Here is a 115,343-nt window from a genome sequence, read left to right on the forward strand (position 1 = left end):
TTTTGGTAGGTACTGAATTTTTTGAGCATATGATAGATGGACGCTGGGTAAACCTCCCAGTTCATTTCAGTTAAATCAACTTTACGCTCTTTTGCGGATACTATTTTTGCTTGGAGATAAGGAACGAACATGGCGTATCGTATAACCTCCCGCGTATAATTCTGTATCCCAATGAAATCCATATCAAATTTCAGGTCTCTTTCATCATTAAATTTAATATACTTCTCAATTCTATTCAGTATTTTAATCTCCTGAGTAGGATAGCCCATTCCTAAGAGAGGTTCTATAAACAGACGATTGAGTAATACGTCTGCTTTTTTTGCTGCTTTAATGTCCTTGTCTCTCGATGTGAATGGTTCGACATGAGAACATGAAAATGTAGTTCCAACCTGACTGTCGGGCTGGATCGATTTGATGATTCGACCTCCCTGTGCTTGTGCCAATGCCGCATGATGCGCGGCGGCCAAAAAATTACCCAGACCTTTTCGTTCCGGTGCATGCACGCCAAAGAAATAACCTGCGGCAGTGAATACGGTAGGCTCATTGAGAACCATCCAGTTTTTAACACGATCACCGTAGGTATGCACACATTTGGAAACAAATTCGCCAAACCAATCTTTTACATCACGGTTCACCCAGCCACCTTTTTTTTCTAATGCATGGGGAAGATCCCAATGGTATAAGGTAACCCAAGGGGTGATCCCTAGTTCGAGCGATAGGTCGATCAATTGATCATAAAAATCCAAACCTGATTGATTTACTTCACCGATTCCACCCGGGAAAATACGGCTCCATGATAAGGAGAATCTATAATTAGGAATATGCATTCCTTTCATTAGATGGAGATCCTGGACGTAGCGATTATAAAAATCGCAAGCCTGATTACCATGTTGATTTTGAAATATACGGTTCCTTTTTTGTACAAAGATATCCCAAATAGAAGGACCTTTGCCATGTAAATCATGCGCACCCTCGATCTGATAGGCAGCTGTAGACACTCCCCAAATAAAATCTTTGCCAAAAGCATCTTTGGTTAAAAGCATTTATAAAATAAAATTATCGGACCTCAATGCCGTTTAAAAACAATTAGGTCTTGTGGAATCTCAAGGGGGAATAGAATGAACTGAATCGACCTAGAAAGATCCTAAATATAATTCGCTGGAAAAAATAGTTTATCGTTTTCATAATAGATACATTACTCCGTTGATTACATTGAACTATTGTATGATAAAGTAACGAAACGAAAATGAACTGTATATAAACTATGTGTTAAATATACGAAAAAAACACCGCGATGAATCATGGTATTTAACTTAGCCGTATGCTAATTCTAAGCAAGTTTTATTCGTAAGTACGATCTTACCAGAATGTCTAATTGGCGTAGATTCTTAATCCCAATTTTTGAGCTATCTAATTTCAAATTCCGTATATATTGTCCTTTTAAATTCTAAAACTTCGGGGGCTACTTTAAATCCTTCGCCGCCGTAACCCTTGTTGAATGTTTCTAACGCCATCCCTGTTCTAAACTGCGTCGATTGGTTGGATGCGCTTCCGTCGTTCGACAAAAACAGCAGTTTGCCAATTTCGACATCTGCCCGAGATGCAAGTTTTTTTGCAGATTTTAATGCATCATCATAAGCAATAAGATCCGCTTCTCTTAAAATACTGTCTGCTTTGGAATGATCGAATGAGATGGAGCCTATTCCGCTTATTTTGGTCTCTAACAACTTGCCTGTTAATTCTGTAAATTTCGATAAATCATGTAAAACAAAATCGATTGTTTGTTGTGCTTGATAACCAATAAATTTATTGGTATTTCCGATGTATTGATAATCCTTATTTGCTGATACGCTGCTTGTTTTAATGTCTTCCTTTTTATTGCCGTATTTTTGGAGCAATGCAATGACCGTATCGACAGTTGCTTGAGTCTCTCTAACCGCGTCTACCATCCTCGGTTTTGTGAATGCCGTATTGATTGTCAACGTGACTTAATCGGGCATTATCCTAATCTTTCCTTCACCACTGACACGAATTCTATTTTCACCTTCTTTTGCTGCCACATCACAGGACAATACTACCATAATGCCACTCAAGCATATAAAAAATAAAGTGATTAACTGTTTTTTCATACTTTTTGATGTTCAATCTATTAAATCAATAAGTTGTTCCCTAAATATCTAAATATAATGAATAACTAGGATATCCGCTAGGGTAAAATGCAGTTGAAGAATAGGAAGGTCTAAGTAATGGGAAATAAGATAAAAAAGCAGGCTAAATACCTGCTTTTTTTATCTTGAAAAGCGACCATTTTTTAATCGATACTTTTTGAATAAATCTTTAGGTGTTTTTGCAGTGCTTTCCTGGCCATATGTATACGTGTTTTGACCGTACCCTCCGGGATTTGCAGATGCTCTGCAATTTCATAATATTTAAATCCTTCCAAAAACATTGCAAAGGCGTTATAGTAATCTTTTGATAAACTATTGAGTGCGTGTTGTATATCAGAGGCTATAAAATTATTTTCACCGCGATTGGTTGTTATTTCATTATGATAACCTATACTTACATATTCATTGCGGTAATTCTCCAATCTTTTATTTCGAGTATATTGGTTAATATATGTATTTTTCATGATTATATAGAGCCAGGACATCAACTTTGGATGTTTCAGGAATTTTTCAATAGATCCCAATGACCTTACCATGGTCTCCTGAACCAGATCTTCTCGTTCATCCGGATCGTTTGTAAATTGCGCTGCCAAATATTTTAATGTAGGTCTTTTTTCCTTAAACAGTTGATCGATTGTTAAATTTTCCATATTATCAAGTTTTAAGTGTCTATCTTGCCTATATCACTACAATTAAGGTGCTAGAAAATAATTAAGAGGAAATGCGTTGACGCTGAATGGATCAAGCTGTTTTATTACTTGTTTTATTTTAACAATCAGTTAGTCAATGTTTTATGTAGAATAACTATTCAGCTATCAGGCTGATGCTAAGCGTTATTCTGCATTAATAACAAGTGTTTTCCTGTTTCATTTCCCCCTTTTTTCTTTTTGTCGCACGTATTTATACGTAGTGTTTTAATTGGTACATTTTTAATGGCTAAATAGATGTGAATATTTAAAACTGTTGATACCTTTAAATGGTTATTAGTTATGACATGTAATGAAAAACAATATGGGGGACGAAAACAAAAAACTATATTTTGATCTATCAGAAGAGCCTGTGGGACGGTTGGAGAACCTCAAAGAGCCTTCGGAACTAAAGCAGGTATGGGATGGTAGTCAAGAAGATTTTTATAAATCGATTATTAGGAATCAACAAGATGATATTGGAAAAATAGGACGGTATTTCCGCGATGAATTGGCTCAGGAACTTTACGGAATGCGTATATCTCTTCAGAATTTTACAAATCGCTATGGTGATTTTGAAGAATTACGTTGCTTACGTGATTCATTAAGCACGTTGGTTATGGAGATTCGTAATAAAGCTGTATTGCTCTACAATCCGATACTGAATGATCTTGGCATTTTTCATGCAGTTGATGAGGCTGTGGCGAGTTATAGAAAACGATCGGGTTTTACAATTGACACCTTGCTAGATCCGCATTTAAGAGAATTGCATCATGAGGCACAAGTTCAGCTGTTTAAGTTACTTACTGCTATATTCCAGTATTTAAATGATGAGATTCCTTCACAGGCTATTTCAGTTTCGGTACAGGTGATTGAATTTGAGATTTTAGTTAAAGTGTCACCTTTTTTTAGCCAGGGGAGATCGCTGTCAACAATAAAACATGAACATAGTCCAATGCGTTTGATGAAGATTGCTGAACTCTATAATGCACGGATTATGAATCATACGCCGGAGACAGGTATTTTACTTAAATTAACTATTTAAAAAAAGAATAATGATAAAAATCCTATTGGTTGAAGACCACATGGTTGTACGTAACGGAATAAAATTACTATTAGAATCGCAAGATGGATTTGAAGTTGTTGGAGAGGCGTCGAATGGAAAGGAGGCTCTTCAGTTCTTAAATTCTAATCCTGTTCCTGATATTGTCTTAACAGACATCAGCATGGAGGAAATGGATGGTATTGAACTATTACATGAATTAAAAAAACAGTATCCGTCCATTAAAGTAGTAATACTGTCCATGTTGAATCAGATCAACTACGTTGTTGAAGCATTTGAATCTGGTCTTGCCGGATATTTGGTTAAAAACGTTGGCTATAACGAATTGCTTTTTGGATTAAATCATATCGCAAATGGGGGACGATACATGAGCGAGGAAATCGCAATGATACTATTGGACCAAGTTCGCTCTGGACAAAGCTATGCACAGGTATCAGGCGAGCTACAGACAGATTTTGATATCTCCGATAGAGAGCTTGAAGTACTCAAATTAATTGCAGAAGGATACACAAATATTGAAATTGCCGATAAGATATTTTTAAGCAAGCGTACAGTTGAAGGACACCGTCAAAACTTAATCGATAAAGCGGGCGTAAAAAATACAGCTCATTTGGTCAAATTTGCATTTGAAAGAGGCATTTTGAATTAAAAATTTCCTGATAGCCCCATCAGGAAATTTGAAATCTACACCACTATATTTTATGCAGTTAGTTTGTTACACGCAATTGCGCAAAGTTCACATAATTTAGCACAGTGCTGGCAATGATCATGTGGATGCATAAAGCACTCCTCTGCACAGAGTGTACATAATTCAGCGCAAGTCTTGATAAGTCGTCGGCTATAGTAACTTTCCATAGCAAGAAGTTCGGCCACTGCTTTACAAACGACTGCGCATTCCATATCCAATGCAATACATTTTGCCATGGCTTGAAGGTCACTTTCTTTTGTGCAAGCATTCGCACAGGTATGGCAAGCAGTAACACATTGCCAACAGGCTTCTATACACGATTGTTCGATTGAATTTATCATAAGTTTGTCGTTTTGTCTCGCTGATTGCGCCTTACATAACTGACTTGGCAGCTTTGATGCTATCTTCTAAATAGCCCATTATACCGTCATGATCAGCTTGGGTAATTTTGCCATTCCTTAAATTTTCCAAAACATCTTTTTTAATTCGAGCGATGGCTTGTTCTTTTTCCATCGCTTCTACTGCTGTCTTTGCATTGATTCGATCGACAATGATTTTGCCGAGTTTGTTGTATATCCTTTCAGCTTCCTTATTGGACAACGCTGGAGCTGGAATCCCAGCAACAGCCTCGTTAGCAGCAGCTATATTTGCATAAATGACTGCTTCGGTATTCTTTGCTGCCGCAGCTTCAGCTCTCGCTATAGCTTGTTCACTGGCTGCCGCTGCTTTATTTTCGGCCTCCTCCATATGACGGGAAGCTTTTTCCTGAGGAGTTTGATGATTACACGATATCAACAGCAGACTGGTTATTAAGGAAAAGAAAAAGATGTTATTACATATCATGACCTACGCTCTTAATTAAGTATTTGATTATTTTAAATAGAACGGGTCTCAGAAGTAAATGGTTTGTCAATTAAATGAAACAGTTGCATTTAACTAAACTTGGTTAGAGAAATGGTTTTATGATACAAAATGATGTTCAATTGATACAATATTACCGGCAATTGAGCGATTAATTATTGAATTTTAGATATCTGTATACCAAATAGCTATTCAATTCAATGAACAAAATATACCTTTTAATTAGTGCCCTTTTTCTGTCTTTTGTACAGACGACAATCGCACAGCATACCACAGCAGTATCGATAGGAAAGGCGAATATTCCAATAGACGGAATTTTTCAGGCTGATCCAACCGTATTCTTTTACGGGGGATATTATTATCTGTATGGTACGAATGGAGATTCTGAAGAACAGCAGGGGTTTAAAGTGTATCAATCTACAGATTTGAAACATTGGAAGGTCCCGGCAGGCACAACTTCAGGTTTTGCCCTTTTAAAAGGAGATGCTTTTGGATCGACGGGATTTTGGGCGCCACAGGTATGGTTTGAAAAGGGTAAATTTTATATGGCTTATACAGCAGATGAGCATATAGCAATTGCAGTTAGTGATAGCCCTGTAGGTCCTTTTAAGCAAACTTCCAAAGCACCACTTGAAGTCGGGCAAAAGCAGATAGATCCATTTGTATTCAGCGATCGCAATGGGAGGAAATACCTGTTTCATGTCAGATTAACGCAAGGAAATAGAATTTTTGTCGCCGAATTAAAGTCCGATTATTCGGGAATAAAAGGAGAGACGCTAAAAGAATGTGTCCATGCGGAATTACCCTGGGAAAATACAGCAAATGCAGAGTGGACGGTTACCGAAGGTCCTACTGTTATCCAGCAAGGCCAGTATTATTATATGTTTTATTCGGCAAATGATTTTCGAAATAAAGACTATGCTGTCGGCGTGGCAATCGCGGATAATGTCTATGGGCCTTGGAAAAAACTGGAAGGTCAGCCGGCATTAAGCCGAAAAAATAGCGGTTTTGCCGGAACTGGACATGGCGACGTTTTCAAAAAAGGAAAGCAATGGTATTATGTCTGTCACACACACTTTTCAGATGAAAAAGTGGCACCTCGGAGAACCGCTATCATACCGTTTAATTTTGCATCAACTGGTGATGGTATTCCGGTTCCTCGGTTTGATACCGCAAAGTTTCGCTTCCTGGCCACAGATCAGGGATTGACCCGTAATGGAAAATCCTATCAAACGGATGTAGCCTTTGGCGATCCCTTTATTGTATTTGATCCCCCTACCGATCGATATTATTTATATGGCACAGGTGGAACTGAAAACGGCTTTATTGCTTATAGTTCCAAAGATCTGAAAACATGGACGAAGGAAAGGAAAGTATATGATGCCAACCAGCCTAATGGCTGGGGAGAAAAAGATTTTTGGGCGCCTGAAGTTTACCGGGTCAATAACAAATACTATATGTATTATAGCGCCCATTGGAAAGATAATCCAAAACAACATATTGAAAACTATCGCATCGGGGTAGCTGTGGCGGATAGTCCCTTAGGGCCATTCAAAGACCTTACTGGAAAACCTATTTTTGATCCGGGATATCCAATTATTGATGCGAACGTTTTTAGAGATACCGACAATAGGAATTATCTGTTTTATTCGCGTTGTTGCTATGAGCATCCGGTGGAGTCGGAGGTTGCGGATTGGGCGAAGCAGAAGTATGGCTATAGCAGGATCGAAGAGAGCTGGGTGTATGGTGTTGAATTGGACAGCAGTATGACTAAAACGATCGGGGACCCAGTCCTTTTAATGCGACCTCCAGTTTCGATGAATGACGCACAGGCTGAATGGGAGAGTAGGTCAGTCACTTCGGGTGAGATAAATAGACGATGGACAGAAGGTTCTTTTCTAATGAAAAAAAACGGACAATATTATATGATGTATTCCGCCAACTATTTTGCTGGAGCCAATTATGCGGTAGGCTATGGAACGGCAACTGCCCCATTGGGAAGCTATGAAAAGTCACCTGCTAACCCAATCATTGAAAAAAATATCCATAGCGGGGGAGTAATTTCGGGTACCGGACACAATAGCCTATTTAGCGATAGAGAAGGAAAGCTCCGCTGTGTGTATCACGGACGTACTATAAAAACGGGTGATAAACGCATGGTGTTTATCAGCGACGTTTTCTTTAATGAAAATGGCCAATTGCATATCGTTACAGATTGACCCACGGGTCAATCTGTCTTTTTGGGTATTGCCGGATTTTCGACATTTTCATGCCAAGCAGCGGACGAGGCCGCTCTAGCACTTGTTCCGTCGCTTGTTTGTGTCTTTTTATGGGCATAATTGACATTTTCTTCTTCTTCAGGATCGGTTTCATCCACGTCCGGTTCAGGACGCTCAATTGGATCAGTATCATTGGGATCCGGAATAGTATGTTGCCCGAATAATCCTTTACGATACCATATGTTACTAAAGTAATAGGCAATAATCAAACCTCGTTTTACTACTGCATGTTGCAATATCTCTTCCATGTTTTCGATTTCGTTTAAGTGGTACAACCCTCTTTATTCGCGTTGTATTCTCTCGAATAATGAACAATATCAGCAAGGAAATAGTTTGCGAGATTTCAGGATGCTGCATCAGGTTAATTGAGCAACATTTGTTCGGGAAATGGCTTAACAATTGGAAAGTAAAGATGAACTGTTGTACCCAAACCGACTTCCGATTCAATTTTTATATTTCCTCCCAACCGCTCCATAATGCGCTTTACGAGTGAAAGACCAATGCCCGTACCGGGTATGGAGCCCACGTTATCCGCCCTTGTAAACATTTCGTATATGTGCGGTAGGTGTTCACTGGGTATGCCAATTCCATTATCCTTGATTTGATAATGGGTATAATCATCTTCATGCGAACTATCTATGGATACCACAGGGCTGTCCGACTGGGCTGAATATTTTATAGCGTTGATAATTAAATTGGAAAAAATTTGATAAGCGGCACTTTTCTCGCCCCAAATAGGCAATAATGTACCAAAAGTGGGCCGACAATTATTGACGTTATATAGAATACTGTTTTCTTGGAATATACGCTGAATGGTGTAGGCCATTGGAAGTGGCTCTTTGTCTAAAATGCTGGATCGGTGTTGACTTAATTGTACCATATTGTTGATAATATCCTCAATGTTGGTGACACTTCGGCTGAAATTCTGATACCATTTATTGATTTTTTTAAAATCGATATTGTCGGGGTGTTGCTGAAGAAATTGTATGCCCATTTTTAAGATGGACAGCGGGTTTTTCAAATCGTGGGAAAGCGTATGGGTAAACATTTCCAATTCATTGTTCAAGCTGAGAAGTTCGTCATTGAGGAGCTGGCGTTCTTTCAATTTCGCAAAGATGGATTCTTTGATGATTTGATTTAAGCGAAGCACAAAGTTAATTTCAGCATCATTCCATGGCTTGGCAACATCATAACGCGTATCTTCCCAGATTTTGAGCTGCTTTTTACCATCCTGTTCTTCTTTTAACTCCATTTGCATGACCTGACTGCTATTTTCTCTTCTAAACCAAACGATGTAATAATCGTTCTCCAAGCCTACCTTTAAATACATTAGACCGGCAAAACCAAGCTTTTCTTTAAAGTTTTCTTGATGATTTAGACGAAAGTTGTAGTCTTTAAAGAGGGCTTTGTCGGTATGTTTCTGCAGGAATTGAATGAGTTCATAAAACTGTGCTTTAGGAGGAGACTGCCCATAGCTAAAAACGTCGCCCTGATTGAAAATCGCCAAACCGTCTGCATCCACAAGCTGAGTTAGGATGTCCATATGTTGTATCAAGGCACAATTTACCATCTTATTTTCAGAGAGACTTTTCTTTAATTCTTCTTCTGCGAGCTTTAGAAGCTCTGTTCTTTCCAAGAGATTCTGTTTGACATGACTTTCATATTTGCTGGTTGCCGCCTGGATGGCAAACGTGCATAGTTTTCGTTGTTGTAGGTCGACCACACGCTTTTCGTTATGCTGCGCAACCACAAGTCCCCAAAAATCATCATCAATACAGATTCGAAAAAAAAGGGCACTTTGAACATTTATTTCTTTCAAAAAAAGTTGATGGAGTTCAGGCAGAGGAGATAATAGGCTCGAAAGGGGATCGATGGACTCATCTTTATAATAGAATTCTTGTCCCTGATCGTCCATGTTGGGAGCGTATCGATACGAATAACCGCGATAATAAGACAAGACTTCCTCGGGCATAAAATCTTTGGAGAATTCCTTGCCTTTGAAAGAAGACCGTCCATTTGCCGTATGCTCAGCAATCACCGAACTATACCCTGTTTCTTGAATTTGCAAAACGAAAACAAGATCATAATTCAATATCTTGTTGATGGCCGAACAAACGCGATTCCAATTATTTGGCTGAATGGTATCCAACAAAAAATTGAGTTCGTTAATTTTTTTAGCGGGAATATATTTTTTATGCTGTTGTTCCCATTCAATGTAAAGATATTCATCATGTCTACGTAATTTTACATAAACCCGGTCGTTTTTAATTTTAATGGGTAAAATGTGGCGCGACTGTCCGTTTTCAAGAAGTTCCATCACAGCATTCCTCACTTTTAACAAAGCTTCGCTGAAGATATGGCCAAAGCTATGAAAAAAATGAGTTCCTAATAGAGCTTCACTGGTATAATGTTCTTTTACGACAGACTCCGTTACTCCGACGATCGTAAAGTGCCGATCTAAAATGACCAGTTTGCCAAAAGATTGAAGCTTAATAGCGGTTTGATTGCTCGATTGGATTGTATGATTCATAGTACCCCAAAACTCCTAATGTATACATAAATGTACGAAAAAAAATTACGACAACATAGATCGAATCTTTAATATTAGAACGTTGGAAAGTAGATAAAATTGCTTTATTGGCTTCTTTTTACTTTGGAATTAAAAATGGTACCATTTTCTCACATGTAACATACTATAAATGGGCATTAAATTCTTTGGCAACAGCATTCGCCATTCCTTTAATTAATGATTTCCACTGCGGATAGGAGGCTCCTATTTTCGCCGCCAAACCGACGAGATAGTTCCGAACATTATCGCTAAAATTTTCATTGTCAACGTTTATGATCTCGTTTCTGCCAGCATATTGAAACAATATACTGTTTCTACGCTGTTCGATCAGGAAAGTTGACGATGAAATTCCTTCGAAAAAATGAGCTGTATTTTTATCGCCGGGATGGCTTGGATCGGGACAAGGCTTTAAGGTTAGGGCAAAAACTTTATAATCATCGGTTTTGTCTAGCGTGAGGTTAACGACATGCACCCAGTCATAACCACCGCTACTTGGAAGTCCCGGTCCGGGGATATCCAGTCTGATATAATCATGTAATTCGAGTAAGCGATCTATCGGTGTACCATAACCGCCTGTCAATTGAAATGTGGTAGCGGGTAATTGGGCTAACGTGTACCAATGGTTGACCTTTCTCAGGTTCTCTACGCCCAATTCAAATGCTAAGTTAGCGATATCTTCACTTGCAAATTCAAGTGATTCAAAACAATCAAGTCTTTTCCCTTCTTTTTGTTCCGGTATGATATTTTTCATCGTTTTTCCATTTATGTTTAAAATACTGGATTTCTTATTCCTGCTTTTAGCTTCCTTGAAGGTAGCTAAGCCACCTAGGTTTTTATGTCGGTGCGTCTTAACCCAAGCTCGCTTTTAGTTTGGCAAGGAGATCGTCTGCTTTTGTATGCTCAACTTTCATTTTTCGGATGGTTGGGCGTTTTCCCTTGTCTTTTTGCTTGATAATTTTTAGGAGCTCGTCCATGTATTCATTTTTATATTTACTAATATCAAAGGACTTACTGTGCTGCTCAATCAGTTGTGTCGCCATGTCCATTTCCACCTTTTGAATTTTTATTGTAGTGGGCAATTTAAGGTCGTCCAAGCCCCTAATCTCCTGCTGATAGCGAATTTTATTCAATACCAATGCATTACGATAGGGTTTTATAAGGGCTAGATGTTCGACATTTCGCATCACAAATGCTCCTAAACCCGCCATTTTTGTTTTTTCTAAAGCTTTGACAAGCAGCTGATAAGCTTTCTCACCGCCCTTCTGTGGTTCGAGGTAATAAGGTGTTTCAAAATAAATACTGTCAACATCCATCAGTTTTACAAATGCATGCAGATTGATAAGTTTTGATTTCTCCGGACTTGCATCTTCAAAATCGGCGTCTTCCAAAACTACATAGTGGTCTTTCATAAAGTATCCTTTAACAATATTGTCCCACTTTACTTCTTTACCAGTCTGTTCATTTACCCGTTTGAATTTAATATTGGATAAATCTTTACGATCAAGCATGTCCAAATCGAGACTTGCATTTTCAGTTGCACTATATAATTTTATGGGAATATTAACTAAGCCAAAACCAATAGCCCCTGTCCAAATTGCACGCATATGTTGTCCATTTATTGCTAATACGATAACCTTCGCTATGGAGGAATGGTTTGAAATTTAATAAAATAGCTGGCAAACTATTCCTAAAGGAATCGGTTATATACTGTAAAGCTGCTATTATTATCATGGATTTAAAGTCAAATGAGCCATTTTGGTTGGTGAAGAATGGTCTCTTAAATACCTATCCTTCCTTACAAAAAGATATAAGCTGTGATGTACTTATTGTAGGAGGGGGGATCACCGGAGCCTTGATTGCGCATCAATGTATGGCCGATGGAAAGAAATGTGTTCTTATAGATAAGCGGGAAATTGTGAATGGGAGTTCGGCGGCAACAACTTCCATGTTACAATATGAGATTGATATTCCCTTATATAGATTAAAGGAATTAATCGGCATTCAGGGGGCAATTGCGAGCTACCGAGCCTGTGGAGAAGCGATTGATAAATTAGGTAGACTTGCCAAGAAAATCCGATCGAAAGCTGGTTTTAGAAGCAAACAGTCACTCTACTATGCGGCAAAGAAAAAGGATATAGCTTGGCTAAAGGTGGAGTTCGAAGCAAGGCAAGAAGCTGGCTTCGACGTCAAGTGGCTGACGGAGCGGGATATCAGGGAACGTTATGCAATGTGCGGTGCTTATGGGGGTATACTTTCGGATCTAGGGGCAAGCATTGACGCCTTTTGTTTCACACACGAACTATTGGCATATAATGTTAACCGAGGGTTATCTATTTTTGACAAAACAGCGTTGGAAAAAGTGTTTTATAAGTCTGGTTATAATTCAGCGATTACTTCAACAGGGGCTAAAATCAAAGCGGAAAAGATTATCTATTGTACAGGATACGAAACAACAAATCTCATTTCCGAAAAATTTGTTGACCTGCTAAGCACATTTGCTATTGTATCGGAAGCTGATAAAGAACATAATCAGCTATATCGCGACCTTCTCATCTGGAATACGGCCACGCCCTATTTGTATATGCGAACAACAGACGACGATAGGTTTCTGATTGGAGGAGAAGATGAGACCTTTAGAGATCCCATCAAGCGAGATGAGCTCATTGCAAAGAAGTCTCATAAGTTAGCGCAGTCATTTAATAAAATTTTTGTCGATAAAACCTTCCGCACTGATTTTACTTGGGCAGGTACATTTGGGACGACCAAAGATGGATTACCTTATATCGGAGAACATAGAAAGTTCAAAAATTCATATTTTGTATGTGGCTTCGGCGGAAATGGTATAACCTTTTCTGTTGCAGCAATGGAGATGGTTGCGAGTTGGCTTCATAAGCTAAACCATCCATTGGAAGAATGGTTTAGATTTGGCCGGTAATTTCCTGCTTAGCCATGCTTACGTAAAAATCGGAATACTCTCTCTTCAAGCTTCGCTAGTGGTAATTTATCTTTTATAAAGGGGAACTTTGCTTCCATAAATACCTGTTGTATGGCCGGATGGATATAATAAGTCTGCGAAACAGACTTCGTATTACCAAGTTGCTCTGCAACCTTCTTGATGACGCTATTTAATTGTCTTTTCCGTGCACTGAGTGATTCCGCCTGTTTTATTTGCGCAAGCTGATAAAAGGCTTCACGACTGGCGCCCCAAATGCGAATACTCTTGCAACTGATCTCACCTGTACAATTCTTCCGCAGATACTGATTAAAAGCGGAGCCACAGAAAGTGCTTTCGCAACTTGCACTATCCATTTGGAATATCCTTTTGCCTTTCATTTTTAGTAATTCTTCCAAAAGTTTAGCTTGTTGTTTGTTGGTCCAGGATTTCTGCTGGAAAACCCCCTTTTTACCTTTATAGGCTAGCGATATCTGATTGCCTTCAATGCTGACGTGTCTTTTTTCCAAAGTACTCAGCCCATACGATTTATTTGTCAGTGTATAACGCTTATTGCCAATACGAATCAATGTACTGTCCATTATTTTAAAAGCAACTGCACAAAGTTTATCCATGTCCCAAAATTCGTGTTTGAGGTGTTTGGAACTGATGTTTCTCAACTCTTGTAAGTATTTACCCATATAGAGGATATTGCTAAACTTTGCAGCTTGCCGTTGGCCGACAAATTTGGAATGATAGATATATTGTTTGCGTCCTTTTTGGTCGAAGCCAAAAGCCTGTAAATCGCTTTTTGAGCTTTTAGCGATCCAAACATCTGTCCAATTTGGTGGAATAACGAGTTTTGCGATCCGCTCTAAAATCTTTTTATCGGACACTTCCTTTTCCGAAGCGTCGAAATATTTAAAAGACTTACCTACTTTTCTTCTTGTATACCCCGTTCTTGCTTTCATAGTGCATTTACCCTTGTAAAATATGTTGATAATAGGTTAAGACGTAGTGGCCTTGTCTCGTAACGTTTTAATATATTCGTGAGCTTCGAGCTGTATACCAAGTTGTTTTTCGATGAGCAGGAGCAGATCATGGCTGATTTCCCAGTCTTCATGGTCAACAACATCCTTATAGGTATGTGTAAAGGCATCTTCACCTTGCTCACAGCTGCATAGTAAACTCCTTTCATCATTTCCTGAAATGGCGGATTTTATCTCCATCCAAATTCTGAATAGCTTGCCACTGATCATCGTTCCTCCGATTGAGTCGTCTTCCCGCGGAGCTAGGTAGGGTTTTAATTCTTCAATAAATACCTCGGATTGGTTCATAAACTCAATAAAGGTGTTATTTAAATGTTCAAGATGGAGGCGTGTGGCTATTTCTACAGCTTTCTGATAGCCTGCAATCCGATCGTTGTTGATCTGTATAAGGTCGCTGATTAATGTACGATCATTTATCGTATTGTTTTCCATTTAATGTCGGCTTTGTGAATTTCTATTTTTCACTTAAGAACGCCTCAAGTAGCCCTGCAGTTTTGTGAAAGAACAGGATAGGTATAATTTCATCCATGAAGGCGATTTTATACTGCGTACCATCAGTAGATTGTTGCACGATAGCTGGAGCGAAACGCAAAAAAAAAACGGCTGCTTTAAATTGCTAAAGCAGCCGTTGGACGGTAATTGCTATCTTTATTTTTTATTAAAAGAAGTTTTTTTACCTTTTTCCGTATCGACCTTAATCTGTTTCTTGTCTACTGATTCCGAAACTTCTGGTTGAACAATGGTTTTGCTATTTCCTTTTCCTATCGGACCGCCGCAGATAATTAGCGCAATGACCATTGCTTGCTGATTATTTATTTTAACTCTTGATTTCATATGTTTACCATTTAACGAATTGTTGTGATGTCGGTTAGCTGCTTCTAGATAGATAACCCTAGAACCACCTTTTTGTTTTTTATTTGAGCCTGTAAATTTTAAGTTGCTTTTGAAGTTTCTTTCTTGTCATGTGGATCCTGGTTTTTATAGTGCCTTCGGGCATGTCAAAATAAGAGGCTATCTCATGATACTTGTATCCTTCGAGAAATAATTGAAACACTTGATAATTTTCTTCCGATAAACTGCACATCGCTTTTTCAATATCATCCGCGATGAATTTATTGTCACTTTTATTTGTTTCTATTGTGTTGGTACTTTCGAGACCGATGTAGGTTTCGTGGATATCATTCGTACGCTTCGCTTTGCGGTATTGATTGATGTATACATTTTTCATAATAACGTAAAGCCAAGACATTAACTTGGGGTGACGGATAAAATCATCGATCGATTTTAATGCGCGGATAAGTGTTTCTTGAATCAAATCCTCTTTTTCATCAGGATCATTGGTGAATTTTCCCGCGAAATGTTTCAAAAGACTTCTTTTTTCTTCGACTAACAAATTTAAATTGGAATTGTTCATAGTACCTTTTGTTAAATTGACTGATGTGTATTCGATAAACAGAGGTACAATTAAAGTGCTAGTTTTGCGATTTAGAGGTCATCCAAACCTTGTTTAAACAGGTATATGGGAAAAATACGTAACGCTGCGTATCCTTGATTTTGTAGTAGAAACACTACAAAAAAGCGGGATTAAACGTGTCGCAATAAAATTTACTGCCATGAATAGCTTTTTTTAATTGGGTATTTGTTCCTAAAAAAAATGTCTTTATTACGGGTATTACCTGTTTTAATGCCATATACTAGTGTCCATTTTTTTAAGCAAGTTTTTGAATTTTTTGTTTTTATCAGCTTTTATTGAACTAATAAGCTTTGAATGTGGTTCTTATCGAAAAAGATTAACGCAAAATAAAATAGACTATGAAAAAGAGCAAAAGATTCACATTAACTTTAGGAGCGATATTATGCGCTACACTATTCTTTTCGTGCCAAAACTCGACCAAAAATCAAACTGAAGGAAGCGGTCAGTCAGACAACATTGCACCTACTGATGCCGACGAAACCCGGTATAATTTAAGCGAACAGCAAAAAATGACCATGCAGAAAGATACGAGTTTAGCAGACACACTTAGGAAAGACAGTATCAATAATAGTAAATCAAAACCGTAACCATCTCGTCGACCTATCAATATATCTGATAAAAAAACTCCCTTAATTAAGGGAGTTTTTTTGCTCTTTCTTTTGATCCGGATCAGCACCATAAATATCTTCTTCTGAATGGTCCGGTTGCTCTTTCTTTTGATCCTCTTCTGTATTAATTTTTTCTTTATTACTACGATCGCGTTGTTCTTCTTCGCTTGGATCAGGCCCCTCTGCATTTTCAGGATAGTATAGGTCAGGAGTTACGTCTTCTTGGGAAGGGACTTGAGGCTGCTTCCGTACAGAAGTACCATCGTCGGTACTTGGATCGTTGTCTAGAGGGTCTATTTCGTTCATGTACATGGAGTTTCTCCAATATGATTGTGAAATAGAATCACCAAATTGAATTGCTGTATTCATCATCTTTTTAATAAAGAACAGCAATTAAAACTGAATGGTTGTTTTTTTTATTAAAAAGTGGTATCCATATTTTAATGATAAATTTAAAACTTTTCATTTATTGACCTTGTTATTAAATTAAAGTAATTTAGAACATACATATATATGAAAAAATCGACACTTCTTTTATTAATAACTGCAGGTATTGGGTATCAGGCCTATGCGCAGAAAATTGAGACCACGCCACAGATGTCATCGGAGGTAGGCATCGAACCTATAAAGCAAGGAAACTGGATGGTCGGTGGATCGATCGGTAATCTAGGCTACAGCTTTGAAGCAAAATCGTTTAACATTGCACTTCAACCGAGAGCGGGCTATTTTGTTTCGGATGGTTTGGCCATCGGAGCGCAAGCCAACTTAGGTTTGGCCACGGTAAAGGATGCTGATAATGAATGGACATATGGGGTTGCACCTTTTGTACGCTATTACTTCCCCAATGCAGGTTCCACTACAGGGAGATTCTTTGGGCAGGGAGACATCGGGATTTCGGGTAGCTCGAAAGGGAAAGATGTTGCACTGGCCGTAGGAGCGAATGTGGGTTATGCACATTTTATTACCAGGACAGTGGCTTTGGAAGCCACCTTCGGTTATAACTACAGTAAAGCCAATATCAATACGGGTAGTGGAGCGAGTGGATTGGGGGTAGGTTTGGGTTTTCAGATCTATCTGCCTGGCAAAAGATAGATTAATCTCGTACAGACTTAATAAAAGCATGTTTTCAAACCATAATGGTGAAAACATGCTTTTTTTATATAACGTGTTTATACTTGATACTGTGTATAAAAGACGCATTTTTGCTGGAATCAGCAAATGATGCAAACATTTAGACAATTACTGATGTTCCCTTTTTAAGAAAGGAGCAAATTACGATGACTGGAACAAAAAATATTGGGTTGGTACTAAAAGATAAAATGGGGAAATGGTCTTCTTATGATATACCATTGCTTAAGGAATGTCATCTAAATAATAAACTGGTCAAAAGTAACGAGCAGGAAGGTATTTTTGTGGTGGGAAGCTTGGCAACAGGATTATATATTTTCTCATTGTATAAGAACCGTTTTATAGATTTAATGGGTAAACAAATTGGGGTGGAAGAAATCTGTGAGCATTTTGATCGCTACAAACAGACCTTAATATAAGCGCCTGTAAATATAAGCACCGATAGCGCTTTCGAATGCTCAAACCGAAGGTGTTAACCTGACTTTTTAACACCTTCATGTTTGTTTTATGTTAGTGAAAAATTGGTTTATCCAATTTTATCGCTAGGCGGTAAACAGCATTCATCAATCCAACGTGGCTATAGGCTTGAGGGAAATTACCCCATTGGCTACCGTTATCTTCCGTAACATCTTCGCTGAACAGACCTAAGTGATTGCTGTAGGTCAGCAAACGTTCGAGAATCTCTTTCGCTTCTTCCACACGCCCTACGCAGGCCAAGGCTTCTACATACCAAAATGCACAGACCAAGAACGTGGATTTGGGGCGGCCAAAATCATCTTGATGCTTATACCGATAAAAAAGTCCATTTTCGCCTTTTAATTCTTTTTCCAGCATCTCGAGGTGATGACGTGCACGGTCCGATTTTGGGTCAAGATAATCCATAACAATAAGCTGTAAGGTGCTTGCATCTAAATTTCGGCTGTCTAATGCGTTTTGATAGACTTTTCGCTCCTCGTCATAACAAGCTTCAATGTAAGCTTCTGCCTTTTTTAGGAGAACATTCGCGCGATCCTCCATATCCTGATAACCATTTTGGCGTGCAATTAATAGGGCAGCTTTGCATCCAACCCATTGGAAAAGATTCGAATAGCAGTGATGGTTGGCAAAGTTCCGGAACTCCCAAATGCCGGCATCTTTTTCCTCGATTGTGGCTTCTATTTTTTCCAGAATAAAATTCACCCAGCCTAAGACATTTTTGTTTTCATGGATTTTAAAACGCTGATCAGTGAAAAGAGGCAACAATGCAATCATAGCCTGACCATAGACGTCATTTTGGATATGTTCAAACGCCTGGTTCCCGATTCGCACTGGACCGCTTTCCTGATATCCTTTTAGATAGGGTAAAATATGTTCCGTAAGCTCGGAATTGCCGAGAATACCGTACAATGGTTGAAGCCTTCCCGGATTACGATGTGTGATGCCGGCAATATAGTTTGCAAAGCTTTCCATTTCTTCAAATTGACCGATATGCGTCAGTGCCGTTAGCACATAGTAGCTATCCCGTACCCAGCAATAGCGGTAGTCCCAGTTTCTGCCAGAACCAGGGTACTCGGGCAAGCTTGTTGTTGAAGCTGCTATAATTGCTCCTGTGTCCTCATATTGATGGAGCTTTAGCACCAAAGCGGATCGAATAACTTCTGTTTGATAGATGTTGGGAATACTACATCTTTTAATCCATCGCTGCCAATAGCTAATTGTCTTATGGAGGAAATCTTCGCAGGTACCTGCGATAGCTGATTCGAAAGCAGCATCATAGGTCAATACAAGGTATTTATTCTCACTGATGATGGTCCAGCTCTCCTCTTGAAAGAAATGAGAAATGGGCAGATCCGTAGTAAGGCGAATTCGTTCCCCTATCTGGTCGTTACTGTACAGGATATGATTGCTTCCACGGGTTGGTTTAAGTGCCAATCGGCCATAGTCGCCAGTAGGATGACACCTAACGTTTACACTGGGGACCCCATATAAAGGTTCGATCTTCCGGACCAACATCAAAGGTTTAAAATATCGTCCGAATTGTTCAAATCGAGGGGCAAAATCCGTAACGCGATAGGCATAGGACGCTGTATGGATTTCCGTGCAGAGCACGTTGGAGTTTTTGATGTAGTATTGCTTGGTTTCGACAATAGGTTCCTCTGAGCTGATCTCAAAGCGCCCGCCTTGCTGTTTGTCGAGCATACTGCCAAATACAAAGCTATCTTCGAAAGAGGGCCAGCACAGCCAAGATATATTGGTATCCATACCGACATGCGCAATATAGGAACAATTGCCAATGATTCCAGATTGATAGGTATGTCTTTTTTCCATTGTATTTTCGTTCATTATTTTATGATAAGTTGATTCAAAAATTGAAGAACATCTTCTTGTTCATCCAGATAATATTTTGCCGCAGACTTATTGCTACCAACTTTAATACTTATCGTCGATTGAGGAAGATAACGGAATAGGTCTTCATCGGTAATGTCGTCGCCAATGGCCAACATAAAATCTGCTTTTATATTACCTGCAATTTCCAATGCTGCTTTACCTTTGTTAACTTCCGTATTTTTAACCTCAATGACCGCATTTCCGTCAAGTAACTGTAAGCCATAATCATTCAGCATCGGGTTTAAAATCTCTTTTAATTCAGTGGCTTTAAGTTCGCCCAAGCCTAATTCTACTTTTCTATAATGCCAGGCCAACGAATAAGGCTTGACTTCAATAAATGCGCCTGGAGTTTGGTCGGCCAATTTTTCCATCAATTTTTTTACTTCGGGCATCCAATGAAGTGCCAGTCCTTTTTTATATGACCAGTTGAAATTTGGGAAATTTGACCAAATGCCATGTTCGGCAACCAAATAGTAAGACCGACCGTCAAACCAAGACGATAAGCTTTCTTGCGAGCGCCCGCTTATGATGACCAAGGTATTAAGTGGGTCTGAAATAATATTATCCAAGAGGTTGTACAATAAGGTCGTCGGAGTTGCTTTTTGGGCGTGGTTCTGGAATTTGACCAAAGTGCCGTCATAATCCAGGAAAAAGAGCCTATTGCTGCTTTTACTGTATCGTTCCGAAATACTACTGAACACTTTATCTGAAATCCGCCTTGCCCATTCATCACGCTGGATGGCTTTGGTTTCAGCCAGGCGATTGGTAAATAGTTGCACCCAATGCTGTACATTAAACTTCTGTATAATCTGAATATTGGCATCGGTACGTTCCTGAACTTCTTCGGGCGGCATTTTAAGCGCTTGGTAAATACTGTCAGCAGTTTCCGTTCGATTATAGGGGTTGATAATCAAGGCGTCAACAAGTTCTTTGGAAGCGCCCGCAAACTCACTTAAAATCAACACACCTTTTGATAACGTTTTACTGGCGATATATTCTTTACTGACAAGATTCATCCCATCGCGCGTCGATGTAATCATGCAGATATCAGATGCAACATATAATCCAACCAGTTCCTCGAATGGAAGTGATTTGTAAAAATATAATACTGGCGTCCAGCTTAAATTTCCATAAATGGAATTGATTTCACTCACCTTTCGGTTAATCTCGTCTTTCAGCTTCTTATATTGCGACACTTTATCCCTTGATGGCACGATAAGCATATATAAGACAACTTTTGTATGCCATTCGGGGTATTTTTCAAGGAAGGTGAGAAAAGCACGTAATCGCTCTAATATCCCTTTGCTATAATCGAGCCTGTCGACCGATATAATAATCTTCTGGTCGGGAAAGTGGCTTCGAAATTGGCTTGCAATGGATTGAATTTTTGGTTGATGGCTGACTTGGACGAATTTATCAAAATCAATGCCCATCGGAAAGGATTCCACAAAGATATGGCGATCTTTATATATCAGCTGATTATAACCAGATGATACATGCAGTATTTTTTTGCAGGCGTTTAGAAAGTTCTGGCTATCAGCGAACGTATGAAATCCGATGAGATCCGCACCCAATAAACCTTCGACCAATTCTTTACGTTGTGGAATGTTCATGAAGAGCTCTTCAGAAGGAAAGGGGATATGGTGAAAATAACCGATGTTGAGTGTTTGGTTTTCTGAACGCAGCAGTTGCGGGAGCAGCATAAGCTGATAATCCTGCACCCAGATAAAATCCGAAAGTTGATCGATGGAAAGAGCGGCTTCGCAAAATTTTTTATTCACTGTGACATACGTAGACCAATATTCGCGATCAAAATGAATGTAGCTCGGCTGATAGTGACAGATAGGCCAGAGAACCTCATTGGAATAACCTTCGTAGAAATTGCGGATTTCATCTTTTGATAAGAAAACAGGAAGTAAGCTCATCGGTTTGAGAAGCTCAACAATCTTTTCTTTTTCCTCTTCATCTTTCGGAACGATTCCCGGCCAGCCAACCCAGAGTATTTCGTCGCTATCAAAAGCGGAGTTTAACCCAGTTGCAAGTCCACCCGCACTCGGCTTGATGATTAATTTTTCTTTTTTTCGTTCTATTTGTATCGGCAGTCTATTTGAAATTATTATTTTCTTCTTTTTCTTCATAAGAATATTAGATCGATTTATTTGCAGTGTGGAAGAGTTATATTGACTATAACGATGGGCTTGTCATCCACTATCTGAACAACCTCGGCGAAGAATAGTTTCGATAAATTCAAATTAGAAGGACGGTAGGGGCAGCTGTTGAAGAAAGAACAAGGTAGTTTATTGGAATAATGCTGGGGAATTTGGGCAGCGGTACGGCCCAAATAGCAACAAAAAAGACCTCTATTTCTACAGGTCTTTTTGTTATCTCATTAACTTACGATATAGGGACAGCAGCAGCTTTTTCGTGATTCAATTTTTTCATAAATTGATCGAGGATGTCTCCTAATCTCCCTGAAATTTCCCCTAAAATGCTTTCCCAATCTTTAACGGTACCATCACAATTGTCTGAAACAATTTTAATGCTATGAAAGGTGAGATTTTTTTGAAAACAGAAATTCGCTAGGGCATAAGATTCCATATCAAATGCCAGAGGATTAAAATGTTTGATATCCTGATAAAAAGCCGTATTTACATTGATAAAACGATCCGATGTCAAGAGTGCATCTTCGTAACGAAATTCATCGCGTGAAATGGATTCCAAAATCCCTTGCCCTTTAAAAAACAAGGTGTTTTCCAGAAAAAAACCATCTGTATACGCGTCTCCTTGCGCATAGTATGCCGGATAAAGAACATGTCCTATCGGATGTCTTGTACAGCCCACAGTGCCCACATTGAGAAGAATAGGATTGATCCCTAAAGCTTTGATGTCTTCATAAAGCGTAGCAACGGCTAGGAGAGCATTTACTTTACCTACACCAATTTCGTAGACAAAAGTCGATTCAATGGTCGGATTAAAAGATAGCTCATTTTTATTTGCTACCAAGATAATCGTTTCAATATCTTTATTCAGGATCATTTAGTTTTCTTCAATATATGGATACTCAAAAGCCAATTCTCCGGCAGTTATCAGATTTAAGAAGTTAACACAAGCCTGCTTTGAGGTGGGAAAATCCATAAATGTGTAGTTTCCGCAGCTAATCGGGTTTTGGAAAGGTACTTCGTATCCTTCTGTAAGAATAGTCTCTAATACTTCTTTCATCAATTCAGCCACATTCTGAGGAGTTTTCGCTGTTCCAGCCAATACAACATAAAATCCCGTGCAACAGCCCATTGGTCCAACATAAATAACCTCATCACCTAAGATGGTTCTAATTTCTGTTGCAAAACAATGCTCTAAGGTATGCATGACTTCAGGCGATAGCATACGCTCAGGAGAATTCGGTCTGATCATGCGAATGTCGTAAGTTGTATAACTTTCAACATTGCTGTTATTGGTGGTAGAAGCTTTAGCGTAGATCCCTTGTTTTAATTTGGTATGATCTACCGTAAAACTATTTACTTTTGCTTTTTCTTTTGTGTACATCTTGTTCTGTTCAAAGCTGTAACGCTTGCGACGCTACAGGGGTTAAAAGTTGAATATCAAAAATTTCTACAAAGATACTAGATTATTATAGAAAAAGGACGATAAAACTACTATTTTAACACTTCATAATGTTCGACTGTTGGAAACGGATCGTAGTAATGATGTAAAAGTTTTTCCCATTCCTTAAATAATGCAGATTCTCTGAAACCGATGGTATGATCTTCCAACGTTTCCCATTCGACCAATAGAATGTACTGGTTGTCTTTCTCAATACATTTACGTAGTGAATGCGTTATATAGCCTTTACTCGCACTAATATACTGGCAAGCTGTTTTATAGTCTCTTTCAAAATTGGATTGTTGTCCTTCAATAATTTGCAATACAGCTACTTCTAAAATCATAATTTGTTTTTTTATCAAGTTTAGTAAATAACTCAAACTTAGAAAATTTGTTTCTGATATGCAATACACGAACAAGCTTACCGAACAATTTATTCTTTATTGTTTTAATATGGACTTAGACCTTAATTATCCCGCTTTGACGTATTATATCCGTATTTTAGTTGTGAAGTAATGATCTGGGTGACCAATGGAATACCCGGGTTGCGATTTTGTGCATTCCAAACTAGAGAGAGCGTTGTTCGTTGTGGTAAACCGTTCAATTCAAGGAAGGTGACATCAACATGGTATCCGTTCTTTAAAGACGAAGGAACAATGGCAACACCCAATCCCTGAGCAACCATATTGAAAATGGTCAAAGCATTCACAGTGCGCAAAGTAACTTTGGGGATAAACTTATGATCACTAAAGATACTCATGACGAGATCATAATAAGAGTGGCTATAGTTTTTGGAAAATAAGATAAATGATTCATCTTTTAAGGCGTCAAGACTTGCTTTCGGCGAATTCAATAGGGGATGATCGTTGGGTAAAACGAGACTAAAATGCTCGGTATGTATAGGCAGGCTACATAGGCCAGGTGGCGTTTCCGAAAGACGAACAAAGCCTAAGTCCAATTCTTTTTTCTCCAGCAGATCCAGCTGGGTTTCATTCGCTAGTTCGTGAAGTGATAACTCGATATCAGGTTGCTGCTGTTTTAAATTGAGTAGTAGTTCCGGCAGGATGGTCTGAACAGCCGACCCAATAAACCCCAGCTTTAAGGTACTTATTTTACCATTGGCAAAGCTTTGAAGTTGAGTTTCAATCTGATCCAAGTGCCTAAAGAGTTCTTTCACCTCCGCAAAGAGATAGATCCCAGCTTCCGTCATTTGAACATTTCGTTTATTACGCTCAAAAAGTGCTACGCCATAGGATTCCTCCAGCTGCTTAATTTGTCTGCTCAAGCCCGGCTGCGCAATAAACAATTTTTCGGCAGCCCTTCTAAAATGCAGCTCTTCTGCCAATACTTTAAAATACAGTAAGTGTCTTAGTTCTATTTGATAATTCATGGTTATCAATTGATGATAAAAATGGTATTTCTAATTATCAAATATAGCAAGTACATTTGAGTAAAGCAGATAGGAAGATGGAAAAATTTTTATACGGCAGTGGGCAGCTAACATGCTCCGTAGCCTTAGCCATAGTAAAAGGAACGGTTACGGGGGAAATATCACCCGGAGTCAAGAATAAGATCGAGCAGAGCGCCAGTTATGTCCGTAAAATAGTCGAGCGTGGTGAGGTTGTCTATGGGATTAATACCGGTTTTGGTCCCTTGTGTACCACACTTATTGACGCAAGTCAAACGCAGTTGCTACAAGAAAACATTCTAAAAAGCCATGCTGTCGGTATGGGCGAACCTATCGCCAATGATTTGGCCAAATTGATGCTTATTCTTAAAGTTCACGCGCTTTCTCAAGGATTTTCGGGTGTTCAGTATGCGACAATTGAACGGATTATTTGGCATATCGAAAACCATATCATTCCTGTGGTACCTAAGCAAGGCTCTGTCGGCGCATCGGGTGATTTGGCGCCATTGTCACATTTATTTTTACCCTTGATTGGCTTAGGAAAAGTCAACGTAGAAGGGGAAATTATGGAAACAGCTACCGTTTTGGAAAAATATGGTATGGCTCCGGTGCACTTGGGCGCAAAAGAAGGTCTGGCTTTGATCAATGGAACTCAATTTATGGCAGCCCATGCTGTGATGGCTGTTGCTGAGTTAAATCGTGTACTTCAGAATGCTGATATTATTGCGACCTTAATGATTGAAGGTTTAAACGGCTCAATAAAACCATTTTTTACTGAATTACATCAATTACGCCCGCATGCCGGAAACCGTTATGTCGCTGCAAGCATTTTTAACATGCTTCATGGCTCCGCCATTTTAGAAAGCCACAAAGACTGTTCCCGCGTACAAGATCCCTATTCTTTGCGCTGTATCCCTCAAGTCCACGGAGCATCACGCAATGCTTGGCTTCATTTGAAGGAGACCATAGAAATCGAAATAAATGCAGTGACCGATAATCCTGTGATCATTAATGATGAACTAACCATTAGTGGCGGTAGCTTTCACGGACAGTCAATCGCTTTGCCTTTGGATTATGCCACACTTGCTGCATCGGAAATCGGCAATATTTCGGATCGAAGGGTTTACTTGTCTTTAGAAGGTCAAACCAACGGTGTCCCAAAATTGTTAATGAAATCAACCGGTCTCAATTCAGGATTTATGATCTTACAATATAGCACAGCCGCGATTGCAAGTGAGAATAAAGGGCTTTGTTTTCCTGCAAGTGCAGATAGTATTCCTACCTCTTTAGGCCAAGAGGACCATGTCAGTATGGGATCTATTTCCGGCCGAAAATTACTACAGGTCATTGACAATGTTGATAAAATATTAAGCATTGAACTGTTATGTGCGGCACAGGCAAAGGATTATCATCAGCCATTAAAATCGACTGCAGCATTGGAAGCTATTCATGCGAGAATTCGTCAGTCCATTCCGCATATCGAATCCGATCAACCGATGGAAGAGCTGTTGACTGAAGCATTAAGGCTCGTAAAATCGGGCGAACTGATCACATTGCATCGTCAATATGCGACGGGCGAAATTGCTGCGGATTTGAAACAAAGATTTGAAGAGTTTTAGACGAAGAAGGATGGAAAAAGAGCTAAAATTAGTTGGACCTTTTAGGCAGATATTAACCATGTCAAATATGCCCGTTAATGGGGCGCTCCATGATAAACAAATAGTTATTATTAAAGATGGAGGTATTTTAATAGCAGGTAACGATATCATGGAAGTGGCGGACTTTGAGGGATTACAACTGCAATGGGGAAAGCAAGTGGCACTTGTACATGTAGAGGAAGATCAAGTCGCCTTGCCAGGCTTTATTGATTGCCATACGCATATTGCTTTTGCCGGTAATCGAGCAAATGATTTCGCCCTCCGAAATGCAGGCTCAAGCTACCTGGAGATTGCGGCAGCTGGGGGAGGGATTTGGAGCACGGTATCACACACAAGGGATTGTGATGCAGCAGAATTGATTGATCTCACGATCCAGCGTGCAAATTTTCTGTTAAGGCAAGGAATCACAACAATTGAAGTTAAAAGCGGTTACGGTCTTAATGTTGAAGAAGAGCTGAAGATAATACGTGTCATTCAGGAGTCGGATCGTCGTACGGCATCAGACCTTGTTCCAACTTGTTTGGCGGCACATATGCTCCCGCGAGACTTCAGCGGATCGGCAAAGGATTATCTTCATCGAATTACAACAGATCTTTTTCCGCTATTAAAATCAGAAGGGCTGTCAAACCGGATTGACGCATTTATAGAAAAAACAGCGTTTCAAGGGGAAGACATTGTGGCATATTTACAAAAAGCAAAAGCGATGGGTTTTGACCTGACTATTCATGCCGATCAGTTCACAACTTCGGGAAGTCAGATTGCAGTTGAACTCGGTGCCCAATCTGCGGATCATCTTGAGGCATCAACAGCAATTGAAATTGACCTTATTGCCCATTCAGATACAGTTGCGGTGGCGCTACCTGCGGCTTCCATCGGACTTGGATGTGGTTTTACGCCAGCTAGAAAGCTGTTGGATGCAGGTGCATGTTTGGCCATAGGAAGTGATTGGAATCCGGGTTCTGCACCCATGGGACAATTATTGACGAGTGCGAGTATTTTGGCAACAGCAGAGAAGTTGACGAACGCTGAGTTGCTTGCTGCATTAACCTATCGTGCCGCCAAAGCTTTAAACCTGTCGGATCGCGGCTTGTTAGCCAAAGGCATGAAAGCAGATTTCAGTATATTTAAAACAGCTAATTATCAGGATATTACTTACTGCCAAGGAAGTTTGCAACCTACAGCAGTATGGAAAAATGGTCGGGAAGTATTCTCATTATAACAACATGGAAGATACATTTAAGAACGAGGTGGCGGAAGGTATTCCGACCGTATTGCCCCCAAAAGTAGAGCGAGATCATACCATAAGTCATGCCCCCCGACGAAAGGATATTCTCACCCGGTCGGAAGAGAAGCTGGCTTTACGGAACGCATTACGCTATTTCCCCAAACAATGGCATACCGTTTTAGCACCTGAATTTTTAGAGGAGCTCCGTAGTTACGGCCGAATATACATGTACCGCTTTAGGCCCCAATATGCAATGCACGCGCGACCGATCGCTGATTATCCAGCAGAGAGCAAGCAAGCGGCAGCGATTATGTTGATGATTCAGAACAACCTTGATCCAGCTGTAGCGCAACATCCTCATGAACTGATTACGTATGGTGGGAATGGAGCTGTTTTCCAAAATTGGGCTCAATATCGCCTCACCATGCAGTATCTTGCACAGATGACAGATGAGCAAACTTTACATCTCTACAGTGGTCATCCCATGGGTCTTTTCCCGTCGTCACAACATGCACCACGCGTTGTTGTAACGAATGGCATGATGATTCCAAACTATTCGACACCGGATGACTGGGAGCGTTTTAACGCCTTAGGCGTTACGCAATATGGACAGATGACAGCAGGTTCCTATATGTATATTGGTCCCCAGGGTATAGTACATGGCACCACAATTACTGTCATGAACGCTTTCCGAAAACACTTAGCAGCAGATGATACAATTCAGGGCAAGGTATTTTTGACTTCTGGCTTGGGGGGAATGAGTGGCGCACAACCTAAAGCAGGTAATATTGCCGGCTGTATCACCGTATGCGCTGAAATAAATCCCGCTGCGGCAAAGAAACGGCATGAACAAGGTTGGGTAGACCGATTGATCGAAAACATCGATGAACTTGTTGAACAGGTACGGTTGGTGATGGATCAAAAGGAGACCGTATCCTTTGCCTATATCGGTAATATTGTCGAAGTGTGGGAAGCCTTTGATAACGAAAATATTCACATCACTGTCGGATCTGATCAGACATCATTACATAATCCTTGGTCTGGAGGCTATTATCCAATGGGGCTGACCTTTGCAGAATCCAATGCTTTGTTGGCGAGTGATCCTGACAGATTTAAGCAATGTGTACAAGAAAGCCTTGTACGACATGTTGATGCCATCAATAAGCATGTATCCAAAGGAACTTATTTTTTTGATTACGGTAATGCGTTTCTCTTGGAAAGCAGTCGCGCTGGTGCAGCCGTATGGAATAATGATAAGGATCAATTCCGCTACCCATCTTATGTGCAGGATATTCTTGGTCCAATGTGTTTCGACTATGGTTTTGGACCTTTTCGGTGGGTTTGTACCTCAGGAAAGGCTTCGGATCTTCAAAAATCAGACGAAATAGCCATGACAGTTTTGGAAAATCTCCGAAAAGAGGCCCCAGTGGAAATTCAACAGCAGATGCAAGATAATATACAGTGGATTAAAGAAGCTGGAAAAAATAGACTTGTGGTAGGCTCTCAGGCTCGTATCCTGTATGCAGATTCCAATGGACGAATTGCAATAGCAAAGGCTTTTAATGACGCTGTAAAAAGTGGCTTATTTGAGGCACCTATTGTTTTGGGAAGAGACCATCATGATGTGAGCGGTACCGATTCACCTTATCGGGAGACCAGTAATATTTACGATGGAAGTCAATATACAGCAGATATGGCTATTCATAACGTCATCGGAGACAGTTTCCGCGGGGCCACTTGGGTCTCTATTCACAATGGCGGCGGAGTTGGTTGGGGAGAGGTCATCAACGGTGGCTTTGGTTTACTGCTAGATGGCTCAGGGGAAGCAGCTGTTAAATTGGAAAAGATGCTGTATTTTGATGTCAATAATGGGATCGCTAGGCGTGCTTGGGCTAGAAATAAGGAAGCTAATCAGGCGCTAGATCGTGCAATGGAGGGAAATACGGCATTGCAAGTTACGCGCGCGCAACTTGTAGATGACGATATTATTGAACAATTATTTGATCTGAACGAATGAACTTTTTGTTGAATAATCCAGAAATATACAGCAAAGGTGACCAAGCGGTATGGAAAGGGCGTATCGATGGCCAGGATCGTGAATGGATGCGTTGGCATCAATTAATGGACTGTGTTGATCTTCTCGAGCAGCCCGATCTTAGGCAGTCTGTTGCCTTTCTTGGATGCTGTAGTGATGAAGGTGTTGGACGCAATCAAGGTCGTGTAGGGGCCAAAGATGGACCGACAGCACTTCGGAATGTATTAACAAACCTGCCTGTACATTTCTCAGATAAACTAAAACTTAAAGATTGTGGTGATATACTTTTAAAAGATAGTGATTTAGAGTTGTCTCAGCAGGGTTTGGGTACTGCCTTAAATTGTATTCTTGAACAAGAAGGATTTCCAGTCATCTTGGGTGGCGGCCATGAAATAACCTATGGCCATTATTTGGGTGTTAAAGAATTTCTTAAGAGCAGTAATCAAAGTCTTGGCATTATTAATTTGGATGCCCATTTAGACATCCGTGCATTGCAGGATGGCAAAGGGAATTCTGGAACGGGCTTCTATCAAATCGAGCAGGACCAGTCTAATGCAGGTTTGCCATTTCATTACCTGGCAATTGGTATTCAAGAAATTAGTAATACCAAAGGATTGCTCGACTATGCCAAAGCGAAGAAAGTACAGATTATAGGGCGAGAGGGTCTGGTCGTTGAGAAACTTGATTTCATTCGCGACAAAATTGTACGTTTTGCCAAATCAGTAGATTATGTATATTTGACGGTTGATCTTGATGCTTTCGCTGCAGCTTATGCGCCGGGAGTAAGTGCATTGGCATTTAACGGTATAGTGCCCGATCATTTGTTCTTTACGATCTACGATATTCTACTGGATCTGCCCAACTTAAAATCTGTCGATTTTGCTGAATTTAATCCCCATTTTGATATCGATTCTAGAACGGCGAAATTAACAGCTGATCTGATCTTCAAGTTGATAAACAAACTTGCCATTAAATTTGATCAGCAACTAGCCAGTAGATAAACAGAAAAAAAGATGGGTAAATTGCGACAGCAATCTAACCATCTTTCTGCATATTGGTCGAGGTCTTAAAAAAGCACATCGGCCAATGTCGGATCCTTATCAAAAACTGATTTTGCAAAAGGACATAAAGGCATAATTTTTAAATTTTCTTGACGTGCATAAGTCACTGCCGCCATCAATAGCTGTTTACCTAGCCCTTTTCCTGCATATTCAGAACTTACTTCCGTATGGTCTATAATGAATTTTGTGGGGCCAGCCCAGGTATAAGTCATTTGCGCAACTGATTTTCCTTGATCGATAACCTCAAAGCTACCATGTTTATCGTCATTTTTTTGTATTACTTGCATGAGCATGATTTAATGAATGAAAAGTACAAATTAAACAAAATCCAGCAATATATAACATGGCATTAGTTGAGAAAAACAGCTGTTTTACCAGTTAGATGGCATAATTCGCTTTTGTGTTTTGTAAAATTGCAGCGATTCTTTTAAATAGCTAATATTTTTAGTATGTTTGCTTTGCGTTATGAGTGTAAATCAAAGCAAAAGACAAGAATTTGCCATTGTGGACATAGAGACTACAGGTGGCCATGCAAAATCGAGCCGGATCACCGAAGTTGCCATTATTATTCATGATGGTAACCAGGTTTTGGAACGTTGGGAGACCTTGGTTAATCCAGGGAAAGAAATTCCAAATTCAATTTTTGCCCTTACGGGAATAGACAATGATATGGTGAAAGATGCTCCATTATTTGATCAAGTTGCCGAACACATTTATGGAATGCTCAAAGACCGTATTTTTGTTGCGCATAATGTAAACTTTGATTATTCATTCATTCGGTTTCAGCTTCAGGAATCGGGCTTCGAGTGGTCAGCAATAAAATTATGTACAGTACGCTATGCCCGAAAAATCAAGCCCGGATTATTGTCCTATAGTTTGGGACGTCTATGTGATTATTTAGATATCCCAATTGAAAATAGACACCGTGCGGGTGGCGACGCCGATGCAACAGCCATTCTCTTTGCTTATTTGAAAGTGCTAGATACCGAACAGGTATTTCAGGATATGATTAAACATAAAGCGCTAGACCAACGTTTTCCACCGCATTTAAATCCCTTGGAATATGAACAATTGCCCAATGATCCCGGGGTCTATTATTTTCATGACAAAGCTGGAAAAGTAATTTATGTTGGCAAGGCTGTAAATATAAAAAAAAGAGTATTGTCCCATTTTACAGGGAATAATATTCAAGCGCAAAGGCAACATTTCTTAAAAGAAATTCATCATATAAGTTATAAGTGCTGCGGAACTGAGCTGATGTCATTGTTATTGGAATGTGCGGAAATTAAAAAGTTCTGGCCAAAATATAATAGGGCACTTAAACGGTATGAGCCTAAATTCGGTTTATTTTCTTATGAGGACCAAAATGGCTATCTCCATCTGGCTATAGGGAAGACGACAAGGGGACAAGCATGTATTCAGCTGTTTCAGCGTGAATATGACGCTATTCAGTTGCTGCAAAGCTTTATTCAGCATGACGCTATTAATCCGCAATTTTGTCAGTTTGGGCACGCCAGTTGGTCTACGAAATCCATCAAGAAGACCGAATTGCCCGATCGAGACCTACACAATACCCGGGTGGAACGTTGTATTGAGGATTGGCTCAAACAGCAGCCATCGTATGTATTGATCGATAAAGGACGTAATTCTGATGAAAAAAGTTGCATTGTCATTGAAAATGGTATTTTTTATGGAATGGGATATATGGATCAATACGGCCAGTACAGCGGGTTTGAAGATATAAAAGGACAAGTTAAAAGATATCAGAGCAATCACTACATGATGGAATTGGTCAAAATGGCAGCAGAAAGACATCCCGCTAAAGTACATTTCTTAACAAAATCAAAGATTTTACCTGACGTTGCGGCAGAGCCCACTTTCTCTTACGAGAAATTGACTCCGAATAGTCTATTTAATTTCTATTAACAGCATATTTTCAAGTCATATTTTGGGAATTTTTTCCGTTTAGTCATTTCAATCTCAGTAATCTGTTAAAGAAATGTGAAATCGCAAATCGCGCGCGATTTTGGTCCAATAGTTGAAATATTCTTTGTGTAGAATATTAAAAAAAGACTTTTCATAATTTAGGTTAATAATTGGTTAGTTAAAAACCTGGGGCTCCCAACCTCAGGTTTTCTTTTTTTTATATTTCCGAACAAGAATTTTAGGTGAAGTATACCTTTTATTTTGATTATTCAAAATAAATCAGTGTTTTTTTTATTTGAAGTGTATGTTTCAATTTATTGGTTTTCAATTGATTAATATTTGTCCCCCTTTTGTCCCCCTAAGTTTTTTCTCTCTATAGTTAGTTTAAGTTACTTTAGTGTCAGCGTACTGTAATAGCGGAATTAGTAAAACAAAGATGGGGCGTTTTCTAAAAGTAGCTGCGGTATATCTTATCCATATCTTTATATATAAAAAGGGCCTTTGGCCCTTTTTTTTATTCCTAATTCAGATTCCCTTATTTTAACCCAAAGATACCTTGACCTAGATTTTGATATAGATCTTTTTCTTTCGTAAATAATAGGCGATCAACCAATTCAAAGCGACAAATAGCAATGCAAATAGGGCGGAGGATAATTGTTGATTATGCCAACCATCAAACAGGAAATGATAGCTAAAGTTCCAAAGGTTTTGATGTTTATCCCCAATGAGAATAAATGAACAAATCGTAGGGATTAGTCCGCTAAGACAATAGATAAATAGTGTATTCCTGCCGAAGTCGTCAAAGACAGTATAAAATATCCCTCTGATGTTTTGAAATTCGATGAGATAGATTAATATACCAAGAAAAGAGATGGCAATACCCGTTGTGAATACGCAGTAACTGCTGGTCCAGATTTTCTTATTAATAGGAAAAGCAAATGACCATAGATAGCCTACTAAAATAAAGACCAGGCCTACGACAAATAGGTTCATCAGTTCACTTTTGCCGGTCAGTTTTTGAATAATGTATTTTCCTGTGATATACCCGAATATCGTTTGACTGATGGCCGGAAATACGCTCCAGATATCCTCTGGATCAAATGCTGTTCCTTCGCCGTGATAGAGGTGGGATGCACCAAAGATGCGGATATCCAGTGCCGTTCCAAACCAACCATCCAGACTATAGGCATCTGCTGGATTACCGTAATAGCAAATTAGCCAATAGAGGAGTAGAAGGAAGATACTAATAACTGCAGCACCTTTAGCCCTAAAATAGTATAGTATCATTGCCGTGCTGAAATAGCAGATTGCAATACGTTGCAGCACCCCAAAATACCTGTACTTGGCAAAGGGAATCCACTCGAGCTGGTGAAGACTATTCCATTCCACAAAGGGGAAAATATTTAAAAACAGACCAAGTAGAAAAAGGATGATTGTTCTCTTGAGAATTTTATTCCAGTAAGGTACGGGTGCTAGCTGGTCGCTGTTTTTTAAAGAAAATGCCATGGAGTTTCCGACAGCAAATAAAAAAAATGGAAATATAAGATCTGTAAACGTGCATCCATGCCAGATGGAATGTTCAAGTGGAGGAAACACATGATGATAGTTGCCAGGATTATTGACGAGAATCATAGCCGCGAGTGTAAACCCACGGAAAATATCCAGTGATTTAAAACGAGTCATAATAAAGTGTATTGGTAAAAAAGGCTGTTCAAGGATACTCCATTGAACAGCCTATGCTTGGTCTAATTAATAGCCTGGATTTTGAGTCAGGCTCGGGTTTGCCTGCAGTTCCAATAATGGTATTGGAAGGAGCAGGCTATTTTGGTTAAAATTATACTTAATCAACGTAGGGCTACTCTGCTTGCCGTTATCGCATGTAAATTTGATTTCATTTAATTTATTCATCACATCTACTGTGACACCATAACGGTTTAAATCATCCCACCGTTGCCCTTCAAAAGCTAGTTCTAATCGGCGCTCGTTGAGAATGATGGCCTTTAGGGCACTGGAGCTGATACCGGATAAATCGGCGAGCCCTGCGCGATGACGGATGACATTAAGGGTATTTATTGCCCCTGAAGTATTTCCCAGTGCGTTTTGAGCTTCTGCTTTGAGCAGAATGATGTCCGCAAGTCGTAAAAGGTAAAAATGATCGCCACTTTGGAAGCTGTTGGCATGTTTTTGCTTTACGTTAAATGGGATTTCTGTCGCAGCATCTCCGCAGGGATTCCAAAATTCATCCGCCCAAGGAACTGAATAGAACCAAATGTTGGCGTTCTTTCGTTCGGTGTCGCCAGCATTGTCATAAGCTTCGACAAGATCTTTCGATGGTGTTCCATATCGGCGCCATTCGTTTTCGTTGATTTTGCCATTTTCATCAAGATCCGGGAAAAAGAATGCGCCACCCCAGCAGCTTAGATTGGGACTGCCGGCGATATAGGGAATCTCAATGATAGATTCACTATTATAGTTGTGTTTGCCGTCAAAAAGATCCGCATAGTTTTGAAGGAGCTGGTAACCACCTTTTCCAGCGATCACTGCATCGGCGTATTGCAATACCTTATTGTAATCTCGATCAGGGCGTTGTGCCCATATCTTGGTCAGTAAGGCATTTGCAGCCCCTTTTGTTGCTCTGACCTTGTCAATGGAAGGTTGCCCAAATCCATCGGGTAGGTTGTTTGCAGCAACTTGCAGATCCGAATCGATAAAATCATAAACCTCGGCTACAGTTGATCGCTTGATGCGTAATACTTCTGCATCTGTACTGTTGGAGTGTTTTTCCAAGGGCACACCACCATAAAGCTTGACCAATTGATAATAATGGAAGGCCCTTAAAAATGAAGCTTCTCCAAGAATTTGTTTGCGTCTTTCATCCGAAAAAGTAGGATCTGTGACCTTATCAACGTTGTCAATAACGATATTGCATTTTGAGATTGCTCCATACAGTTCTTCCCAGTCCCTGCGTACCATTTCATTGGTATTGGTGATGTTATTATAGTCAATTTGTGCAAAATCTATTTCGCCACCACCGGCAGCATGGGCATTATCAGAGCGAATATCTGTTTGCAGAATCATTTCCCATTGATAATAATTGGCATTGCTCCCTGGACGAGTGCCATTGCCTATAAAAGAATTATAGGCTCCGTTTAATGCTTTCTCAATATTGTCTCCTGTGAGATAGGCATTTTCGCTCGTTACCGTGGAGGTAGGCTGAAGATCTAAAAACTTTTTGCAGGAATTTAGAGTAAGCGATGTCAATAAGGCTATGGCCAATGAAGTATATCTAGTTGATTTCATTTTTTGTAAGCTAAAAGGTTAAAAAGTTAGGTTTAAACCAACAATAAAGGTGCGTGCCTGCGGCGAAGTACCAAAATCGATACCGGGCGCCATATTGGAGCTCACGGTTTGCTGATTAGTTCCCCCATACATGCTTACCTCAGGATCCAAACCTGAGTATTTGGTGAATGTTAACAGATTCTCGCCCGTCACATAAAAACGGACCTTATTGAGCTTCCATTTTTCAAGCACTTGTTTAGGTAGCGTGTAGGCCAGGGTCATCGATTTTACCCTGAGGTAAGAACCTTTCTCTACAAAACGGGAGGAAATTTGTGAATTGTAGTTGTCATCTGTATTGTTTAGATCCGGACGTGGCATAGTACTGTTGTTGTTATCAACAGTCCATCTGTTTAACACGGCAACACTTTGGTTTCTCGGTTCCCACATACCTTCTGTATAAATACGCGTCGCATTAAGGATATCATTTCCCTGTACCCCCTGTAAGAAAAAGGAAAAGTTGAAGTTCTTATAGCTGAAATCACTGGTCATGCCATAAGAGAATTTTGGTGTAGCATTCCCGATGATAGCCATATCACTCGTTTGAAGACCTGCTTCCGGATCAGCCATCTGATAGATCATATCTCCGGTCTCTGGATTGACGCCTTTTGCGATATAGCCCCAGAAGGACCCCAATGCAACGCCTTCTTTTGCAATCGTACTATTACCCCGACCATCGATATTTCCGTCATAATAGGTTCCGCCATCAATATTCAGGACTTTATTGCGATTGAGCCCAAAGGTCACAGTTGTATTCCATTTGAAATCGTGAACGAAATTTCGGCTACTCAATTCGAATTCAAAACCTCTATTTTGTAGGTCGCCTAAGTTTTTCAGCGCAGTTCTATAGCCCGAACTGTACGGAACCCTTGAGCTGAGAAGTAGGCCTACAGTCCTTTTTGCATAATAATCTGCACCAAATATCAATCTCGAATTAAAGAAACTGGCATCCACACCAATGTCGGTCTGATTTGTTGTTTCCCATTTTAAATTGGGATTGTCCAGGGTAGCAGGCGTATAACCGGGTACAACTTGGTCGCCGATGTTATATGATCCTGTCACGTCGACTAAACCGAGATAGGAAAAGGCCGGAATTTGGCTATTTCCAACTTTACCCCAACTCGCACGGATTTTCAAATCGTTTACGGTGTTTTTCAGCGAACTGAAGAAATCTTCATTGGATAAACGCCAACCGGCAGAGAAAGAAGGGAAGTAGCCCCAGCGGTTATTTGGGCCAAATACAGATGATGCGTCAGCCCGCAGATTTGCTGTAAATAGGTACTTGTCGTTATAATCATAACCAATTTTTGCGATGCCAGATACAGTGGATACAGCGGCGTCTACTGCCGTAGGCATCGCTGTGATCATCGAACCACCATTGACCGTGTGGATTGCTGGATTAGCAAAATTTTGCGTAGCAATATTTGAGGTTGTTGTTTGTGTTTTCGTTGTAATATAGCCTAATAAGCCTGTAAAGTGGTGCTTGTCACTAAAGGTTCTATTATAGTTTAATGTATTTTCGGACATCCAATACTGATTGTCCTGCTGCTGGAGCGTTGCCATACCCTTATATTTTCGACCTTCCGTTGTACGAAAAGGATCTACGAAACTGCGGTACTGGTTGTTAAATTTCTCATACCCAAACAGCGATTTGAATTTTAATCCAGGTAGGATATTGGCTTCCACAAAGGCATTTCCTGTAAATCTGTTGTTGATATAGCTGTGCTCGTTGCCTGTTGCCAATGCAACGGGGTTGTCAAGATCTGTATAGAATGGATCTACTGTGAAAGCACCTTTGTCGCCATATATTCCGATTACTGGAGAGCCCAGATAAGCATTCATGATGACTCCATTTCGGGAGTTCTCGGTAATATCCACGTCGTACCAACGGTTGTACGATAAGCTGGTCCCCACCTTAAAGATTTTATTGATCTGATGATCCAAATTAACCTTGAAATTGACCTTGTTTACTGTATTTGTGATGACCGTACCATTATCTTTTTGATAAGATCCCGAGATGTAAAACCCTGTCTTTTCATCTCCACCGCGTACTGAAGCCTGGTATTTTTGGCTGTGACCGGTGCGGAATAGCTGATCTGGCCAGTTTGTATCAGCGGTATATTTCGACCAATCCAAGGCTTCTCCCATCTCAGTCATTAATTCTCTATATTGTGCCGCATTTAGAACACTAGGCTTTTTTCTGATGCCTGAAAATCCTTGATAGGTTTCGAAATTTACCTGTGTCTTACCGTTTGTTCCTCTTTTGGTTGTAATCAATACAACGCCATTTGCGCCAGAAGATCCATAGACAGCGGCTGAAGCAGCATCCTTTAATACAGAAATGCTTTGAATATCGGATGGATTGAGCTCCGATATGTTTTCAGTAGGAACACCATCTACAATGTATAATGGATTGCTACCTGCAGTAATTGTTGAAGTTCCGCGAACGCGAATAGAGAAGCCAGCTTGAGGTTGTCCGGAAGATTTTACAATTTCCACCCCCGCCATTTTGCCCTCCATAGCACTAGCTAATTGGGTCACAGGGCGATCTTCAATATCTTTTGTACTCATGGTTGCAATGGCTCCCGTGATGTCTTTTTTCTTCTGTGTTCCAAAACCGACCACAACGATCTGTTCCAGTTGGTTGTTGGCAGTTTTTAGCTGTATATTGAGGTAACTATTGGAACCTACCGTACTACTGATAGTCTCATAACCTATTGAACTAAAGCTGAGTTGATGGGTAGTAGTCGCTTCAATAGAAAACTCACCTTTACTGTCTGTTTCCGTTTGTTTACCTGTTGTTGTATTGCGGATGGTGACCCCTGTTAATGCTTTACCGTCGCCATCGGTAACGCGCCCTTTGACAAGCTGTTGTATATTGATCGTGTTTCTTAAAGGTATGTCATTTATTTTCTTTTTTAGGACAATGGTGTTGTTGACAATTTTGTATGAATACGACAGCTCTTTCAGGTTGTCATCCAGAATTTCAACAATAGAACCATCTTTATGGTTTATGCGGATTTTTTGGTTATCATTAATCTGTGAGTTATCGTACAGAAACACATAAGAACTCTGACGCTCGATTTCTTTAGCAAACTTTGCCAAAGTGTATTCCTTGTCTTGTAACTTGATTTTAGATTGGTTTACATTCGCCATCGCCAAATTATTTGCATGGGAAACGCATTGGATAGCAAGTAAAGCAGCAAATAGTTTTGCCTTTTTACCAGCCCCTTGGATGGTTTTAAGTTTGTGCATAATTAGTTGGGTAAGTTTGTTTTATATTAGATAATTTAGAGTTCAACTTCAATTTTATTGTTTTCCAATCGGCATTTTATATCCAGAAAGTTGAGGGTCTCAACCAGTTGCTGGGCAGTTGAATTGCGTTTTATCTTACCTGTCAGTTCACGCTTTTCATTTGTTCCTTTATACACGATATCCACATTATACCAGCGTTTTATGGCGGCAAGCGCATCTTTAATGGGTGTCGATTCGAAATAGAAAAAACCATTTTTCCAGGCCATTGCTTCTTCGATATTGGCTTCTGCTACGATAAGATTCCCGCCAGTGGTAAATGCTGCTTGACCAGGTTTCAGCATTTTTGACTTACCGAATTGCGAGACTTGTACAGAACCGGCTATAAGTGTGGTTTTATTGTTTTCATTTGGATAAGAGCGTACATTAAAATGGGTTCCGAATACACGAATGGTCTGTTCATTGGATCGCACATAGAAGGGGCGCTTGCTATCGTGGCTGACCTCAAAATAGCCCTCCCCAGATAATTTTACTTCCCGGCTATTCGACGCAAAAGATTCAGGAAACGTCAGCACGGATCCAGCATTTAGCCACACCTTACTGCCATCGGCCAAAATGATCGTATACTCTGTTCCAATCGGGGTTTCAATGGTATTGGTACGGCTTGTAGCAGTTTTCCTACTGGCTGTAAATTGATATTGCACGGTTCCGGAAGCAGTCGTAATTACTTTCACCTGTTCATCCTGATGGAGAACGCTCTGTTGCTGGGCAGAAAGATCAATTTTAGTTCCATCGGCTAAAGTTAATACGGCCGCCTTAATGCCCGGGTGAACCTGTTGTTGCATCTTCACGGCTACCCGCTGGCTATCTCCAGATGTTCTTTTAACAAGGTAAAGGGGTAATATAAACAACAGTGCCAAAGCAGCAGCTATTCCACCCAACTTCACCCGTTGCGGAATTCGCCTGATTTTTGACGCTTGGATTTCCTGCTTTATATTGGAAAATAACAGCTCTTTGAGTTGTTGTTCATCGGTTGCCAGCCTCTCAGGAATAGGGAGAGGTTCGCCATTACTTGTTTCATACCACTCTTGCAATTCGGCTTCCTCTTCAGGGGTACATGTGCCTTGAAGCCATTTGTAAGCCAATTGCTTTATCCGGAATTGATTATGATCAACCATATTTAGGGGTTATTTATATATAGAGTCCCTAGATTGGGTTGATACCCTGACAAGAAGAGAAAAAAAATCACAAAGTAATCAGAAAGCGCTGAATACCAGCGCGTATTTTTTTTAAGGCACGGCTTAATTGGGTTTCGACCGTTTTCACAGAGATGTTCATGTGCTCAGCGATCTGTTTATAAGTGAGTCCTTCTTCGCGGGATAATTTGAAAACAAGCTGGCATTTTTCGGGCAGTTCCGAAACAAGCTGATCCAGCCGAACTCGAAGTTCTTCAAACTGAAGCCAATCTTCCGTCGAGTTATCGAAATCGGCCCATTCCGTATCGTGTTTAAAAGCTTCCTGCTTGTATTGTTGCGCCAGATATTTAAAGACTTTGTATTTAACGGCCACAGCGAGGTAGGAGGCGAGATTGCTTTCAATTTGGAGTTGATGGCGTCTCAGCCAAAGCGAAGTAAAGATGTTTTGTACGATTTCCTGCGCGTCTTCCAGCGAATTTGTTTTGCGCGCAGCCTGGTAATAAAGCTTTTTCCAATAGCGATCATAAAAAGCTTCGAAAGCTAAGCTATCGTCTTGTTGAACCAATACAATCAACTCTTCATCTGAATGGCCTCCAAAATCTTTCATGCAAGACAATAATTTGTTTTTCTACGGTTAACGACGTGTAATGCGAATCGCGCCATAAATGTAGGGACTAAATTGGCAATAATGCAACTTTAATCTGTAAAAGCTGGTTTTGAACAGCTAAATACCTATTTTACAAAGACCAAGGGGAGGGCAAATAGGCAAAAAAAAAGAGTATCTGTTGATTCAGGTACTCTTTTTTTACGGGTACTTCTTAGAAGTTTGGTTTCAACAAGTATTTGTCGTAGAATCGGAAAATATGATCCGCAGCCTCTTCGGCAGTATCGACAATACGGTATAGTTTCAAATCTTCTTCGCTGATATATTTGTTAGGAATCATTGTATTCTGAACCCAGTCCATCAACCCTTTCCAATATTCAGAGCCAACCAACACGATCGGAAAACGTGCAATTTTGCCGGTTTGAATCAATGTGATTGCTTCAAAAAGCTCATCCATGGTTCCAAAGCCTCCTGGCATAACAATATAACCCTGAGAATACTTCATGAACATCACTTTTCTGACGAAAAAGTACTTGAATTCAAGTAGTTTGTCGCGATCAATATATTTGTTGTGAAACTGCTCAAATGGTAATTCAATATTTAGACCAACAGACTTTCCTCCGGATTCATAAGCACCTTTATTGGCTGCTTCCATAATTCCAGGTCCACCGCCCGAGATAATACCATAACCGCGTTCTGTCAATAAACTGGCAATATCGACCGCCATTTGATAATATTTGTGTTCACGTGGCGTACGTGCTGATCCAAATATCGATACACAGGGACCAATTTTTGCCAATTTCTCAAATCCGTCCACAAACTCTGACATCACTTTAAAAATCTGCCATGAGTCCTTAACTTTAATTTCCTGCCATGTTTTGTTTTCAAATGCGCGGATAATTTTATCTTCTTTTGTAATGTCCATATATAACGTTATACATTTAATTCTAAATTCCAATTTTTCAAAAAGGAATACAATATAGCTATTTTTTTAATAGTAGCTACTTTTTCTGATTATTCTTACATTTGCATTATGAATTTTTCTTCTAAACTTCTTGAGAATGCCGTCGCTGAATTTGGAAAACTACCAGGCGTAGGGCAAAAGACAGCATTACGACTGGTTTTGCATCTGCTGAAGCAATCCGATGCGGATGTAGCCCGTTTTACAGCCGCTATTGATCGCTTGAAAGAAGATATTCAGTATTGCCAGGAATGTTTCAATATTTCGGATCACAGTATATGTGAGATATGTGCCTCCTTTAAACGTGATAAAAGCTTGATTTGTGTTGTGGAAGATACACGTGATGTGATGGCCATTGAAAATACAAATTCCTATCAAGGTGTATATCATGTATTGGGTGGGTTAATTTCGCCAATGGACGGTATTGGTCCTGCGGATCTAAAAATTGAGGGATTACTCAATCGAATTCAAAGAGGTGAGGTGGAAGAAGTTATTCTGGCACTTTCAGCAACAATGGAAGGGGATACCACCATTTTTTATTTATATCGCAAATTGCGTGAGTTTGATGTTAAAATTACAACCATTGCCCGCGGTATAGCCTTTGGTGGTGAATTGGAATATGTGGATGAACTGACCTTAGGACGGTCCATTGCGACACGGGTGCCTTACGAGCGCAATGTTGGTTAATTGTATTTCAGATAGATTTGTTTCACACCCTCGTGTATCTTTCTTCCTTTGTCAATCTGTTGTTGTCGCCATAGGCTGTCGGTGATCATATGATTTGCTTTTTTATTTTTTAAGATATTCACATAAGCGATTTTACCGAGTACCGTTTTCCTTAAACCAAGTAATGAACACGAATAGTCTCCCAATAGATAATGATTGTAGTAGAGATGAATTTCACGCATAAGCTTTCGTCCCCATTTGTTTGTGGGGTAGGCTGCTTTAATGGGCTCTTCCATGAGCGCTTTTGCTAAGGCTAAACTATCCTGATCTCCTGATTGTTGGGTCATCGTCCAATAATATAACGCTTCAATAGCTTGCTCCTCGGTGTCGGGTAGCAATTGCGTGGGAATGCCCAGCAATGTCCCAATAAATTTCCAAACATGGAATAAACCATCAACCTCGCTTTTCAATATATTGAATTTCATGCGTTTTAGCCCTGTTAGATAAACAAGAGAGAATCCGAGGTTGGTCGCAAGCATATCCCAAGTGTTTAAAGGGATGCCCCATTTTTCTGTTTGCCACTGACCGTGCTTTAGAATATTTAACCGAGCATACGAATGGATACATCGGGTAAGTAGGATGGCCTCAATGCCGATATTACCCTTTTTCAGTGCATTGTTACCTGTGACGTCAACCCAAAAGGTGACCGTTTCGGTGAGCCTTTTGACAGCACCTTTTTTTAACGCACCTGTAAAAATTAGGGGTTTATTGATGGCACTGGATTCATAGCCCCCCATGAGGACATAGTCCCGTAATACGACAAGTCCTGATAAGCCCGAACGTTGGCTGAGGCCAATGCCTTGCTCTATTTTATCCCAATCTAACCAAGAGGGACTGAGATCCAATGTCTGTAGAAAATTCTGCAATATGGGTTCGTATGCGGCATCAATAGGCTTTCCTGCAAGTGCATCTTTAAGCAGTTGTTGACCTTGAGGGAAACCAATTTTTAGGTGGAGCTGTTCGACAAGCTGGTCGCAGCTATTGTCAAATTGATCGAGTAAAGGTACAAATTGATCGGCAGCAGCGATCGAAGGTTTAGTCGGCAATTTGCGAAGCAATTCCACGCCAAGACCTCTCGACCAATAGAAAGAAAATGAACTTGTATTAACTTGATAACGCTCGGGTATTCGCCTCTCTTTTATTGAGTTGTCCAAGATATATAACCTCCTGTTAATGTGATTGTATTGTTCGATTTATTGAATTTAAAGTCTATATAATCCGTTTGACAAGATAAAAGATCACTGCAGCAAAATTGACGGTCAATTTTAAAATGAAGTCTAAAAGAGCCACCTGTCTGATCAGCAAAAAAAGTCAGCCTGTTGACGCTAAAGTCACTTAAATGCGGGCCGCCATCTTTATCTTCCAATTGATCGATAACGTAATCATTGATTTCTTTCTGATGTTTGTCGACGAATGGTAGGAGCTCTTGATCGGTGAACGGTATGATTAAACTGTCTTTTTCTATCGCTATTCTGATGCTAATTTCTGCCATTTTATTATAGTGTGCTAATAAAGATCTCTCCAGTTTGGGATATATAGATTGAAAATTGCTTCTGTTTCCTTTCGGGTCTTATCCGCAAATTTACAGAAAGCCTTTAGAATAATTAGATTGATGTGTTCTTTTTTAAAATCTATGAGTCGATTTGAAAATTGAAATCCACCTTCAACGATTCTAAAATCACTTTTGGGTAGTTTACGGATGGTTACTGTTGCCACATCATATATATCCAATTGCTCCTCCCAGTAAGCAATTTGCTTGACGACTTCATGGTAGAGTAATTCCTGGCACCATTTGTACAGTAAGTTCAAGGTATTTGTGTTCTTCTTTTGATATACACATATGCTCGTTGCTGTCAATTCAACAGTTGGTAGCATTGCGGACGGATAAATCTTGACCAAATAAGGTTTTCCAAATAGGTAGTAGGGATCTTCCAGATAGGAATAGGATGAATCTTCCGATTTATTTTCTGGAGGATTTAGCTTAATGTACTCTTTGAGGAAAGCAACATCGCAATGCGCTGGAGCATATACACGATAGGGTGATGAACTACCTAGAATCTGGATGTAATCTTTATTCCAAAGTACTATTTCGTAAAATATACTCCCTATTTCAATTTGCATGTTTCGATCTTAAGTTGGAAATGAGGCATAGGCATTCGACCTAAATCAGACCCTATAAACTATTTCAAAGTAACGTTTTTTTGATATTAATCAATAATGATAATCGTAACAATTTCTGTCAATAATTGCGGGCAAGCTTAAGGGCTTCGTTAGAAAAAATTATAGCCTATTAGTAATCAACTTCGGACTGTAAGCAGTATGTCTGTACGATGAAGCCATGGTAGTTGCACATAAAAAAGGTGGACTCAACGTGGACTTACTGTGGACTCACTGTGTTTACAGTATTAAGCTGGTCATAAGTTGGAAGTAATTTTTAGTATTGTTACCAGCTCTCACTAGCTTTTGTTTTTTGTTTTAATATTTAGATACTATCTTTGGAATACTGTTTATGTATCAACCCAACGACCATTTTCCAATACTAGATCTGCAAAAATTCCAGGAAGGGATTATTGCGGATTGTGACCTGCTTTTTCACGAACTTATTGGTCCTCGGGAAATTAATGAGCCGCATAAACATGATTTTTTTATTCTCTTATTATTTGAAGAGTCTGTAGGTACGCATACCATAGACTTCGATCACTTTACGCTTGGATGTAATCAATTACATCTCGTTTTTCCAGGTCAGGTACATCAGTGGAAGATGGACGACTCGACCCATGCATTGCAGCTCATGATCAGCAGACGTTGGTTCGAAAGCTTATTACCTGCATTGCGATTTCCTATTTCTTATTATCTAAAGCATTTGGTCATTGATCTTTCAGCGATCCACTTTCAGTCGCTATCGGCAGAATTTAAAGCAATTGCAGCTGATCTAGCGGACGATCATATCCTATGGGAATTGATTTACGCGCGGGTTAAAGTAATTGCCCTTCTGATTAGCAAGATCGTTCAGGATAATTATCATGATTATGAACAACATCAGGATAATCCGATTGTGGCAAAATTTGTTCAGCTTATCGATGAATGGTATAAAAGTGAAAAATCCGTTGCTTTTTATGCCGAGAAGCTAAATATATCCGCAAACTATCTGAATGTGTTAAGTAATCGGGTGTTACACAAGTCAGCTTCATTTTTGATTCAGGAACGCGTGTTATTGGAAGCAAAGCGCTTGCTTAAAATTTCGGATAAAACGATCAAAGCTATTGTCTTTGATCTGGGATTTTACGATAATGCAAGCTTCAGCAAGTTTTTTAAATGCCATACAAATATGACACCAAGTCAGTTTAAAGCGCAGCCATAATTTCTACACAAGCTGTGATAATTCATACAAGGATCATTGTCCCAAATCACTTAGCTTTGGTGAAAATGATTTAAGCATGAATGAAATCAATCAAAATCAAGATACTTATTTGTTGAGGAACGTATTGCTAGAAACAGGCTTTCTTTATGAGAAGGAAGAAATTGTTGCTACGAAAACGGCATTATTTGATATTCAAATCGAGGCAAATAAAATAAAAAATATAGAGCCAGCGCAATCGGGGATTGACGGAAAAGGCTTCGACATGAAAGGTAAATTGGCCTTACCGCCATTCCGTGACATGCACATTCATTTAGATAAAACTTTATACGGCCTGCCCTGGAAGGCGGTATTTCCAAAAAACAGGACTGTAAAAGATATGATTGCCAAGGAACAGATCATCATCCCTGAATTGTTGAAAACCTCTGTCGAACGGGCCGAAAAATTGATTGCGCTATTGCAGGGCTACGGAACAAATTTTGCGCGCGCACATTTTAATGTAGACCCAACATCGGGGACGAAGTCATTGGAACATCTGTTACAGGCACTGGAACATTTAAAGTATTCCTTTGCTGCAGAACTGGTCGCATTCCCCCAACATGGTCTATTCTATACAGAATCCGCGAAGTTAATGGAGGAAGTTGCAAAATGGGAACAGGTGGATTTTATCGGTGGTTTGGATCCCTTTAGTATTGACGGCAGTATCGAGAAACCGATGGACTTGACGGTTCGACTTGCATTGGACAATAACAAGGGAATCGATATCCACTTGCATGAAGGTGGAGAATCAGGTGTTAAAACTATGGAATATTTGATTGATAAAGCATTGGAAAACCCCGCATTACAGGGACGCACATTTATCAGTCATGCTTTCGCCTTAGGCTACCTGCCGAAAAAAGACTTAGAACACATAGCCGAACGACTGGCAGAAGCGAAAGTCGGTATATGCAGTTCGGTTCCTTTCCGCAATATGTTGATGCCATTTCGGGAACTGAAAAAGGCGGGAGTGGAAGTTTTTGTGGGGAACGACAATGTTCAGGATCATTGGGGTACTTTTGGTAGTGGTAATATGCTTCAGAAAGCCAATCTAGCCGCGCAATTATATGGTTATGAAACTGAATTCGAGCTATCTCGTTGCCTTTGTTATGCGACCAATGGCAAAATCCCGCTTGATGACCACGGGAATTCGGTATGGCCGAAAGTAGGAGATGATGCTAGCCTTCTTTTTGTCGACGCGAGTTGTTCAGCAGAAGCAGTTTCTCGGATCTCGACCGTCCATGGGCTTATTCATCAGGGAAATCTCGTCAAATGGAACAATAGTTCACAAGCTTGATTAAAATAGCACATAATAAGAACATTTGACATGCCAATTTATCGTCTGGGGAATTGGCATGCTCATTTTTTAGGAGGGATTACGGTTAATGTAGGAAAGTCGTCTTGCAGTAGTCTATTTTATAAGAACCTTGCTCATGGACCAATTGAACCTCGTTTTTGGTTCGGATATTATCGCCGTAATCAATAAATACGATAAACTTGCTCTCCGTTATTTTGTCGATTTTAACATCCTTGATATCCAATGCGTCGTCATTACCTCTTCCAAATAACCAGGTTTCCGCTGTATATAAGGGATAGATTTTTTCCCATTTAGCTTTGTAAGCTGCTTCAGCTTTGGGCAGTTCTTCATCTGTGAGGTTAGATGGCCCGTAAATTTCATTGGCATCTTTTAAGAACGCCTGAAAGCGTTTGGTACATAAGGCATCTTCTTTGTCCAGATAGTAACAATATTTGCCGGATGCAGAACTTTTACATTTAAAAATCTCTTTTAACCAATCTTCCGCTTGCTGATGCTGAGCAATTGTCGTGTTTTGCTTCGCTGTGCCTGTGCCGTCGTTGATTAAAACCTGCTTTGCAGGATGTTCCACTGCAGTGCTTTTATGGTTTTTCGTTGGATTTATACAGCTCGCTAGCATGTAAAACAGCAGTATTGTTGCATACAAACTTTTCATCTTTTGATATCGTCTTTTATTTGGGTGTAAAATTAGGATATAAATCCCATAACACGATCACGGATTACCGCTATATTTCTACAGCATATTTACCAAAAAATCCTATTTCCCATTCTTGTTGAAATAAAGCAAAGCTCTGTGTGCCGATCGTGTGGCGTATAAACGCAATACATCTGCGTAGTTAAGAGTCCCTTGTTTCTTTCTGATGCTAATTATTTATTTTTAATTGCTGTATAACAGCATTTTATGTTTTCTCTATATTTTTTTTACTTCTTTTTTTTTCTACGCAAATTCCCTGCGCATTAACCCAACGATATTTGTAATGTCAACAATGACAAACGTTCTTTGATGAAATTATAGCGAATAGCTTTAAGATATATACTTCTTGATGAAGTATTAAAGAAGCCTTTCTTCTTCAGTTGCATCCTGGTCACCTGTTTCAGTATAGCAGGTTAGTATTGTTCTCTATGAGAATCAATATACTGATAAAACGAGAAGTTGAAAGGAAAGTGCTCGTGTTAGAGGTTCGAGTCCTCTCCCGTAAAAAGGTAGCTCAAGGGTAGAGCAGAGCAGATAGTTGTGGGTCGTAGGTTCGATTCCTACTCCTGAGCAATCAGGATAGTTCAGTCTGGGTAGAACAACAGCTCAATCGTGTGGGTTCGAATCCCACTTCCATTTTCGGATGGAATAGCATAAGGGTATTGCACCGAACTGTCCATTCGGACATTCAAAGTTAAGACCTTCTTTAAAAAGGTCATTTGGTAGAAGCTTGCTATCTTTTTATCCTGCTTATGCGCTGTTTTCATGCGACTATGCAATTGATTGATGGCCTGAGATTCCTAAGATGTGGTATTTGAATTTATACTAAAAAGTCGTGACCAATAAGATGGGGTATTTGTTCACCGACTTTTGATTTTAAAAGCGGATACTTGGGCTTTTGAATCCCGCTTGAGGTCAAGGGATAAAAAATAGCAGGTTTTATAATAGCAATAATGAAAATTTAAAAGAATATACAAATGAAAAGAGTACAGATAACTACAGCGGAAATCGGATTGGTTATTAAAAACAATATGGTGGTCCGTGTTTTAAAATCCGGTAACTATTGGTTGGGATTTGGTGAAAAACTGGAGAAATATACAACTACTCATTCATTTCCTTCCGATCGTAATATCGATGTGCTTTTGCAGTTGGCAGGTTTTAGTGAATTGGTTGACATCGTTGAGGTGGGCGATACGGAGATTTGTCTTGTTTTTTTGAATAATAATTTCGAAAAGACATTAGCCTCCGGCAGACATGTTTTTTGGAAGGAATTGCGTGAACGCAGATTTCAACTGGAAGACATTGCGGAGATTGAGGTTCCGGCATCTTTAAATCGTCAGTTGTTGGAGAAACAGAGTTTGAGCTATTATGTACGTCAGTATAAAATTGAACCAAATGAGAAAGCCCTGCTTTTTGTAGACGGTGTGTTTGTGGATATCTTGAAGTCGGGAACGTATTATTGGTGGAAGAATGCAAAAACCATAGCGATTTCAAAAGCTGATATGCGGGTTTTGACCTTGGAGGTGGTAGGACAGGAGATCTTGTCTAAAGATAAAGCACAGATCAGAATCAATTTCACGCTGCAATATCAGATTGTGGATATTGTCAAAGCACTATTGAATAATAAAGACCACGAGAAGCAATTGTATTCGTTGATGCAGTTGACCCTACGGTCCTATATCGGGCAGATGACGTTAGACGAGCTGATGGAGCGGAAGACTGAAATACAAGGCTATATCTTAGAAAATACATTACAACAGGTTGCGAGCATGGGACTAACACTGTTGACCTGCGGTGTTAAAGATGTTATTTTACCAGGGGATGTGCGGGACATCATGAACCAGGTGTTGATTGCAGAGAAGAGGGCGCAGGCAAATAGCATCATGCGTCGCGAAGAGACCGCTTCGACACGGAGTCTGTTGAATACGGCGAAACTGATGGAAGAAAACAGTATGTTGTTTAAGTTGAAGGAAATGGAATATGTCGAAAAGATCGCAGAAAAGATCAATACGATTTCGGTTTCCGGAAATGGACAGATTGTTGACCAACTCAAACAATTGTTTGTGAAATAAAAGATTATTAAATTGAAAGAGGTGCAGGTAGCAACGTAAAGAGCTGTTGTTACCTGCTTTGGAGGATTTGTAAAGCTACTCTATAAATTAGAAAGTAAGAAAATGGAAAATAAGAGAATAAACGGCAATGACTTAATTGCTTTGGGATATAAAGAAAATCATAGCTTGGGAGTAGCACTGAAGATCAACAGTAAAAGACACGGTTTTACGCGGGCAGAAATGCTTGAAAAGTTTAAAGCTGTTTTGGAAAATCCGACCAGCTATTCTGATGATGCTGTTTTCGGAATTTTAGCGAGTGCTCTGCTTGGGCAAGAGGCAATTGACAAGTCATTAATTGTCTTGAACGAAAACCCGGCGGATTATACCATTTACGGTTCGTCTGAAATTGAAACAGGGGCGAAAGCACAGATGAATATCGCCATGAAATTACCAGTTTCGGTTGCCGGAGCATTGATGCCAGACGCCCATCAAGGATACGGATTGCCAATCGGAGGAGTTCTGGCGACAAATAATGCCGTGATCCCTTATGGTGTTGGTGTCGATATTGGCTGTCGCATGGCTTTGTCCATCTTTGATCTACCGGGTTCATTTGTGGAGCACAATATAATGACGCTGAAAGATATTATTCTACGAAACAGTAAATTTGGGGCTGGTAATGGATACCTGAGACATGAACGCGTAGATCATGCTGTACTGGAAAACAAATTATTCAATGAGAATAGTTTACTTTCCTCCTTGAAGGATAAAGCCTGGACCCAATTGGGCTCTTCCGGTGGGGGGAATCATTTTGTGGAATTTGGTATAGTCGAATTTGAGGAAAGAGATGAGGTTTTAAACATTGATAGCGGCAGTTATTTGGGTTTGTTGACACATTCGGGTTCAAGAGGAATGGGCGCTACCCTAGCAGCACATTATACCAAGCTGGCCAAATCCCTGTGTAAGTTACCTTATCAAGCGGAAAATCTGGCTTATTTGGACCTGGATAGCCATGAGGGACAGGAGTATTGGCTGGCCATGAATCTCGCTGGCGATTATGCGTCAGCCTGCCACGAAGTGATCCATGACAAGATCACGTTGGCTTTAGGAGCTGAATTGTTGGCGAAAGTTGAAAATCACCACAATTTTGCATGGAAGGAAACTTGGAATGGTCAAGATGTTATTGTACACCGAAAGGGTGCGACGCCCGCTGCAAAAGGGGTAATGGGGATTATTCCGGGCTCCATGGCGACACCAGGGTTTTTGGTTCGCGGAAAAGGGGAGTCGAATGCTATACAATCGGCATCTCATGGGGCAGGTCGACTGATGAGCCGTACACAAGCGATTAAAACCTTATCTTCCCATGACCTTCATGCGATGCTTAAAGATCAAGGTGTTATGCTGCTTGGAGCAGGGATGGATGAAGCGCCGATGGCCTATAAAGACATCCACACTGTCATGGCTTCACAAAAAGATCTTGTTGATGTCGTGGCAAAATTTTCGCCCAAGATTGTCCGCATGGCAGATGATGGGAGCAGAGAAGACTAATGGCAAGAAAAAGCGGCTCAGATTGATGTCTGAGCCGCTTTCGTATTTAATTTCTTTTGATTACCTGGCCGTCGCCACTTCCTTATAGGTGTATACGTTATAAGGATATAGTTTTTTAGCTAGCGTTTTCGCAATAAAACTGCTGATGAGTAGGGGGGCTAGTAATAAATATCCGGAAGGAACAAGGCTTGCAATAATAAAGATCGCCGTGAAAGGTGCATGTATAGCCGCAGAAAGCATTGCTGCAGCACCAAAAAGGGCAAAATTAATAACCACCAATTGTGTGCCTAGATAATGGTTGCAAAGCTGTGCAAACAAAACGCCTAACAATGTACCTGTAACAATACTGGGGGCAAAAACGCCGCCGTCACCACCAGCACCTAGCGTCAGAGAAGCCACAAAAGGTTTTAAGAGAACAAGCAGGATCAACGGAAGAAAGTAAAGTAAATTGACAGAATCATGCAGACTGCTTTTTAGAACCTCTCCAAGACCATGATAGCTGTCGCCATAGAGTACCGGTAAGAAAAAGATAAATGTTCCAACGGTGATTGCACCCAAGTTGACACGGATAAAATTACTTTTTATGCCTGCAAAATAGGACTTCGCATAAATTACCGTTTTAGTAAAATATAATGCTAAAATCCCGCCAATCAATCCCAAAATAGCGACAAAAGGGATCGCTTGCCATCGCCATGCTTTTACCTCAAATTTAAACAAAGGACTTGCGTCAAGATAATAGACAAATACGGAAGCCAGGGCCATTGAAGTTAGTCCGCTAATGAGCAAGGTCTTGTTATATCTGCGTGCAATTACCTCAAAAGCAAAAAGAAAACCACCCAATGCACTTCCAAACAACAGGGTGACTCCAGCGATTACGCCAGCGCAGATCAACTCGGTTTTGTAAGCCCAAGCTGGATGTAATCGCTTATACGCTTGGTTACCCACCGTGGCTGATGCAACAACTGTAGAAACTTCAACACCGGTTGACCCACCAAAAACTACCGTTAGAAAACCATTGATATAATGTGAAGGAATCTTAAAAAAAGGTAAATGGTCTTTTCTTGTTTCTAGTGTCGTATAAATTTCTTTGATCCCTTTGTTTTTTCTGTTTTGAAAAGCGTATTTCCGTAAGAAGTAAATCGCTGTAATACCTATGCTGGGTAAAACAATAAAAAGTTTGGCATCCCAGGAAGATACACTTTCAAACAATTCTTCCTGTACATAAGCTGTGCTGTGTTTGAGGCTGTATGCCAATACACAACAAACGATACTGACGAGCGCTGAACTTCCAATTAATTTTAGATAGCTATATCGAACAACTTTTTTTCTGTATGTCGTATTGCCTTGCATCATGTTTTTCTTTAAATCGACACAAAGGTAAGGGTTATTTAGTTTAAAATAAACGATAAATACCTTAACACATACGTTTTGTTACGATAAAGACCCTAATGAATGCCTATGTATATATCCACCTTTGCATCGTGTGGGTTTTGGGCTTTTTCGCCATATATTTCGAGGTCTGCGGCATACGTTCTGGGTAAATCCGAACGCCATATCCTTTGCCAAGTTTCATAAACGATGCCATCTTCCAAATTTCCTTCTGCTGTAAAATGTCGGTAATGGTTTTCAGCGATATGAATACCGTCCAAGTCTTCGGGTAGTTCTTCAAGATTGCTGACTTTACAGCCTAATAAAGTCGTATAAGGCAATGTGTGATCTTTTTCATATTCGGTATAGATACAATAGAGTTCGCTGGATATCTTGTTGGGAATACGGCTCAACACATCTTCTTTAAAAAAGCGGGCCCAAAGTTCTGGAATGTCTTTCGCCGCCTGCCCATTTTGGTTGCTTGTACGGATGGCAAGACCTATTATACTGAATGAAGGGATTATTTTATTATTCATTTCGCTTAGTTTTCCCCAAAGTTAGATCGGCCAATGACAACCCTATGTCATGACCAAAGGGCTAATGTTGTTTTTTCCAGATTTTATCTACTTGGGACAGATATTCTGCCAAGGCAGCTGAACCATACCAGGGGTAAAACGAAGCTTCTAAGAGGCCGTTTTTTATCGCTGGATCGTTCTCTAAAATATGCTTTGCCGCATCAGTTGAAGCCATGTTATTTAAGATAAAAAGGCCCCGAAAGTTGTCGTCATTTTTTCCAAATGGGCCAGCAACAATCAATTGCCCATTTTTTACGAGACGATTGATATTTTCCATGTGACCTTTGAAACATTCATTAATGAATTGTTTGTCTGTTGTTTTATTCTCGCCAGTTTTGAGGAGGACAAAGATGTAGGATTTCATTCCATAATCATCAGCCCCCAATTTTTTTGCGAGCTCTTGATCGTAATTTGGGTTTCCTTCAGTCGTGGTCGGTGCAATTCTGCTCGCATAAAAAGACCTGGCTCTTCCCGATTTTCCTTCCACTACAATGTGAAGTCGGTTTGTGGCGACTGGTGTGTACCGAATGTAATTGGGGAAATCATGGGCCTCATTGATAAACGTATAGGTACTATCCTGATAACTTAGCTCAAAATTGACTTCTTTTCCATGGTTTTGTCCGATGACCAGTGCTGTGTATACAACTTTATCCTTTATTTTGGTCAATTTTAGGTATTCACTGACGATCTTTTGCCCATTTTTCAACGTATAGGAAAGTCCCTTTAATTCGTGTTCATTTATACGATCCCATTGTTCGTATTGCTCTTTATTGTCCACCTTCCATGTCCCTTCCAAGAACGATGGAAAAGATACTTGTGAAAAAAGCGGTTGGGCAGCTCCCCAGCAAAAGAGCAGGGTGGCTATTACAATTGTTTTCATATAGGTTTTAAATTTTGAAGGTTAGGGACTTTTAAAGAAAAAGTATGCAGCGAAATCCACGTGCGGCATAATAGGAGATTGCGCCATTATGATAGGTAAAGACTTGGTTGTAACGTCGGTCACAGAATAAGGCACCTCCAAGCTTGCGGATGGCATCTGGTGTTTGTATCCAGCTGGAAGTTTTTAAATCAAATTCACCTAATTGTTGAAGTTGGCGATATTGTTCTTCATTTAGTAGCTCAGTCCCCATTTTCTTAGCTTCTTCCACAGCATTCCCAATAGGCTTGTTTTCTTTCCTTTCATCCATGGCTCTTTGGTCAAAACAGAGGCTTCTTCTTCCTTTGGGACTTTCTTCAGCACAATCCACAAAAGCATACTGTTCTTTGTTTGCATCAATCAGAATAAGGTCGGGTTCGCCAGCGCTCTTTTCCATTTGGAACAAGCTCCACAATTTCTTGGGATTTTCAAGTAATTTATGCGCAACATCATCCCAACTGATCTGTGGATGTCTTTTAGGAAATTTCTGAAACCTTTGTTTTAGTGTTTCAAGTAGCATTGACTGTTCCTGCAGTGTAAGTGAATTTTTCATAACGGTTGTCCTTGTGGTATTAAAATTACGTATTTAAATCAAATGTAATGTAGCTTAATATTACAAATGGATTAAATTCTTTAGTTCAAAATTGAATTAAATTTATATTTTTACGTTCAATTTTTATATAAATATGGCTTCAGGAATATTTGCAATACTAGATGATATTGCAGCGTTGATGGATGATGTAGCAGTGGCGAGCAAAATCGCAACAAAAAAAACTGCTGGAATCTTAGGTGACGATTTAGCGGTAAATGCAGAGAAAGCGACTGGTTTTTTGGCTTCACGTGAGCTCCCAGTTTTATGGGCAATTACAAAGGGTTCGCTGCTCAATAAGTTGATCATTGTACCTATTGCTTTATTACTGAACGTCTTTTTTCCAATTGCCATCAAATATATTTTAATTTTGGGTGGTTTCTACCTTGCTTTTGAAGGTGTTGAAAAGATTATTGAATACCTGTTTCACCGCAAACATGCTACAGAAGAAACGAAAGTAGAGACTGTCGTTGCTGAAAACTCAGTTGCTGTTGAAAAAGCGAAGGTAAAATCGGCTATCACGACAGATTTTATTCTTTCCGTGGAGATCGTCATTATCGCTTTAGGAACAGTTCTTGGAAAAAGCTTGTCCTTACAAATTATTACGGTTTCGCTTGTTGCTTTTTTAGCCACAGTTGGAGTCTATGGTATTGTGGCACTTATCGTTCGGATGGACGATGCGGGTTATAAATTGATTAAAACCTCCCGTGAGAAAGGCCCTGTAGCGAGTTTAGGTCGTTTTTTAGTCCGCGCACTGCCTTTTGTTATCAAGTTATTGGCTGTGGTTGGTACATTTGCTTTAATTTTAGTTTCAGGCGGAATATTTGCGCATTATATTGATTTCTTACATCACGCGCTACCCGCTCTGCCAAGCATGCTAAAAGAGCTGTTATTTGGCCTAGGTGGAGGCATAATTGTGGTGATTTTATTTACGATCGGCAAAATGCTGTTTAAAAAGAAAAAATAACCTTATACTGATCATTGATGATCAGCAACCAAAAAGGCAACAGATAGATCTGTTGCCTTTTTTGGTTGCTGATGTTTAAATTATATCTGTTGCCTCTGCCGCAGCATCTATTTCCACACGTTCGCCTTTTGTATTAATCAAAATTACATCGTCCGAATCCGCTAATGAAACAGAAGCCACGCCATCGCTGAACGAGGTAGCTCCACTGTATATAAATGGTATTGCAACTTTTCCCTGACCATCTAAATACCCATACTTTCCACCTTTGCTTGCAAGGAAAAGATTGGGTTCTTCGGTAATTGAAATCAAATCGTAGTCGGGCGCAACGATTTTATTGGTCTTAATATCAGTAAGATTATACTTGTCGTTTTCAATGCTGACGAAATGCGTTGCATTGTTTTCAGAAATAAAGCTATACGTTGCCGGGACAATTATTTTACCCGCTTGATTCAATATGCCATATTTATCTTTCACTTGAAATACAGCATAGCCCCCGTTAATGAATGATATCATATCATAATTTGCTGGGATCAAAATTTTACCAGACTTATCCATGACCCCATATTTTTCGTTTAGTCCAAAAACCAGTTGGCCAAGATGGTCATCGTAACCTAAATAATCGTATCGGAAGGGGAGGATTGGTTTACCGGTGAGATTAATGGCACCATATTTTTCATCTTTATATTGAACTATACTCAGGTCGCCAACAAATGGAGCAATGTAAAGGTATTGTGCTGGCACAATTGTTTTTTCATCGCCGTCTTTTACCCCCAAAAGGCTAGTTGCAGCATCTTCAAATAAATAGAGATTTTCAGCAATCTGGTTGCTATCTTCCGCATCCTCTTCGTCATCATAAATGGATGCTACTTGTTCATAATCCTCAGGTACAATAAAATCCTTTTCGTCCAGTTGGCTATCGGTGATGTTCTGCGCAATCATATTCATGCCAAGCGGTGTTGTTAGCTGCAGCACAGCCCCAGGTATTTTTTTGAACAGATCAAAGCCCTCCCAATAGGCGACTGGCAGTTTATCGCTATACCAAATCGATAGGGTACTGTTTTCCGCGTTATCTTCCGAAATAGGAATTTCTACCTGCGCTAGTTTGCAGGGATAACCAGCGATCATTTTCGTCTGGTTTGGGACGAGTTTGATCGCATGTGAGCTAAGCTCATTTTCTTTCACGACATATTTTGCCAGTCCTGGGTATAATATAACCGATTGCTCTTCATTTTTTTTAACGAGAAAGATGGACTCTTCGCCGTCTCCGGAAGCCGATACAACTTTTATTTTATCATTGTTAACATAAGCTTCGTAGACAGAAACTGGAGCTGCTTGCGCTTCTTCGCTGGGATCGACGGAATAGGTAATGGCATAGTTGATCTTGAATGCTTTATTGATTTGTGCAAACGACATGCTGCTGGCCGCCAAGATAGCTACGAACGATAGGGATATTTTTTTCATCTTCTTAAACTTTGAAAGACAAATATCCTGATTCAATGTAAGGTGTTATATCCCTGAAATCCGTTATTTAATGATAAATCGAAATCGAGCCGATCTCATGCAACGATCTTCAGGCCCTTATCAAACCCCATTCTGAGATTTAATCGATGGCCAACTGATATTTAAGCAATAGTCCAGGCAGCTGTTCCCGACCAAATTTACTTTTTTTCATGCGATTGGCCTCGGGATCGAGCTGGATGTTGATGGAGGACCGAAAATCACAGCCTTCGAGATTGCTTTGTATAAAACGGGCATTTAACAAATTCGCTTTTCTAAACACCGCCTGTTGCAGATTAGCTCGTTCAAAATCCACATGTTGCAACGAACAGTGATCAAACTGAAATTTCTTTATATTTCGTTCAAAAAAAGAGGAGTAATCCAATACCGAGTTGCTGAAATTAACATGAAAGGAAAATGAACTACATTCATTAAAGTGTATACCTAGCATTTTGCAGTCATTAAAGACAACATGATCTAGTTGTGTGCCCTTCAGACTGACGTTGGAAAGATTACACGATTTAAATTCACAATTTGTGAAAATGAGGTCTAACAGTTCCGCGCTCTGAAAATCACATTGCTCAAAGGTGCATTTGTAGAATTCCTGAACTTGTTTCAGTTCAGGAGTCCATGTTTGTTTCGTGATTGTTTGTTCGATAAGTTCTTTCATTCTGTATGCTGTTGGCATTGATCTTAGCGAAAATAAACAATTCTCCCGAATGATTTTACTTTAAAATGAAGTGAATGCGCTACATCCGATTATATGCAAAATACCTGATTTCAGGGATAAAAAGGGTAATTTTTTCCAACTATATTTGGCATAGCCATAAAACATAATTCTGGGGGCAAGACTGAAGTATTGTAGAACTCTGGTAGGTTTTAATATAGTTGTTAAAGGGCACTCTATAGAGTGCCCTTTACTTTTTTAGCTATTTCGATTCTTCAATTTGCCGAATATTAGTTGTTTTTTAAATATTGCCGTAGCACATATTGCAGAATACCGTCATTCTTAAAATACTCGATTTCAATGGCAGAATCGAGTCTTGCTTTCACTTGAAATGTGGTTGTTTTTCCATTGTCATGCACCGCCTTTACCGAGAGGAGTTTATGGGGTGTTAAATCGTTCGCAAGTCCCGTGATGCTATAGACTTCTGTTCCATCTAGTCCTAATTTCTCTGCATTTTCGTCATTGATAAACACAAGTGGTGCTACCCCCATACCGACAAGATTACTTCGGTGAATACGCTCAAAACTTTCAGCAATAACCGCCCGTACGCCGAGCAGGAATGTTCCCTTTGCAGCCCAATCTCTTGAGGAGCCCGAACCATACTCTTTTCCTGCCAGCACAATGAGTGCAGTGTTGTTTTTTCGATATTCCATTGCGGTTTCATATACCGTCTTCACCTCATTGCTTGGGAAATAACGGCTAAATCCACCTTCACGATCAGTAATTTTGTTTTTAATACGCACATTGGCAAATGTTCCACGCATCATAACTTCGTGGTTCCCACGTCTAGATCCATACGAATTAAAATCTTCTTTACTTACCTGATGTGCGCTGAGGTATTGCCCAGCCGCAGTTTCTTCTTTGAATGACCCTGCAGGTGAGATATGATCCGTTGTAACCGAATCACCAAGATAAAGTAACACCCTTGCATTTTGGATGTCTTGTATCGGATTTGGTACAGCCTGTAAATTTTCAAAAAAAGGTGATTCTTTAATGTAGGTAGACGTGTTGTCCCACTGGTAATTTTGATCCAGATTCACTTCAAGTTCTTGCCAGTCTGTTGAACCATCGAAGATGACATCATAAACTTCTTGAAAATCCGATTGTTTGACGCAGGCATTGACGGTTTCCATAATATCCTCGCGGCTCGGCCAAATATCTTTCAGATATACGGGCTCACCATTCGGGTCGTAGTCGAGCGGCTCCTCCAAAAGATTAATATCAACTCTTCCGACTAACGCATAGGCAACAACAAGCATCGGCGACATTAAAAAGTTCATTTTTACCTGAGGATGCACACGCGCCTCAAAATTTCGGTTACCAGACAATACCGATGCGACAATGAGTTCACCTTTTTCCACTGCCTCTGCTATTTGTGGTGGAAGAGGACCCGAGTTTCCAATACAGGAGGTACAACCGTAACCCACCGTGTGAAAACGCAGGGCATCGAGATCAGCACTAAGTCCTGATCTTTCAAGGTATTGTGTAACGACTTTTGAACCAGGGGCTAAGGAGGTCTTTACCCAGGATTTGGTCCGCAGTCCACGCTCGATAGCGTTACGGGCCAATAATCCTGCGCCGATCATCACAGTAGGGTTCGACGTATTGGTACAGCTTGTTATGGCGGCAATGGCAATACTGCCATCACTGACAATATATTCTTTATGATTGTGCTTGATGCGCACAGCATGAATAGACTCTTGGATAACTTCATGCGGTGAATCATGTTCAATAGGTACCTTACCAAAGGTAAACTCCGTACCAGACCCGCCGTCGGCAAGCCAAGCAGATTCCGATCGCTGTAGAACAGGGATATACTGTCGATGGTGTTCGCTATCCAAGAGATGTGAAAATGTAGTTTTTAGATCTTTCACAAGAATTTTATCCTGAGGTCGCTTAGGGCCGGATACAGTTGGCTCCAGACTTGATAAATTGAATTCAACAACCGACGAATATTGAATTTCTTCCTTGCCTGTCCGCCAAAGTAAATTGCTTTTACAATAATCTTCAACAATTTTAATCTGTTCGGCACTTCGATTGGTGCTATGCATGTATTCAAGGGTTCGGTCATCGATCGGAAAATAGGTAACCGTACAGCCGAATTCTGGTGACATATTGGATATTGTCGCACGATCTGTCACCGAAAGGCTGTCCAATCCATCGCCAAATACTTCAACAAATTTGCCCACAACACCTGTATCACGAAGTATTTTTGTGATGGAAAGAACCATGTCCGTCGCGGTGCATGTCGCTGGTATTTTGCCCGTAAGTTTAAGGCCGATAACCTCGGGGCAGGTGAAAAAGATGGGTTGTCCAAGCATGGCTGCCTCGGCCTCAATACCACCAACTCCCCAACCTAATACACCAATACCATTGACCATTGGTGTATGCGAATCTGTCCCTACTAATGTGTCAGGAAAAAGCCAATTGTCACGTTCAATGACTCCTTTGGCAAGATATTCCAAGTTGACCTGATGGCAGATACCCATACCTGGGGGAACAACGGTAAAATTTTTTAATCCTTTCTGTGCCCATTTAAGGAGTTCATAACGCTCACGGTTGCGTTCATATTCCAACTCGACATTCTTGTCATACGAGTACTGTGTACCAAAGTAGTCGACCTGAACGGAATGATCAATGACCAGATCCACCGGGATAGCAGGATTTATTTTTTGTCCATCCTTGCCATGACGGATAAATTCGGCACGTAGTGATGCCATATCGACTACAGCAGGTACTCCGGTGAAATCCTGCATTAAAATTCTGGCCGGTTTGAAGGGGATATCTTTGTCAACAGGTTGTGGAGTCCAATGAATCAGGGTATTGACATGCTCGTCTGTGATACTGAATCCATCATGGTTTCGCAATACATTTTCCAGTAGTATCCGGATGCTGAACGGTAGGTGCATAACATTACCTTGAGGGAGATCTTTAATAGAACTATACTGGTAAACTTTGCCGTTAATTTCAATTTCTTGTATTGATTTCTCTTTGCTCATATTCATTTACTTATTTTCATACTATATAATATACATATCCCTAAATTTGTTTGTAATATCTTTTACACTTACCTTTTCGCTTTCGTATTCTAACACCGAATTTTAAACCTCCATTGCCGCTGAAAAATCCGTTAAAAAAACGCGTGAAAAAATTCGATTAATTTTCTGCTATAAAAGCAATCAAATTAGGATACAAACGTTATGGTAATGTTTAAGCTTAGTTAAAGTGTTATATGACAAAAAAAGTAAATTATAGTCTCCTTTTATTGGTTAGTTTGTTGTTTTGCAATCCATTTTTGGTTAAAGCAAGCAAGCATTGTGTGGTCGAGGAGGAGAATAAGAGCAGAACCGAAGGATACAATCTTAGTTTTAGGGACAGTAAAAACAATATATTGAGCCTAAACCAGCTCAAAGGAAAAGTTGTGGTTATTAATTTATGGGCGACATGGTGTCCACCATGTCTTGCTGAGATGCCTTCCTTGGATCAACTCTATAAGGACTTTAAGGGCAACGATGCTATTGTTATTTTGGCTGTCGATATCGATGGAAATCTTAGCGCTTCGCGGAAGTTTATGGCGAAAAGAAAATATAGTCTACCGGTCTATCAATTAAATTCGGCTTTACCCAAAGAATTGAGTACCACAAGCATACCAACAACGATTATTTTGGATAAGGCTGGTAAGCTGGTCATTAAACACGTAGGTGGAATGAACTTTGGGTCGCAGAAATTCAGAAAATCCCTATTGGATTTAAGCAAGGAATAGCTTTTGGTCTTGGAGACTATAACAATATAATGGAAGATAATTTATGTTTCATTTAGCATTTATGGCATTTTCTTGCTAATTTTGCATGCTAATTGTATAAGGAGAAATTATCTATGCCGGTCAAACTTCCTAATAACCTTCCTGCCATTGAGCTGTTGAAAAAGGAGAATATATTTGTCATGAGTGATTTAAGAGCAAATGAGCAGGATATCAGACCGCTTCGTGTTTTGGTACTGAACTTAATGCCGCTTAAAATTACGACAGAGACAGATTTTATTCGTTTGCTGTCAAATAATCCTTTGCAGGTGGAAATGGAATTTTTGCGACTTGAAACGCATGTTTCAAAGAATACCCCCGAAGAGCATTTGGAAATGTTTTACAAGAGCTTGACCGAGGTTAAGGAGAATTTCTACGACGGAATGATTATTACGGGGGCTCCAGTTGAAATGGTTGCTTTTGAGGAAGTGACCTACTGGGATGAAATTCAGACCATCTTCGACTGGGCAAGGACCCATGTAACATCAAGTTTGTATATCTGTTGGGCGTCTCAAGCTGCATTGTATCATTTCTATGGTGTAGAGAAGAAGCCATTAACGGAAAAACTTTTTGGTGTATTTAAGCACACTGCGTTAAACAAAAGACATCCTTTATTCCGTGGATTTGACGATGAGTTCTTTATACCGCACAGCCGCCATACAACAATTGAGAAGGATGATCTCCTGGTAAAAGAGGGTTTAGAAATTCTTTCAGAATCGCCAGAAGCCGGTATTGCTATCGTTTCTTCACGCGGGGGACGCGAGTTTTATTTGACGGGACATTCAGAATATGCTCCTTTTACACTGGATGAAGAGTATAAAAGAGACTTAGAAAAAGGGCAGGAGATTGCTAAGCCGGCAAATTATTATGTTGATGACAACCCCGAAAATCGCCCTCTGGTGCGCTGGACAAGTCATGCGAATCTTCTTTTCAATAATTGGTTGAATTACTTTGTGTATCAAGAAACTCCTTTTGATCTAAAAGACGTGGTTTATTTAGGCGAAATCAAACAAGGATAATTTAATTCCTTCAAACAAAAACAGCTAAAAGAGTATTCTATTCATATGAATTGATTAAATATGAAAAAGACTGCTTTAATAGTTTGTCCTGTTTTTTCAGTTTTTTTATTGAAAGCACAGGTTACCCTGGAAGAGAATCAAAAGCTTAAAGAAGCGAATGGGACGTTATGGTATGCTAATCCGTGGATTTGGATTGCCGGTGTCGCACTGTTTCTATTGATTTTTATCCTTGTACTACGTAAATCAACACGCAATAAAACCAAGACTTAATTATCCCCATTAATTTTAGTTGCGATTAGAATCCCAATTGTTGCATTAACAATAGAAGAACTTTGCTTAAGTTTGTGTATAGCGATAGACAAACTAAATTTTTATATGAAGAAAAATCTACTTTTAGCAGCTTTGTTGACCTGCGGCTCATTGGCGGGCCAAGCGCAAAACAACGCAATCAATGTGAGTTACATGGACAAGAGTGTTCGTCCTCAAGATGACTTTTATAATTTTGTGAATGGACACTGGATGAAAACAGTCAAAATACCCTCTGATAAAGCACGTTGGGGTTCTTTCGACGAATTGCGTGAAAACACCGATATTGCTACGTTGAAGGTCTTGCAAGAATCGCTAACTGGACAATTCCAAAAGGGTACAGACAATCAGAAGATAGGTGATTTGTATAAATCATTTGTGGATATGAAAACACGTAATAAACTTGGTTTAGAACCTGTTAAACCTTATCTTGCTAAAATTGCAGCAATTAAAAATTTTGATGATTTATACAACTATCTTGTTGAGGTAGCACCGATTGGTGGAAATCCTTTTTTTAGTGGCTATGTATATGCGCATCTTAAAAATTCCGATGTTAATACAGTATACCTCGGCGGAGGAAGTCTGGGGCTTGGACGTTCTTATTATCAAGTAAAAGATAAGAAGAACGAAGAAACGTTAACGGATTATTCAAATTATATTTCTGCACTTTATGCTAAATCAGGCCAAATTACGAAGGATTTAAAAGGTCCAAAAATTGTCGCCTTTGAAAAGCAGCTGGCGGCAAACCTTAAAACCGTTGAGCAATCACGCGATGCAAATGGGCGATATAATCCGATCGCTGTAGCCGATCTAAAAAAGATTGTGAAAAACGTCGATATTGCAAAGTACCTAAAGGATGTCGGTTTTAAGGCTGATACTGTTATTGTACCGGAAATAAAGTATTACGAAAATTTGGATCGGGTTTTCAACCCTGAAAATCTACCGGTGATCAAAGAGCTATTGACATTTCATATTTTAAATAATGCAGCGTCATATACTACACAGGAGTTAAATGATCTGTATTTTGATTTCTGGGGTCGTAAGTTAAAAGGACAAAAGGAGCAGCGTGCTCTGGACAAGCGCGGTGTGGAATTTGTCAATTCGATCGCAGGTGAGTTATTAGGGAAATTGTATGTGAAAGAAAACTTCCCTCCAAAGGCCAAAGCTGAAGCGGAAGAGCTTGTAAGCTACCTCGTTAAATCTTTCGGGCAGCATATCAAGGGATTGACTTGGATGTCGGATGAAACGAAAGTAAAGGCATTGGACAAACTGACTAAGTTTAAAGTTAAAATTGGTTACCCGGATAAATGGAAAGATTTTAGCAAACTTGATGTTGGGACATCGTTGTATGAAAATGTATTAGCTTCGAGTAAATGGGCATTTTACCAGAATTTGGCGAAACAAGATAAGCCAGTGGACAAATCTGAATGGGGGATGACTCCACAGACTGTGAACGCTTACTATAGTCCACTGTTTAATGAGATTGTCTTTCCAGCAGCGATTCTTCAGCCGCCATTCTATGATTATAAAGCTGATGCTGCAGTTAATTTCGGCGGTATTGGTGCGGTAATTGGTCACGAACTTTCGCACGGATTTGACGACCAGGGTGCGAAATACGATGGGAATGGAAACCTGAACAATTGGTGGAGCGACAGTGATAAGGCGAAATTTGAAGCAGCAGCTGATGCTTTGGTACGTCAGTTTGAGTCCTACGAACCTGTACCAGGTGTTTTTGTGAACGGTCGCTTTACATTAGGGGAGAATATTGGGGATTTAGGTGGCTCATCAGTGGCTTTTGATGCATTGCAACTCTATCTGAACGATAAGGGAAATCCTGGTTTAATAGATGGTTTTACACAGGACCAGCGCTTTTTCCTTTCCTGGGCAACGATTTGGAGAACGAAAACTACCGATGAGTTTGTGGTCAATCAAGTAAAAACTGATCCACATTCTCCAGCACAGTACCGTGCTTTTGCCCCAATCATTAACCTAGATGCTTTCCATAAGGCTTGGGATACAAAGAACGGCGACAAAATGTTTGTTCCGGTCGATAAACGTATCAAAATTTGGTAGGTTTCAGGCATGTTTAATGAAAAACGGGTGTATCTCACATGAGCATACACCCGTTTTTCATTTCTCAAGTGTAGGTTACTTCATCCATCTCAGAACCAAGTAGAATCCGATCGCCGTAGCAGATAAGGTTAATGCGGTTGCCCACCATAAGGTTGTAAAACCGAAGGAATCGACAATGCTAGTCCCTAAAAGCGGCGAAAATATATTTGCAGCTGAAAATGCCAACGAATTGAACCCCATGTATGCTCCTTGTGTTTTAGGTGTCGAACGGTTAACAGAAACCGTTGCCATAAATGGTAGTGTCAGCATCTCGCCAAGGCCGAAGATAAAGAATGTGAAATATAACCACCCGAGTCCACCTGAAAAATTTAACATGGCATAAGAGCTGGCACATAAAAATGTTCCAAAGACGAGCGTGCTTATAAGCGAGAATCTTTTTTCAGCTATATGGACAATGAACATCTCCAGTAATACGATAACGAATCCACTCCAGCCGAGTAGAAATCCGATTTGGTGATCATTCAAATGGTGAACTTCTCGGTAGAAAATAGGTAACGTTGTGATCAACTGAAAGAAACAGAATGAGAAAATGCAACAAAAGATATTGAATAAGACAAAAGGCAGGTCGGTATAGGGATTTCGTGTCTTTTGAGGTAATTCGTTTTCAGCAGTAATCTCTTTTGTAGATTTAATATCGCTTCTTTTTTCTCGTTTATGAAAAAAGACAAAGAAAATCACTGCAGCGCAAAGGACGGCAAAAGAATTTCCATAAAAGATCCAATTGAATGAGATGGTGGCCAAAAATCCAGCCACCGCCGGGCCGATTGAAAATCCCAGATTTATGGCAAGACGATTCAATGAAAAGGCGCGCGTGATATTTTCGGGTTTAGCGTAACTTGCCACTGACACGGAGTTTGCAGGTCTGAAGGCATCAAAGATTAAGCTTAACGTAAAAATCATGATGGATAAGGACTGTACCTCTTTGAAATGTGGGATCAGTAAGAATAAAGGGGCCGCCAATACCAGACTTCCGAACTGAACCTTGAAGCTGCCAATCCGGTCAGTCAGCCAGCCACCAATATAGGAACCACAAACGGAGCCGAATCCATAACTCATCAATACCACACCGACCTGTTTAATGTCAAAATGTAGAACCTGGGTCATGTAGAGGCCAAGAAAGGGAATCACCATACTTCCCATTCTATTAATGAGCATCACTATGGCAAGTAGCCATGCGGCTTGAGACAGTCCCTTAAAGGAGTCGAGGTAAATCGATAAAATTCTTTTCATTGAATGACGAATCAGCGTGTATAGACCGTATAAGTTTTTACTTCATACGTCTTCTTATAGTATTGGTAAAAAAAATGCCAAATTGATTAGTCAACTTGGCATTTGTTAAAATTAGATTATATTATGCCAACATGGACTCCGGAATTGTCGGATTGACCTGATAGGTACTTGCGACCATTTGTTTCTTGTCAGACCCTGGTTCCATAATAAAGTCAATACGTCCTAGATTAATTCCAGCAAAACCGACTTGATTCACAACGGTCTTTGTTCCTTTTAAATTTGTAACCAGTGTTGGTTCATTTAAGAAGGTGTGCGTATGTCCTCCGATAATGAGATCAATGTCTGAGGTTTTGGCGGCAAGGATCAGATCCGACACCTTGTCGTTTTCATATTGATAGCCCAAATGCGATAAACAGATGACCAAATCACATTTGTGTTTTTCTTTCAATGTGCGGACCACCTTGTTGGAAACTTCAATAGGATCCAAATATTTCATTCCCCTGAAGTTATTGGGGTCAACCAATCCCTCAATATCTACCCCTAGTCCAAACACGCCTATTTTTATTCCACCTTTATGGAATATGGTATAATCTTGGGTTCTGCCCTCCAATACGGTTCCTTTGAAGTCGTAATTTGCCGTTAAGAACGGAAATTTAGCGTGATCCAGGTACTTTACAAGACCGTCAAGACCATTGTCAAATTCATGATTTCCAAATGTCCCGGCATCATAACCTAACTTTGTCATGAGGTCAAGTTCAAGTTTTCCTCCAAAAAGATTAAAATAGGGGGTACCTTGAAACATATCGCCTGCATCGAGTAATAGAAGATGTTCTTCTTCTTTGCGGATTTTATTGATCAGTGTACTTCGGCGCGCAACACCAGCCAATCCCTGATATTTCCCGCCGTCCATTGGAAACGGTTCAATACGGCTATGAACATCGTTGGTATGTAAAATTGTAAGTTTTACCTTTTTGCTCTTCGCGTCGACTTGAAAAGGAAGTGATCCCAAAGCAACTGCAGCAGAAAATCCACCAACTTGCTTGATAAAAGATCTTCGGTTAATTGATTTTAATTCTTCCATCTAATTCTGCATTTACTTTTTTGCCTTCTTTTGTTAATTCGCTCACATATTCAATCAAACCTTCACGCATGCGTTGCGGATAATTAGCCCGGGATACAGGTTGTGTCAACAGGCTGAGGTTGTCACCACCATTGGCAAGATAATCATAGGTCACTAATTTATATAACTTATTGTCTTCAATAGCTTGACCTTTGATCTTTATGTCCTGAGCTTTGTTGCCCGTAATTGTCAACGTCATTCCGGCTATAGGTTGTCCATGTGTTGTAGCAATATAGTCAGCCAGCTGACGAATCTGACTACCTTTGAGCTCGAGTATCGTCAATGTGTTCTCAAAGGGCATAACCTCAAAAATATGTCCTACTGTAATATCGCCTGCTTTAAGATCATTTCGGATACCACCTTTTGTTGCGAACGCCAAATCCGCGGGGTTATGGGCATTGTGTTCACTCATCCACAACAAGGCTTCACAAAAAAAATTGCCCATTAATGTTTCCGCTGTTTTCTCTTTTGTCAATGCCTTGTCCGCATGTCCAATCACACGATTCATCTCCGCTTCCATTTTGTGTTTGAAGGGTTCGTAGATTGACACGACTGCAGGATCAGCTTGCATATCGCTATTGATATGATATTGTTGGAAATCTTTTTGCGTTGGATGGAGTTGTTTTGTACAACCTGTAATCATCAAAAGCGAAGCGACACCAAGGCTACCAATAAAGGCAATTTGCTTCGAAATATTCATTCTTTTTAATTTAACCAAATAGTACGCAAAGTTAGCCAATTATATATGAACAAATCTTATCCAATGTTAGCTAATTTTTAAAAACAACAAAAGCTTAACATTGTTACACGTTAAGCTTTGCCCATATAATTAGAAAAATAACAACCTAATGAACTAATTCCGTCTCAGGAATATGTTTGTTGTCCGTTTGGGGATCCGCTGCTATCAAACGCTCTAAACTATTCTCCTGCTGAAGGATCTTTTTCCTTTTGCTGCGCGAGGACAGCTTGGTACGATATGCTTTCCAGTTCATTAATAGGACCGAGAATAGAATAACCGCTAGTCCAACAATTTGCAATGAGGTCACCACATGCGAAGTAAAAAAATGACTTAATATAAGTGCAATAATTGGGTTCACATAAGCATAGGTACTTACTTCCATTGCTGGACGTACCTGCAATAACCAAATATACGAGCTAAAAGCAAGGATGGAACCAAATGTGATTAAATACCCCAAGTTAAACCAGTCAATAGGTGCTACACTGCTCAGTGTAAATGATGCATATTCACCGGTAAATAGCGCCGTGATATTAAAGAGAACACCTGCGGTAACCATTTGCCAAGCAGTCTTCACCATAACATGCAGGTCCTCTTTTTCTTCTTTTTCGGATTTTTTAAAATACTTGGAAATCAATGAACCTACAGTCCAAGCGATAGAACCCAATACCAAAATAGATAGGGCAATTACCTTAAGCGTACCGTCTGTATGATCATTGGTCGCCATGATCTGTTCAGCGAAAAGCATCACAACACCACAGAAACCTAATGCTACACCAGCAACCGTGCTAATGCTGCTAAAGTTTTCTTTCCACTTGGGTTTATCCAATAAAATAAACCAGATTGCAGCGGCTGCGGCAATAATAGCGGCAACACCACCAGACACATATTGCTCGGCCCAGATAACCCCGGCCATATCGACAAAGAGCAATAAAAAACCTACGATTGCGGCCTCTTGAATAGAACGCTTGTTAAATAATCTATACCCTTTTATAGCACAATATGTCATTAGAATTGCACTGGCTGCAACAAATCGAAACGAACCCAAAATAAATGGGGGGAAACTATGCAACGCTTTTTCTATAAAGAAAAAGGTCGAGCCCCATACCACATAAATAATGAAATAAGCAACTACAACCATTAATGGGCTAGCAGCCTTTTTTTGTCCTTGCAACATGATTAAACCTCCTTTCTATTACTCAGGTATGACAACCTGCTGATCTTCCTTGACAGTCTGAAGTACAATTGTTGTCCGCGTTGAAATAATACCTTCCACTTTACTTAAGGTATTTCGCATGAGATCCACTAAACCTGTAGAATCCGCAGTTCTTACTTTAATAAGGTAACCATCGTCACCTGCAATGTCGTGTACCTCTTGAACTTCAGGGATTTCCGCAAGTGCCAACCCTACACCCTGTTCGCCAATAATATCATTGGCTTTGATAAAAATAAACGATAAAAGTTTCTGATCGACCGCGGCAGGATTGATCTTGGCACTATACTTTAAAATCACATCTTTTTGCTCGAGCTTCTTTACGCGCTCGAGGATCGCCGATGGTGCCATGCCTAATTCTCTTGCGATGTCAGCATTGTTGATCCGTCCATTATCCTGCATTAGGCGCAAGATTTTATAGTCGACCTGGTCTAAATTATATTCTACTTTTGTCATTTCGACTGCAAAGGTAGGCAAAAAAGTATAAAATTCAAAATTGTATATAAAATTCTGAATATAATTCTGAGTGATCGGAAATTTGAGTGAATTTTATTCTTATTTATAAGAAAGAAATCTTGACCATTTGGGCTATGGTACTGAAGGTAAGTATATTGCCTTTTAGACAGGTAGGCGTATAACTCAACAATTGTACCTTTTTCTTAATTTCAGAATAATATTACTCGTTGACAGGATGACGCCCAATCCAATCAGACAACCTAAGCACACACAGCCAAAGCGATCCAAAGCGGCGAAGTAAGAGCGACTTTGCTGTTCGTGAAGGTAGACGATAATGAGTGCCACCATGGATGTCCTTGCCACAGCCATAATATTGAGTAGCTTGCATGTAATCAATGATGCAACAATACCGATAATCATGGCATAGAGTTGCGAAATGGGAACGAAATATAGACTGAGACCAATTGCTGATCCTATAAAGTTGGATTTAGCCCGGTCGATGGCTATTTTTTTCGACTCATTCTCTTGCGGTGAAATGACCAATATAATGGAGATTAGTGTCCAGGAAACCGAATATTGGGGAAAAGATACGAAAAGGGGATAACCTATAAGGAAGCCAATCAATACCCGGATGGTGTATATAATAAAATCAGAATGCAGCGTATAGCGAAGGAATAGATTACGCATATAAGATATGAATCGTTAATTTAAATGATGTAGCGCCACAAAAATACGTGCATTGTCGGAAGGAACGAAATAAAATTGACTTTTATGGTAATTTGTTTGATTTTGCGTTTTTATGCGTTTTTTGTTTTTGATTTGGGTATTTCTTGCAATCTTCTCTTTTTCCGATGGATAAATTTGACTAAATTTGTTTCATACATAAATGCAGATTAAGTGAAAGATCAAAATCAATTAGCCTTATTAGCGTCTCAACTCAAAGGGGAGCTCTATTATACTCATGAAACGAAGGACCAAACGATGTTGCTTGCCTATTCGACAGATGCATCTGTTTATCAAGAAAAACCCTTGGCCGTAGCCATACCCGTCGATCATGATGATATCAAAAAAATAATTGATTTTGCGCGGCACAACGGTGTCACAATCATACCACGTACCGCCGGCACTTCTTTAGCTGGTCAGGTAGTAGGCAATGGCATTATCATGGATATTTCTCGTCATTTTAACCATATACTTGAACTTAATGTCGACGAGCAGTGGGTTCGGGTACAACCTGGTGTGATCCGTGACGACTTGAATAATTATCTTAAACCGTTCGGACTGATGTTTGGCCCTGAAACTTCGACTGCAAGCCGTGCTATGGTAGGTGGAATGATTGGCAATAACTCTTCGGGTCTGCATTCGATTGTTTGGGGCGATACACGACACAATTTGATTTCGGCCAATGTACTTTTGGACGACTGTTCTGAAGTGACCTTTGAAGCAGTTGATGAAGCAGCCTATTTTAAGAAATTATTATTAGCTGGTCGTGAGGGGGATATCTACCGTAATATGAATGCATTATTGACAGACCCCGAGCATTTAAGCGCCATTGAAGCGGGCTATCCAAAACGATCTATCACGCGCAGAAATACCGGTTATGCTTTGGATATCCTTGCCGATCGCTCGACACCTTTCAATATGTGTAATTTGTTGGCAGGGTCCGAAGGAACGCTGGCTATTGTTACAGAAGCGAAACTCAAACTGATGCCCTTACCACCGCAGGAACTAGGCTTACTTTGTGTTCATTTTGCGGATATGGTAGAGTGTATGCACGGTAATGTGGTAGCCTTAGCGCACAAGCCGGAAGCATCCGAATTGGTAGATAAATACATCATGGATTTTACGGTTGGGCATCCAACTTATAAGTATAATCGTTTTTTTATTGAGGGTGATCCCCAGGCTTTATTAATTGTTGAGTTTAGGGGGCAGACAGCCGCTGAAACAGAGGCAAAAGCGATGGCTCTGAAAGCGGACCTTGTAGCCCGCGGGCTTGGTTATGCTTATCCCTACATTACGGGTATTGAACAGACCAATTTGGTTTGGGATGTACGCAAGGCAGGACTGGGGCTAATTCGCAATTTACCCGGGGATAGTCAACCTGTAAATTTAATTGAAGATTGTGCGGTGTCGCCTGAAGATTTACCTGCTTACGTGCGTGATATCCAAAAACTTTTGGTGGAAGAGGGGGTGCATGCATCCTATTATGCGCACGCGGGAGCCGGGGAACTACATATTGAGCCCTTTGTGAATTTGAAAACAGCAGCAGGGAAGCGTACATTTCGTTCAATCCTCGAAAAAACCAGCGACCTTGTATTAAAATATAACGGTTCACTGAGTGGTGAGCACGGTGATGGTCGTCTGCGCGGCGAATTTATCGGCAAAGTGCTTGGTGAAAAAGTCTACAAATTGCTTGAAGATGTAAAATATATCTTTGATCCACAGGGCGTTTTTAATGCAAATAAAATTGTCAACACGCCGCCAATGGATTCTCATTTACGTTATGACAACGATAGCAACCGAACAGAAATAAAGACCTATTTCGATTTTTCTAAAGATGAGTCTATTCTTCGGTTGGCGGAGAAGTGTTCTGGTTCGGGAGATTGCCGAAAGACTGAAATTACCGGTGGAACAATGTGCCCTTCATTCATGGCTACGCGCGATGAAAAAGATACGACACGGGCGCGGGCAAATATGTTGCGTCAATTTTTAACGAATTCCCCAAAGAAAAATCGTTTCGATCATGAGGAGATCAAAGAGGTCATGGATCTCTGTTTAAGCTGCAAAGGCTGTAAGACGGAGTGTCCTTCCAGTGTGGATGTGGCCAAAATGAAAGCCGAATTTTTGCAGCACTATTATGATGAGCATGGTGCGGGATTTAGAACAAAATTAATCGCTAATTTCACCCAGTCTCAGAAACTCGGATCTTGGGTTGCGCCCATTTACAACTTTGTGGTCAAAAATGATTTCTTGTCAGGAGTAGTCAAAAAAACAGTAGGATTTGCGCCAAAGCGTTCCTTACCTACAGTCAATGGAACGACTTTAACCCAATGGGTAAAAAAACAAGCAGTGGCAAGTGATAGTAAGCGTCGGGTTTACCTTTTTTCGGATGAATTTACCGAATATAATGATGCCGAGATCGGCATTACCGCATATAAGTTGCTGACTGCCTTGGGGTATGAAGTAGTCATTCCAAAACATGTGCAAAGCGGGCGGACTTATCTTTCTAAAGGCTTTGTGAAAAAAGCAAAGGAGATTGCGAATCAAAATATCCATTTCTTAAAGGGACTAATTACGGATGATACGCCACTTTTAGGCGTTGAACCCTCCGGGATAATTACATTTCGAGATGAGTATTTAAGTTTAGTCGATGATGATTTACGTGTTGACGCACAAAAAATAGCCAAAAATGCGCTGATGATTGACGAATTTCTGTTGAATGAAATGAAAGCGGGACGAATTCATTCAGAACAGTTTACGTCGGAAACGAAAAAGGTAAAGCTTCATGGCCACTGTTATCAAAAGGCTTTTCATCTCGTTACTGTTACGGAACAGGTCCTATCATTTCCGACGAACTTTAGCGTAGAAACAATTCCTTCGGGTTGTTGTGGTATGGCAGGATCATTTGGTTATGAGGCTGAACATTATGATATCTCGATGAAAGTAGCCGAATTGGTTTTATTACCAACCATACGCCAAACAGAACCTGGTACTTTAATTGCCGCAGCGGGTACTTCTTGCAGACATCAGATTAAAGATGGTGTAGGAAGAAAATCTTATCATCCTGTGGAAATTTTATACGATGCTTTATTGAAATAAAATAAAAACATTGCTAATAGTTGTTTGTTATCAGTAATAATGGTAATATTATAAGAGCAATATTCATTAATAACTGATAACAAACAATTCAATATGTACAAGATTCAATCTATAGCATTTCTTGCGACCGCTACGGTGCTGATGGCTAGTTGCGGAAATTCCAATCAAAAGAAAACTGATGGAAGTGATACAACAACGGTGAACAAAATTGAAGGTGTAAAAATCGAACAATTTACGAATGGTTCACCGGGCGCAGAAAAGAAGAACTTTTTTCTACGTATTACAGATGAAATTAAAACGGATTCAAGCCGTATTTATATCACAAAATCTCTTTACAAACAGGATACTGTAGGAGCGAAGTTTGAGGTTGTAGATTTTATACCCGCAGGTATAATAGATGGCCAACCGAGTGATGAAGTCGGCTTTACCAAAGGTAAGATTAGAATCTCGTCGTCGGGTCAACAGTCTGACAATTTAATTAAAGCATTAGGTGATTTATTTCAAATAGCTACCACTGATTCTTTTACAAAAGATGTAATTCTTCCAAATGTGTTTTCATCCAATAAGGTGAATGCTGATTTGTCCAAAAAAACAGCGTACAGCTTTAAACTATTTTTGGACAATAAAAAAGCTGCTCCAGCGGAGCTCTTCTTTAATGTAGACACCTATAAGCATTCGATCGAGTTTTCGGAGAAAGATCCTTCGTTCCGGGCTGGATTATTGTCAGCGTTGACCGGTAAGTAGTGAAGCTGTGACTTGTGCCGCTACTTCGATGCGCCCTAAGTTATATGCTCAGATGTAGTGTATAGATTGATCATAAAATAAAAACGGCTAGAAGCTATCTAGCCGTTTTTATTTTATCTAAAAAAGAGATAGATTTGTACTAATATATTTAGTTTGAAATGAAACGATCCGGAACCGCAGATCTCCCATTACACTATGGAAAAGTACCAGCGTGGCTTTACGAACGTATGGCTTTGCTAGGTCGCTCCATTGTTGAAGTAATATTAATGGATTATGGTAAAGACGAGGTTTTGAGAAGACTGGCAGATCCCCGCTGGTTTCAAAGCTTTGGTGCTGTTCTCGGCATGGATTGGCATTCTTCAGGGATCACAACGGCTGTTATGGGGGCATTAAAACGCGCTATTAATCCCGATGCGAAATCTTTAGGACTATATATCTGTGGGGGTAAAGGCAAGCTTTCCATGCAGACCCCACAGGAACTACTTCGGCTTTCGAACGACATGGGACTAGATGGCAACGACTTGATTCGCAGCAGTAAGCTTGTTGCTAAAGTGGATAACACCGCTATTCAGGATGGTTACCAATTATATCTCCACAATTTTATCGTGACGGATAATGGCAATTGGTCGGTCGTGCAGCAAGGTATGCATGAAAAGGATGGAACTGCCCGTCGTTACCATTGGCATTCTGAAAAGGTCAAATCGTTCGTTGAAGAACCACATGCGGGTATCAGTGGTCCTTCACAAGGTATTATCCTCAACTTGACAGCTGCAGAAGCGGCGGCCAATAGAACAGGTATTATGACGATCGTAGCGGAGGATTCAACTCAAGTGATGCAAGACTTCGCTAAACTTATTATGCCATCCCATCACGATGTCCGTGCTTCGGACGTTGACTTGAAGAGGCTAGGAGCGATGTTGTACGTGGCTCGAGAAAGTCAACCAAGCCATTTTGAAGACTTATTGCTTTTAAAAGGAGTTGGGCCCCGTACGTTACAGTCATTGGCTTTAGTCAGTGAGGTAATCCACGGTGCGCCTTCACGGTTCAATGACCCCGCTCGATTTTCCTTTGCTCATGGCGGGAAAGATGGGCATCCTTTTCCAGTTCCTTTAACCATTTACGATGAAAGTATTCAAATTTTGCAAAAAGGCATTGAAAAATCTAAACTGGGTTACGGTGAAAAATTAAAGTCGATTAACAAGTTGCACCAGATTGTCTTGGATAGCGAAAAAGATTTTCAGCCACAATTTGATATTCAACAAATTATAGCAGAAGAACGGCGAGATACTTGGAAATATGGTGGCAGAACAGTCTTCGGAGATGCACAACCCTTGAGAACAAATGGTCGGGGTTTGCAATTGTCACTTTTCTAGCGGAAATCTACGAATTGTAATTGTTTTGTTAAAATGTGTTAAAGATCGTTAAAATTAGTTGTACGCTAGTATATTTGCTCCGCAATGAAAGCGGTTGTTACGATATTCTTATTCTTATGCTTCTTATTTATCAGAAGCAGTAATAGCCATGCCGTGCTCATTGAATCCGACCGACCAACTGTTAGTTTTATGTATCAGCATAATCATGCTGATGTACAGCAGTATATTGACGCATCAGTTGACCACATCGATCCGCTATTTTACGGTAATATTCACAGTGATAATCCAGTTATCGAGGAATTTGATGCCGAAAATTTTCAACTGACCAAGGATTTGCAGGTGACATCCCAATTTGTTGCGCTGCTACTTTTTGCTATTGTCCTTTTTGTTTTCGTTTTTCGATTTGCAAAGAAGATACCTTTTTGCAATTTCATAGCCTATCTTTTCCCTCAAAGATACGTTCTTCAACAAAACTGGAGAATTTAAAATATACCCTTCGAAATTTCATATGCTTTGGTGGATATCCTAAGGGATGCTCTGCTCAGTCGTAATCGATTTGTACAATCTATGAACAAGTCGGAACGACCATAAACCAAAGTAGAGGTCATTTCACCAACCAAGACAACAAACAATCAAACTTATTTTTTTAATTAGACGCTTACAAATGAAAAGAGTATTTATGCTCGCTAGTTTGGCTATTACCTTATGCCAAATCGGGTGTACTTCCAAAAAGGAAGAAAAGGAAGAAAAAGAGAAATTTACAGCGACCTCTCCGGTGCAAATGGACACAACTATCCGTAAGGACTTTGTTTCCCAGATTAGGTCTTTCCGAAATATTGAGCTTCGGGCTCAGGAAAAGGGCTATCTCGAGCAGATTTTCGTAGATGAAGGACAATTTGTCCATAAAGGGCAATTACTTTTTCGGATTATGCCGAAGATGTATGAGGCCGAATACCGTAAATCTTCGGCAGAAGTTAATGTAGCAGAAATTGAAGTTCAAAATACAAAAACGCTTGCCGATAAAAATGTCGTATCGCCCAATGAACTCGCGATGGCTAAAGCAAAACTTGAGCAAGCCAAAGCTGAGGCTGCGATTGCAAAATTACATCTCTCCTTTACAGAAATCAGGGCACCTTTTGACGGAACCATTGATCGGATTCCATTGAAATTGGGAAGTTTGGTGGATGAAGGTGAATTATTGACAAGTCTGTCCGACAACAGTGAGATGCTGGTTTATTTCAATGTCTCCGAACCTGAATATTTAAGTTATCAAACTAACGTGAGTAAACGTGGAGATACTCATGTCGGCTTGTTGCTTGCCAATAATGAGTTGTTCGCTCAAAATGGTCTTGTGGAGACCATAGAAAGTGAGTTCAACAGTGAGACGGGAAATATTGCTTTTAGAGCGAAATTTCCCAATCCAAACCGTCTATTAAAACATGGCGAGAGCGGCAAGGTGGTGATGAACTTTCCGCTGAAACAGGTTTTAATTATTCCACAGAAAGCGACATACGAAATGCAGGACCGTAAATATGTGTATGTAATCGATAAGGAGGGCAAATTAAAAGCCCGTCATATCACCATTGGTAACTCCCTACCAGATCTGTATGTGGTAACGAGCGGACTTCAAAAAGATGATAAATTTTTGTTGGATGGTATTCAGAAAGCAAAAGAGGATGATAAAATCAGCTACAGCTTTGTGCAACCTAAAGACGCCATCTCAAATTTGAAGTTAAAAACAGAATAGATCCCTTACAGTTAAATTACTATGTTTAGTCGTTTTATAAATAGACCAGTACTTTCGATCGTGATATCACTGATCATTGTGTTTTTGGGTGTGCTTTCTATGGTACAGCTTCCTGTAACACAATTTCCGTCAATATCGCCACCGAAGGTGAACATCACTGCCGAGTATCCTGGAGCCAATGGTGAGTTGATGATTAAATCAGTTATCATTCCGCTGGAACGTGCGATCAATGGGGTTCCTGGAATGAAATACATGGCTTCCGATGCCGGTAATGACGGGGAAGCAAGTATTCAGGTCGTATTCAACCTAGGAACGGATCCGAATCAGGCTTCTTTAAATGTACAGAACCGCGTAGCCTCTGTGGTTAACAAGCTTCCGCCAATTGTGGTCCGTGAAGGGGTGAAGATTACACGTGAAGAATCCAATATGTTAATGTACATCAATCTCTACAGTAAAGACAAGGAGCTTGATGGAAATTTTATGTATAACTATGCGGACATGAATATTGTCTCCGAATTACGTCGGGTAGACGGTGTCGGGGTGGCAAATATTCTTGGAACACGCGAATTAGCGATGCGTATTTGGTTGAAACCTGATCGTATGACAGCCTACAAGATTTCTGCAGAAGAGGTGATGAAAGCCTTATCCGAGCAAAGTTTGGAAGCTTCACCAGGTAAAGCCGGGGAGTCGTCTGGTATGACCTCCCAGTCTTTTGAATATGTATTGAAATACCCGGGGCGTTTTACAACTACGGAAGGTTATGGCAATATCGTTTTACGTGCGGGTGAAAATGGTGAAATGTTACGTTTAAAAGATGTTGCGGAAATCAAATTCGGTTCGGCGATGTACGATATCTACTCTACACTGAATGGAAAACCATCTGCAGCGATTGTCTTAAAACAATCCTATGGAAGTAATGCTTCTCAGGTAATCCAAGACGTTAAAAGCAAAATGAAGGAATTGAAAGCTTCCTTTCCGAAAGGGCTGGATTACGAAATTAGCTATGACGTATCAAAATTCTTGGATGCATCCATGGAAAAAGTAGTCCATACTTTATTGGAAGCATTTGTGCTTGTTGCTATTGTGGTTTTTCTATTCTTAGGAGATTGGCGCTCGACCTTGATTCCAACCATTGCAGTGCCGGTTTCATTGGTGGGATCATTTTTGTTCATGCAGTTTTTTGGCATTACCATCAACTTGATCACATTGTTTGCACTGGTGCTTGCCATAGGTGTGGTTGTGGACGATGCGATTGTGGTTATTGAGGCTGTCCATGCTAAAATGGAAGAGCTTCATATTTCGGCCTATAAGGCGACCAAAAAAGCGATGCACGAAATCAGTGGTGCCATTGTTGCGATCACATTCCTTATGGCGGCGGTTTTTATTCCGGTTGCCTTTATGTCTGGCCCCGTAGGGATATTCTATAGGCAGTTTTCCATTACCATGGCTACTTCCATCATCTTATCGGGTGTTGTGGCATTGACACTCACTCCGGCTTTATGTGCGATTATGCTGAAGAATAACCATGGAAAGGCAAGAAAGAAATCCATTATCGATAAATTCCTGGATTCTTTCAATAGATTGTTTGATAAGATGTCCAACAAATATGTTTACTTGTTGAAGGGCATAGTGGATAAGCGCGTTTTTACATTTTTAGTATTAATTGGTTTTTGTATTGGCGCATATTTTTTGAATAATGCTGTTCCTGCAGGTTTTATCCCCAATGAAGATCAGGGGATGATTTATGCTATTATTCAAACGCCGCCAGGATCGACATTGGAACGGACCAATCTAGCGGCCCAGACCTTGCAAAAAGAAGCTGAAGACATTGATGGTGTACAATCGGTATCTTCATTGGCTGGTTATGAAATCCTGACTGAAGGAACCGGGGCAAATACAGGTACTTGTTTGATCAACTTGAAAAGCTGGGAAGAACGTAAAGAATCCTCGCAGGAGATCATAGAGCAACTGGAGGCCGCTGCCAAAAATATTCCAGGAGCGTCTATCGAGTTTTTCCAACCGCCGGCCGTACCGGGCTATGGTGCTGCGGGTGGATTTGAGCTTCGTCTTCTGGACAAAGCAGGTTCTGGCGACTACAAGAAAATGGAAACGGTAAGTAAGGATTTTGTGCGTGAATTGAACAAAAGGCCTGAATTATCGTCTGTATTTACCTTCTATAGTGCAAGTTTTCCGCAGTATATGTTGCATATCGATAATGATCTGGCGCAACAGAAGGGTGTTACCATTGATAATGCACTGAATACGCTTTCGACTTTGGTGGGCAGTAATTACGAAACAAATTTCATTAAGTATGACCGTCAATATAAAGTTATGGTTCAGGCTTTGCCGCAATACAGGGCTTTGCCGGAAGATATCTTAAAACTATATGTGAAGAATGATAAAGACGAAATGGTACCATTTTCAGCATTTATGCATATGGAAAAGGTTTACGGTCTTTCTGAGATCACCCGGCACAATATGTATATGGCATCTGAAATTTCGGGCTCTGCCGCACCAGGTTATAGCAGTGGTGAAGCAATTCAGGTGATTAATGAAGTCGCTGCCAAGACCTTACCACGAGGCTATGGCATTGATTGGGCTGGTATTTCCAAAGATCAGGTAGGTCGTGGAAATCAAGCAATTTATATCTTCTTAATTTGTCTCGGTTTCGTTTACTTGATACTTTCCGCTCAATATGAGAGCTTTATTATGCCCTTTGCGGTGTTGCTTTCTTTACCAATCGGAATCTTTGGGGCATTTCTACTATTGAAGTTATTGGGATTGGAAAACAATATTTACGCGCAGGTTGCTTTGGTCATGCTTATCGGTCTACTTGGTAAAAATGCCGTGTTGATTGTTGAGTTTGCCGCTCAACGGCATTCGCAGGGATTGAGTATCATTGAGGCTGCCTTGGACGGTGCAAAAGTAAGGTTTAGACCTATTTTGATGACATCATTTGCTTTTATCGCCGGGTTGATTCCCTTAGTTATGGCTTCAGGCCCAGGTGCAATTGGAAACCGTACGATCGGTACAGCGGCAGCGGGAGGTATGTTGTTAGGGACGGTTTTTGGTATTGTGGTGATACCGGGCTTATACTTTATCTTCGGGACTATTGCCTCCAAACGCAAGCTTATTAAACACGAAGATGAAAATCCATTAACTGAAGAACTTGATAATAATGACTAATCGCAGAAAAATACAATGGGTCATTGCATTTTCGCTTTCAGCAGCAGTGACGGGATGTAAGGTTCCCAAAGCGACACAAATACAGGAGAATAAATTCGTTCCGAAGCAGTATACAGATGTAGCTCAATCAGATACAACGAATTCAGCGTCGGTTAAGTGGCGTGAATTTTTTACGGATCCAAATTTAGTTGTATTGATCGATACAGCGTTGAAAAACAATCAGGAGCTGAATGTTACTTTGCAGGAGTTGGCGATCGCAAAGAATGATATTCTTTTACGAAAAGGAGCATTGAAACCCACTGTTGGTTTACGTGCCGGAGGTGGTGTTGAAAAAGTTGGACGATACACCAGTCAGGGGGCCGGTGATGCCAGTACAGAAATTGCCCCTGGAAAGGAAATGCCGGATCCACTAGGAGATTTGACCATTGGTGCGTATGCCAGTTGGGAAATCGATGTTTGGAAAAAACTGAAGGACTCCGAACAAGCAGCACTGAACCGTTATCTTGCTACGGTAGAAGGGAAAAATTTTGTCTTAAGTAGCCTTATTGCCGAAGTTGCCCGTTCGTATTATGAATTATTGGCATTGGACAATCAGTTGGCTATTATCAAACAAAATATCGAGCTTCAGGACAATGCGCTTTCGGTAATCCGATTGCAGAAACAGGCTGCTCGTGTAACAGAACTGGCGGTTCAAAAGTTTGAAGCCGAAGTGTTGAAGACCAAAGGTATGGAATTTGAGACGCGGCAACAGATCAAAGAAACTGAAAACCGTATTAATTTTCTATTGGGACGTTTCCCACAAGAGATCAAACGTGACAAAAGCAATTTTGTCGATCTGATCCCGGCGAAAGTTAAGACAGGTATACCGAGCCAACTACTAAGCAATAGACCTGATATTCGTGAGGCCGAGTATGAGCTCGCTGCCGCGAAGTTGGACGTACAGATCGCGCGGAAAGAGTTTTATCCTTCTTTGGAGATTTCGGCTGCTCTGGGTTTACAGGCATTCAAGCCTTCTTATCTATTTAAGATGCCTGAATCAGTTTTGTATAATCTAATAGGGGAGCTTGCAGCACCTTTGATCAACAAAAATGGGCTTAAAGCGGAATTTAATACAGCCAACGCGAAACAAATACAGGCGGTATATAATTACGAGAAGACGATTCTGAATGCTTACTTAGAAGTCTCTACACAACTTTCTAATATTGAAAACCTCGGGCGCAGCTACGATTTCAAAACAAAACAAGTTGAGGTTCTGAATAATTCCGTGTCTGTGTCAAATGATCTCTTTAAATCAGCGAGGGCAGACTATATGGAGGTTTTAATGACACAACGCGATGTACTGGATTCAAAACTTGAATTGATAGAAACAAAGAAGCAGCAGCTCAATGCTGTTGTCAATATCTATAAAGATTTGGGAGGAGGCTGGAAATAAGTTGTTTGTTTGAATGGACCCCGCTAGGCGGGGTTCTTTTTTTATAAGCCTATGCAAACTTCTTTCTTGTGAAAATAGAATAAATGCTTATTTTTAATCCTTATTTAATCTATTGTATTTGTTTTATGGAATCACAAGAGTATATTCTTATCAATGATGACGCTGAAAGGGGCGTTTTTTATAAAAAAACCTATCTTCATGTTGCGCTTTCGATTTTAGCATTTATCGTTTTGGAAACTTTGCTGATCAAATTGATCCCTTATGATTTTATCGTTTGGATGGTTAGCGGAAAATTTATTTGGTTGTTCTTATTGGGATGTTTTTGGTTGGGCTCCACACTTTCATCAAGATGGACACTTTCGCAAAGCCGTCAAACCCAATATTTAGGCCTAGCATTCTATATTGTACTGGAGGCAATCATCTTCCTGCCGATGATTTTTATGGCGGTATTTATGACCGAAGGAATTAGTGTCATTTATCAGGCAAGTATAATGACTTTGGCCTTGTTTACCGGCCTTACTGTCGTTGCATTTGTATCCAATAAAGATTTTTCATTTCTCAGAAATATCCTGGTGATTGGAGGCTTCTTATCTTTGGGGGCAATTGTTGCTGGAGCTATTTTTGGTTTTGAACTTGGATTATGGTTTTCGGTTGCCATGATTGCACTTGCTTCTGGAAGCATACTCTATCAAACTCAAAATCTGAAGTATAGTTACGGCAACGAACAATATGTAGGGGCAGCCTTGCAGCTATTTTCATCAATCATGTTGCTGTTCTGGTACATTCTACGAATTTTAATGCGCAGAAGATAAATTTTGTTCCTTTTAAAAATGAGAAAAAGTGGTTAAAGTAAAGTTTATTTTAACCACTTTTTTTTGCATTGTATAGTCGCTATTCTAGTCTATTTTTTAAGTTTTTCAGACCCTGATCGAAGTCTTTATTCATATTCATAAATAAGTTCATAAAGTTCCATGGATAGGGCGATTTTCCTGAAATTCCCCAGGTCACCAAAGTTTGATTAGGCGAGATCTCTTTTAAGATGAAATAACCCTTGGCTGGTTCACCCATACCGAAATCGAGGGCCGTTTCAATTGTTTCGCCCTCGACGATTTTTGTAATGGTCTGTGAACCTTTACCGACTTTCTTACCATCCCAGCTGGATTTATAGCCGACTTGACCATCTACACCCTGTTCAGTTTTTTTCATTTGCGGGTCTGATAGTTGCCATACACCAAAGTTATCTTGGTTCTTAAGCATTTTCACGTAGTTGAACACTTCCTGCTTTGGCTTATTGATTGTTATCTCACTCTGGGCCGAGAAGTCTTTACTGACGAAGATTGCAGTAATTAAGGGAATAGCGATGATGATCGCCAAAACAATTAGGATTTTTTTTAGGATTTTCATAATCATGCATTCATATTGGTTTTCCTAATAAAGATAAAGGATAATCGGGATTTTTATTGGAAAAAACAGGAATATATTTAGCAATGAAAAAAGCCTCTTCCAATATTGAAAGAGGCTTTTTTGTAATCAAAGCGTAGCACTACTTTAATAGTTCTAAATGGGTGCTGATGCCAATTCTATTCCACGCATTTATGGTAATGATCGCCAAAATAATCTGTGCAATCTCCTTTTCTTCAAATATTTCTTTTGCTTTTTGAAAAGTGCTTTCTGTCAAACCCTTTTGATGTATCAATGTGATCTCCTCTGTCATCTCCAACAAAATCTGTTCTTCCTTAGTGAATAGATTCGTTTCCCGCCAGGCATTTAATAAAAATATCCGTTGTGGCGTTTCACCATACTTCAGCGCATCCTTCGTGTGCATATCTAAGCAAAAGGCACAGCCATTGATTTGAGAAGCACGTATTTTTATGAGTTCCTTTTGAATTGGATTTAAAAAAATATCATTGAGATAGGTTTCCAATCCCATCATCGCCTTATAGGCTACCGCATCTACTTTTGCAATATTCAATCGTGTGTTCATTGTTTTAAGTTTTGATAAGACAAAGTTGCGATTAGTATACGCTAAAAAAATTAAACTGGTTTAAGAATGGAAATTTTACGTATGAAGACAAGCCTCCATTCAATCGATATACAGCTATAGTAGCCTAGTTTGATACAATCAGGTAATAGTTGTCGGGGTCACGCAGGATAAATTGATCCTTTAGCGAGTTCTCATTGTAATGTATATCTTTCTCTATGAATGCATTTAACAAAGTAGCGTTTTCGAAGATTTGCTGTAAATTGTCTACTCTAAAGAATAAAATAAATCCATTCCCCGCATGTTTTTGATCTTGCATAGTAGGGTGGTCGTGCTCACCCCATTTGTGTAAACAGAGAATGACAGTCCCGTTATCCGTGAGAATTTCAAATGTTTCGCCGCCATGTTGACTGGTACAGCCCAAAAGCTTTTGGTAGAATAGCGAGCTTTTGGAGACGCTCTTTACAGCAATTATGGGTTCTGTTCGTGTCATATGATTTTGAAAGGTTGAAAACTAATTAAAGAGGCCCAGCGATTTCTCTTTTACCAAGTCCAATATCATGCGATATGCTGCAACAGAGTTGCCATGTTGATCCAATGCTGGACTGTAGGCCCCTATACCCATTTTATTCGGTACACTTACTGTGATTCCGCCACCAACGCCCGATTTACTTGGAAGTCCGACAGTTCTGGCATATTCGCCACTAAATTCGTACATCCCTGCAATGAGCATTTGTGATTGAACTAGCTGAGATAGATCTGGGTTATAGTATTGCTTATTTCCATCATAGCGCACGCAATGATGGGCAAAAAAGAAACCTATTTTAGCCAGATCCTCCGCAGTTATCTCAATGGAGCACTGCTTAAAATAATTATTGAGTTTGTCTTCACCTTCACCATCAATGAGTCCATTGTTGCGCATCAGGTAGAACATGCCTCTGTTTCGATTTCCAGTCTCCCGTTCCGAATGGTATACAGATCTACTGTAATCGATTTTTTCATTATTCGTTATAAAGCGAATCATATCCCTTATTTTAACAAAAGGTTCCTCACCTGTTCCTTTAATAAGCGATGTCGTTAAAATGGCGCCGGCGTTCATCATCGGATTGAGCGGTTTACCCGATGTTTCCAAATTCGCAAAATGATTGAAGGGTTTATCTGTTCCATAGTATCCCATTTTATTAAAAACAACTTCCTCGCCATTTTCCAATACAGCAACCATCAAGGAAACAATTTTTGAAATACTCTGAATTGTAAATCTTTGTTGTACATCTCCGATACTAACGATTGTTCCATCACTATTTACCACCGAAAGTGCGATAGATGCTGCATTGGCTTTACTTAATTCCGGGATGTAATCAGCCACTTTACCTTCTTTGAATGATTGCCTATTTTTATCCAATATTTTATCCAATAGCGCTTTATCAATGATCGCGCTCTTAGTACTGCGCTGGTTTTGAATGTTGTTTTGAGCAAACGATACAGTAATTGATCCGGAACATATCAAACCTATAATACAGGCTACCAACCTGACATTTTTTCTCATTTTTTCAGTATTTGTTTGTTCCAAAGATAGGGAACAGTGTATTAAAAGAAAAGAGGTGCCAAATAAGTAACATTTTAGCACCTCCATCTAGTAGGTCATCCTTTAGGCTGCATTTGGAGCTGGATCAACATTCCAACCGGAAAGTATACCGCCATAGAAAAAGAAGGTGACGTAAAAATTCTTTTTGCTCACCTGATCAGTAACCAGGTATTTTTGAGTTACATCGTATGCATCTATTTTTTTATATTTTGATAATGCTATCGGGCTGGCAGCAGGATTTTCTGAGCGTACCAAATCTTGTATCTTTTGGTTGATTAATTTCATAATACCTTCTTTTTTGAAAGGATTATTTTCGATTTTCACATGTGCCGAATGGGTTAAAGTTCCATTATTTTGCGCTTTTTTAGCTTTCGCAGCAGCTGTATAGTTTTTAAATTTTTCCCTTATCTGCGGATCTTTTAAGCTATGGATGGTAAAAATAGAAATTCCCTGCGCACCATTATTTAGCGCCTCATCCATATCGGCAAATATTTCTTCATTATTTTTAGCCATCAATCCACAATATAGCGTCGTATTTGCTCCTTTATCGCGCACATTTTCTAATGTACAATCTCTAATAAAGCTTGGATCTTCTGTATAAAAATTGCTGTATACCATCGGAAAAACAACATCCAAATTCCACTTACCCCAATCTTGGCGCACCATACGAGAAGCCATTTTGGGAGTCGGAAATGGGGATGCAGCCATTGTTTTACCATGGGAGTGAACGATGTCTGCAATCATATTGGCGATATCGGTTATCTGATCGCAACGAAATTGGCGCCATTTTAGATCTTTCGATGGATCTTTTTGTGCTCTCGGATCATAACCATACTGTTTCTTGAACTTCGCTATTGCAATTGGATGGTAACCGTAATCCCAAGCTGGGTATTCACGATCTTGAACAATATTGTATTTAGGCCAAAGGGTTGTAGGGAGGACAACATCCACGTAGCGATTATAGTCAATAGAAATCCCCTCCAATCCCTCGACTTCACAATAGGATTCGATTTTTTTACGGATATACTCTTTTACTCCGGGCACAACAGGTGACAAAAATTTATAATAACCAACGTATGCAGTGGTATCTGCCAGACTTTTACCATTTCGATTGACGCTGAACCAATCCGGATGTTCTTGGAGTATTTTATCCCTGTCATGTTCCAAGTTCATCGTCCAAAGCCACGCGATAACTTGGATGCCATATTTTTTTGCAATGGGAATTGCTACCCGATACTCGTCTGGACTGGCGGCATTTAACATTACGCCATCGATTCCTAAATAATTCATCTCACGGCAAATTGAATCAAAGTTTGTTTTGGCGTTGTAATCTAGCCAAGTCCAAAACATGGCGGGTTTTTCTTTGTCAGCAGCGTGGCTTGTGGTTATTGAAAAACCCTGAATGATCAGGAGAAGCAGGCAAATAAAACATGTCTTGATTAATTTTTCTTTCATAATATTTATCGATTCTAAAAATTGCATACCATAATTTACGCGCGAAGTTTTCAGTGAGTTCAATGGCTCCTTAAAAGATCAATCTGCGAATTTGAAAATTAGATTAGTTTAATGTTCGTCCGTGAAATTACACAAAAACATGGAATTTACACGATACCATTTTAGAATCGGACTGGTTTTCTTACAGTTATTAAATTATATTAAAATAACAAAACATTTTCTAATGTTATCTGTTGTTACTACAATACCAAATCGAAGAAGTAACATTATTAACAACGAAAAGTAGGCCGGGCTACTCGCTAAGGCCAAATTGTTTTGATATGAAGAAACATTACATTCCACTCCTTATTGCGTGCTCACTATTGAATAACCTGGCCAACGGGCAAGAAGTAGGGACCGAACAACAAAGCAAAGTAGATTCTGTAAAACTAACCAAGGATGATACGATTTATCCCAAGCTTCAGGTAAAAGGTTTATTTCAGGCCAGATACCTTGTGAGTGGCACAAAAGATGTAGACGTTAATGGACTGCATCACAGTGATGGTTCTGGTACGGACAACAATTTTATGGTGAAGTATATGCGCGTTCAGATGCGTGCCCAAATTAGCAAACGCACAGAGGTGACAGTTTTGGCAAATCTCGCGGATTTTAAAAGCGATCCGAAAACAAAAGTTCTCGAAAATGCTTATTTGAAATATACATTTAGTCCCAAATTGGCGATTACAGTAGGCCAATTCCGTCCCTGGTTTGGTATTGAAGAGACTTATCCAATTGATATTATCAAATCATTGGATTGGTCCAATCAATATCTTGAGTTTGGCAAACTCGGCTGGGCAAGCTTTCAGATCGGCGTGGCAGCGACAGGTGAGACCACGCTTGGGGAAATGCCTTTTAGCTACTCGTTATCCGTGGTAAATGGAAATGGAAAAAATCAGGTAGTCGATAACGACAATGGCAAACAATATGCTACGCGTCTTGTCTTTGGCCTTTCGAAGAAGTATAGTGTTAACTTAGGGCTCAATGGGGGGATTGGCGAGGTTATGAAAAAACAGGTGCACGCATTGGGTGTTGATCTAACCGGAAATGTGAACTTTGGCAAGCGCTGGAATCTCGATATGCAGCTGGAAGCAAAACAGGCGATCAATCATAGCCTGTACTATTCGTTGGACGAGAGTGCTCGTAGCTCCAAATTGAGCGATTACCTTGTACGGGGTATTTATTTTCTTCCAAACTTAAGATACGAAGTAAATTATTTCAACCTAAGCGCTTTCGAGCTATCTTGCCGATATGAATACATTGATCCTAATTATAAACTAAATGCAAATGGACGTCAAACATACACACCGATGTTCGGTCTAGAATTTTTAAAAAATTATGGTGCAAGGATTCAGCTTGGTGTCCAGTTAGACCGGTATAAAAAGCAGACCGAAAATACCAGTGAATTCAATAAGAACTTATTTATTATTCAAGTGCAAAGTCGATTCTAATTTATTAAACCACGCTTATTATGAAAGAAATCAGTATTAAAAATATTGCCATCACTTTTCTTGTGGCACTCATTTTATGGTTTATCCCAATACCGAAAGGAGTCAGCCCAGAAGCTTGGCATCTCTTTGCTATCTTCGCAGCAACTATTCTTGGGATTATTTTAAAAGCAGCTCCAATGGGTACCATGTGTATGATGGCCATAGCATTTACTGCGCTGACACAAGTGTTGGCCCCCGGAGATGCTGGTAAATCCATTACCAAAGCTTTGACCGGTTTTGGCGACAAAGTTATCTGGCTGATTGGTATCTCTTTTTTTATTGCTCGCGGTTTCATAAAAACCGGTCTTGGCAATCGGATTGCATTTCTTTTCATTCGTGTTTTTGGAAAAAGTTCGCTCGGGTTAGCCTATGGATTGGGACTGGCAGACGTCTGTTTAGCTCCAGCAATCCCGAGCAATACGGCTCGAGGCGGTGGAATTATATATCCAATTATGAAATCCATGGCTATTAGTTTTGATTCCGTCCCCGATAAACCAGAGACACATCGGAAATTGGGATCCTATCTTACTTTAAATAGCTATTATATGAATCTTATCGCATCTTCGATGTTTTTGACTGGGACGGCCAGTAATCCAATGTGTCAAAAATTTGCTGCTAACCTGGGAATCGACATTACTTGGATGTCCTGGGCCATTGCGGGATTCATACCTGGTATTGTCGCCTTTTTTGTGGTACCGCTTGTTCTTTACAAATTATATCCGCCTGAATTAAAAAAAACAGGCGATGCGCCGAAGATGGCGGCACAGAAACTAAAAGAGATGGGGCCTATTTCGAGGAATGAGTGGTTAATGCTTTTGGCATTCTTTATCTTATTGGCATTATGGATCTTTGGTGGATCCTTTTCAATTGATGCTACAACGACGGCTTTTATAGGTTTAACGCTACTGTTACTAACCTCTGTGTTGACCTGGGAGGATGTTAAAGCAGAAAAAGGAGCATGGGATACGATTGTTTGGTTTGCTGTGTTGGTCATGATGGCCAGTTCATTAAACGAATTGGGATTCATCGGCTGGTTTAGTGATTTGATTAAAGTACAGATTGGTGATTTGAGCTGGCAAATAGCCTTTCCTGTCATTATTCTTGTTTACTTCTTTAGTCACTACATTTTCGCTAGCGCCACTGCCCATGTAGCAGCGATGTATGCCGCTTTGTTGGGTGTCGGTGTTTCTTTAGGCATTCCACCAATGCTGCTTGCGATGATGCTTGGATTTCTAGGCTCCATCTATGGTGTATTAACACATTATGGCCATGGCCCTGCACCGGTATTTTTCGGAAGTGGCTATGTTGATTTAAAATCATGGTGGTTGCGTGGATTGGAAATCGGTATCGTATTATTGGTGATTTACATGGGTGTTGGTGGATTGTGGATGAAGGTTATAGGTTATTATTAAAAATTAGGATCTTATTATGTTATCTACTTTGTCAAAAAAGATGCTCATGTGCCTGACTGGATTGTTTTTAGCGTTCTTTTTGCTGATTCACTTCCTAGGGAACTTACAGCTATTCTTGCCGCAGGAACAAGCACATTTACAATTTAATGCCTACTCACATTTTCTAGCGGGCAATATCTTGATCAAGATTATCTCTTATGTACTTTATGCCAGCATTATCCTTCATGCCTTAGATGGCCTTGTCATTACATTAAAAAATAAAAAGGAGGGAGCTGTTTATAAATCGGATCATCGCGGAAGAGCAAGCAAATGGTACTCGCGTAATATGGGAATTTTAGGTACTATAATTCTCATCTTTTTAGTTATCCATTTTCAGAATTTTTGGTATGTATACAAATTTGGTGCAACCCCGCTTGATGAGCGGGGGAACAAGGACTTATATGTTTTGGTCATCGCTGTCTTCCAACAATGGTGGTACGTCCTTATCTATGTATTATCTATGATAGCCTTGTGTTATCATCTTATTCACGGGATTCATAGCGCAATTCGAACCTTAGGATTATTTCATCCAAAATTTGTCAAATGGTTTAAGATCCTTGGCATTGGCTATTCGGTTATCATTAGTTTGGGCTTTGCCATGATGCCTGTTTATATATTCTTTACAGTAAACTAAAGCGGATAAATCATGATATTAAATTCAAAAATACCAGAAGGGCCATTGGATGAAAAATGGACACGCTATAAGAAGACTGCCAAATTAGTTAATCCCGCCAATCGCAAAAAATTGGATGTTATCGTGATTGGTACAGGGTTGGCGGGTAGTTCTATTGCAGCCTCCCTTGGCGAGATGGGGTATCAGGTGAAATCATTTTGTTTTCAGGACAGTCCGCGACGGGCGCATTCCGTCGCAGCGCAGGGCGGGGTAAATGCGGCAAAGAACTATAAAAATGATGGAGATAGCGTTTACAGAATGTTTGTTGACACCTTAAAAGGAGGGGATTTCCGTGCACGTGAAGCAAATGTATACCGCATGGCAGAATGCTCACTTAATTTGATCGATCAAGCTGTAGCCCAAGGAGTTCCTTTTGGACGAGAATACGGCGGCTATTTAAATAATCGCTCTTTTGGCGGCGTACAGGTAAGTCGGACGTTCTATGCAAGAGGCCAAACCGGGCAGCAGCTTCTTTTGGGCGCCTACCAGGCACTTATGCGCCAGGTAGGAAAGGGAACCGTGCAACTTTTTACACGACATGAGATGCTTGATGTTGTTGTTATCGATGGAAAGGCACGTGGTGTTATCGTACGTAATCTAGATACGGGCGATATTGAACGGCATGCGGCCCATACAGTTGTATTAGCAACAGGAGGTTATGGTAAAATATATTACCTATCGACCTTGGCTATGGGATGTAACGGTTCGGCAATCTGGCGCGCACATAAAAAGGGCGCATTAATGGCTTCTCCGAGCTGGATTCAGATTCACCCGACGTCCTTACCACAATCGGGCAGTTATCAGTCTAAATTAACCTTAATGTCGGAGTCTTTGCGCAATGACGGAAGAATATGGGTCCCCATGAAGGAAGGTGAGACGCGAGAACCCAACGCTATTCCGGAGGAAGAACGGGATTACTATTTAGAACGACGGTATCCCGCATTTGGAAATCTTGCCCCACGGGATATTTCCTCTCGGGCGGCAAAGGAACGGATCGATGCCGGCTTTGGGATTGGTCCACTCAAAAATGCTGTTTATCTTGATTTTGCGAAGGCTATCAGAGAACAGGGGAAACAGAAAATACAGGAAAAATATGGTAATCTATTTGACATGTATGAAAAGATTACGGGATATGATGCTTATAGCGTACCGATGATGATTTCACCGTCTGCACACTTTTCCATGGGCGGTTTATGGGTCGATTATGAGTTGATGACGAGTCTGCCAGGTTTATTTGCGCTTGGCGAAGCTAATTTTGCGGACCATGGTGCAAACAGACTTGGGGCAAACTCACTGCTTCAGGCATCTGTCGATGGCTATTTTATCGGTCCCTATACGATTGCCAATTATTTGGCAAACGATATTCATACGGGGAAAATTTCCACAGATCATATTGCGTTTGAACGTGCTGAAGAGGATGTTAGAAAACAAATCGACGTATTTTTGAAAATCAAAGGCAGTAAAACTGTGGATTATTTCCATAAAACACTCGGCAAAATACTCTATGACTATTGTGGGCTGGCACGTAATGAAAAAGGGCTTCGCTATGCTATTGAAGAAATTAGAAAGCTAAAACAAGAATTTTTCAAGGACGTTATTGTCAGCGGCGAGGCCGATACGTTAAATAGCGAACTGGAGAAAGCCGGACGTGTAGCAGACTATTTTGAGATTGGAGAACTGATGTGTTATGATGCATTGACGCGAAATGAATCCTGTGGAGCGCATTTTCGGGAAGAATATCAAACTGCAGACGGAGAGGCGCTACGTAACGATGCCGAATACCAATTTATTTCCGCTTGGTTATGGAAGGGAGAAAATGAAGAACCTGAGTTGGTCAAAGAACCGTTGACCTTTAAAGAAATACAACCAACTGTTAGGAGCTATAAATAAAATGAATGATTATGGATTTATATCTTAAAATATGGCGACAAAAGGATCGCAATGCTACAGGCAAATTAGTGACGTACACATTAACTGACCTAAATCCGCATATGTCTTTTTTGGAAATGTTGGATACTTTAAATGAACAGTTGATAACAGGAGGAGAAGAGCCCGTCGAGTTCGATCACGACTGTCGTGAAGGAATTTGCGGGCAGTGCGGAATGATGATTAACGGCATTGCACATGGGCCCCTTAAGCATACGACGACTTGCCAGTTACATTTACGTTCATTTAAAGACAAGGATACCATTACCATAGAACCTTTTCGTTCAGCCGCATTTCATATAAAAAAAGATCTGAAAGTGGATCGTTCCGCATTCGATCGAATTATTTCTTCTGGTGGATTTGTCTCTATCAATACAGGACAGGCTCCAGATGCAACAGCCATTCCTATTTCTCATGAATTAGCTGAATCGGCATTTGACTCGGCAGCCTGTATAGGTTGTGGTGCTTGTGTGGCGACGTGCAAAAATGGCAGCGCGGCCCTTTTTACCTCAGCAAAGATCACCCATATGGCACTATTACCACAAGGAAAGGAAGAGCGTAGTCAACGGGTATTAAATATGATCAAACAAATGGATAAGGAGTCCTTCGGTCATTGTTCAAATACAGAAGCGTGCGAGGTAGAGTGTCCACAAGGTATATCTGTACTGAATATCGCACGTATGAATTTTGAGTATAACAAGGCACTATTTTTTAAAAAGAAATAAAGACCAACGGTCGAAAAAAGTGGCACGATAGTTTCTTATATCGGATTTATAATAAAGACTGAAGCCATAAAAAGAGCGATACCGGATCGTTGAAGATGACTCACCTTATCCCTGAAAGTAGGGATTTGTAAGATTTTATGGTTAATAAATAGGTTTTTGTAGTAATTTTGAAAAAAGAAATTCATTAAGTTATAGCGATTGATATGAAGTGTAGTAGGTTGTTTGTGGTACTTTTCATTTGTAGTATAGTGTTTAGTGTAACCGCATGTAAGGATTTTTCAAACAAAGTCTTGGGAAAAGGCGAACTGAAGGACACACTTACGGAGAAATTGGTTGTTAAGGAAAAAATACCACATTTGTTGAATAGGTGGGATTCGCTTCAGAAAAATCAGATACACTTTACAGTAGATAGTCTACACCCTGTTCCGATCAAACAACAAAGACGTGAGCTAAAGGACTCCCTGCGGAAAGCATTTGATAAGCAACCAAAACATATTTATTTGACTTTTGATGATGGCCCATTAATTGGTAGTGCTTTTATTGATTCTATTGCGAAAGAAAAAAACATTAAAGTGAGTGTATTCTTGATTGGTAAACATGCGAATATGAGCAAAGGAAGAAAACGCGATCTTGCCCGTTATGAATCCAATCCACTTATAGCCTGTTATAATCACAGCTATACGCACGCAAACAATCAATATTCAAGATTTTATAGTAACCCCCAAAATGCTTTTGCTGATTTTGAAAAGAATGAAAAAGATCTCCATTTAAAACATAAAATTGTTCGGCTTCCAGGAAGGAATATTTGGATATATGATAATGTTCGTAAGATTGACCTTAAGAATGGATCCAGCACAGCCGATCTATTGCATAAGAACGGATATACAATTTATGGCTGGGATGTCGAGTGGCGGCTTAATAGCGTTACTGGTACGCCCATACAGAGCCAAGAGTCTACCTTGTCTCATATCCGAAATTATATGAACAACAAAAGCTCAATGGTACCTAATAATGTTGTTTTCTTAATGCATGATGATATGTTTCAAACGCGAAAAGGGCAGCAGGAGTTATCCACTTTAATTGATGCATTAAAAAAAGAAGGCTACCAGTTTGAATTGATGCAAGATTATCCGATTAAGTATTAGATAGGTTCGCCAGCTGTCATCTCATCAAAACCCATTTCTTTTGCAATCTGATGAGCACCAAGAATTAATTTACCGCCAATTCCCTGTCCTTGAAACTGAGGTAGCACAGCGACAGGAGCCAAGGCAAGAGAATCGGATGTTTTTTTGATTCTCTTTATCGATAATCTTCACCTTTGTCAGGAGTATATAGCCTGCTATTTCTCCTTCAGCTTCAGCTACCATTGACAGTTGTGGTATAAATTCTGCTGTCCTTCTTAGTTTTTCTACTAAAATGTGCTCTTGATGATCGCTATACTGTTCGTTTTCAAAGGCGAGTCGGATCAGTTCGAATACAATCGTTGTGTCACTTGACTTTTCTGTCCTAATATTTACAGTCATAGTTTTTTTGTAGATACAACTATTTCTTCGCTATTAATAAAGCCGTTTTTGGCCCCATTATTTGTAGGTACATAGTTGTTTAGAAAAAATCAATTATAGATCTAATTATATAGGATAAATATGCGTATTAATATTTGAAAAATTGATAATATAGTTTCTAAATGATAAAAAGTACTTTTCCTCAGGACTTTCTATTTGCAGTGTTTTACTAGTTCTTTGATCTTGCGTTGAGTAGCAAAAGCGCTGGAAACAATTTTGAGAAAATGAATTTACAATTGATTTGTTTTTCAATAAATTATCTGATTACCAATCACTTAATAACAATAGTGTTAAATAGTGTAAAAATAACACTTGCAATGTATATTTATTTTCGTATTTTCATGTTAAATAAACAATTATAAATCGCCTCCAGTAGACACCTAAACCGATACGTCTTAGAGGTAAAAAAAATAACTAATTAAACACAAAATTTAAACAATTAAACAGTTTTTATGATTAACTGCCATTATTTCTCAAATCAATGGAAGAGAGCGTTTTGGACTGGATCATTGTGCTCACTAGTGGCCTTGAGTCCCCAAATCGTCGATGCTACAACCCTCGCAAGCTATGGAATTCTCTTTCAGCAGGAGCAAAGTGTTTCTGGAACGGTGCATGATGAATCTGGAATGCCAATTCCTGGAGTAACAGTTTCCGTCAATGGAACAAAGTTAGTAACTAAAACCGACGTTCAAGGTAGATACAAGTTAGACAAAGTCCCCGCAAGTGCGATTATTAATTTCCGGATGGTCGGCAAACAATCTATGGATGAAGCTGTAAAAGGAAGACAGACCATCGATATCACACTTCTTAATTCGGAATCGAATCTCGAAGAAGTCGTTGTTGTTGGTTACGGAAAGCAACGCAAAGAGACTGTCACCGGTGCCGTAGCCACTGTGAAGGGAAGCGATCTAGCACAATCACCGGCATTGAACGTTTCCAATGCATTAACAGGACGCGTCCCGGGCGTTACAGCAACCAACGGGAGCGCCGAGCCTGGCTACGATGGTTCCAATATCAAAATCCGGGGAACGAATACACTGGGTAATAGCAGTCCCTTAGTCGTTATTGATGGAGTTCCTGCGCGTGAAGGAGGAATTGATCGTATTAATCCCCGAGATATAGAAAATATCTCGGTTCTAAAAGATGCTTCTGCTGCTATTTATGGAGCCAGGGCAGCCAATGGGGTTATTCTCGTTACGACAAGAAGAGGAAAAACAGGAAAACCGCAGTTTTCTTATACGTTCAACCAAGGGTATTCCCAACCTACCGTTATTCCTAAATTAACAGATGCCTCCCAGTTTGCGGCAATTAGAAATGAACTCGAAATTTATAACCTCCCTGTTGAAGAATGGTCTGCTGCTTATACAGCGATCAACGAGAAAGGCAGTTACAATAAACAAGGTGGAGGAGTTTTGGATGCGCCGTTTAAACCAGAAGATATCCAAAAGTTCAAAGACGGATCAGATCCTTGGGGGCATCCCAATACTGACTGGTATAAAGCTACGCTAAAAAACTGGTCACCTCAACAGCGCCACAACCTCCAAATCAATGGCGGTACTGAGGATGTCAAGTATCTGATGTCTTTGGGGTATCAAAATCAGGATGCCTACTATAAAAATTCGGCTACAGGTTATAAACAGTATGACTTGAGGATCAATCTGGACGCCAATATAAGTCAGTATATCAAAACACAATTTGGTGTTTTAGGAAGACAGGAAAACCGAAATTTCCCCACCAAGAGTGCTGGCACGGTCTTTAGAATGCTGATGCGGGGAAATCCAACACAACCAGCAATATGGCCTAATGGAATGCCGGGACCAGATATCGAAAATGGCGAAAACCCCGTGGTAATTACGACCAATGCGACAGGTTACGATCATGATAAACGCTACTATTTTCAAACAAATGGTCAGGTTGAGATTACAAATCCCTGGATAGATGGTCTTAAATTAACACTTAATGCCTCTGTTGACAAATATGTAAAAAATCAAAAAACATGGGTTACACCCTGGACTTTGTATTCTTGGCAGGGCGCTTATGAGGCCGATGGCAGCACACCACAACTGGTTCCTGGAAGACGTGGCCCTGCCGATCCAAATTTAAACCAAAGCAATGAAGATCAACTGAATATCTTACTTGGTGGAATCTTAAGCTTTGAGCGGAAATTTGGTGACCATCAGGTAAATGCTATAGCCGGTATCAACAGAGAAACAATTGATAATGATAAATTCAGCGCGTATCGTCGCTATTTTCTTTCAAATGCGATCGACTATCTTTTTGCCGGTGGAGAACAGGAAAAAAATAACGATGGATCTGCATGGAAAAGAGCGCGGCTAAATTACTTTGGGCGATTTGGCTATAATTATAAAAGCAAGTATATCGCAGAATTCCTTTGGCGTTATGACGGATCGTATATGTTCCCTGAAAGTGAAAGGTTCGGTTTCTTTCCAGGTGCCATGGCGGGATGGGTCGTGTCGGAAGAGAATTTCTGGAAGGAAAATGTCCCTGTGATTAATTATTTCAAGATCCGTGCGTCATATGGCCAGATGGGTAATGACAACATCTACTATGATGATAAATTACAAGAATATCAATATTTTTCAACCTATTCCTTTGGTACTTATATCGTCAATGATAAGCTAGCCAAAACCCTTTTTGAAAGCCGTGTTCCTAATGAGATGATTACTTGGGAGGTTGCCAATAACTATAATTTAGGGTTTGATTTTCAATTTTTACAAGGAAAGCTGAATTTCGAGTTTGATATTTTTAAAAATCGCCGTAATTCCATTCTATGGAGAAAAAATGCGTCAATACCACAAAGTACAGGGATGACATTACCGGCAGAAAATATTGGCAAAGTGGATAACAAGGGTTGGGAATTTAACTTAGGTTATCGTGGCAAGGTGGGAGATTTGGGGTACACGGTTGGTGTGAATGGTGGTTATGCTAAAAACAAAATTATCTTCTGGGATGAAGCCCCGGGCGCCCCTGCATGGCAGCAAAGTACAGGTAAACCTATCAAAACGGATATTTATTATGTCTATGACGGCGTATTCCGTGACATGGAAGATATCGCCAACAATAAATTGGACTATAGTGCCATTACGAAAACTTTACGCCCTGGAGATATGAAATATAAAGATTTCAATGGTGACGGAAAGATTACCCCCGATGATAAAGTAAGACGAGACAAGAATAGTGACCCAACATTTCAGGGAGGTTTCAATTTTAGTCTGACCTATAAGGATTTTGACTTATCGGTACTATTTCAAGGAGCTACAGGAGGAGAGATACGTGTAGGAACAGATGAATCTGGATCGATCGGAAATTTTGTGGAAGAATTCTATGATAAACGCTGGAGCATCAGTAACCCAAGTAGCGTTTATCCACGTTTGACAGACCGTGGCAATCAATATTATTCTTATAACAATACCTATTGGATGCGGAGCACCGATTATTTGCGGCTTAAAAATGTGGAAATAGGATATAATCTGGCCTCAAGCATTTGTAGTAAAATTGGCATTGGTTCTTTACGGCTATATGCAAATGGCATGAACTTAATGACGTGGAGTAAGATCAAAATGTATGACCCAGAAGCCGTTAATGCATTAGGGCAATATTATCCGCAGGCAAGATTGATTAATTTTGGCGCATTATTATCGTTCTAACCAACTGTCATATTAAGAACTTAACGAAGAATAAAAATGAAAAAAATTAAGAATATATCACTTATACTACTTGTACTTTCTGCATCATTACAAGCTTGCAATGATGATTTTGTGAGCACGAAGCCACTCAGTGAAGTTCCACAGGAGATCGTTTGGTCGGATGCTGGTTTGTCTGAGGCTTTCGTGACAGAAATCTATAACGGTTTTGGAGTAGGAGGCTTTTATGAGCAAGAAATGGCATCCATGACCGACGAAGCCTTATTTACACACCCTAATCGGGGCATAAATACCGTGACCGAATCTCGATCAAATCCAGCTGATCAAGGCTATATTATGGATACTTACGAATACGGTCGCATGTATACGCGCATCCGGGCAACTAACATTGCCATCTCCAATTTGAGTGCACCCAAGTTTGACAAAGCAAAAGCCGATAAGCTGTTAGGCGAAGCTTATTTCCTGCGTGGGTATTATTATCAACAGCTCTTACGCTTTTATGGTGGCATCCCCATCGATAATAAGATATATACATTGAACGATAAAGACTATATGGTTCCGAGGAATAGCTATGAGGAGTGTGTCAATGCCATCGTGAAAGATCTAGACAGCGCAGCTCTTTTGTTAAAGGGCAGTTCATCAACAAAGGGACGTGCAAATGAAACTGCAGTATTGGCCTTAAAATCAAGGGTATTACTCTATGCTGCCAGCGATCTCCACGATGCGGGTAAAGCCAAAGCAAAATCAACATTATTGGCAGGGTATAAGAATCCAGAATATCTAATGTACACGAGTGGCAATCAGGTGGAGCGTTGGACAAAAGCAAAAGCCGCAGCAAAAGCCGTACTGGATCATACAGAATTCGCCTATAAGTTAGACCTAACTCAACCCGCTTCGCCTAATGAGGGTACTGCCAACTATATGGCCGTATCGTTAGGAGGGGGGAGCAAGACAGTTGATTTTACAGCAGGAAAAGATATTATTCTGGGGAGATTCTTTATTGACGAAAAGGACGAACGTGGTGGCTGGGTAGGGCGAGACAACGGTCCAAATGGCTATCATAACTGGGCCGGAAATACACCGATACAACTCTTGGTAGACGACTACGAGACTATTGATGGCCAAAAATTCAGTTGGTCAAATCCTACTATGGCAGCCAGCCCTTATCAAAATCGTGACCCACGTTTAAAGGCAACAATTTTATACGACGGTGCGGATTGGAAACCTAGGACAGCCGATGTCGCTGAAAGAGATAAGGCGAATCAAATCCAAACAGGTCAATACGAAATAATGAATGCCAAAGGACAAAAGGTTATCCAATTTGGCCTTGACACAAGAAAAAGCCCGATTGAAGATTGGAATGGTTCACGGACAGGATATTATATTCGTAAATTTACAGATCCGGACCCTACAATGCAGGATCAAAACACAAGACAGCGCATTCCCTGGCCAATGTTTCGCTATACAGAGGCGATATTGAACTATGTAGAAGCATGTCTTGAATTAGGAGAAGAGAATGAAGCTAAAACATGGTTAAACAAAATCCGCTTTAGAGCTGGAATGCCTGCAATTCCAACCGCCGAAACCGGAGCGGCTCTAAAAGCACGTTATAGAAACGAGCGCCGTATTGAATTAGCCTACGAGGAGCATCGCTTCTTTGACGCGCGACGCTGGATGATAGCCGCGGAAACTATAGGTCGTAAAGCAAATATTATAAACATCACGGGAACCCTTAAGGCGGGTAAAAATGTAACTCTTTATCAATATAATCCCGATAACTACACCTATACCTATACGGTATCCAATATTGATCCAGGTATCGAAAATAGGAACTGGGATGACAAGATGTACTACACGTCTTTGCATCGCGATGAGGTTAATCGAAATACAAAATTGATCCAAAATCCAGGTTACTAGTATTTAAAGAAGCTGTCCAAATGTGCTGTGCCCCCGGAAAATGTCTAACTTTTTGGGGGCACTGCATTTTTTTGGACAGCTTTTTTTGCGGCTAATTTTTAATACGTGAATAGGTCCAATTTTAGTAACTATGCTGTATTGATAAGCGACAGGAATAAGTTTCAGTATATGCTGCTAGTGGCGGCAATATGCCTTAGATACCTATTGTGTTCGTACCTGCTTCGGACAAGCTTCGGAGCTCACCAGATAAGGATTAGCTATTGGCCAGTTCCTGACCAGTATTTTCCTGTTCGGAGACTGGTCAATGACTGTTCAGCATCTGTACGGAATCTATTGATGATCCGAAGAAAGTACGAAGCAGGTACGAAGCAAAGGGCTTCCCACTCGCTTATTTTGGTTATTTTTCATCGAATTTCACCATAGCTCTTTGGACAGGTTGAAACTTTCTCTGCTATTCAAAAATAGTTTCCACAAAACAAGTGACAAACTTTTCGGACACACGGATTATATAATTACTTTTTCTGCTGACTTATATTAGGTAATAGCCCTGTAACTACTCCGATTAATGGAAGATAAGCACAGATATTAAATACATATTCGATTGAGGTTTGATCTGCAAGCCAGCCCAGAACTGCTGAACCAATTCCCCCCATACCAAAAGCAAAGCCAAAAAATAAACCAGCAATCATTCCGACCTTTCCTGGGATGAGTTCTGTCGCATAGACCAAGATAGCAGAGAATGCAGACGATATAATAAGACCTATTAAAATAGCGAGGATAATGGTTAGCCCTAGACCAACGTGTGGCAATAGTAATGTGAACGGAGCCGCTCCGAGAATCGATACCCAGATAATTAGTTTACGCCCATAGCGATCTCCCAATGGCCCCCCTAATATAGTTCCCGCAGCTACAGAAGCAAGAAATATAAATAAGTATATTTGAGATTCCTGAACCGAAACATGGAATTTATTGATCAAATAGAAGGTGAAATAACTGGTCATGGAAGCCATGTAAAAATATTTGGAAAAAATGAGTACCAATAAAATTACAAGTGCAAATACTACTTTTGATTTTGGCAGGTCGGCTTTTGAAGCACCAACAGCAGTTGTTTGTGTCTTAGGCTTGAGATGTATTTGATACCAATTACCGACATAAGTAAGAATCATAACGGCTACAATGGCCAATACGCCAAATACACCAATGTATTGTTGGCCCAAAGGGATCACAATAAGCGCTACAAGAAGGGGACCTATCGCACCACCAGCATTACCACCGACTTGGAAGATAGACTGCGCGAGCCCCTTTTTGCCTCCGGAAGCTAAATGAGCAACTCGAGAAGCTTCAGGATGAAATATAGACGAACCCATGCCAATAAGACTTACAGAAAGGAGAATGTAGATAAAGTTTGACGCAAAAGAAATGCATATCAATCCTGCTAAAGAGAAAAGCATACCGACAGCGAGTGATCGTGGTGTAGGGTTTTTATCTGTATACAAACCAACGAAGGGTTGCAAAATAGAAGCAGTAAGCTGAAAAACCAACGTTATAATACCAATTTGGGTAAAACTAAGCGCATAATTTGATTTTAACATGGGATATACTGCCGGAATGACCGACTGAATCAAGTCGTTGAGCAAGTGTGAAAGACTAATCGCAAATAAAATCGGATAGACGGTTTCGGAGCTTTTCCAAGATCCACTCGGGTTTAAAGATTGTGTTTTCATAAAAGAAATATTCATCAGGTCATCTGATGTTTTAATTGATAAAAATAAAGTATATTGAGATTGATGATTTGCATATGCTATAGGAAAATTACAGCTGTTGGATAATTCGGTTAGCAATATCAACAGCTTTTTTCACTTCTTTATCTTTGATTGCCAACATCAGTTCCTCGTGTTGCTGTTGTGAAGTTAAGAAGGGTACTGTATCCTTATAAATAGTCATGAAGAACTTATTGACATGTTCAGATAAAGTTGTATATAAAGCGGTCAAAATACTATTTCCACATGATTCAGCAATTGCACTGTGAAAGGCAATATCGGCATCCACGCACGCCATCAAATTTCCCATTTCGGCATATTTTGCTCTATTTTTGAGCGCTTGAGCCATATCCTTGAGGCCTTTCGAAGTACGATTTAAGGCAGCTTTTTCAATAATTCGCAATTCCAATACGTGTCTAACTTCAAAAATATCGTTAAAATTGGCTTTTTCAATTTTTGAGTCAAGAGCATGATGACCTGTGCTACTTTTAACAAAAGTACCAAGACCTTGTTGTACATTGAGATAGCCTGATTGACTTAAATATTTGACCGCCTCACGAATGCTGGATCTGCCCACAGCAAATTGTTTCATCAATTCTGGTTCCGTAGGAAGTTTAGATTCTACCGGGAATTCACCTAATTTTATTTTTTCTTCTATTGCCGCGGCAACTTCCTCTGCCAAGGATCTTCGTACGATAGCTTCAGTCTTCATATAGTCATATCATCTGATGATTGCAAAGGTAGTAGAATTTTTTGAATTCTTAGTTATTTTCAAAAATTTGATCAAACCAACCGAATATTGTTACGACTACATCAGATATTTATTACAGTGTTTACAGTGCCAAATTTATTGGCAGTTTTAGGTTTATTAACAGTGAGGCTGGTCCTCCAATGTATTTATCAAAAACTTAGTAACATGAAAAAATTAATGATGAGCGCCGTAGCCTTGGCTTTAATGTCATCTGCTACTTTTGCGAAAACGGGGCCAAAAGCGGCCGACAACAGCCTTGTTGAAAAATCAACTTTTGCGAAAACGGGGCCAAAAGCGGCCGACAACAGCCTTGTTGAAAAATCAACGATTTACAAATCACAAACTGGAAAAGCTAATTTGAATATCGTGAGCGAAGCCAAAGAGATCAAGCTCGGAAAGTCTCGTACGCTATGTAGATTGACGATGAGTATCTATAATACAAGCGGTCAGTTGATCGAAACTCAGGATCTCACGTACACCAGCTATGGAGCCAATGATATGTATTATAGCAGCTGTGGAGCATGGTTTAGTGCTACCATTCAGAATTATCAAAACTATTATGGTAATCCGAATCATTAAGTATCAATTAATCAAACAATGTAACGGGGCTAGTATGCCCCGTTTTCATTTTTCCACAATTCAACCAAAAGGAAACTTCTATTGGCGATCCTAATACGACAATGAAGATGCTACTGTATGCGAACATGCTATGGGGCTGACAGCTGATGATGTTAGAAAAGCGAGATACCGCTTAGTAAAAATAAATTGATCGTATTCGNNCGAATACGATCAATTTATTTTGGAATACTATTGCATAATATTGTTTTACAGTGATTTATGGTTTTGGCAATAAAATTGGCATCTACTGTCAATGAAGAATTACAAAGAAGCGAGCAAGAGATAGGAGAGACGCTTCGTATCACCATTTAAACGATCATAAATAAAATGAAAGCTTTACCAATTACTGGAATTTTTGCGATACTAGTGTCAACCGCATGTGCTCAAACGACCCCTCAAAAAATAAAGGAGATTTCTCATGTCGAATCCAGTCTCATACCGCCTGTTCGTTTTGAGGGTGAGCCGGCCTGGAATATTAAATCGCGCATGGAATTTTATCAGGTTCCAGGTGTAAGCATCGCCGTGATAAAAAACGCTGAAATATTATGGAGCAAAACGTATGGTTTTGCCGATCTCGATTCGAAAACACCAGTTAGGTCAAACACCTTATTTCAGGTGGCGTCCATGAGCAAGCCCGTAAGTGCATACGCTGCATTGAAGGAAGTGGAGCTTGGCAAGTTGGCATCCAATGCCGATGTGAATTTATACCTGAAATCCTGGAAAATACCCGAAAATAATTGGACCAGAGCGAAAAATGTTACACTCAAAAATATCATTAGCCACACTGCGGGACTTACTGTAAGTGGGTTCCCGGGCTATCGGACAACAGACCCAATTCCTACAGCGGTAGAAGTACTGAGTGGTCTAAAGCCTGCTAATACACCAATGGTGTATGTTGATAAACTTCCTGGCTTAAATTTTCGGTATTCAGGCGGTGGCTATACCGTACTTCAACAGATGCTCGTTGATATTGAAGGGAAAGATTATAGTAGCATAATGGAAGAAAAGGTACTCTCACCTTTGGGTATGAAAAATAGCACTTTTGCCCAGCCTCTTCCTGAGTTGAAAAAACAATTTGCGGCGACGGCTTATACTGTAGATGGTAAAAAAGTCGAAGGAAGATATCATGTCTACCCAGAGCAGGCGGCTGCTGGCTTGTGGTCAACAGCAGAAGATTACGCTAGATTCGTGATCGATATTCAACGGACCTTAAATGGCAAAAGTAATGCTGTTATTTCCAAGAAGACGGCCGAAGAATTCACAAGCCCCTATATTGAATCTATTATAGGATTAGGTGTCTTTCTGGAAGATTACGACGGTTCATCTTTTTTTTGCCATGGTGGATGGAACGAAGGCTTTAGCTCCTATTTTGTTGGAAATAAAACAAGCGGTGATGGCGTAGTTATTCTTACAAATACAAACAAACCTGAATTTATCAACGAACTTGTCCGAGCGGTTGCACTAACCTATCAATGGCCCAATTACCTGGCCCCAATAAATAAAATTTTGCCGCTCAGTTCTCAAGAACTGAATGTCAATAGTGGACGTTATCGATCTGGCAAATACGGTGTTATAAGGGTCTATAGTCAGAGTGGCAAGCTTATGTCAGTCCAAAATCTAGACAAGCCTGTAGAGTTGGTTAAAGTGTCGGCAAATACTTTTGTTATGCGAGATCGAAACGTGAACGTAGTATTTTCAAAGGATACCGAAAGCGGTCAATATGAGCTTGTACAGGTTTTGCGTGATAAAAAGATTTATTCCAAAAATCCGAAAGTCAATGCAAATGACCGGACTCCACTAGAGCTTATTTTAGAAGGAAATTTCGAGGATGGATTAAAAGCTTTTCAAAAAGCAAAAGAACAGGATAGTGACGATGAGTTGCTTTCAGAAGGTTTCCTGAACGGTGCAGGTTATGAATTGCTCAATCAGCATAAAATAAACCAAGCTATTGACATATTTAAGGTGAATACGGTGCTATATCCTAAAAGTGAAAATGTTTATGATAGTTTAGCGGAAGCCTACCTGAAATCTGGACAAATAGATAGTGCCAAGAAGAACTATCAAAAAGTTCGCGAAATTAATCCTAAAAACGAAAGAGTAAGTAAGATTTTAGAAACGTTATAACACAAATATAATGAGCCATATTTTTGTTAATTTGCGAGCATGTCAAATCAAGCTAATAATTATCAATTGTTTTCCAAAGAAATTCTCTCACTTTGGAAGAGCCAGGATGTATCATATGTTAAAGTAGAAGAATTATCCATTGTTGAAGGAATCACTTTTTTTGAACTTATACCAGATTCCGAACTTTTGGATGAAGGTGGGGTAGAAACACTCTATGCCATAGATTCTGAAGATGTAGCGGATATGTTGGTGTTTAGCAAGTCTATTCGTTTTGTTGTTCACGACATTTATTTGGATGAAGACTAATAAATTAGTTATTTATGATCGACAATTCAATCTGCATTGTCGATCATAAATGTACGGCAGTAGGCTGAGCTAGGGATAAATTAGCTTCTCATATTCAACCTTTCTTCCTGAAGATCTAACAAACGAAGGTGTTTACGGATAATCTCTTCGTCCAATAAAAGTTCTTCGCGGTTTTTATTGATAAGCCAAATACGCTGTGTTTCAAGGATATCGATATAGATTTTACGGTATTCGGCATAATTAATGATAATCTCGGAGCTCCGCAACTGATTTTCATACTTCTGTAGTTGATCCTTTAAGGTCGGAAAACTTTCAACTTTGTCCGCGTAATCATTACGAATCTTGTCAACGGCGACTTGAGCCAATCTATTCTGAATTTCATAATCGATCTCCTTTTCACTTCTTACAAAATCTCTATCTACTAATTTGATTTTCCTCAAGATAAAAGGGAGGGTTAACCCTTGAACAAGTAAGGTTAACAGAATCACAACAAATGTGATGAAAAGAATGAGATTCCTTTGAGGAAAAGGAGTTCCGTCGGCCAAAGTTAATGGGATAGATAGCGCTGCTGCCAAAGAAACGACGCCACGCATTCCAGTCCAGCCGATAATCATTGGCGTTTGCCAACCAGGCGATTGATCGTCTGCAACCGTTATAAAATTTCTCATGATCAAGGTCGTAATTACTGCAGCATACCCTGCAAAAATTCGTACAAGAATAAGGACTATTGTAACGGCGACGCCATAGCCAATAGCAGTGGAGATATTGGTATCACCCAATCCAGATACAATTTCCGGTAAATCTAATCCGATAAGCATAAAGACAATGCCATTCAGCAGAAAGCAAAAGCTTTCCCATACGGTCACTGTCCGGATCCGGGATGCACTGCTCAAAAAATCGTGACTACGATACGAGAGAAATAAGCCGCCACTGACAACCGCAAGAACCCCAGAAGCATGAAGTTGTTCTGCGATCAAATACATCGAGAAAGGTGCAATAAAAGTTAGCAATATGTCTGTATTGGAATCGGTTGGTAAAAGTTTGTGCATTTTCAGAAAAACATAGGCAATTGTAAGTCCGATTCCCACTCCGCCAATACACATCCAAATAAAGCTCCCGGCCGCTTGGTACCATACATACTGCCCAGTAGCAGCAGCAATCATTGCAAAGCGAAAAATTATTAGTGAGGAAGCATCATTCAACAAACTTTCACCTTCCAATATGGACGCCAGCCTTTTGGGTACCTTCACGAATTTTAAAATTGCACCGGCACTAACCGCATCAGGAGGGGAAACTATTCCGCCCAATAGAAAACCGAGAGCTAAGGAGAATCCCGGGATAAAATAGTTGGCAAAAACGGCAACGGACAATGCTGTAAAAAAGACCACAACAAAGGCAAAGCTGAAGATAATCCGGCGCCATCGCCAGAGTTCTTTCCAGGAAGTTGACCAAGCTGCCTCGTAGAGGAGCGGCGGTAAAAAAATAATGAATATCAATTCGGGTTCTATCTTTATAGGGGGAACTCCCGGGATAAAACTTATTACAAGTCCCGCTAATACGAGTAAAACAGGGTATGCAACCTGAATTTTTCTCGCCAGCATGATCAACATCGTAATTAGTAGGACTAAAAAAAGGTAAAACTCAAAATTCTCTAACATATGTAAATTTTAGGTATATAAATATAGATCAAATTTCTAGAAATATTTAAACTAGCTTGGCGGTATTCATGGTGGTAGATCTTCCTAAATTAGTTAAAGTTTGTCTTTCTCATAACCCACGATCTAAAATATGGGATGGCATTATTATAAAGAAAGGCCCGTCTTTGAGAAGTTTTACTTAAAATATAGTTTCAATAACAGTATAGGACAATACTCTAGGAATAACAACCCGAAGCTGTTCGAATACAACGATAAGTAGCATAATTACAACTAGAGGTATTTCCCTTTTCGCGATAATTACAGATTAGCCTCAATATATTTGTAAAGTTGAACATCATCAATAAACAATAATTATGGATAACAAAACATTAGGTAATAATATTGCCAAAGTGCGGAAAGAGCGAAATATGTCGCAAGCACAGCTTGCTGAACTTTTATTCGTCAGCCCCCAAGCAGTTGGAAAATGGGAGCGGGGAGAGTCTTTACCAGACTTTTTAACAATACATAGACTTGCGGAAATATTCGCAGTCGATCTAAACTACTTCGCCGAAAATTCGAAATTAGGAGATAGCGTAGCAAGTCAAAAGGTGGTCATTGGCACTTTAGATGACACGAAAGGAAATTCTCTGGAAGAGGCAAAATTTTCTGATACGGGACAAAAGCCGCTACTGACAGATTTTAGCGGTAACACGCTAGCCGAAACTGATTTTTCTGGCGTAAATGCGCCAAAGAGAAAATTTCTCGGAAGTGAGCTGCGTGGCACAGACTTCAGTACAGCAGATTTCACGGCAAGCATTTTTAAAGGAAGTGATATCCGCGATGCTAATTTTGATTCGTCGAACCTTACGGACTGTACATTTTCTGCTAGTAATATGACGAACGCAAATTTCAACAAGACCGTTCTCGCACGTACAGAATTTTATGCGTCGGAGTTGAACAATGCTAGATTTAATAGTATAAAGCTGACAGATGTCAAATTTACGGCGTCGGATCTCAGAAAAACCATTTTTGAACACTGTGAGTTCAATGGTGTTTGCTTTAAGTCCTGTGATATGAAAGGCATAAGCTTTGATGGGCAAGTATTTGTCGACGTAAAATTCGATAATGCAGACCTAGCAAACAGTTCATTTAGAGGGGTTATTCTTAGAAATGTTTCCTTTCGGCCCACGTTTGCGCTTACCAATAAATATTATAAGAGTATTAAAACAATCGATTTTGACGGGGCCTCAATGGACAAATTAACCTACGCAGCTCTTAAGGGAGTAGGCGTATCGCTTGAGAATATTGTGCTCTTATAAACAACACGATACAAATAGAAGGCATGGTTCTGCAAGTATGAACCATTGCCTAAGTGTAGGTGCCATACCAATGAAACCCATCAATTCCGGGAAATTAAATTAGGAGAGTCGTCAGCGCAGCATAGTAAAGCTAAAATATGCTAAACTAATTATCAAAGAAAGATTGGGAGACGGGTTGTATTCACGATTTCTTTCATGACAAAATAACTTTCCATATGTCTGATTCCCTTGATTGTTGCCAGTTTATTAAAATTGAATTCATGATAGTGATCAACATCCCTAACCATCACCTTTATTTGATAGTCAAATGCACCCGTTACGTGGAAACACTCGACTACTTCTGGAAATTTTTGTATCTCCTCCATAAATAACAAGGCACTTTCATTGGAATGTTTTTCCATACTAATGGATACAAGGACCATTAGATTAAGATCAAGTTTTCTTCTGTCCAGCAGAAAGACTTTCTGTTTGAGAACGGAGGTTGCCATTAACTTCTTAATACGTTCGTAAACGGGAGTCATGGATAAATTAACACGGTCAGCTATTTCCTTGTTACTTATGTTCGCATCCTGTTGCAAAAGGTCCAGAAGCATGAGGTCTTTCTCATCCAATTTCATTATCGTAGTAAATTAAATCTAAAAAAACTATATCTATGACTGTAGTTAGATCGTAAACACTAGTAAATAAAATACAACCATATTATTTTACTAAAATAGCCATAATTACAGATATATAATACTATCATTTAAACTATATGTAGTAAATTTAAATTAATTAATTACTATCATTTACCAACCTAAATAAAATTATGAGTGAGCCTCAATTAAAAAAAGTCCTTGGTCCGGTTATGTTATGGGGATTGGGTGTAGGCTATGTTATCTCGGGAATGTATTTTGGATGGAATCTCGGTTTGGCAGAAGGCGGCACATTGGGATTGGCCATTGCTACAGTGTTCGTTATTATCATGTACCTTACATTTAACTTCAGCTATACAGAGATGGCGTGTGCGATCCCTAAGGCTGGCGGAGCCTTTGAATATGCCAATCGAGGATTGGGCAAGCATTTGGGATTTGTCGCCGGTATTGCACAAAATATCGAGTTTGTTTTTGCTCCGCCTGCCATTGCTGCTGCTATAGGTGCTTATCTACATTTATTGCATCCTTCGGTTGACTATCTTATTTTTGCCATTGGGGCCTATGTGATTTTCACTTCAATGAATATACTGGGCGTAAAGCTCGCTGCATCATTTGAATTGGTCGTAACTGTTCTTGCGGTTATCGAATTACTAATATTTGCCGGTGTTACATTTCCGGCTTTCGAATTTTCCAACCTTGAGCACAACGCATTGCCCAATGGCTTCTCGGGTATTTTTGCAGCTATTCCGTTTGCCATCTGGTTTTTTCTCGCTATTGAAGGTGTAGCGAATGTTGCTGAGGAAACGATCAATCCACAGAAAAATGTATTAATCGGCTTTGGATCGGCCATCGTAACTTTAGTTGTGCTTTGTATCATTACATTTTTGTCGGCGGTGGGTGTCGGCGGCTGGGAGGCTGTTGTTTATCCTGTCGGAAGCACTGAACCCTCCGATTCACCATTGCCACTTGCCATTGCACATGTCATTGACAATCGCCATATTCTCTATAAACTACTTATAGGCGTTGGTCTTTTGGGTCTTATAGCCTCATTTCATGGTATCATTCTCGCTGGTGGCAGAGCTACCTTCGAATTTGGGAGAGTGGGGTATGCACCGTCGATTCTTGGAAAAGTACATCAACGATTTAAGACTCCGGCCAATGCACTCTTAATCAATATGGCTATTGGCATCATAGCATTATTGACCGGAAAGACCGCAGGTATTATTACCATCGCATGTTTTGGGGCAATCTGTCTTTATATAATATCCATGTGGTCATTTTTTGCCTTGCGAAAAAAGGAACCCGATTTGGAACGCCCATTCAAAGTTCCATTGTATCCGCTGTTTCCGGCAATTGCATTTATTATTGCTGTCGTGTGTCTCATTGCAATGATATATTATAACCCCTTGACAGCTCTATTATTCTTTGGGCTTGTCATCTTATCATACCTCTATTTCCTAATCTTCCTTGACAAGGACAAAACCATCAAATTATGATAACTAAAAATGAAATTATTGCCAAATTAACAGCAAGCACAAGTACGCACGTTAAAGTTGCCGTCGCTGATATAGACGGGGTGCTCCGTGGGAAATTTATGCATCGGGATAAGTTTATCTCTGCACTGGACAATGAATTTGGGTTTTGCTCGGTGGTGTTTGGATGGGATGTTAACGATCAGGTTTATGACAATGTGGAAATTACAGGCTGGCATACAGGATACGGCGATTTCCCGGCGCGTATTGATGGAAATACATTTCGACAGATTCCCTGGCAAGAAGATATTCCCTTTTTTCTAGCTGATTTTGAATCTCCGCTTTCTCGGGACCAAAATGTGTGCCCAAGATCACTCCTTAAAAACATAATTGCACAGGCGGAGACTGCCGGATTTAAACCAATTTTTTCACAGGAATTTGAATGGTTTAATTTCGTGAAAGCCGATAATGCCGCTCCCCAAAATAGTTTTAGAGATATGACACCGATAACATCTGGTATGTTTGGTTATTCCATCTTACGGATGTCTGACAATTACGGATTTTTTCAGGATCTTTTGGCTATGCTCGAAAGATTCGGTGTACCTCTTGAGGGGCTACATACGGAGACCGGGCCAGGTGTTCTGGAAGCTGCGATCCAATGTAGTGATGCTCTTGAAGCTGCGGATAGGGCTACGCTCTTTAAATCTGCGGTTAAGGACATCGGAAAAAAACATAATATCACGGCGAGTTTTATGGCGAAACAGACCAAGGACTTACCAGGCTGCAGCGGCCATGTGCATCAAAGTCTTTGGGATCTCAACAAACAGAACAACCTCTTTTATGATAAAGAAGATGAACTCGGAATGAGCCAGTTGATGAAGCATTTTCTTGCGGGGCAATTGTATTGTTTACCTGATATTCTACCGTTATTGGCGCCCACTGTTAACAGTTATAAAAGGCTGACTGAAGGAGCATGGGCACCGACAACCCTGACTTGGGGCATAGATAATCGTACCACAGCACTCCGCGTCATCGACGGTGGTCCCAAAGCCACACGCATTGAACACCGTGTTGTCGGTTCAGATGTGAACCCTTATTTGGCAGTAGCAGCATGTTTGGCTAGCGGGTTGTATGGCATCAAGTATAAATTGCCATTGGATAATCGACATACTAGCGGTAATGGTTATAAAGATCTGCAACACGGCGTGTTACCAAGAAACCTCCACGATGCGACCGCTCGAATGGCGCAATCGCAAATAGCCTCCGAGCTATTTGGCCAAAAGTTTGTCGATCATTTTTGTAAATCACGGTTATGGGAATGGCGACAATTTTCTGAGCAGGTCACAGATTGGGAAACAAAAAGATATTTTGAAATTATTTAACTGAACAATGGATACAGCAAAAATTTACGGTTTTAATTTTCCGACACCGATCCGTTTCGGTGCTGGAGTGATCGACGAGCTACCAGACTATTTATTGACCAATGGACTTAATCGCCCTTTACTGGTAACGGATCCGACTATCGCCCAACTACCATTTTTTAAGGGAGTCCAACAAAAGCTGACGAACAAAGGGATCGACGTTATTGTCTTTCATGATTTGCATAAAAATCCAGTAAAATCTGATGTCCTCTTGGGAGGAGATGTCTTTAGAGGGCAAAATAGAGATTCAATTATTGGCGTTGGCGGTGGAGCAGCACTCGACGTAGCACGGGCAATTGCCTTGCGCGCAAATCATCATCGTGATTTATTTGATTACGACGATCTGATCGGTGGCGATATCTATGTGACCAACGAGATACCACCATTGATTACTGTACCTACGACCGCCGGGACTGGGAGTGAGGTGGGGCGTAGTGCTATTATTTCAGAAGATGAAACCAAGAAAAAACGAATTCTGTTTAGTCCCAGATTGATGGCAAAAATTGTATTTGCCGATCCTTTGCTTACAATGGATCTGCCACCGTTTATTACGGCAGCAACGGGAATGGACGCACTTACCCACAATATGGAAGCCTATTTGGCCAAAGGGTATCATCCGATGTGTGATGGTATAGCGCTTGAAGGAATGGCCATGGTGGCGACGTCTATTGAGTGTGCTACGAAAGAATCAGACTTGCCATCCCGCTCCAAAATGCTTTTGGCATCATTGATGGGAGCTGTTGCTTTTCAGAAGGGATTAGGAGTCGTTCATAGTTTAGCGCATCCGCTGTCCTCGCTCCTTGATACCCATCATGGACTGGCCAACGCGGTGAATCTTCCTTATGGAATGCAGTTTAATTATGTCGGTTTTGAAGATCGTTTCGATAAGATGGCCATGGCTTTAGGGCTCGGTAGTCATGCTGGAGACAGGGTTGTAGACTATCTGTTTGACCTCAATGTACGTTTGGGACTGCCTACACAATTATCTGCGATAGGCGTGCAAAAGGAACATCTGCAACCGTTATCAGAACTGGCGTTTGCAGATTTCTGTCACCCATCAAACCCCAAGCCCGTTAGCAAAGCAGATTTTCTTGCAATTTATGAAACCGCTTACGAAGGAAAATAATATGTTAAAAATCGGTATTAGTGCGTGTTTTTTTTATCCAGACCCCGAGAGGACGGTCTTTGGACACAAATCACTGAGCTATATGGAAAATGATATGGTTCGATGGATAACTAAAAAAGGCGTTCTTCCTATATTATTGCCGGATCTTGAAGAATCATTATTAGCGGACATCTTACACCAGATGGATGGCATAGTTCTTCAAGGTGGAAGCGATATAGCACCCCAGCATTATGGAGAAGAGCCTATCGGACCCTGGAAAGGAGACCCTTATCGGGATCAATATGAGCTAAAGATATTGGATTATGCCATCAGAAATCATAAGCCAGTCTTAGGTATCTGTCGGGGATTTCAGTTAATGAACGTCTATTTTGGAGGCACAATGTATCAGGATATCGGTAGTCAGCTTCCTCAGTCGGCTGTACATCGTTCAGCAAGTCTATACGACACCATCAATCATCCCGTACATATAGAACCAGGAACACTTTTCGACAGACTATATGGCCATGTTGCCAATCCATTGGTCAACACTGTACATCATCAGGCTATTAAAGATCTTGGCCGTGATCTCGAAGTCTTTGCGCGCTCGGAAGACGGATTTATCGAAGCATTTGGTTATACCAAAGAAGCGGCCGGGAAAGTGATGGGTGTACAATGGCATCCCGAATTTTCCCAAACACAGAAGGGAATACTTTTAGATGAAAATTTAATTCTTAATGTTTTTATCGAACATGCAAGACAACATAGAAATTAGAAATCCTGCAACCGGTGCTGTAGTAGCAACGTTGCCTTCAACCACAACAGTTGAATTGGAAAATACACTCTCCTTACTAAGACAGGGACAGCAAAAATGGGCCAACGTTCCTTTGAGGGATCGTTTGGCGTGCATCATACAATTTG

The 115,343-nt window shown here is 40.1% G+C and carries 103 protein-coding genes and 1 tRNA gene (2 of these 104 cut by a window edge); 48 read left to right on the forward strand and 56 right to left on the reverse strand.

The genetic code is table 11. The features are described from left to right. The 3 genes from B3H30_RS10845 to B3H30_RS10855 form a co-directional block, all read right to left on the reverse strand. Nucleotides 1-1,043 carry the 5' portion of a GH1 family beta-glucosidase gene (locus tag B3H30_RS10845; RefSeq protein ID WP_070563902.1) on the reverse strand. 292 nt of this gene lie to the left of the window's left edge, so the window shows 1,043 of its 1,335 coding nt (coding positions 1-1,043); the start codon lies at nucleotides 1,041-1,043; its stop codon lies off the left edge, out of view. 363 nt (nucleotides 1,044-1,406) lie between these two features. Continuing rightward, on the reverse strand, nucleotides 1,407-1,982 hold the full coding sequence (locus B3H30_RS10850; RefSeq protein ID WP_286710436.1) for an SIMPL domain-containing protein: 576 nt from the start codon (nucleotides 1,980-1,982) through the stop codon (nucleotides 1,407-1,409). A 329-nt stretch (nucleotides 1,983-2,311) separates the two neighbouring features. Then, nucleotides 2,312-2,818, reverse strand: coding sequence for an RNA polymerase sigma factor (locus tag B3H30_RS10855; protein WP_070563905.1), 507 nt, complete (start codon nucleotides 2,816-2,818; stop codon nucleotides 2,312-2,314). Nucleotides 2,819-3,167: 349 nt separating this feature from the next. Between B3H30_RS10855 and B3H30_RS10860 the strand changes: the two genes are divergently transcribed. Both B3H30_RS10860 and B3H30_RS10865 read left to right on the forward strand, forming a co-directional pair. Further along, nucleotides 3,168-3,899, forward strand: coding sequence for a hypothetical protein (locus B3H30_RS10860; protein ID WP_070563908.1), 732 nt, complete (start codon nucleotides 3,168-3,170; stop codon nucleotides 3,897-3,899). 10 nt (nucleotides 3,900-3,909) lie between these two features. Then, nucleotides 3,910-4,566, forward strand: coding sequence for a response regulator transcription factor (locus tag B3H30_RS10865; RefSeq protein WP_046673510.1), 657 nt, complete (start codon nucleotides 3,910-3,912; stop codon nucleotides 4,564-4,566). Between the two features lie 58 nt (nucleotides 4,567-4,624). Here the strand turns inward: B3H30_RS10865 and B3H30_RS10870 are convergent, their stop codons facing one another. Then, the gene (locus tag B3H30_RS10870) at nucleotides 4,625-4,873 is read right to left on the reverse strand and encodes a hypothetical protein (protein ID WP_070563910.1); all 249 of its coding nucleotides are present in this window, start codon (nucleotides 4,871-4,873) and stop codon (nucleotides 4,625-4,627) included. 104 nt (nucleotides 4,874-4,977) lie between these two features. Continuing rightward, nucleotides 4,978-5,352, reverse strand: coding sequence for a hypothetical protein (locus B3H30_RS10875; protein WP_139144937.1), 375 nt, complete (start codon nucleotides 5,350-5,352; stop codon nucleotides 4,978-4,980). Nucleotides 5,353-5,666: 314 nt separating this feature from the next. Between B3H30_RS10875 and B3H30_RS10880 the strand changes: the two genes are divergently transcribed. Continuing rightward, nucleotides 5,667-7,685 carry a glycoside hydrolase family 43 protein gene (locus B3H30_RS10880; protein ID WP_070563913.1) on the forward strand — a complete coding sequence of 673 codons (2,019 nt, stop codon included), beginning with the start codon at nucleotides 5,667-5,669 and terminating at the stop codon, nucleotides 7,683-7,685. A gap of 8 nt (nucleotides 7,686-7,693) precedes the next feature. On the opposite strand, the gene B3H30_RS10885 is transcribed toward B3H30_RS10880, so the two are convergent. The 4 genes from B3H30_RS10885 to B3H30_RS10900 all read right to left on the reverse strand — a co-directional run bounded on the left by B3H30_RS10885 (nucleotide 7,694) and on the right by B3H30_RS10900 (nucleotide 11,918). After that, nucleotides 7,694-7,993: a hypothetical protein gene (locus B3H30_RS10885; protein WP_070563916.1), complete on the reverse strand. Its 300-nt coding sequence runs from the start codon at nucleotides 7,991-7,993 to the stop codon at nucleotides 7,694-7,696. A 113-nt stretch (nucleotides 7,994-8,106) separates the two neighbouring features. Next, nucleotides 8,107-10,275 carry an ATP-binding protein gene (locus B3H30_RS10890; RefSeq protein ID WP_070563918.1) on the reverse strand — a complete coding sequence of 723 codons (2,169 nt, stop codon included), beginning with the start codon at nucleotides 10,273-10,275 and terminating at the stop codon, nucleotides 8,107-8,109. A 163-nt stretch (nucleotides 10,276-10,438) separates the two neighbouring features. Continuing rightward, entirely contained in the window at nucleotides 10,439-11,065 is a 627-nt protein-coding gene (locus B3H30_RS10895) for a hypothetical protein (RefSeq protein ID WP_070563921.1), read from the reverse strand. 97 nt (nucleotides 11,066-11,162) lie between these two features. Continuing rightward, the gene (locus B3H30_RS10900; protein ID WP_070563924.1) at nucleotides 11,163-11,918 is read right to left on the reverse strand and encodes a Ku protein; all 756 of its coding nucleotides are present in this window, start codon (nucleotides 11,916-11,918) and stop codon (nucleotides 11,163-11,165) included. A 125-nt stretch (nucleotides 11,919-12,043) separates the two neighbouring features. Between B3H30_RS10900 and B3H30_RS10905 the strand changes: the two genes are divergently transcribed. After that, nucleotides 12,044-13,249, forward strand: a complete 1,206-nt coding sequence (locus B3H30_RS10905; protein WP_070564496.1) for an NAD(P)/FAD-dependent oxidoreductase — start codon at nucleotides 12,044-12,046, stop codon at nucleotides 13,247-13,249. An 8-nt stretch (nucleotides 13,250-13,257) separates the two neighbouring features. Here B3H30_RS10905 and B3H30_RS10910 read toward each other — a convergent pair whose 3' ends face one another. The 4 genes from B3H30_RS10910 to B3H30_RS10925 form a co-directional block, all read right to left on the reverse strand. Further along, nucleotides 13,258-14,217 (reverse strand): DNA topoisomerase IB, encoded by a 960-nt coding sequence (locus B3H30_RS10910; protein WP_070563928.1) that lies wholly within the window; start codon nucleotides 14,215-14,217, stop codon nucleotides 13,258-13,260. A gap of 36 nt (nucleotides 14,218-14,253) precedes the next feature. Beyond that, nucleotides 14,254-14,727 carry a PA2169 family four-helix-bundle protein gene (locus tag B3H30_RS10915; protein WP_070563930.1) on the reverse strand — a complete coding sequence of 158 codons (474 nt, stop codon included), beginning with the start codon at nucleotides 14,725-14,727 and terminating at the stop codon, nucleotides 14,254-14,256. Nucleotides 14,728-14,943: 216 nt separating this feature from the next. Continuing rightward, nucleotides 14,944-15,129, reverse strand: a complete 186-nt coding sequence (locus B3H30_RS10920; protein WP_070563932.1) for a hypothetical protein — start codon at nucleotides 15,127-15,129, stop codon at nucleotides 14,944-14,946. Nucleotides 15,130-15,208: 79 nt separating this feature from the next. Beyond that, nucleotides 15,209-15,709, reverse strand: coding sequence for an RNA polymerase sigma factor (locus B3H30_RS10925; RefSeq protein ID WP_070563934.1), 501 nt, complete (start codon nucleotides 15,707-15,709; stop codon nucleotides 15,209-15,211). Between the two features lie 398 nt (nucleotides 15,710-16,107). On the opposite strand from B3H30_RS10925, the gene B3H30_RS10930 reads away from it, so the two are divergent. Continuing rightward, on the forward strand, nucleotides 16,108-16,356 hold the full coding sequence (locus B3H30_RS10930) for a hypothetical protein (protein ID WP_070563936.1): 249 nt from the start codon (nucleotides 16,108-16,110) through the stop codon (nucleotides 16,354-16,356). A gap of 42 nt (nucleotides 16,357-16,398) precedes the next feature. On the opposite strand, the gene B3H30_RS10935 is transcribed toward B3H30_RS10930, so the two are convergent. After that, nucleotides 16,399-16,749 carry a hypothetical protein gene (locus B3H30_RS10935; protein WP_147282038.1) on the reverse strand — a complete coding sequence of 117 codons (351 nt, stop codon included), beginning with the start codon at nucleotides 16,747-16,749 and terminating at the stop codon, nucleotides 16,399-16,401. Nucleotides 16,750-16,890: 141 nt separating this feature from the next. On the opposite strand from B3H30_RS10935, the gene B3H30_RS10940 reads away from it, so the two are divergent. Both B3H30_RS10940 and B3H30_RS10945 read left to right on the forward strand, forming a co-directional pair. Next, the gene (locus B3H30_RS10940; RefSeq protein WP_070563942.1) at nucleotides 16,891-17,469 is read left to right on the forward strand and encodes a hypothetical protein; all 579 of its coding nucleotides are present in this window, start codon (nucleotides 16,891-16,893) and stop codon (nucleotides 17,467-17,469) included. Between the two features lie 185 nt (nucleotides 17,470-17,654). Further along, nucleotides 17,655-17,924, forward strand: a complete 270-nt coding sequence (locus tag B3H30_RS10945; protein WP_046673496.1) for a hypothetical protein — start codon at nucleotides 17,655-17,657, stop codon at nucleotides 17,922-17,924. Between the two features lie 91 nt (nucleotides 17,925-18,015). Here B3H30_RS10945 and B3H30_RS10950 read toward each other — a convergent pair whose 3' ends face one another. From B3H30_RS10950 to B3H30_RS10975, 6 genes are all read right to left on the reverse strand, one after another. Then, a complete protein-coding gene (locus B3H30_RS10950) occupies nucleotides 18,016-19,827 on the reverse strand; it encodes a glycoside hydrolase family 15 protein (RefSeq protein WP_070563945.1) in 1,812 nt (603 codons plus the stop codon). Then, nucleotides 19,827-22,010 (reverse strand): bifunctional alpha,alpha-trehalose-phosphate synthase (UDP-forming)/trehalose-phosphatase, encoded by a 2,184-nt coding sequence (locus B3H30_RS10955; RefSeq protein ID WP_070563948.1) that lies wholly within the window; start codon nucleotides 22,008-22,010, stop codon nucleotides 19,827-19,829. Before B3H30_RS10955 ends, B3H30_RS10950 begins: the two co-directional genes overlap by 1 nt. Before the next feature lie 256 nt (nucleotides 22,011-22,266). Beyond that, complete coding sequence (locus B3H30_RS10960; protein ID WP_070563951.1) at nucleotides 22,267-22,908, reverse strand: hypothetical protein; 642 nt, start codon at nucleotides 22,906-22,908, stop codon at nucleotides 22,267-22,269. Continuing rightward, complete coding sequence (locus B3H30_RS10965) at nucleotides 22,909-23,415, reverse strand: S-ribosylhomocysteine lyase (RefSeq protein WP_046673492.1); 507 nt, start codon at nucleotides 23,413-23,415, stop codon at nucleotides 22,909-22,911. A gap of 110 nt (nucleotides 23,416-23,525) precedes the next feature. Then, a complete protein-coding gene (locus tag B3H30_RS10970) occupies nucleotides 23,526-23,816 on the reverse strand; it encodes an antibiotic biosynthesis monooxygenase family protein (protein WP_046673491.1) in 291 nt (96 codons plus the stop codon). Nucleotides 23,817-23,938: 122 nt separating this feature from the next. After that, complete coding sequence (locus B3H30_RS10975) at nucleotides 23,939-24,862, reverse strand: LysR family transcriptional regulator (RefSeq protein WP_070563954.1); 924 nt, start codon at nucleotides 24,860-24,862, stop codon at nucleotides 23,939-23,941. 77 nt (nucleotides 24,863-24,939) lie between these two features. Between B3H30_RS10975 and hutH the strand changes: the two genes are divergently transcribed. Genes hutH through hutG form a run of 4 tightly spaced genes read left to right on the forward strand, consistent with a single transcriptional unit; the run spans nucleotide 24,940 to nucleotide 30,799 of the window. Continuing rightward, a complete protein-coding gene (gene hutH / locus B3H30_RS10980; protein WP_070563957.1) occupies nucleotides 24,940-26,499 on the forward strand; it encodes a histidine ammonia-lyase in 1,560 nt (519 codons plus the stop codon). 58 nt (nucleotides 26,500-26,557) lie between these two features. Then, on the forward strand, nucleotides 26,558-27,757 hold the full coding sequence (gene hutI, locus B3H30_RS10985; protein WP_286834077.1) for an imidazolonepropionase: 1,200 nt from the start codon (nucleotides 26,558-26,560) through the stop codon (nucleotides 27,755-27,757). Nucleotides 27,758-27,761: 4 nt separating this feature from the next. Beyond that, the gene (locus B3H30_RS10990; RefSeq protein WP_070564498.1) at nucleotides 27,762-29,780 is read left to right on the forward strand and encodes a urocanate hydratase; all 2,019 of its coding nucleotides are present in this window, start codon (nucleotides 27,762-27,764) and stop codon (nucleotides 29,778-29,780) included. Continuing rightward, complete coding sequence (hutG, locus tag B3H30_RS10995; protein WP_070563963.1) at nucleotides 29,777-30,799, forward strand: formimidoylglutamase; 1,023 nt, start codon at nucleotides 29,777-29,779, stop codon at nucleotides 30,797-30,799. Before B3H30_RS10990 ends, hutG begins: the two co-directional genes overlap by 4 nt. A 65-nt stretch (nucleotides 30,800-30,864) precedes the next feature. On the opposite strand, the gene B3H30_RS11000 is transcribed toward hutG, so the two are convergent. Further along, entirely contained in the window at nucleotides 30,865-31,146 is a 282-nt protein-coding gene (locus B3H30_RS11000) for a GNAT family N-acetyltransferase (RefSeq protein ID WP_070564501.1), read from the reverse strand. Between the two features lie 178 nt (nucleotides 31,147-31,324). On the opposite strand from B3H30_RS11000, the gene B3H30_RS11005 reads away from it, so the two are divergent. Further along, the gene (locus tag B3H30_RS11005) at nucleotides 31,325-32,785 is read left to right on the forward strand and encodes an exonuclease domain-containing protein (RefSeq protein ID WP_286709368.1); all 1,461 of its coding nucleotides are present in this window, start codon (nucleotides 31,325-31,327) and stop codon (nucleotides 32,783-32,785) included. Nucleotides 32,786-33,346: 561 nt separating this feature from the next. Here the strand turns inward: B3H30_RS11005 and B3H30_RS11010 are convergent. The 6 genes from B3H30_RS11010 to B3H30_RS11035 form a co-directional block, all read right to left on the reverse strand. After that, nucleotides 33,347-34,468, reverse strand: a complete 1,122-nt coding sequence (locus B3H30_RS11010; protein ID WP_286777351.1) for an acyltransferase family protein — start codon at nucleotides 34,466-34,468, stop codon at nucleotides 33,347-33,349. Nucleotides 34,469-34,534: 66 nt separating this feature from the next. Further along, on the reverse strand, nucleotides 34,535-36,085 hold the full coding sequence (locus B3H30_RS11015; protein WP_070563972.1) for a RagB/SusD family nutrient uptake outer membrane protein: 1,551 nt from the start codon (nucleotides 36,083-36,085) through the stop codon (nucleotides 34,535-34,537). Between the two features lie 18 nt (nucleotides 36,086-36,103). Continuing rightward, nucleotides 36,104-39,376 (reverse strand): TonB-dependent receptor, encoded by a 3,273-nt coding sequence (locus B3H30_RS11020; protein WP_286834081.1) that lies wholly within the window; start codon nucleotides 39,374-39,376, stop codon nucleotides 36,104-36,106. A 35-nt stretch (nucleotides 39,377-39,411) separates the two neighbouring features. Next, nucleotides 39,412-40,551: a FecR family protein gene (locus tag B3H30_RS11025; protein ID WP_286777354.1), complete on the reverse strand. Its 1,140-nt coding sequence runs from the start codon at nucleotides 40,549-40,551 to the stop codon at nucleotides 39,412-39,414. Nucleotides 40,552-40,618: 67 nt separating this feature from the next. After that, nucleotides 40,619-41,176, reverse strand: coding sequence for an RNA polymerase sigma-70 factor (locus B3H30_RS11030; RefSeq protein WP_286777355.1), 558 nt, complete (start codon nucleotides 41,174-41,176; stop codon nucleotides 40,619-40,621). Between the two features lie 211 nt (nucleotides 41,177-41,387). Next, nucleotides 41,388-42,092: a TIGR00730 family Rossman fold protein gene (locus B3H30_RS11035; RefSeq protein WP_046673602.1), complete on the reverse strand. Its 705-nt coding sequence runs from the start codon at nucleotides 42,090-42,092 to the stop codon at nucleotides 41,388-41,390. 114 nt (nucleotides 42,093-42,206) lie between these two features. Here B3H30_RS11035 and recR point away from each other — a divergent pair, with 114 nt between their 5' ends. Next, complete coding sequence (recR, locus tag B3H30_RS11040) at nucleotides 42,207-42,821, forward strand: recombination mediator RecR (RefSeq protein WP_046673482.1); 615 nt, start codon at nucleotides 42,207-42,209, stop codon at nucleotides 42,819-42,821. Here the strand turns inward: recR and B3H30_RS11045 are convergent. Genes B3H30_RS11045 through B3H30_RS11055 form a run of 3 tightly spaced genes read right to left on the reverse strand, consistent with a single transcriptional unit; the run spans nucleotide 42,818 to nucleotide 44,981 of the window. After that, nucleotides 42,818-44,014 carry an oxygenase MpaB family protein gene (locus B3H30_RS11045; RefSeq protein WP_236560205.1) on the reverse strand — a complete coding sequence of 399 codons (1,197 nt, stop codon included), beginning with the start codon at nucleotides 44,012-44,014 and terminating at the stop codon, nucleotides 42,818-42,820. The two genes, recR and B3H30_RS11045, sit on opposite strands and share 4 nt — an antisense overlap. Further along, nucleotides 43,999-44,352 (reverse strand): hypothetical protein, encoded by a 354-nt coding sequence (locus tag B3H30_RS11050; protein ID WP_070563983.1) that lies wholly within the window; start codon nucleotides 44,350-44,352, stop codon nucleotides 43,999-44,001. The genes B3H30_RS11045 and B3H30_RS11050 overlap by 16 nt, the downstream gene beginning before the upstream one ends. A 14-nt stretch (nucleotides 44,353-44,366) precedes the next feature. Continuing rightward, entirely contained in the window at nucleotides 44,367-44,981 is a 615-nt protein-coding gene (locus B3H30_RS11055) for a hypothetical protein (protein ID WP_070563987.1), read from the reverse strand. A 388-nt stretch (nucleotides 44,982-45,369) separates the two neighbouring features. Between B3H30_RS11055 and B3H30_RS11060 the strand changes: the two genes are divergently transcribed. Together B3H30_RS11060 and B3H30_RS11065 are read left to right on the forward strand one after the other, a co-directional pair. Continuing rightward, entirely contained in the window at nucleotides 45,370-46,221 is an 852-nt protein-coding gene (locus tag B3H30_RS11060) for an AraC family transcriptional regulator (protein ID WP_070563990.1), read from the forward strand. Nucleotides 46,222-46,297: 76 nt separating this feature from the next. Further along, complete coding sequence (locus B3H30_RS11065; protein ID WP_286767216.1) at nucleotides 46,298-47,551, forward strand: amidohydrolase; 1,254 nt, start codon at nucleotides 46,298-46,300, stop codon at nucleotides 47,549-47,551. Nucleotides 47,552-47,636: 85 nt separating this feature from the next. Here the strand turns inward: B3H30_RS11065 and B3H30_RS11070 are convergent, their stop codons facing one another. Continuing rightward, nucleotides 47,637-48,224, reverse strand: a complete 588-nt coding sequence (locus B3H30_RS11070; RefSeq protein WP_286776906.1) for a hypothetical protein — start codon at nucleotides 48,222-48,224, stop codon at nucleotides 47,637-47,639. Between the two features lie 547 nt (nucleotides 48,225-48,771). Between B3H30_RS11070 and B3H30_RS11075 the strand changes: the two genes are divergently transcribed. Continuing rightward, nucleotides 48,772-48,833: transfer RNA gene (locus B3H30_RS11075), tRNA-OTHER, on the forward strand. Nucleotides 48,834-48,847: 14 nt separating this feature from the next. Here B3H30_RS11075 and B3H30_RS11080 read toward each other — a convergent pair. Next, a complete protein-coding gene (locus B3H30_RS11080; protein WP_046673477.1) occupies nucleotides 48,848-49,030 on the reverse strand; it encodes a hypothetical protein in 183 nt (60 codons plus the stop codon). Nucleotides 49,031-49,240: 210 nt separating this feature from the next. Here B3H30_RS11080 and B3H30_RS11085 point away from each other — a divergent pair, with 210 nt between their 5' ends. Both B3H30_RS11085 and B3H30_RS11090 read left to right on the forward strand, forming a co-directional pair. Beyond that, nucleotides 49,241-50,335 carry a slipin family protein gene (locus B3H30_RS11085; protein WP_070563995.1) on the forward strand — a complete coding sequence of 365 codons (1,095 nt, stop codon included), beginning with the start codon at nucleotides 49,241-49,243 and terminating at the stop codon, nucleotides 50,333-50,335. Between the two features lie 102 nt (nucleotides 50,336-50,437). Next, nucleotides 50,438-51,859, forward strand: a complete 1,422-nt coding sequence (locus tag B3H30_RS11090; RefSeq protein WP_070563998.1) for an RtcB family protein — start codon at nucleotides 50,438-50,440, stop codon at nucleotides 51,857-51,859. Nucleotides 51,860-51,919: 60 nt separating this feature from the next. On the opposite strand, the gene B3H30_RS11095 is transcribed toward B3H30_RS11090, so the two are convergent. From B3H30_RS11095 to B3H30_RS11110, 4 genes are all read right to left on the reverse strand, one after another. Next, on the reverse strand, nucleotides 51,920-53,212 hold the full coding sequence (locus tag B3H30_RS11095) for a chloride channel protein (RefSeq protein WP_286709369.1): 1,293 nt from the start codon (nucleotides 53,210-53,212) through the stop codon (nucleotides 51,920-51,922). 92 nt (nucleotides 53,213-53,304) lie between these two features. Continuing rightward, nucleotides 53,305-53,763, reverse strand: coding sequence for a GyrI-like domain-containing protein (locus tag B3H30_RS11100; protein WP_046673474.1), 459 nt, complete (start codon nucleotides 53,761-53,763; stop codon nucleotides 53,305-53,307). A gap of 61 nt (nucleotides 53,764-53,824) precedes the next feature. After that, complete coding sequence (locus tag B3H30_RS11105; protein ID WP_070564001.1) at nucleotides 53,825-54,682, reverse strand: DUF6265 family protein; 858 nt, start codon at nucleotides 54,680-54,682, stop codon at nucleotides 53,825-53,827. Nucleotides 54,683-54,713: 31 nt separating this feature from the next. Continuing rightward, the gene (locus B3H30_RS11110) at nucleotides 54,714-55,271 is read right to left on the reverse strand and encodes a DUF4256 domain-containing protein (protein WP_070564004.1); all 558 of its coding nucleotides are present in this window, start codon (nucleotides 55,269-55,271) and stop codon (nucleotides 54,714-54,716) included. A gap of 133 nt (nucleotides 55,272-55,404) precedes the next feature. Here B3H30_RS11110 and B3H30_RS11115 point away from each other — a divergent pair, with 133 nt between their 5' ends. Next, nucleotides 55,405-56,274, forward strand: coding sequence for a DUF808 domain-containing protein (locus B3H30_RS11115; RefSeq protein ID WP_070564007.1), 870 nt, complete (start codon nucleotides 55,405-55,407; stop codon nucleotides 56,272-56,274). 75 nt (nucleotides 56,275-56,349) lie between these two features. On the opposite strand, the gene B3H30_RS11120 is transcribed toward B3H30_RS11115, so the two are convergent. From B3H30_RS11120 to acnA, 3 genes are all read right to left on the reverse strand, one after another. Further along, complete coding sequence (locus B3H30_RS11120) at nucleotides 56,350-57,735, reverse strand: WG repeat-containing protein (protein WP_070564010.1); 1,386 nt, start codon at nucleotides 57,733-57,735, stop codon at nucleotides 56,350-56,352. A gap of 139 nt (nucleotides 57,736-57,874) precedes the next feature. After that, nucleotides 57,875-58,441: a pentapeptide repeat-containing protein gene (locus B3H30_RS11125; RefSeq protein ID WP_070564014.1), complete on the reverse strand. Its 567-nt coding sequence runs from the start codon at nucleotides 58,439-58,441 to the stop codon at nucleotides 57,875-57,877. A gap of 287 nt (nucleotides 58,442-58,728) precedes the next feature. Further along, nucleotides 58,729-61,497, reverse strand: coding sequence for an aconitate hydratase AcnA (gene acnA / locus B3H30_RS11130; protein ID WP_236560202.1), 2,769 nt, complete (start codon nucleotides 61,495-61,497; stop codon nucleotides 58,729-58,731). A gap of 233 nt (nucleotides 61,498-61,730) precedes the next feature. On the opposite strand from acnA, the gene B3H30_RS11135 reads away from it, so the two are divergent. The 4 genes from B3H30_RS11135 (at nucleotide 61,731) to B3H30_RS11150 (ending at nucleotide 65,695) form a co-directional block, all read left to right on the forward strand. Next, nucleotides 61,731-62,261 carry a TlpA family protein disulfide reductase gene (locus B3H30_RS11135; protein WP_070564020.1) on the forward strand — a complete coding sequence of 177 codons (531 nt, stop codon included), beginning with the start codon at nucleotides 61,731-61,733 and terminating at the stop codon, nucleotides 62,259-62,261. 113 nt (nucleotides 62,262-62,374) lie between these two features. After that, on the forward strand, nucleotides 62,375-63,316 hold the full coding sequence (gene metA / locus B3H30_RS11140) for a homoserine O-acetyltransferase MetA (protein ID WP_070564023.1): 942 nt from the start codon (nucleotides 62,375-62,377) through the stop codon (nucleotides 63,314-63,316). Nucleotides 63,317-63,376: 60 nt separating this feature from the next. After that, the gene (locus tag B3H30_RS11145) at nucleotides 63,377-63,586 is read left to right on the forward strand and encodes a hypothetical protein (protein ID WP_046673330.1); all 210 of its coding nucleotides are present in this window, start codon (nucleotides 63,377-63,379) and stop codon (nucleotides 63,584-63,586) included. 105 nt (nucleotides 63,587-63,691) lie between these two features. Continuing rightward, the gene (locus tag B3H30_RS11150) at nucleotides 63,692-65,695 is read left to right on the forward strand and encodes a M13 family metallopeptidase (protein ID WP_046673331.1); all 2,004 of its coding nucleotides are present in this window, start codon (nucleotides 63,692-63,694) and stop codon (nucleotides 65,693-65,695) included. Nucleotides 65,696-65,770: 75 nt separating this feature from the next. Here B3H30_RS11150 and B3H30_RS11155 read toward each other — a convergent pair whose 3' ends face one another. The 6 genes from B3H30_RS11155 to B3H30_RS11180 all read right to left on the reverse strand — a co-directional run bounded on the left by B3H30_RS11155 (nucleotide 65,771) and on the right by B3H30_RS11180 (nucleotide 71,197). Further along, nucleotides 65,771-66,985 carry an MFS transporter gene (locus B3H30_RS11155; RefSeq protein ID WP_070564026.1) on the reverse strand — a complete coding sequence of 405 codons (1,215 nt, stop codon included), beginning with the start codon at nucleotides 66,983-66,985 and terminating at the stop codon, nucleotides 65,771-65,773. Nucleotides 66,986-67,106: 121 nt separating this feature from the next. Continuing rightward, on the reverse strand, nucleotides 67,107-68,066 hold the full coding sequence (locus B3H30_RS11160; protein WP_046673333.1) for a bifunctional metallophosphatase/5'-nucleotidase: 960 nt from the start codon (nucleotides 68,064-68,066) through the stop codon (nucleotides 67,107-67,109). Continuing rightward, entirely contained in the window at nucleotides 68,044-68,805 is a 762-nt protein-coding gene (locus B3H30_RS11165) for a 5'-nucleotidase C-terminal domain-containing protein (protein ID WP_236560201.1), read from the reverse strand. The genes B3H30_RS11160 and B3H30_RS11165 overlap by 23 nt, the downstream gene beginning before the upstream one ends. Nucleotides 68,806-68,950: 145 nt before the next feature. Further along, nucleotides 68,951-70,018 carry an EamA family transporter gene (locus B3H30_RS11170; RefSeq protein WP_070564029.1) on the reverse strand — a complete coding sequence of 356 codons (1,068 nt, stop codon included), beginning with the start codon at nucleotides 70,016-70,018 and terminating at the stop codon, nucleotides 68,951-68,953. Nucleotides 70,019-70,036: 18 nt separating this feature from the next. After that, nucleotides 70,037-70,510 (reverse strand): Lrp/AsnC family transcriptional regulator, encoded by a 474-nt coding sequence (locus tag B3H30_RS11175; RefSeq protein WP_046673335.1) that lies wholly within the window; start codon nucleotides 70,508-70,510, stop codon nucleotides 70,037-70,039. 183 nt (nucleotides 70,511-70,693) lie between these two features. Next, a complete protein-coding gene (locus B3H30_RS11180) occupies nucleotides 70,694-71,197 on the reverse strand; it encodes an FUSC family protein (RefSeq protein ID WP_046673336.1) in 504 nt (167 codons plus the stop codon). Between the two features lie 210 nt (nucleotides 71,198-71,407). Between B3H30_RS11180 and B3H30_RS11185 the strand changes: the two genes are divergently transcribed. The 8 genes from B3H30_RS11185 (at nucleotide 71,408) to B3H30_RS11220 (ending at nucleotide 83,623) form a co-directional block, all read left to right on the forward strand. Then, nucleotides 71,408-74,329: an FAD-binding and (Fe-S)-binding domain-containing protein gene (locus tag B3H30_RS11185; RefSeq protein WP_070564032.1), complete on the forward strand. Its 2,922-nt coding sequence runs from the start codon at nucleotides 71,408-71,410 to the stop codon at nucleotides 74,327-74,329. Between the two features lie 93 nt (nucleotides 74,330-74,422). Beyond that, entirely contained in the window at nucleotides 74,423-75,073 is a 651-nt protein-coding gene (locus B3H30_RS11190; protein WP_046673338.1) for a hypothetical protein, read from the forward strand. Nucleotides 75,074-75,231: 158 nt separating this feature from the next. After that, on the forward strand, nucleotides 75,232-76,446 hold the full coding sequence (locus tag B3H30_RS11195; RefSeq protein ID WP_070564034.1) for a DUF763 domain-containing protein: 1,215 nt from the start codon (nucleotides 75,232-75,234) through the stop codon (nucleotides 76,444-76,446). 189 nt (nucleotides 76,447-76,635) lie between these two features. After that, complete coding sequence (locus B3H30_RS11200; protein WP_070564037.1) at nucleotides 76,636-76,932, forward strand: hypothetical protein; 297 nt, start codon at nucleotides 76,636-76,638, stop codon at nucleotides 76,930-76,932. Nucleotides 76,933-77,110: 178 nt separating this feature from the next. Next, nucleotides 77,111-78,193 carry an efflux RND transporter periplasmic adaptor subunit gene (locus tag B3H30_RS11205; RefSeq protein WP_046673341.1) on the forward strand — a complete coding sequence of 361 codons (1,083 nt, stop codon included), beginning with the start codon at nucleotides 77,111-77,113 and terminating at the stop codon, nucleotides 78,191-78,193. A 21-nt stretch (nucleotides 78,194-78,214) separates the two neighbouring features. Next, nucleotides 78,215-81,379: an efflux RND transporter permease subunit gene (locus tag B3H30_RS11210; protein ID WP_070564040.1), complete on the forward strand. Its 3,165-nt coding sequence runs from the start codon at nucleotides 78,215-78,217 to the stop codon at nucleotides 81,377-81,379. Then, entirely contained in the window at nucleotides 81,372-82,811 is a 1,440-nt protein-coding gene (locus tag B3H30_RS11215; RefSeq protein ID WP_070564043.1) for a TolC family protein, read from the forward strand. Before B3H30_RS11210 ends, B3H30_RS11215 begins: the two co-directional genes overlap by 8 nt. A gap of 125 nt (nucleotides 82,812-82,936) precedes the next feature. Then, nucleotides 82,937-83,623, forward strand: coding sequence for a Bax inhibitor-1/YccA family protein (locus B3H30_RS11220; protein WP_046673344.1), 687 nt, complete (start codon nucleotides 82,937-82,939; stop codon nucleotides 83,621-83,623). A 79-nt stretch (nucleotides 83,624-83,702) separates the two neighbouring features. Here B3H30_RS11220 and B3H30_RS11225 read toward each other — a convergent pair whose 3' ends face one another. The 5 genes from B3H30_RS11225 to B3H30_RS11245 form a co-directional block, all read right to left on the reverse strand. Beyond that, a complete protein-coding gene (locus B3H30_RS11225) occupies nucleotides 83,703-84,215 on the reverse strand; it encodes an SRPBCC family protein (protein WP_046673443.1) in 513 nt (170 codons plus the stop codon). Nucleotides 84,216-84,354: 139 nt separating this feature from the next. Continuing rightward, on the reverse strand, nucleotides 84,355-84,795 hold the full coding sequence (locus B3H30_RS11230) for a carboxymuconolactone decarboxylase family protein (protein ID WP_070564046.1): 441 nt from the start codon (nucleotides 84,793-84,795) through the stop codon (nucleotides 84,355-84,357). Between the two features lie 124 nt (nucleotides 84,796-84,919). Next, entirely contained in the window at nucleotides 84,920-85,285 is a 366-nt protein-coding gene (locus tag B3H30_RS11235; protein ID WP_070564049.1) for a glyoxalase, read from the reverse strand. Nucleotides 85,286-85,306: 21 nt separating this feature from the next. Beyond that, on the reverse strand, nucleotides 85,307-86,338 hold the full coding sequence (gene glsA, locus B3H30_RS11240; RefSeq protein WP_070564052.1) for a glutaminase A: 1,032 nt from the start codon (nucleotides 86,336-86,338) through the stop codon (nucleotides 85,307-85,309). Nucleotides 86,339-86,440: 102 nt separating this feature from the next. Continuing rightward, nucleotides 86,441-87,832 (reverse strand): hypothetical protein, encoded by a 1,392-nt coding sequence (locus B3H30_RS11245; protein WP_070564513.1) that lies wholly within the window; start codon nucleotides 87,830-87,832, stop codon nucleotides 86,441-86,443. A 320-nt stretch (nucleotides 87,833-88,152) separates the two neighbouring features. On the opposite strand from B3H30_RS11245, the gene B3H30_RS11250 reads away from it, so the two are divergent. The 6 genes from B3H30_RS11250 (at nucleotide 88,153) to B3H30_RS11275 (ending at nucleotide 95,278) form a co-directional block, all read left to right on the forward strand. Next, on the forward strand, nucleotides 88,153-89,319 hold the full coding sequence (locus tag B3H30_RS11250; RefSeq protein ID WP_083295856.1) for a porin: 1,167 nt from the start codon (nucleotides 88,153-88,155) through the stop codon (nucleotides 89,317-89,319). A 20-nt stretch (nucleotides 89,320-89,339) separates the two neighbouring features. Next, complete coding sequence (locus tag B3H30_RS11255; protein WP_046673349.1) at nucleotides 89,340-90,770, forward strand: anion permease; 1,431 nt, start codon at nucleotides 89,340-89,342, stop codon at nucleotides 90,768-90,770. 16 nt (nucleotides 90,771-90,786) lie between these two features. After that, the gene (locus B3H30_RS11260) at nucleotides 90,787-91,443 is read left to right on the forward strand and encodes a succinate dehydrogenase cytochrome b subunit (protein ID WP_070564055.1); all 657 of its coding nucleotides are present in this window, start codon (nucleotides 90,787-90,789) and stop codon (nucleotides 91,441-91,443) included. A gap of 12 nt (nucleotides 91,444-91,455) precedes the next feature. Beyond that, complete coding sequence (locus tag B3H30_RS11265) at nucleotides 91,456-93,372, forward strand: fumarate reductase/succinate dehydrogenase flavoprotein subunit (RefSeq protein WP_286710293.1); 1,917 nt, start codon at nucleotides 91,456-91,458, stop codon at nucleotides 93,370-93,372. Between the two features lie 11 nt (nucleotides 93,373-93,383). Then, on the forward strand, nucleotides 93,384-94,133 hold the full coding sequence (locus B3H30_RS11270; protein ID WP_046673445.1) for a succinate dehydrogenase/fumarate reductase iron-sulfur subunit: 750 nt from the start codon (nucleotides 93,384-93,386) through the stop codon (nucleotides 94,131-94,133). Nucleotides 94,134-94,423: 290 nt separating this feature from the next. Further along, nucleotides 94,424-95,278 (forward strand): polysaccharide deacetylase family protein, encoded by an 855-nt coding sequence (locus B3H30_RS11275; RefSeq protein ID WP_236590847.1) that lies wholly within the window; start codon nucleotides 94,424-94,426, stop codon nucleotides 95,276-95,278. Here the strand turns inward: B3H30_RS11275 and B3H30_RS24860 are convergent. After that, nucleotides 95,275-95,385 (reverse strand): GNAT family N-acetyltransferase, encoded by a 111-nt coding sequence (locus B3H30_RS24860; RefSeq protein WP_201639204.1) that lies wholly within the window; start codon nucleotides 95,383-95,385, stop codon nucleotides 95,275-95,277. The two genes, B3H30_RS11275 and B3H30_RS24860, sit on opposite strands and share 4 nt — an antisense overlap. Then, nucleotides 95,348-95,656 carry a GNAT family N-acetyltransferase gene (locus B3H30_RS24760; RefSeq protein WP_070564064.1) on the reverse strand — a complete coding sequence of 103 codons (309 nt, stop codon included), beginning with the start codon at nucleotides 95,654-95,656 and terminating at the stop codon, nucleotides 95,348-95,350. The genes B3H30_RS24860 and B3H30_RS24760 overlap by 38 nt, the downstream gene beginning before the upstream one ends. Nucleotides 95,657-96,147: 491 nt before the next feature. On the opposite strand from B3H30_RS24760, the gene B3H30_RS11285 reads away from it, so the two are divergent. Together B3H30_RS11285 and B3H30_RS11290 are read left to right on the forward strand one after the other, a co-directional pair. Then, the gene (locus B3H30_RS11285; protein ID WP_083295857.1) at nucleotides 96,148-99,363 is read left to right on the forward strand and encodes a SusC/RagA family TonB-linked outer membrane protein; all 3,216 of its coding nucleotides are present in this window, start codon (nucleotides 96,148-96,150) and stop codon (nucleotides 99,361-99,363) included. A 36-nt stretch (nucleotides 99,364-99,399) separates the two neighbouring features. Next, nucleotides 99,400-101,277, forward strand: a complete 1,878-nt coding sequence (locus B3H30_RS11290) for a RagB/SusD family nutrient uptake outer membrane protein (RefSeq protein WP_112374115.1) — start codon at nucleotides 99,400-99,402, stop codon at nucleotides 101,275-101,277. Nucleotides 101,278-101,789: 512 nt separating this feature from the next. Here the strand turns inward: B3H30_RS11290 and B3H30_RS11295 are convergent. Beyond that, nucleotides 101,790-103,001 (reverse strand): MFS transporter, encoded by a 1,212-nt coding sequence (locus B3H30_RS11295; RefSeq protein WP_070564519.1) that lies wholly within the window; start codon nucleotides 102,999-103,001, stop codon nucleotides 101,790-101,792. A gap of 88 nt (nucleotides 103,002-103,089) precedes the next feature. Then, nucleotides 103,090-103,749: a FadR/GntR family transcriptional regulator gene (locus B3H30_RS11300; protein ID WP_112374116.1), complete on the reverse strand. Its 660-nt coding sequence runs from the start codon at nucleotides 103,747-103,749 to the stop codon at nucleotides 103,090-103,092. 204 nt (nucleotides 103,750-103,953) lie between these two features. On the opposite strand from B3H30_RS11300, the gene B3H30_RS11305 reads away from it, so the two are divergent. The 3 genes from B3H30_RS11305 (at nucleotide 103,954) to B3H30_RS11315 (ending at nucleotide 106,836) form a co-directional block, all read left to right on the forward strand. Continuing rightward, nucleotides 103,954-104,367, forward strand: coding sequence for a hypothetical protein (locus B3H30_RS11305; protein WP_070564076.1), 414 nt, complete (start codon nucleotides 103,954-103,956; stop codon nucleotides 104,365-104,367). Nucleotides 104,368-104,733: 366 nt separating this feature from the next. After that, entirely contained in the window at nucleotides 104,734-106,530 is a 1,797-nt protein-coding gene (locus B3H30_RS11310; RefSeq protein WP_070564079.1) for a serine hydrolase, read from the forward strand. Nucleotides 106,531-106,569: 39 nt separating this feature from the next. Then, nucleotides 106,570-106,836: a hypothetical protein gene (locus B3H30_RS11315; protein WP_070564082.1), complete on the forward strand. Its 267-nt coding sequence runs from the start codon at nucleotides 106,570-106,572 to the stop codon at nucleotides 106,834-106,836. Between the two features lie 80 nt (nucleotides 106,837-106,916). On the opposite strand, the gene B3H30_RS11320 is transcribed toward B3H30_RS11315, so the two are convergent. Beyond that, entirely contained in the window at nucleotides 106,917-108,494 is a 1,578-nt protein-coding gene (locus tag B3H30_RS11320) for a Na+/H+ antiporter (RefSeq protein WP_070564084.1), read from the reverse strand. A gap of 353 nt (nucleotides 108,495-108,847) precedes the next feature. Between B3H30_RS11320 and B3H30_RS11325 the strand changes: the two genes are divergently transcribed. Continuing rightward, nucleotides 108,848-109,792, forward strand: coding sequence for a pentapeptide repeat-containing protein (locus B3H30_RS11325; RefSeq protein ID WP_070564086.1), 945 nt, complete (start codon nucleotides 108,848-108,850; stop codon nucleotides 109,790-109,792). Nucleotides 109,793-109,944: 152 nt separating this feature from the next. On the opposite strand, the gene B3H30_RS11330 is transcribed toward B3H30_RS11325, so the two are convergent. After that, nucleotides 109,945-110,409, reverse strand: coding sequence for an Lrp/AsnC family transcriptional regulator (locus tag B3H30_RS11330; protein WP_070564088.1), 465 nt, complete (start codon nucleotides 110,407-110,409; stop codon nucleotides 109,945-109,947). Between the two features lie 191 nt (nucleotides 110,410-110,600). Between B3H30_RS11330 and eat the strand changes: the two genes are divergently transcribed. The 5 genes in view from eat to B3H30_RS11355 are tightly spaced (at most 7 nt apart) and all read left to right on the forward strand, a layout consistent with a single transcriptional unit that may run on beyond the window. Beyond that, nucleotides 110,601-111,923, forward strand: coding sequence for an ethanolamine permease (eat, locus tag B3H30_RS11335; RefSeq protein ID WP_083295858.1), 1,323 nt, complete (start codon nucleotides 110,601-110,603; stop codon nucleotides 111,921-111,923). Continuing rightward, nucleotides 111,920-113,281: a glutamine synthetase family protein gene (locus tag B3H30_RS11340; protein WP_115048704.1), complete on the forward strand. Its 1,362-nt coding sequence runs from the start codon at nucleotides 111,920-111,922 to the stop codon at nucleotides 113,279-113,281. Before eat ends, B3H30_RS11340 begins: the two co-directional genes overlap by 4 nt. A gap of 7 nt (nucleotides 113,282-113,288) precedes the next feature. Continuing rightward, entirely contained in the window at nucleotides 113,289-114,446 is a 1,158-nt protein-coding gene (locus B3H30_RS11345; protein WP_070564090.1) for an iron-containing alcohol dehydrogenase, read from the forward strand. After that, the gene (locus B3H30_RS11350) at nucleotides 114,421-115,197 is read left to right on the forward strand and encodes a gamma-glutamyl-gamma-aminobutyrate hydrolase family protein (protein ID WP_201303532.1); all 777 of its coding nucleotides are present in this window, start codon (nucleotides 114,421-114,423) and stop codon (nucleotides 115,195-115,197) included. The genes B3H30_RS11345 and B3H30_RS11350 overlap by 26 nt, the downstream gene beginning before the upstream one ends. Next, nucleotides 115,175-115,343, forward strand: partial view of an aldehyde dehydrogenase family protein gene (locus B3H30_RS11355; RefSeq protein ID WP_236560200.1) — the 5' portion only. It continues 1,211 nt past the right edge of the window; the window shows 169 of its 1,380 coding nt (coding positions 1-169); it begins with the start codon at nucleotides 115,175-115,177; its stop codon lies off the right edge, out of view. Before B3H30_RS11350 ends, B3H30_RS11355 begins: the two co-directional genes overlap by 23 nt.

It is taken from the genome of Sphingobacterium sp. UBA7038, from assembly GCF_002494055.1.
Taxonomy (GTDB): Bacteria; Bacteroidota; Bacteroidia; order Sphingobacteriales; family Sphingobacteriaceae; genus Sphingobacterium; species Sphingobacterium multivorum.

Bases quoted from the DNA above. Each gene is read 5' to 3' on its own strand.
- B3H30_RS10855 (WP_070563905.1), bottom strand. From the start codon at position 2,818: ATGGAAAATTTAACAATCGATCAACTGTTTAAGGAAAAAAGACCTACA.
- B3H30_RS10860 (WP_070563908.1), top strand. From the start codon at position 3,168: ATGAAAAACAATATGGGGGACGAAAACAAAAAACTATATTTTGATCTA.
- B3H30_RS10865 (WP_046673510.1), top strand. From the start codon at position 3,910: ATGATAAAAATCCTATTGGTTGAAGACCACATGGTTGTACGTAACGGA.
- B3H30_RS10870 (WP_070563910.1), bottom strand. From the start codon at position 4,873: ATGCTTGCACAAAAGAAAGTGACCTTCAAGCCATGGCAAAATGTATTG.
- B3H30_RS10875 (WP_139144937.1), bottom strand. From the start codon at position 5,352: ATGGAGGAGGCCGAAAATAAAGCAGCGGCAGCCAGTGAACAAGCTATA.
- B3H30_RS10880 (WP_070563913.1), top strand. From the start codon at position 5,667: ATGAACAAAATATACCTTTTAATTAGTGCCCTTTTTCTGTCTTTTGTA.
- B3H30_RS10885 (WP_070563916.1), bottom strand. From the start codon at position 7,993: ATGGAAGAGATATTGCAACATGCAGTAGTAAAACGAGGTTTGATTATT.
- B3H30_RS10890 (WP_070563918.1), bottom strand. From the start codon at position 10,275: ATGAATCATACAATCCAATCGAGCAATCAAACCGCTATTAAGCTTCAA.
- B3H30_RS10895 (WP_070563921.1), bottom strand. From the start codon at position 11,065: ATGAAAAATATCATACCGGAACAAAAAGAAGGGAAAAGACTTGATTGT.
- B3H30_RS10900 (WP_070563924.1), bottom strand. From the start codon at position 11,918: ATGCGTGCAATTTGGACAGGGGCTATTGGTTTTGGCTTAGTTAATATT.
- B3H30_RS10905 (WP_070564496.1), top strand. From the start codon at position 12,044: ATGGATTTAAAGTCAAATGAGCCATTTTGGTTGGTGAAGAATGGTCTC.
- B3H30_RS10910 (WP_070563928.1), bottom strand. From the start codon at position 14,217: ATGAAAGCAAGAACGGGGTATACAAGAAGAAAAGTAGGTAAGTCTTTT.
- B3H30_RS10915 (WP_070563930.1), bottom strand. From the start codon at position 14,727: ATGGAAAACAATACGATAAATGATCGTACATTAATCAGCGACCTTATA.
- B3H30_RS10920 (WP_070563932.1), bottom strand. From the start codon at position 15,129: ATGAAATCAAGAGTTAAAATAAATAATCAGCAAGCAATGGTCATTGCG.
- B3H30_RS10925 (WP_070563934.1), bottom strand. From the start codon at position 15,709: ATGAACAATTCCAATTTAAATTTGTTAGTCGAAGAAAAAAGAAGTCTT.
- B3H30_RS10930 (WP_070563936.1), top strand. From the start codon at position 16,108: ATGAAAAAGAGCAAAAGATTCACATTAACTTTAGGAGCGATATTATGC.
- B3H30_RS10935 (WP_147282038.1), bottom strand. From the start codon at position 16,749: ATGATGAATACAGCAATTCAATTTGGTGATTCTATTTCACAATCATAT.
- B3H30_RS10940 (WP_070563942.1), top strand. From the start codon at position 16,891: ATGAAAAAATCGACACTTCTTTTATTAATAACTGCAGGTATTGGGTAT.
- B3H30_RS10945 (WP_046673496.1), top strand. From the start codon at position 17,655: ATGACTGGAACAAAAAATATTGGGTTGGTACTAAAAGATAAAATGGGG.
- B3H30_RS10950 (WP_070563945.1), bottom strand. From the start codon at position 19,827: ATGAACGAAAATACAATGGAAAAAAGACATACCTATCAATCTGGAATC.
- B3H30_RS10955 (WP_070563948.1), bottom strand. From the start codon at position 22,010: ATGAAGAAAAAGAAGAAAATAATAATTTCAAATAGACTGCCGATACAA.
- B3H30_RS10960 (WP_070563951.1), bottom strand. From the start codon at position 22,908: ATGATCCTGAATAAAGATATTGAAACGATTATCTTGGTAGCAAATAAA.
- B3H30_RS10965 (WP_046673492.1), bottom strand. From the start codon at position 23,415: ATGTACACAAAAGAAAAAGCAAAAGTAAATAGTTTTACGGTAGATCAT.
- B3H30_RS10970 (WP_046673491.1), bottom strand. From the start codon at position 23,816: ATGATTTTAGAAGTAGCTGTATTGCAAATTATTGAAGGACAACAATCC.
- B3H30_RS10975 (WP_070563954.1), bottom strand. From the start codon at position 24,862: ATGAATTATCAAATAGAACTAAGACACTTACTGTATTTTAAAGTATTG.
- hutH (WP_070563957.1), top strand. From the start codon at position 24,940: ATGGAAAAATTTTTATACGGCAGTGGGCAGCTAACATGCTCCGTAGCC.
- hutI (WP_286834077.1), top strand. From the start codon at position 26,558: ATGTCAAATATGCCCGTTAATGGGGCGCTCCATGATAAACAAATAGTT.
- B3H30_RS10990 (WP_070564498.1), top strand. From the start codon at position 27,762: ATGGAAGATACATTTAAGAACGAGGTGGCGGAAGGTATTCCGACCGTA.
- hutG (WP_070563963.1), top strand. From the start codon at position 29,777: ATGAACTTTTTGTTGAATAATCCAGAAATATACAGCAAAGGTGACCAA.
- B3H30_RS11000 (WP_070564501.1), bottom strand. From the start codon at position 31,146: ATGCAAGTAATACAAAAAAATGACGATAAACATGGTAGCTTTGAGGTT.
- B3H30_RS11005 (WP_286709368.1), top strand. From the start codon at position 31,325: ATGAGTGTAAATCAAAGCAAAAGACAAGAATTTGCCATTGTGGACATA.
- B3H30_RS11010 (WP_286777351.1), bottom strand. From the start codon at position 34,468: ATGACTCGTTTTAAATCACTGGATATTTTCCGTGGGTTTACACTCGCG.
- B3H30_RS11015 (WP_070563972.1), bottom strand. From the start codon at position 36,085: ATGAAATCAACTAGATATACTTCATTGGCCATAGCCTTATTGACATCG.
- B3H30_RS11020 (WP_286834081.1), bottom strand. From the start codon at position 39,376: ATGCACAAACTTAAAACCATCCAAGGGGCTGGTAAAAAGGCAAAACTA.
- B3H30_RS11025 (WP_286777354.1), bottom strand. From the start codon at position 40,551: ATGGTTGATCATAATCAATTCCGGATAAAGCAATTGGCTTACAAATGG.
- B3H30_RS11030 (WP_286777355.1), bottom strand. From the start codon at position 41,176: ATGAAAGATTTTGGAGGCCATTCAGATGAAGAGTTGATTGTATTGGTT.
- recR (WP_046673482.1), top strand. From the start codon at position 42,207: ATGAATTTTTCTTCTAAACTTCTTGAGAATGCCGTCGCTGAATTTGGA.
- B3H30_RS11050 (WP_070563983.1), bottom strand. From the start codon at position 44,352: ATGGCAGAAATTAGCATCAGAATAGCGATAGAAAAAGACAGTTTAATC.
- B3H30_RS11055 (WP_070563987.1), bottom strand. From the start codon at position 44,981: ATGCAAATTGAAATAGGGAGTATATTTTACGAAATAGTACTTTGGAAT.
- B3H30_RS11060 (WP_070563990.1), top strand. From the start codon at position 45,370: ATGTATCAACCCAACGACCATTTTCCAATACTAGATCTGCAAAAATTC.
- B3H30_RS11065 (WP_286767216.1), top strand. From the start codon at position 46,298: ATGAATGAAATCAATCAAAATCAAGATACTTATTTGTTGAGGAACGTA.
- B3H30_RS11070 (WP_286776906.1), bottom strand. From the start codon at position 48,224: ATGAAAAGTTTGTATGCAACAATACTGCTGTTTTACATGCTAGCGAGC.
- B3H30_RS11080 (WP_046673477.1), bottom strand. From the start codon at position 49,030: ATGAAAACAGCGCATAAGCAGGATAAAAAGATAGCAAGCTTCTACCAA.
- B3H30_RS11085 (WP_070563995.1), top strand. From the start codon at position 49,241: ATGAAAAGAGTACAGATAACTACAGCGGAAATCGGATTGGTTATTAAA.
- B3H30_RS11090 (WP_070563998.1), top strand. From the start codon at position 50,438: ATGGAAAATAAGAGAATAAACGGCAATGACTTAATTGCTTTGGGATAT.
- B3H30_RS11095 (WP_286709369.1), bottom strand. From the start codon at position 53,212: ATGATGCAAGGCAATACGACATACAGAAAAAAAGTTGTTCGATATAGC.
- B3H30_RS11100 (WP_046673474.1), bottom strand. From the start codon at position 53,763: ATGAATAATAAAATAATCCCTTCATTCAGTATAATAGGTCTTGCCATC.
- B3H30_RS11105 (WP_070564001.1), bottom strand. From the start codon at position 54,682: ATGAAAACAATTGTAATAGCCACCCTGCTCTTTTGCTGGGGAGCTGCC.
- B3H30_RS11110 (WP_070564004.1), bottom strand. From the start codon at position 55,271: ATGAAAAATTCACTTACACTGCAGGAACAGTCAATGCTACTTGAAACA.
- B3H30_RS11115 (WP_070564007.1), top strand. From the start codon at position 55,405: ATGGCTTCAGGAATATTTGCAATACTAGATGATATTGCAGCGTTGATG.
- B3H30_RS11120 (WP_070564010.1), bottom strand. From the start codon at position 57,735: ATGAAAAAAATATCCCTATCGTTCGTAGCTATCTTGGCGGCCAGCAGC.
- B3H30_RS11125 (WP_070564014.1), bottom strand. From the start codon at position 58,441: ATGAAAGAACTTATCGAACAAACAATCACGAAACAAACATGGACTCCT.
- acnA (WP_236560202.1), bottom strand. From the start codon at position 61,497: ATGAGCAAAGAGAAATCAATACAAGAAATTGAAATTAACGGCAAAGTT.
- B3H30_RS11135 (WP_070564020.1), top strand. From the start codon at position 61,731: ATGACAAAAAAAGTAAATTATAGTCTCCTTTTATTGGTTAGTTTGTTG.
- metA (WP_070564023.1), top strand. From the start codon at position 62,375: ATGCCGGTCAAACTTCCTAATAACCTTCCTGCCATTGAGCTGTTGAAA.
- B3H30_RS11145 (WP_046673330.1), top strand. From the start codon at position 63,377: ATGAAAAAGACTGCTTTAATAGTTTGTCCTGTTTTTTCAGTTTTTTTA.
- B3H30_RS11150 (WP_046673331.1), top strand. From the start codon at position 63,692: ATGAAGAAAAATCTACTTTTAGCAGCTTTGTTGACCTGCGGCTCATTG.
- B3H30_RS11155 (WP_070564026.1), bottom strand. From the start codon at position 66,985: ATGAAAAGAATTTTATCGATTTACCTCGACTCCTTTAAGGGACTGTCT.
- B3H30_RS11160 (WP_046673333.1), bottom strand. From the start codon at position 68,066: ATGGAAGAATTAAAATCAATTAACCGAAGATCTTTTATCAAGCAAGTT.
- B3H30_RS11165 (WP_236560201.1), bottom strand. From the start codon at position 68,805: ATGAATATTTCGAAGCAAATTGCCTTTATTGGTAGCCTTGGTGTCGCT.
- B3H30_RS11170 (WP_070564029.1), bottom strand. From the start codon at position 70,018: ATGTTGCAAGGACAAAAAAAGGCTGCTAGCCCATTAATGGTTGTAGTT.
- B3H30_RS11175 (WP_046673335.1), bottom strand. From the start codon at position 70,510: ATGACAAAAGTAGAATATAATTTAGACCAGGTCGACTATAAAATCTTG.
- B3H30_RS11180 (WP_046673336.1), bottom strand. From the start codon at position 71,197: ATGCGTAATCTATTCCTTCGCTATACGCTGCATTCTGATTTTATTATA.
- B3H30_RS11190 (WP_046673338.1), top strand. From the start codon at position 74,423: ATGTACAAGATTCAATCTATAGCATTTCTTGCGACCGCTACGGTGCTG.
- B3H30_RS11195 (WP_070564034.1), top strand. From the start codon at position 75,232: ATGAAACGATCCGGAACCGCAGATCTCCCATTACACTATGGAAAAGTA.
- B3H30_RS11200 (WP_070564037.1), top strand. From the start codon at position 76,636: ATGTATCAGCATAATCATGCTGATGTACAGCAGTATATTGACGCATCA.
- B3H30_RS11205 (WP_046673341.1), top strand. From the start codon at position 77,111: ATGAAAAGAGTATTTATGCTCGCTAGTTTGGCTATTACCTTATGCCAA.
- B3H30_RS11210 (WP_070564040.1), top strand. From the start codon at position 78,215: ATGTTTAGTCGTTTTATAAATAGACCAGTACTTTCGATCGTGATATCA.
- B3H30_RS11215 (WP_070564043.1), top strand. From the start codon at position 81,372: ATGACTAATCGCAGAAAAATACAATGGGTCATTGCATTTTCGCTTTCA.
- B3H30_RS11220 (WP_046673344.1), top strand. From the start codon at position 82,937: ATGGAATCACAAGAGTATATTCTTATCAATGATGACGCTGAAAGGGGC.
- B3H30_RS11225 (WP_046673443.1), bottom strand. From the start codon at position 84,215: ATGAAAATCCTAAAAAAAATCCTAATTGTTTTGGCGATCATCATCGCT.
- B3H30_RS11230 (WP_070564046.1), bottom strand. From the start codon at position 84,795: ATGAACACACGATTGAATATTGCAAAAGTAGATGCGGTAGCCTATAAG.
- B3H30_RS11235 (WP_070564049.1), bottom strand. From the start codon at position 85,285: ATGACACGAACAGAACCCATAATTGCTGTAAAGAGCGTCTCCAAAAGC.
- glsA (WP_070564052.1), bottom strand. From the start codon at position 86,338: ATGAGAAAAAATGTCAGGTTGGTAGCCTGTATTATAGGTTTGATATGT.
- B3H30_RS11245 (WP_070564513.1), bottom strand. From the start codon at position 87,832: ATGAAAGAAAAATTAATCAAGACATGTTTTATTTGCCTGCTTCTCCTG.
- B3H30_RS11250 (WP_083295856.1), top strand. From the start codon at position 88,153: ATGAAGAAACATTACATTCCACTCCTTATTGCGTGCTCACTATTGAAT.
- B3H30_RS11255 (WP_046673349.1), top strand. From the start codon at position 89,340: ATGAAAGAAATCAGTATTAAAAATATTGCCATCACTTTTCTTGTGGCA.
- B3H30_RS11260 (WP_070564055.1), top strand. From the start codon at position 90,787: ATGTTATCTACTTTGTCAAAAAAGATGCTCATGTGCCTGACTGGATTG.
- B3H30_RS11265 (WP_286710293.1), top strand. From the start codon at position 91,456: ATGATATTAAATTCAAAAATACCAGAAGGGCCATTGGATGAAAAATGG.
- B3H30_RS11270 (WP_046673445.1), top strand. From the start codon at position 93,384: ATGGATTTATATCTTAAAATATGGCGACAAAAGGATCGCAATGCTACA.
- B3H30_RS24760 (WP_070564064.1), bottom strand. From the start codon at position 95,656: ATGACTGTAAATATTAGGACAGAAAAGTCAAGTGACACAACGATTGTA.
- B3H30_RS11285 (WP_083295857.1), top strand. From the start codon at position 96,148: ATGATTAACTGCCATTATTTCTCAAATCAATGGAAGAGAGCGTTTTGG.
- B3H30_RS11290 (WP_112374115.1), top strand. From the start codon at position 99,400: ATGAAAAAAATTAAGAATATATCACTTATACTACTTGTACTTTCTGCA.
- B3H30_RS11295 (WP_070564519.1), bottom strand. From the start codon at position 103,001: ATGAAAACACAATCTTTAAACCCGAGTGGATCTTGGAAAAGCTCCGAA.
- B3H30_RS11300 (WP_112374116.1), bottom strand. From the start codon at position 103,749: ATGAAGACTGAAGCTATCGTACGAAGATCCTTGGCAGAGGAAGTTGCC.
- B3H30_RS11305 (WP_070564076.1), top strand. From the start codon at position 103,954: ATGAAAAAATTAATGATGAGCGCCGTAGCCTTGGCTTTAATGTCATCT.
- B3H30_RS11310 (WP_070564079.1), top strand. From the start codon at position 104,734: ATGAAAGCTTTACCAATTACTGGAATTTTTGCGATACTAGTGTCAACC.
- B3H30_RS11315 (WP_070564082.1), top strand. From the start codon at position 106,570: ATGTCAAATCAAGCTAATAATTATCAATTGTTTTCCAAAGAAATTCTC.
- B3H30_RS11320 (WP_070564084.1), bottom strand. From the start codon at position 108,494: ATGTTAGAGAATTTTGAGTTTTACCTTTTTTTAGTCCTACTAATTACG.
- B3H30_RS11325 (WP_070564086.1), top strand. From the start codon at position 108,848: ATGGATAACAAAACATTAGGTAATAATATTGCCAAAGTGCGGAAAGAG.
- B3H30_RS11330 (WP_070564088.1), bottom strand. From the start codon at position 110,409: ATGAAATTGGATGAGAAAGACCTCATGCTTCTGGACCTTTTGCAACAG.
- eat (WP_083295858.1), top strand. From the start codon at position 110,601: ATGAGTGAGCCTCAATTAAAAAAAGTCCTTGGTCCGGTTATGTTATGG.
- B3H30_RS11340 (WP_115048704.1), top strand. From the start codon at position 111,920: ATGATAACTAAAAATGAAATTATTGCCAAATTAACAGCAAGCACAAGT.
- B3H30_RS11345 (WP_070564090.1), top strand. From the start codon at position 113,289: ATGGATACAGCAAAAATTTACGGTTTTAATTTTCCGACACCGATCCGT.
- B3H30_RS11350 (WP_201303532.1), top strand. From the start codon at position 114,421: ATGAAACCGCTTACGAAGGAAAATAATATGTTAAAAATCGGTATTAGT.